Origin of the sequence: Shewanella sp. SR43-4 (assembly GCF_014163845.1) — a bacterium.
GTDB classification, from domain to species: Bacteria; Pseudomonadota; Gammaproteobacteria; order Enterobacterales; family Shewanellaceae; genus Shewanella; species Shewanella vesiculosa.
Genome location: NZ_JACJEB010000001.1, coordinates 1 through 115,343 on the forward strand (window position 1 = coordinate 1; position 115,343 = coordinate 115,343).

101 protein-coding genes and 2 tRNA genes (1 of these 103 running past the window's edge) are annotated in these 115,343 nt (G+C 41.4%); 52 read left to right on the forward strand and 51 right to left on the reverse strand.

The genetic code is table 11. From position 1 onward, the window contains the following. Positions 1 to 433: 433 nt before the first annotated feature. Positions 434 to 1,288: a CDP-diacylglycerol--serine O-phosphatidyltransferase gene (gene pssA, locus H5123_RS00005; RefSeq protein ID WP_259395561.1), complete on the reverse strand. Its 855-nt coding sequence runs from the start codon at positions 1,286 to 1,288 to the stop codon at positions 434 to 436. Between the two features lie 99 nt (positions 1,289 to 1,387). Here pssA and H5123_RS00010 point away from each other — a divergent pair, with 99 nt between their 5' ends. Continuing rightward, on the forward strand, positions 1,388 to 1,831 hold the full coding sequence (locus H5123_RS00010; RefSeq protein WP_182696646.1) for a DUF4124 domain-containing protein: 444 nt from the start codon (positions 1,388 to 1,390) through the stop codon (positions 1,829 to 1,831). Positions 1,832 to 1,893: 62 nt separating this feature from the next. Here H5123_RS00010 and clpB read toward each other — a convergent pair whose 3' ends face one another. From clpB to rluD, 3 genes are all read right to left on the reverse strand, one after another. Beyond that, entirely contained in the window at positions 1,894 to 4,467 is a 2,574-nt protein-coding gene (gene clpB, locus H5123_RS00015; RefSeq protein WP_124018017.1) for an ATP-dependent chaperone ClpB, read from the reverse strand. A 165-nt stretch (positions 4,468 to 4,632) separates the two neighbouring features. Then, positions 4,633 to 5,361, reverse strand: a complete 729-nt coding sequence (pgeF, locus tag H5123_RS00020) for a peptidoglycan editing factor PgeF (protein WP_182696647.1) — start codon at positions 5,359 to 5,361, stop codon at positions 4,633 to 4,635. Next, on the reverse strand, positions 5,361 to 6,335 hold the full coding sequence (rluD, locus tag H5123_RS00025) for a 23S rRNA pseudouridine(1911/1915/1917) synthase RluD (protein WP_124018019.1): 975 nt from the start codon (positions 6,333 to 6,335) through the stop codon (positions 5,361 to 5,363). The genes pgeF and rluD overlap by 1 nt, the downstream gene beginning before the upstream one ends. A gap of 123 nt (positions 6,336 to 6,458) precedes the next feature. Here rluD and H5123_RS00030 point away from each other — a divergent pair, with 123 nt between their 5' ends. The 3 genes from H5123_RS00030 to H5123_RS00040 all read left to right on the forward strand — a co-directional run bounded on the left by H5123_RS00030 (position 6,459) and on the right by H5123_RS00040 (position 7,760). Then, a complete protein-coding gene (locus tag H5123_RS00030; RefSeq protein WP_124018020.1) occupies positions 6,459 to 7,220 on the forward strand; it encodes an outer membrane protein assembly factor BamD in 762 nt (253 codons plus the stop codon). Between the two features lie 317 nt (positions 7,221 to 7,537). Then, a tRNA-Phe gene (locus H5123_RS00035) sits at positions 7,538 to 7,613 on the forward strand. Positions 7,614 to 7,673: 60 nt separating this feature from the next. Beyond that, a tRNA-Leu gene (locus H5123_RS00040) sits at positions 7,674 to 7,760 on the forward strand. A gap of 146 nt (positions 7,761 to 7,906) precedes the next feature. Here H5123_RS00040 and recJ read toward each other — a convergent pair. The 4 genes from recJ to brnQ form a co-directional block, all read right to left on the reverse strand. Then, a complete protein-coding gene (recJ, locus tag H5123_RS00045; protein ID WP_182696648.1) occupies positions 7,907 to 9,631 on the reverse strand; it encodes a single-stranded-DNA-specific exonuclease RecJ in 1,725 nt (574 codons plus the stop codon). A gap of 115 nt (positions 9,632 to 9,746) precedes the next feature. Then, a complete protein-coding gene (dsbC, locus tag H5123_RS00050) occupies positions 9,747 to 10,475 on the reverse strand; it encodes a bifunctional protein-disulfide isomerase/oxidoreductase DsbC (protein ID WP_124018022.1) in 729 nt (242 codons plus the stop codon). 127 nt (positions 10,476 to 10,602) lie between these two features. Then, the gene (xerD, locus tag H5123_RS00055; RefSeq protein ID WP_182696649.1) at positions 10,603 to 11,508 is read right to left on the reverse strand and encodes a site-specific tyrosine recombinase XerD; all 906 of its coding nucleotides are present in this window, start codon (positions 11,506 to 11,508) and stop codon (positions 10,603 to 10,605) included. Positions 11,509 to 11,597: 89 nt separating this feature from the next. Then, the gene (gene brnQ / locus H5123_RS00060) at positions 11,598 to 12,929 is read right to left on the reverse strand and encodes a branched-chain amino acid transport system II carrier protein (protein WP_235781757.1); all 1,332 of its coding nucleotides are present in this window, start codon (positions 12,927 to 12,929) and stop codon (positions 11,598 to 11,600) included. Positions 12,930 to 13,408: 479 nt separating this feature from the next. Here brnQ and H5123_RS00065 point away from each other — a divergent pair, with 479 nt between their 5' ends. The 6 genes from H5123_RS00065 to H5123_RS00090 all read left to right on the forward strand — a co-directional run bounded on the left by H5123_RS00065 (position 13,409) and on the right by H5123_RS00090 (position 23,351). Continuing rightward, a complete protein-coding gene (locus H5123_RS00065) occupies positions 13,409 to 14,164 on the forward strand; it encodes a tRNA1(Val) (adenine(37)-N6)-methyltransferase (protein WP_182696650.1) in 756 nt (251 codons plus the stop codon). Positions 14,165 to 14,217: 53 nt separating this feature from the next. Further along, positions 14,218 to 15,438 carry an ATP-dependent RNA helicase SrmB gene (gene srmB, locus H5123_RS00070; protein WP_124018025.1) on the forward strand — a complete coding sequence of 407 codons (1,221 nt, stop codon included), beginning with the start codon at positions 14,218 to 14,220 and terminating at the stop codon, positions 15,436 to 15,438. 452 nt (positions 15,439 to 15,890) lie between these two features. Then, entirely contained in the window at positions 15,891 to 17,090 is a 1,200-nt protein-coding gene (locus tag H5123_RS00075) for an efflux RND transporter periplasmic adaptor subunit (RefSeq protein WP_182696895.1), read from the forward strand. A gap of 2 nt (positions 17,091 to 17,092) precedes the next feature. Then, positions 17,093 to 20,245 (forward strand): efflux RND transporter permease subunit, encoded by a 3,153-nt coding sequence (locus H5123_RS00080; RefSeq protein WP_182696651.1) that lies wholly within the window; start codon positions 17,093 to 17,095, stop codon positions 20,243 to 20,245. 145 nt (positions 20,246 to 20,390) lie between these two features. Then, on the forward strand, positions 20,391 to 21,005 hold the full coding sequence (locus H5123_RS00085) for a TatD family nuclease-associated radical SAM protein (protein ID WP_182696652.1): 615 nt from the start codon (positions 20,391 to 20,393) through the stop codon (positions 21,003 to 21,005). A gap of 90 nt (positions 21,006 to 21,095) precedes the next feature. Then, positions 21,096 to 23,351: a PAS domain-containing protein gene (locus tag H5123_RS00090; RefSeq protein WP_182696653.1), complete on the forward strand. Its 2,256-nt coding sequence runs from the start codon at positions 21,096 to 21,098 to the stop codon at positions 23,349 to 23,351. Between the two features lie 115 nt (positions 23,352 to 23,466). On the opposite strand, the gene H5123_RS00095 is transcribed toward H5123_RS00090, so the two are convergent. The 9 genes from H5123_RS00095 to tkt all read right to left on the reverse strand — a co-directional run bounded on the left by H5123_RS00095 (position 23,467) and on the right by tkt (position 34,788). Beyond that, positions 23,467 to 24,909 carry a hypothetical protein gene (locus H5123_RS00095; protein WP_182696654.1) on the reverse strand — a complete coding sequence of 481 codons (1,443 nt, stop codon included), beginning with the start codon at positions 24,907 to 24,909 and terminating at the stop codon, positions 23,467 to 23,469. Positions 24,910 to 24,998: 89 nt separating this feature from the next. Then, positions 24,999 to 25,586, reverse strand: a complete 588-nt coding sequence (locus H5123_RS00100; RefSeq protein ID WP_182696655.1) for a hypothetical protein — start codon at positions 25,584 to 25,586, stop codon at positions 24,999 to 25,001. Further along, on the reverse strand, positions 25,579 to 26,325 hold the full coding sequence (locus tag H5123_RS00105; RefSeq protein ID WP_220487505.1) for a hypothetical protein: 747 nt from the start codon (positions 26,323 to 26,325) through the stop codon (positions 25,579 to 25,581). Before H5123_RS00105 ends, H5123_RS00100 begins: the two co-directional genes overlap by 8 nt. 398 nt (positions 26,326 to 26,723) lie before the next feature. Next, the gene (locus H5123_RS00110) at positions 26,724 to 27,464 is read right to left on the reverse strand and encodes a DUF481 domain-containing protein (protein WP_124018033.1); all 741 of its coding nucleotides are present in this window, start codon (positions 27,462 to 27,464) and stop codon (positions 26,724 to 26,726) included. Between the two features lie 116 nt (positions 27,465 to 27,580). Next, a complete protein-coding gene (locus tag H5123_RS00115; protein WP_124018034.1) occupies positions 27,581 to 28,921 on the reverse strand; it encodes an MATE family efflux transporter in 1,341 nt (446 codons plus the stop codon). A 193-nt stretch (positions 28,922 to 29,114) separates the two neighbouring features. After that, positions 29,115 to 30,179 carry a class II fructose-bisphosphate aldolase gene (fba, locus tag H5123_RS00120; protein ID WP_124018035.1) on the reverse strand — a complete coding sequence of 355 codons (1,065 nt, stop codon included), beginning with the start codon at positions 30,177 to 30,179 and terminating at the stop codon, positions 29,115 to 29,117. A gap of 149 nt (positions 30,180 to 30,328) precedes the next feature. Further along, a complete protein-coding gene (locus H5123_RS00125; protein WP_182696656.1) occupies positions 30,329 to 31,504 on the reverse strand; it encodes a phosphoglycerate kinase in 1,176 nt (391 codons plus the stop codon). Positions 31,505 to 31,585: 81 nt separating this feature from the next. After that, complete coding sequence (epd, locus tag H5123_RS00130; RefSeq protein ID WP_182696657.1) at positions 31,586 to 32,605, reverse strand: erythrose-4-phosphate dehydrogenase; 1,020 nt, start codon at positions 32,603 to 32,605, stop codon at positions 31,586 to 31,588. Between the two features lie 188 nt (positions 32,606 to 32,793). Next, positions 32,794 to 34,788, reverse strand: coding sequence for a transketolase (gene tkt, locus H5123_RS00135; protein ID WP_124018038.1), 1,995 nt, complete (start codon positions 34,786 to 34,788; stop codon positions 32,794 to 32,796). Between the two features lie 540 nt (positions 34,789 to 35,328). Between tkt and metK the strand changes: the two genes are divergently transcribed. After that, the gene (gene metK / locus H5123_RS00140) at positions 35,329 to 36,480 is read left to right on the forward strand and encodes a methionine adenosyltransferase (protein ID WP_124018039.1); all 1,152 of its coding nucleotides are present in this window, start codon (positions 35,329 to 35,331) and stop codon (positions 36,478 to 36,480) included. A gap of 156 nt (positions 36,481 to 36,636) precedes the next feature. Beyond that, complete coding sequence (locus H5123_RS00145) at positions 36,637 to 37,302, forward strand: GNAT family N-acetyltransferase (RefSeq protein WP_182696658.1); 666 nt, start codon at positions 36,637 to 36,639, stop codon at positions 37,300 to 37,302. A gap of 69 nt (positions 37,303 to 37,371) precedes the next feature. Here the strand turns inward: H5123_RS00145 and H5123_RS00150 are convergent, their stop codons facing one another. Genes H5123_RS00150 through H5123_RS00160 form a run of 3 tightly spaced genes read right to left on the reverse strand, consistent with a single transcriptional unit; the run spans position 37,372 to position 38,553 of the window. Next, positions 37,372 to 37,728 carry a hypothetical protein gene (locus H5123_RS00150; RefSeq protein ID WP_182696659.1) on the reverse strand — a complete coding sequence of 119 codons (357 nt, stop codon included), beginning with the start codon at positions 37,726 to 37,728 and terminating at the stop codon, positions 37,372 to 37,374. Between the two features lie 45 nt (positions 37,729 to 37,773). After that, positions 37,774 to 38,331, reverse strand: a complete 558-nt coding sequence (locus H5123_RS00155) for a GNAT family N-acetyltransferase (RefSeq protein WP_124018042.1) — start codon at positions 38,329 to 38,331, stop codon at positions 37,774 to 37,776. A 3-nt stretch (positions 38,332 to 38,334) separates the two neighbouring features. Beyond that, entirely contained in the window at positions 38,335 to 38,553 is a 219-nt protein-coding gene (locus H5123_RS00160) for a hypothetical protein (RefSeq protein WP_124018043.1), read from the reverse strand. Between the two features lie 122 nt (positions 38,554 to 38,675). Here H5123_RS00160 and H5123_RS00165 point away from each other — a divergent pair, with 122 nt between their 5' ends. Both H5123_RS00165 and argR read left to right on the forward strand, forming a co-directional pair. Further along, the gene (locus H5123_RS00165) at positions 38,676 to 39,101 is read left to right on the forward strand and encodes an META domain-containing protein (protein ID WP_124018044.1); all 426 of its coding nucleotides are present in this window, start codon (positions 38,676 to 38,678) and stop codon (positions 39,099 to 39,101) included. Between the two features lie 166 nt (positions 39,102 to 39,267). Further along, positions 39,268 to 39,738 carry a transcriptional regulator ArgR gene (gene argR, locus H5123_RS00170; RefSeq protein WP_124018045.1) on the forward strand — a complete coding sequence of 157 codons (471 nt, stop codon included), beginning with the start codon at positions 39,268 to 39,270 and terminating at the stop codon, positions 39,736 to 39,738. A gap of 61 nt (positions 39,739 to 39,799) precedes the next feature. Here argR and H5123_RS00175 read toward each other — a convergent pair whose 3' ends face one another. From H5123_RS00175 to H5123_RS00200, 6 genes are all read right to left on the reverse strand, one after another. Beyond that, positions 39,800 to 40,738, reverse strand: a complete 939-nt coding sequence (locus tag H5123_RS00175; protein WP_124018046.1) for a Dyp-type peroxidase — start codon at positions 40,736 to 40,738, stop codon at positions 39,800 to 39,802. A gap of 481 nt (positions 40,739 to 41,219) precedes the next feature. Then, positions 41,220 to 42,251 (reverse strand): ABC transporter ATP-binding protein, encoded by a 1,032-nt coding sequence (locus H5123_RS00180; protein WP_182696660.1) that lies wholly within the window; start codon positions 42,249 to 42,251, stop codon positions 41,220 to 41,222. 2 nt (positions 42,252 to 42,253) lie between these two features. Continuing rightward, the gene (locus H5123_RS00185) at positions 42,254 to 43,885 is read right to left on the reverse strand and encodes an iron ABC transporter permease (protein ID WP_182696661.1); all 1,632 of its coding nucleotides are present in this window, start codon (positions 43,883 to 43,885) and stop codon (positions 42,254 to 42,256) included. 128 nt (positions 43,886 to 44,013) lie between these two features. Then, complete coding sequence (locus H5123_RS00190; protein WP_182696662.1) at positions 44,014 to 45,021, reverse strand: Fe(3+) ABC transporter substrate-binding protein; 1,008 nt, start codon at positions 45,019 to 45,021, stop codon at positions 44,014 to 44,016. A gap of 215 nt (positions 45,022 to 45,236) precedes the next feature. After that, a complete protein-coding gene (locus H5123_RS00195; protein ID WP_124018050.1) occupies positions 45,237 to 45,986 on the reverse strand; it encodes a ferredoxin--NADP reductase in 750 nt (249 codons plus the stop codon). Positions 45,987 to 46,029: 43 nt separating this feature from the next. Next, entirely contained in the window at positions 46,030 to 46,659 is a 630-nt protein-coding gene (locus H5123_RS00200; protein ID WP_182696663.1) for a DUF5610 domain-containing protein, read from the reverse strand. A gap of 289 nt (positions 46,660 to 46,948) precedes the next feature. Here H5123_RS00200 and H5123_RS00205 point away from each other — a divergent pair, with 289 nt between their 5' ends. Both H5123_RS00205 and H5123_RS00210 read left to right on the forward strand, forming a co-directional pair. Further along, positions 46,949 to 48,436, forward strand: a complete 1,488-nt coding sequence (locus H5123_RS00205) for an FMN-binding glutamate synthase family protein (RefSeq protein ID WP_124018052.1) — start codon at positions 46,949 to 46,951, stop codon at positions 48,434 to 48,436. 148 nt (positions 48,437 to 48,584) lie between these two features. Next, positions 48,585 to 48,791 (forward strand): hypothetical protein, encoded by a 207-nt coding sequence (locus H5123_RS00210; protein ID WP_235781755.1) that lies wholly within the window; start codon positions 48,585 to 48,587, stop codon positions 48,789 to 48,791. A 223-nt stretch (positions 48,792 to 49,014) separates the two neighbouring features. Here the strand turns inward: H5123_RS00210 and H5123_RS00215 are convergent, their stop codons facing one another. After that, on the reverse strand, positions 49,015 to 49,236 hold the full coding sequence (locus H5123_RS00215) for a hypothetical protein (protein WP_124018053.1): 222 nt from the start codon (positions 49,234 to 49,236) through the stop codon (positions 49,015 to 49,017). 336 nt (positions 49,237 to 49,572) lie between these two features. Next, positions 49,573 to 51,366 carry an ABC transporter ATP-binding protein/permease gene (locus tag H5123_RS00220; RefSeq protein ID WP_124018054.1) on the reverse strand — a complete coding sequence of 598 codons (1,794 nt, stop codon included), beginning with the start codon at positions 51,364 to 51,366 and terminating at the stop codon, positions 49,573 to 49,575. A gap of 360 nt (positions 51,367 to 51,726) precedes the next feature. On the opposite strand from H5123_RS00220, the gene H5123_RS00225 reads away from it, so the two are divergent. Then, entirely contained in the window at positions 51,727 to 51,903 is a 177-nt protein-coding gene (locus H5123_RS00225) for a hypothetical protein (protein ID WP_124018055.1), read from the forward strand. A 42-nt stretch (positions 51,904 to 51,945) separates the two neighbouring features. On the opposite strand, the gene aroG is transcribed toward H5123_RS00225, so the two are convergent. Then, the gene (gene aroG / locus H5123_RS00230; protein ID WP_124018056.1) at positions 51,946 to 53,001 is read right to left on the reverse strand and encodes a 3-deoxy-7-phosphoheptulonate synthase AroG; all 1,056 of its coding nucleotides are present in this window, start codon (positions 52,999 to 53,001) and stop codon (positions 51,946 to 51,948) included. Between the two features lie 428 nt (positions 53,002 to 53,429). Here aroG and H5123_RS00235 point away from each other — a divergent pair, with 428 nt between their 5' ends. Then, positions 53,430 to 54,287 (forward strand): ABC transporter substrate-binding protein, encoded by an 858-nt coding sequence (locus H5123_RS00235; protein WP_220487506.1) that lies wholly within the window; start codon positions 53,430 to 53,432, stop codon positions 54,285 to 54,287. On the opposite strand, the gene H5123_RS00240 is transcribed toward H5123_RS00235, so the two are convergent. From H5123_RS00240 to nrfA, 5 genes are all read right to left on the reverse strand, one after another. After that, entirely contained in the window at positions 54,288 to 55,508 is a 1,221-nt protein-coding gene (locus H5123_RS00240) for a tetratricopeptide repeat protein (RefSeq protein WP_259395562.1), read from the reverse strand. It lies immediately after the preceding gene. A gap of 99 nt (positions 55,509 to 55,607) precedes the next feature. After that, positions 55,608 to 56,051, reverse strand: coding sequence for a hypothetical protein (locus H5123_RS20755; RefSeq protein WP_310736125.1), 444 nt, complete (start codon positions 56,049 to 56,051; stop codon positions 55,608 to 55,610). 55 nt (positions 56,052 to 56,106) lie between these two features. Beyond that, positions 56,107 to 57,357, reverse strand: a complete 1,251-nt coding sequence (locus H5123_RS00250) for an ammonium transporter (protein ID WP_124018058.1) — start codon at positions 57,355 to 57,357, stop codon at positions 56,107 to 56,109. 9 nt (positions 57,358 to 57,366) lie between these two features. Next, a complete protein-coding gene (gene glnK / locus H5123_RS00255) occupies positions 57,367 to 57,705 on the reverse strand; it encodes a P-II family nitrogen regulator (protein ID WP_011636110.1) in 339 nt (112 codons plus the stop codon). A 329-nt stretch (positions 57,706 to 58,034) separates the two neighbouring features. Continuing rightward, the gene (gene nrfA / locus H5123_RS00260; protein WP_182696664.1) at positions 58,035 to 59,426 is read right to left on the reverse strand and encodes an ammonia-forming nitrite reductase cytochrome c552 subunit; all 1,392 of its coding nucleotides are present in this window, start codon (positions 59,424 to 59,426) and stop codon (positions 58,035 to 58,037) included. Positions 59,427 to 59,708: 282 nt separating this feature from the next. Here nrfA and narQ point away from each other — a divergent pair, with 282 nt between their 5' ends. Together narQ and H5123_RS00270 are read left to right on the forward strand one after the other, a co-directional pair. Further along, complete coding sequence (narQ, locus tag H5123_RS00265) at positions 59,709 to 61,424, forward strand: nitrate/nitrite two-component system sensor histidine kinase NarQ (RefSeq protein WP_182696665.1); 1,716 nt, start codon at positions 59,709 to 59,711, stop codon at positions 61,422 to 61,424. Then, positions 61,417 to 62,046, forward strand: coding sequence for a response regulator (locus H5123_RS00270; RefSeq protein WP_182696666.1), 630 nt, complete (start codon positions 61,417 to 61,419; stop codon positions 62,044 to 62,046). Before narQ ends, H5123_RS00270 begins: the two co-directional genes overlap by 8 nt. A gap of 97 nt (positions 62,047 to 62,143) precedes the next feature. Here H5123_RS00270 and H5123_RS00275 read toward each other — a convergent pair whose 3' ends face one another. Next, positions 62,144 to 62,515 (reverse strand): YacL family protein, encoded by a 372-nt coding sequence (locus H5123_RS00275; RefSeq protein WP_182696667.1) that lies wholly within the window; start codon positions 62,513 to 62,515, stop codon positions 62,144 to 62,146. Between the two features lie 202 nt (positions 62,516 to 62,717). On the opposite strand from H5123_RS00275, the gene H5123_RS00280 reads away from it, so the two are divergent. Beyond that, positions 62,718 to 63,683: a zinc transporter ZntB gene (locus tag H5123_RS00280; RefSeq protein WP_124018096.1), complete on the forward strand. Its 966-nt coding sequence runs from the start codon at positions 62,718 to 62,720 to the stop codon at positions 63,681 to 63,683. Between the two features lie 286 nt (positions 63,684 to 63,969). Here the strand turns inward: H5123_RS00280 and fkpA are convergent, their stop codons facing one another. After that, on the reverse strand, positions 63,970 to 64,725 hold the full coding sequence (gene fkpA, locus H5123_RS00285) for an FKBP-type peptidyl-prolyl cis-trans isomerase (protein ID WP_124018063.1): 756 nt from the start codon (positions 64,723 to 64,725) through the stop codon (positions 63,970 to 63,972). A gap of 168 nt (positions 64,726 to 64,893) precedes the next feature. On the opposite strand from fkpA, the gene H5123_RS00290 reads away from it, so the two are divergent. The 6 genes from H5123_RS00290 to pepN all read left to right on the forward strand — a co-directional run bounded on the left by H5123_RS00290 (position 64,894) and on the right by pepN (position 71,583). Then, the gene (locus H5123_RS00290) at positions 64,894 to 65,865 is read left to right on the forward strand and encodes a WD40 repeat domain-containing protein (protein WP_182696668.1); all 972 of its coding nucleotides are present in this window, start codon (positions 64,894 to 64,896) and stop codon (positions 65,863 to 65,865) included. Between the two features lie 20 nt (positions 65,866 to 65,885). Continuing rightward, entirely contained in the window at positions 65,886 to 66,098 is a 213-nt protein-coding gene (locus tag H5123_RS00295) for a SlyX family protein (protein WP_124018065.1), read from the forward strand. A gap of 228 nt (positions 66,099 to 66,326) precedes the next feature. Continuing rightward, positions 66,327 to 66,839 (forward strand): peptide deformylase, encoded by a 513-nt coding sequence (gene def / locus H5123_RS00300; RefSeq protein WP_182696669.1) that lies wholly within the window; start codon positions 66,327 to 66,329, stop codon positions 66,837 to 66,839. Further along, entirely contained in the window at positions 66,833 to 68,203 is a 1,371-nt protein-coding gene (locus H5123_RS00305) for a COG3014 family protein (RefSeq protein WP_182696670.1), read from the forward strand. Before def ends, H5123_RS00305 begins: the two co-directional genes overlap by 7 nt. 49 nt (positions 68,204 to 68,252) lie before the next feature. Continuing rightward, positions 68,253 to 68,846 (forward strand): penicillin-binding protein activator LpoB, encoded by a 594-nt coding sequence (gene lpoB, locus H5123_RS00310; RefSeq protein ID WP_182696671.1) that lies wholly within the window; start codon positions 68,253 to 68,255, stop codon positions 68,844 to 68,846. A 76-nt stretch (positions 68,847 to 68,922) separates the two neighbouring features. After that, a complete protein-coding gene (gene pepN / locus H5123_RS00315) occupies positions 68,923 to 71,583 on the forward strand; it encodes an aminopeptidase N (protein WP_182696672.1) in 2,661 nt (886 codons plus the stop codon). Between the two features lie 173 nt (positions 71,584 to 71,756). On the opposite strand, the gene H5123_RS00320 is transcribed toward pepN, so the two are convergent. Further along, positions 71,757 to 72,890, reverse strand: a complete 1,134-nt coding sequence (locus H5123_RS00320) for an endonuclease/exonuclease/phosphatase family protein (protein ID WP_182696673.1) — start codon at positions 72,888 to 72,890, stop codon at positions 71,757 to 71,759. A 388-nt stretch (positions 72,891 to 73,278) separates the two neighbouring features. Here H5123_RS00320 and H5123_RS00325 point away from each other — a divergent pair, with 388 nt between their 5' ends. The 3 genes from H5123_RS00325 (at position 73,279) to H5123_RS00335 (ending at position 74,815) form a co-directional block, all read left to right on the forward strand. Continuing rightward, on the forward strand, positions 73,279 to 73,887 hold the full coding sequence (locus H5123_RS00325; RefSeq protein WP_182696674.1) for a CIA30 family protein: 609 nt from the start codon (positions 73,279 to 73,281) through the stop codon (positions 73,885 to 73,887). Between the two features lie 24 nt (positions 73,888 to 73,911). Continuing rightward, entirely contained in the window at positions 73,912 to 74,517 is a 606-nt protein-coding gene (locus H5123_RS00330; RefSeq protein ID WP_182696675.1) for an HAD family hydrolase, read from the forward strand. An 82-nt stretch (positions 74,518 to 74,599) separates the two neighbouring features. Then, positions 74,600 to 74,815 carry a TIGR02450 family Trp-rich protein gene (locus tag H5123_RS00335; RefSeq protein WP_124018073.1) on the forward strand — a complete coding sequence of 72 codons (216 nt, stop codon included), beginning with the start codon at positions 74,600 to 74,602 and terminating at the stop codon, positions 74,813 to 74,815. Between the two features lie 226 nt (positions 74,816 to 75,041). Here H5123_RS00335 and H5123_RS00340 read toward each other — a convergent pair whose 3' ends face one another. From H5123_RS00340 to slyA, 4 genes are all read right to left on the reverse strand, one after another. After that, complete coding sequence (locus H5123_RS00340) at positions 75,042 to 75,926, reverse strand: tetratricopeptide repeat protein (RefSeq protein ID WP_220487507.1); 885 nt, start codon at positions 75,924 to 75,926, stop codon at positions 75,042 to 75,044. 179 nt (positions 75,927 to 76,105) lie between these two features. Then, entirely contained in the window at positions 76,106 to 77,131 is a 1,026-nt protein-coding gene (locus tag H5123_RS00345; protein ID WP_182696676.1) for a DUF2955 domain-containing protein, read from the reverse strand. Positions 77,132 to 77,270: 139 nt separating this feature from the next. Beyond that, a complete protein-coding gene (locus H5123_RS00350; RefSeq protein WP_124018076.1) occupies positions 77,271 to 78,329 on the reverse strand; it encodes an HlyD family secretion protein in 1,059 nt (352 codons plus the stop codon). 1 nt (position 78,330) lies between these two features. Then, positions 78,331 to 78,810 carry a transcriptional regulator SlyA gene (gene slyA, locus H5123_RS00355; protein ID WP_182696899.1) on the reverse strand — a complete coding sequence of 160 codons (480 nt, stop codon included), beginning with the start codon at positions 78,808 to 78,810 and terminating at the stop codon, positions 78,331 to 78,333. Between the two features lie 685 nt (positions 78,811 to 79,495). Here slyA and H5123_RS00360 point away from each other — a divergent pair. Continuing rightward, on the forward strand, positions 79,496 to 80,410 hold the full coding sequence (locus H5123_RS00360; protein WP_124018098.1) for a L,D-transpeptidase family protein: 915 nt from the start codon (positions 79,496 to 79,498) through the stop codon (positions 80,408 to 80,410). 108 nt (positions 80,411 to 80,518) lie between these two features. Here H5123_RS00360 and H5123_RS00365 read toward each other — a convergent pair whose 3' ends face one another. Continuing rightward, entirely contained in the window at positions 80,519 to 81,301 is a 783-nt protein-coding gene (locus H5123_RS00365) for a polymer-forming cytoskeletal protein (RefSeq protein ID WP_182696677.1), read from the reverse strand. Positions 81,302 to 81,413: 112 nt separating this feature from the next. Here H5123_RS00365 and zapE point away from each other — a divergent pair, with 112 nt between their 5' ends. Then, entirely contained in the window at positions 81,414 to 82,607 is a 1,194-nt protein-coding gene (zapE, locus tag H5123_RS00370) for a cell division protein ZapE (protein WP_182696678.1), read from the forward strand. 47 nt (positions 82,608 to 82,654) lie between these two features. Here the strand turns inward: zapE and H5123_RS00375 are convergent, their stop codons facing one another. Then, positions 82,655 to 82,939: a DUF3081 domain-containing protein gene (locus H5123_RS00375; protein ID WP_165870174.1), complete on the reverse strand. Its 285-nt coding sequence runs from the start codon at positions 82,937 to 82,939 to the stop codon at positions 82,655 to 82,657. A gap of 259 nt (positions 82,940 to 83,198) precedes the next feature. Here H5123_RS00375 and H5123_RS00380 point away from each other — a divergent pair, with 259 nt between their 5' ends. Beyond that, on the forward strand, positions 83,199 to 83,492 hold the full coding sequence (locus H5123_RS00380) for a sodium-dependent bicarbonate transport family permease (protein WP_182696679.1): 294 nt from the start codon (positions 83,199 to 83,201) through the stop codon (positions 83,490 to 83,492). Between the two features lie 206 nt (positions 83,493 to 83,698). Here the strand turns inward: H5123_RS00380 and H5123_RS00385 are convergent, their stop codons facing one another. Further along, on the reverse strand, positions 83,699 to 84,682 hold the full coding sequence (locus H5123_RS00385; RefSeq protein ID WP_182696680.1) for a sensor domain-containing diguanylate cyclase: 984 nt from the start codon (positions 84,680 to 84,682) through the stop codon (positions 83,699 to 83,701). 83 nt (positions 84,683 to 84,765) lie between these two features. Next, the gene (gene glnE, locus H5123_RS00390) at positions 84,766 to 87,615 is read right to left on the reverse strand and encodes a bifunctional [glutamate--ammonia ligase]-adenylyl-L-tyrosine phosphorylase/[glutamate--ammonia-ligase] adenylyltransferase (protein WP_182696681.1); all 2,850 of its coding nucleotides are present in this window, start codon (positions 87,613 to 87,615) and stop codon (positions 84,766 to 84,768) included. A gap of 163 nt (positions 87,616 to 87,778) precedes the next feature. Between glnE and H5123_RS00395 the strand changes: the two genes are divergently transcribed. From H5123_RS00395 to H5123_RS00430, 8 genes are all read left to right on the forward strand, one after another. Next, the gene (locus H5123_RS00395) at positions 87,779 to 88,741 is read left to right on the forward strand and encodes a hypothetical protein (RefSeq protein WP_182696682.1); all 963 of its coding nucleotides are present in this window, start codon (positions 87,779 to 87,781) and stop codon (positions 88,739 to 88,741) included. Between the two features lie 13 nt (positions 88,742 to 88,754). Continuing rightward, the gene (locus H5123_RS00400; RefSeq protein WP_124018082.1) at positions 88,755 to 89,654 is read left to right on the forward strand and encodes a DUF350 domain-containing protein; all 900 of its coding nucleotides are present in this window, start codon (positions 88,755 to 88,757) and stop codon (positions 89,652 to 89,654) included. Positions 89,655 to 89,657: 3 nt separating this feature from the next. Beyond that, positions 89,658 to 91,418, forward strand: coding sequence for a polyamine aminopropyltransferase (locus H5123_RS00405; protein ID WP_259395232.1), 1,761 nt, complete (start codon positions 89,658 to 89,660; stop codon positions 91,416 to 91,418). A 79-nt stretch (positions 91,419 to 91,497) separates the two neighbouring features. Further along, positions 91,498 to 91,911, forward strand: a complete 414-nt coding sequence (locus H5123_RS00410) for a YjfI family protein (protein WP_124018084.1) — start codon at positions 91,498 to 91,500, stop codon at positions 91,909 to 91,911. Positions 91,912 to 91,921: 10 nt separating this feature from the next. Next, entirely contained in the window at positions 91,922 to 92,611 is a 690-nt protein-coding gene (locus H5123_RS00415; RefSeq protein WP_124018085.1) for a PspA/IM30 family protein, read from the forward strand. 6 nt (positions 92,612 to 92,617) lie between these two features. Beyond that, complete coding sequence (locus H5123_RS00420) at positions 92,618 to 93,271, forward strand: hypothetical protein (RefSeq protein ID WP_182696683.1); 654 nt, start codon at positions 92,618 to 92,620, stop codon at positions 93,269 to 93,271. Between the two features lie 23 nt (positions 93,272 to 93,294). Then, a complete protein-coding gene (locus H5123_RS00425; RefSeq protein WP_124018087.1) occupies positions 93,295 to 93,630 on the forward strand; it encodes a hypothetical protein in 336 nt (111 codons plus the stop codon). A 129-nt stretch (positions 93,631 to 93,759) separates the two neighbouring features. After that, positions 93,760 to 94,587 (forward strand): ion transporter, encoded by an 828-nt coding sequence (locus tag H5123_RS00430; RefSeq protein WP_182696684.1) that lies wholly within the window; start codon positions 93,760 to 93,762, stop codon positions 94,585 to 94,587. Positions 94,588 to 94,707: 120 nt separating this feature from the next. On the opposite strand, the gene mrcB is transcribed toward H5123_RS00430, so the two are convergent. The 3 genes from mrcB to H5123_RS00445 form a co-directional block, all read right to left on the reverse strand. After that, positions 94,708 to 97,008 (reverse strand): penicillin-binding protein 1B, encoded by a 2,301-nt coding sequence (mrcB, locus tag H5123_RS00435; RefSeq protein WP_182696685.1) that lies wholly within the window; start codon positions 97,006 to 97,008, stop codon positions 94,708 to 94,710. A 67-nt stretch (positions 97,009 to 97,075) separates the two neighbouring features. Further along, entirely contained in the window at positions 97,076 to 99,619 is a 2,544-nt protein-coding gene (gene hrpB, locus H5123_RS00440) for an ATP-dependent helicase HrpB (protein ID WP_182696901.1), read from the reverse strand. Positions 99,620 to 99,748: 129 nt separating this feature from the next. After that, positions 99,749 to 102,049, reverse strand: a complete 2,301-nt coding sequence (locus H5123_RS00445; protein WP_182696686.1) for a bifunctional diguanylate cyclase/phosphodiesterase — start codon at positions 102,047 to 102,049, stop codon at positions 99,749 to 99,751. 186 nt (positions 102,050 to 102,235) lie between these two features. Between H5123_RS00445 and thpR the strand changes: the two genes are divergently transcribed. Further along, positions 102,236 to 102,802 (forward strand): RNA 2',3'-cyclic phosphodiesterase, encoded by a 567-nt coding sequence (gene thpR / locus H5123_RS00450; RefSeq protein WP_182696687.1) that lies wholly within the window; start codon positions 102,236 to 102,238, stop codon positions 102,800 to 102,802. A 74-nt stretch (positions 102,803 to 102,876) separates the two neighbouring features. On the opposite strand, the gene pepB is transcribed toward thpR, so the two are convergent. Beyond that, positions 102,877 to 104,151, reverse strand: a complete 1,275-nt coding sequence (gene pepB, locus H5123_RS00455; RefSeq protein ID WP_182696902.1) for an aminopeptidase PepB — start codon at positions 104,149 to 104,151, stop codon at positions 102,877 to 102,879. 144 nt (positions 104,152 to 104,295) lie between these two features. Between pepB and sfsA the strand changes: the two genes are divergently transcribed. The 8 genes from sfsA to H5123_RS00495 all read left to right on the forward strand — a co-directional run bounded on the left by sfsA (position 104,296) and on the right by H5123_RS00495 (position 111,467). Continuing rightward, the gene (gene sfsA, locus H5123_RS00460) at positions 104,296 to 105,000 is read left to right on the forward strand and encodes a DNA/RNA nuclease SfsA (RefSeq protein ID WP_182696688.1); all 705 of its coding nucleotides are present in this window, start codon (positions 104,296 to 104,298) and stop codon (positions 104,998 to 105,000) included. 118 nt (positions 105,001 to 105,118) lie between these two features. Beyond that, positions 105,119 to 105,562: an RNA polymerase-binding protein DksA gene (gene dksA, locus H5123_RS00465; RefSeq protein WP_011638715.1), complete on the forward strand. Its 444-nt coding sequence runs from the start codon at positions 105,119 to 105,121 to the stop codon at positions 105,560 to 105,562. Positions 105,563 to 105,693: 131 nt separating this feature from the next. Further along, positions 105,694 to 106,605 (forward strand): tRNA glutamyl-Q(34) synthetase GluQRS, encoded by a 912-nt coding sequence (gene gluQRS / locus H5123_RS00470; protein ID WP_404948295.1) that lies wholly within the window; start codon positions 105,694 to 105,696, stop codon positions 106,603 to 106,605. Between the two features lie 240 nt (positions 106,606 to 106,845). Continuing rightward, entirely contained in the window at positions 106,846 to 108,147 is a 1,302-nt protein-coding gene (gene pcnB / locus H5123_RS00475) for a polynucleotide adenylyltransferase PcnB (protein ID WP_165870193.1), read from the forward strand. A 5-nt stretch (positions 108,148 to 108,152) separates the two neighbouring features. Then, a complete protein-coding gene (gene folK, locus H5123_RS00480; RefSeq protein ID WP_182696689.1) occupies positions 108,153 to 108,638 on the forward strand; it encodes a 2-amino-4-hydroxy-6-hydroxymethyldihydropteridine diphosphokinase in 486 nt (161 codons plus the stop codon). 68 nt (positions 108,639 to 108,706) lie between these two features. Beyond that, positions 108,707 to 109,501 carry a 3-methyl-2-oxobutanoate hydroxymethyltransferase gene (gene panB, locus H5123_RS00485; protein ID WP_182696690.1) on the forward strand — a complete coding sequence of 265 codons (795 nt, stop codon included), beginning with the start codon at positions 108,707 to 108,709 and terminating at the stop codon, positions 109,499 to 109,501. Between the two features lie 78 nt (positions 109,502 to 109,579). Beyond that, on the forward strand, positions 109,580 to 110,434 hold the full coding sequence (gene panC / locus H5123_RS00490; RefSeq protein ID WP_124018342.1) for a pantoate--beta-alanine ligase: 855 nt from the start codon (positions 109,580 to 109,582) through the stop codon (positions 110,432 to 110,434). A gap of 514 nt (positions 110,435 to 110,948) precedes the next feature. After that, positions 110,949 to 111,467, forward strand: a complete 519-nt coding sequence (locus H5123_RS00495) for a DUF4124 domain-containing protein (protein WP_182696691.1) — start codon at positions 110,949 to 110,951, stop codon at positions 111,465 to 111,467. A 55-nt stretch (positions 111,468 to 111,522) separates the two neighbouring features. Here the strand turns inward: H5123_RS00495 and H5123_RS00500 are convergent, their stop codons facing one another. After that, a complete protein-coding gene (locus tag H5123_RS00500; protein ID WP_165870192.1) occupies positions 111,523 to 111,720 on the reverse strand; it encodes a YheV family putative zinc ribbon protein in 198 nt (65 codons plus the stop codon). A 175-nt stretch (positions 111,721 to 111,895) separates the two neighbouring features. Here H5123_RS00500 and H5123_RS00505 point away from each other — a divergent pair, with 175 nt between their 5' ends. Together H5123_RS00505 and H5123_RS00510 are read left to right on the forward strand one after the other, a co-directional pair. Continuing rightward, positions 111,896 to 113,806, forward strand: coding sequence for an ABC transporter ATP-binding protein (locus H5123_RS00505; RefSeq protein WP_182696692.1), 1,911 nt, complete (start codon positions 111,896 to 111,898; stop codon positions 113,804 to 113,806). Between the two features lie 72 nt (positions 113,807 to 113,878). Next, on the forward strand, positions 113,879 to 114,355 hold the full coding sequence (locus H5123_RS00510) for a TIGR02444 family protein (protein WP_182696693.1): 477 nt from the start codon (positions 113,879 to 113,881) through the stop codon (positions 114,353 to 114,355). Positions 114,356 to 114,657: 302 nt separating this feature from the next. On the opposite strand, the gene H5123_RS00515 is transcribed toward H5123_RS00510, so the two are convergent. Continuing rightward, positions 114,658 to 115,343, reverse strand: the 3' portion of a protein-coding gene (locus H5123_RS00515) for a sulfite exporter TauE/SafE family protein (protein ID WP_182696694.1). Its footprint extends 100 nt past the window's final position; 686 of the gene's 786 nt are visible here — the last part of the coding sequence; the start codon falls outside the window, past its right edge; it ends in the stop codon at positions 114,658 to 114,660.

The window sequence follows — 115,343 nt, forward strand, 5'->3', positions numbered from 1 at the left end:
CAAACTTTCTTTTCGCCTTGAATCCAGTGATATGAACCACTTAACTCAACCCAACTCGGTAACCGCTTTCGCTGTCTGCCGTGTCAGTGGATGCGCATTATAGGCACCACAAGATTTTGTGCAAGGCCTTTTTAAACGTTTTTAGCAAAACCGCATTCAACCGAACACTATTCAAACAACGCAGTACTAAAATCATTCAATGAGGTTTATTTTTATGCAAAATAGCTATTAGTAACTGGAACCTTGCAATCACCCAGATCCGCTTTTAATACTAATAGGGATAAAAACTATAGTACAAACTTTAAGGATTGGACGAAAAAGACATCATTTTATTCAGTTTTGCGAGAAAATGTTAGCTGGCTTTACTCTTTATACCTATTAGCAATAACGGTGAACCCTGTTGATAAGCACTATGCTAATAATTGAGTGTATTCTAAGTTTCACTTTTCTTATTTGCATTATGACTATTACCACCTGCGTGAGTGATGTCATTAGACGAATCTGGAATTGGGGTTTGTTGTAGGTCTGGTGCGATCGGCTCATCACCAACCATGTGCGCTACTTTTAACTTCTTTATGGTGTTAATAGTAATCACAGGACCAGATAGTGCATATATATAGAAACCAAGGCAAAGGATAATAGCAGGTTCAACAGAGATAATGACAAATACCCCCACCAGCAATAACATCACGACAAAATTCACTTTTCCTCGCCAATCAACTTCCTTAAACGAGTGATAGCGAAAATTACTGACCATGAGCAGTCCAGTCATTGTCGTTATTAATGCCGCGAGATAATTTATGTCTGTAGGATCGAGCTTATATTCGGATCCACTCCAAATACTGCCAGCAATTAATGCCGCAGCAGCTGGACTGGCAAGGCCTTGAAAAAATCGTTTGTCAGCAACACCAACCTGAGTATTAAATCGAGCTAATCTTAATGCTGCGCATGCACAATAGATAAATGCCGCTAACCAACCTATTTTACCTAAATCCTGTAAAGCCCAGTTGTAGACAAGAATAGCTGGAGCCATACCAAATGAGACCATATCGGCCAAGCTATCATATTCAGCACCAAAATCACTTTGAGTATTTGTTAGCCTAGCAACCCTGCCATCAAGTCCGTCACAAATCATGGCAATAAAGATAGCAATAGCAGCAGACTCGAAGTGACCATTCATAGATGAAATGACAGCATAGAAACCGGAAAACAATCCAGCTGTGGTAAATAAGTTAGGTAATAAGTAAATACCTTTATTTTTTACTGGGTGATTGGGTGAATTTTGCATACACTTTATACACTATCGTTGCAGATGTTGGATTTATACTCAAAGATAGCATATTTTGAAACGTTCAAGCATAACGTCAATTAGCTCTAGGATACTCAAATGGGAATTATGCGTTTAGTTATCAGTTTAGCCGCTTTAGCATTTAGCACATCCTTATTAGCAGGGACTATTTACACTTGGGTAGATGATGCTGGAGTTGTACATTACAGTCAGCAACAACCCTCAAATGTAGATGCTCGCAAAATTTATACTGAAGATATGGAACCCGCAAAAATTGGCACTTATGTGCCCCAAAAAAAATCTTCTACTAAGGTTGAGACTGAACTAGAGAAATCGGCAAAAATTATCAACGAAAAAGATAAGCAACAAGCCAAAGATATCTGTGAAAATGCTAAACATAGCCTCAGTGTGTTACAGACTCACAGCAAGTTAAATCAACAAAATAAAGACACTGGTGAGACTGTTGCGATGACGGAAGAGCAAAGACAAGCTGCAATAGCCGAAAATACCGAGCGAGTCAGCTTATTTTGTCAGAGTCAATAATCGAAAAAGGGAGCAAATGCTCCCTTTGTTATAACCACTTTAGATGTCCAGGTTAGCGAGTCTTATTGAATGAAGGCTAGCTTGCCATCTTCCACAACGACTTTAATCATTTTACCTGGCAGTAATTGGCCGCGAAGTAGTTTTTGCGCTAAAGGATTTTCTACTTCTTGTTGCAATGCTCGTTTTAATGGCCTTGCACCATATACAGGATCAAATCCAGCTTCAGCAATTAAAGATAATGCGTCATCAGATAACTCTATATCGAACTCTTTTTCAATCAAACGCTTGCGCAGTAACTCGAATTGAATACTGGCAATGTGTTTAATGTTTTCTGCATCTAAGGGATGGAATACCACAGACTCATCGATGCGATTTAAAAACTCAGGACGAAAACTCTGCATCACCACATTCATGACTCCCGCTTTCATATCCTCATAACTTGTATGACCAAAGCCCTCTTGGATAATATCTGAACCGAGATTTGAGGTCATGATGATAACAGTGTTTTTAAAGTCAACCGTTCTGCCTTGGCCGTCGGTTAACCGACCATCATCTAAGACTTGCAGTAATACATTAAATACGTCTGGATGTGCTTTCTCAACTTCATCTAACAAAATGACTGAGTAAGGTTTACGTCGAACGGTTTCGGTTAAATATCCACCTTCTTCATAGCCAACATAACCTGGAGGTGCACCAACTAGACGAGAGACTGTGTGCTTTTCCATAAACTCAGACATATCAATACGCACCAAGGCTGACTCAGTATCAAACAAAAACTTGGCTAATGCTTTGCACAACTCAGTTTTACCAACACCGGTTGGACCAAGAAATAAAAACGAGCCGATTGGACGTTGAGGATCAGCAAGTCCTGCACGACTTCGACGAATGGCATTAGCGACTGCATCAACAGCTTCATTTTGACCAATAACACGATGATGAAGCGCATCTTCCATGTGCAATAGCTTTTCTCGTTCACCTTCAAGCATTTTTGATACCGGTATACCGGTAGCTTTTGATAACACTTCGGCAATTTCAACATCGGTCACTTTATTGCGCAGCAATGTCATGTCTTGCATTTCAGCCTGTGAGGCTAAATCTAACTGTTTTTCAAGTTCAGGGATCCGTCCATACTGCAATTCTGACATCCGCGTTAAATCACCCGCACGCCTAGCCACCTCTAGGTCCATTCTTGCCTGTTCTAAATCGGCTTTAATGTGTTGGGTGCCCGCTAATGCAGCTTTTTCGGTGTGCCAAATTTCATTCATCTCAGCCGCTTTACTTGCAACGTCTCTTAACTCAAGTTGCAAAAACTCGAGACGTTTACGGCTGGCCTCATCAGACTCTTTACTTAACGCCTGCTCTTCTAATTTAAGCTGAATAGCACGACGCTCTAATCGATCGAGAGCTTCAGGTTTAGAGTCAATTTGCATTCTAATACTCGACGCAGCTTCATCAATTAAGTCGATGGCTTTATCGGGTAGTTTTCGATCAGAAATATAACGATGTGACATAGTTGCCGCGGCTACAATGGCAGGATCGGTAATTTCCACATGGTGATGTAATTCGTAGCGCTCTTTTAAACCACGTAAAATAGCAATAGTGTCTTCAACACTGGGCTCATCAACAATCACTTTTTGAAAGCGACGTTCTAGTGCTGCATCTTTTTCAATATATTGACGATATTCATCCAGAGTTGTTGCACCGACACAATGTAAATCACCGCGTGCTAATGCAGGTTTGAGCATATTACCCGCATCCATTGCCCCCTCACCTTTACCTGCGCCGACCATGGTATGCAGCTCATCAATAAAGAGAATGACTTGGCCTTCTTCTTGAGAGAGTTCATTTAATACCGCTTTTAAGCGTTCTTCAAATTCGCCGCGATATTTGGCGCCCGCTATTAACGAGCCCATGTCTAATGATAATACCCGTTTATTTTTAATCCCTTCAGGGACTTCACCATTAACAATGCGTTGTGCTAAGCCTTCGACAATAGCCGTTTTACCTACACCGGGCTCACCAATAAGTACTGGGTTATTTTTAGAACGGCGTTGTAAAACTTGGATCGTGCGGCGGATTTCTTCGTCACGGCCAATAACAGGGTCTAATTTACCTTGTTCTGCGCGTTCGGTTAAATCAACGGTAAACTTTTTCAGTGCTTGACGTTGATCTTCTGCATTAGGATCATCGACTTTCTGTCCACCGCGCATATCTTCAATGGTTTTTTCCATTAATTCTTTAGTCGCACCAGAATCTTTTAAGGCTTTGGCAAGCGGATCGTTATTTTCCAATGCAGCCAAAACAAAGAGTTCTGATGAAATATATTTATCTTTACGTTTTTGGGCCAGTTTGTCGCACAGGTTAAGTAATCGAATTAATCCTTGCGCCAACTGGACATCCCCACCCGTGCCTTCAACTTGCGGTAAACGCTCTAAGTCTTGGCTAATTGCAGAGCGAAGCGCGCTTACGCGAATGCCCGCTTGAGTGAGTAGAGAATGAATAGAGCCAGAATCTTGATTTAATAGTGCCATCATTAAATGAATAGGTTCAATAAATTGATGGTCGCGCCCCAATGCTAATGATTGGGCATCAGAAATGGCAATTTGAAACTTATTAGTCATACGATCGAGTCTCATACAACCTCCTAGGAATCTGATACTGATAAAATGGGAAATTAATTCAGAAACGAATAATTTGTTAACTTAAAGATGGGGCCATTTAATGTAAATTCAAGGTTAAAACTTAATCTAGATCAACAAATCGATTATTTTTTAGACTTGGATACTGTCAATAATAGCAGGCTAAGATTTAAGCCAAATTAATGATGCCATTCGACCTGTTTGCTGATCGCGGCGATAGGAAAAAAAATGTGGATCTGCAAAGGTACAAACATTGGCATTATAGGTTTGATGTACACCAGCTGCAGATAAGCGCAACTTAGCTAATCCGACTAAATCTCCGAAATATTTGGTGTTATGAGGAATAAAGCACTTTGAAGCCTGTGGATCTTTACTCATAAAAGCATCGCGCACTTCACTACCCACTTCAAATGCACTAGGGCCAATTGCTGGTCCAAAGTAAGCGATTAATGTTGCCGCTGGAGACTGAAACATCGCTAATGCTTGCTCGATTACTCCCTCACATAAGCCACGCCAACCAGCATGAACAGCAGCAACTTCAGTGCCCTGTTGATTACATAATAATATCGGTAAACAATCCGCCGTCATTACCGCACACACATGACCAAACTGATTACTGTAACTGCCATCGGCAAAGGTTAAAGCACTATCAGCCGTCAATGTTTGAAGTTCGACAATGTTAGTACCATGAACTTGCTCGAGCCAAGTAGGCTCTGCCGGTAATGCAAATTGCTGACTTAATATCGCACGATTAGTCAATACATCTTGAGGCTTGTCGCCTACATGTAAGCCTAAATTTAAACTATCAAAAGGACTAACACTAACACCACCAAAGCGATTTGTTATCGCAATGGCAACATTTTCAGGTATTGGCCAATCGTGCTTAAGCATTATAAATAAACTATCGGGTTCAGCTCAGTGTCAACTCGTAGTGCTTTTGTCAGCTCAACCATGTCATCAGGAATAGGCGCATGCCAAGTCATGATTTCACAGGTAAACGGATGAGCAAGTTCTAAACGCACCGCGTGTAAAGCTTGACGCTTAAAACCTTTGAGTAATTCAAAAAACTCAGGGCTAGCTGACTTAGGTGGGCGAGGACGGCCACCATAAACAGGATCGCCAACTAACTCATGACCAATATGCGCCATATGAACACGAATTTGATGTGTACGACCAGATTCCAAACGTAAACGTAAACGAGTATGAGCACGGAATTTTTCAGCCACACGGTAATGAGTCACCGATGGGCGACCACCATGGATCACTGCCATTTGAGTACGTCGAGTAGCATGACGCTCGATAGGTTCATCAACCGTGCCACCAGCAGTCATAGTGCCCAATACAATCGCTTCGTATTCACGAACAATATCGCGAGCTTGTAATGCGGCAACTAAATGTGTTTGCGCTTCAACAGTTTTGGCTACAACCATTAACCCAGTGGTGTCTTTATCTAAACGGTGCACGATACCAGCGCGTGGAACGAGCTCGATACTAGGACAATGATGCAACAGTGCATTCATCAATGTGCCGTCGGCATTGCCCGCACCAGGATGCACAACTAAACCTGCTTGCTTATTAACCACGATAATATGATCATCTTCATAAATAATATCGAGATCGATTTTTTGCGCTTGTGCACGCACTTCTTCTTCAAGAGTGGCGGTCACTTCAATCAGTTGAGTTTCGAAAACCTTTTCCCGTGGCTTGTCGACTGTGATACCGTCAACAGTAATTGCACCAGATAGGATCCATTCCTTGATGCGTGTGCGCGAGTAGTCAGGGAACAAACCAGCTAATGCTTGGTCTAATCTCAGACCAGTTTGTGTTGCTGTTATCTCGCTTTTTAGATTAATCTCTTGTGTCATAGGAACCGTACCCCAGTTTAGGGGTCCAAAGTGAATGTGCTATCTGTTACAATCGGATGTTTTCTATTTTACCGTGAAATGGAAAAATTCTTAACAACAACTTAAAAAGAATTAAATTCAAGTATGAATAAAATTGCCAAAGGTGCCGCCCTAGTATTACTTTCACTGGCTATAACAGCCTGTAGTAGCAGTCCTGAAGACGATGATGTTGCCAGTAAAGCATCACCTGAGGTCCTGTATTCTCAAGCAAGAACGTCAATGGAATTAGGTAATTACTCTAAAGCCGTCCGTTCACTTGAAGCATTGGACTCTCGTTTTCCATTTGGTCCGCACAAAACTCAAGTTCAATTAGACTTGATTTATGCGTATTACAAAATGGATGATGCTGCATCAGGACTTGCCAATATTGATCGCTTTTTACGCCTCAATCCAACGCATCCTAATATAGATTACGTCTATTATATGCGTGGTTTAACGAATATGCAGGCAGATAATTACTTATTTCACGATTTAATGAATATTGATCGTACCGATCGTGATCCTAAATATGCCCAAGATGCATTTAAAGATTTCGATAGATTGATTAAATCGTATCCAGACAGTAAGTATTCTGCTGATGCACAACAACGTATGCAGTTCTTAAAGAACCGTTTAGCTAAGTATTCTATCCAAGTTGCTGAATATTATATCAAAATGAATGCATGGAGTGCTGCTGCTGTTCGTGCTCAATCAGTGATGGAGAAGTTTCCAGGAACGCCTTCAACCGAACGAGCATTAGAAATTATGGCTCAAGCGTATGAGGAGCTAGGTCAGGAAAAGCTTCAACAAAACGTCAAAACAGTAATGAAAGCTAATTTTCCAAATAATGAGCTTGTATCTAACTAGTCAAATGACAGCAACTGGTATTTAGTATTAAACGCTCCTAGGAGCGTTTTTTTATACCTAACTCAACAATATCAGCAGATCTCATCGCTACATAGTTAACGGTATTTTTACTTTGCGTGCTGATGCCACGGGTAAAAAAGGCACCTTAACATCATTTAATCCACTAACCATCATGAAATGCAATATTGATTACAATACGATGCTTTGGCCGAATAATATTCGATACGACCAAAATACGTTCAAATGAAACAAATTTTGATAAAAACATTAAAAACAAGTTGACTCAACAGGTCAAAATCCTTTAAATTGCGTCCGTCGCCCGAATAGCTCAGTCGGTAGAGCAGAGGATTGAAAATCCTCGTGTCCCTGGTTCGATTCCGGGTTCGGGCACCATATTGATATTGGTGGCTACTGCGACTAATAAAAATAAAGTTATTTCGCGATACATGTTTTGCACGTGTGGTGGAATTGGTAGACACGTCAGCTTCAGGTGCTGATGCTCGCAAGGGCGTGGAGGTTCAAGTCCTCTCACCTGTACCAAATAACTTTATAAGATTTAACAAAAAGGCCTCGCATTGCGAGGCCTTTTTGTTTTAGTTGTATCGACAAGTTAACGCTACAGTGCTGTTGGTCTTAGAACACAGAACAAACCTAAAGCTCTAAGCTAAATAACAGTTAAATTGCGATCACAAGGGTTCAATGTAATCCACCATTAACTGCACGGTTTGGTTACCTCTAAACTCATTCACATCAAGCTTATAAACCACGCGAGCATGTTTAATCGTTGCATCTGGCCATATGGCTAAGTCCACATTAAAGGCAATTGCATCTAACATAGTGCTGCCACACTGCGTCTCTAATAATAGCTTTAAATGTTTCTCGCCGACGATACGCTGCTGGACAACATTAAACATGCCATCAAATAGCGGCTCTTCAAATGACTGCCCCCAAGGCCCAGCATTACGTAATAAAAAGGCCATATCGAGCGTCATTAAATCACTCGGTAACTCACCATCAGACAGAAGCTCTCCTGTGAGTTGCTCATAATCTAATACCTCCCTCACGGCATCATCAAAGGCTTGGGTAAAGAGTTCAAACACATCAGCTTTTAACGAGAGTCCTGCCGCCATCGCATGGCCGCCAAATTTAGTTATCATCCCTGGATAGAGGCTATTGATACGCTCGAGCACATCGCGCATGTGCAAGCCTTTAATTGAACGAGCCGAGCCTTTAATCGTCCCATCACCGGCATCAGCAAAAGCAATAACCGGCCGATGATAGCGATCCTTAATCCGTGAGGCCAAAATACCAATCACCCCTTGATGCCAATCATCCTGAAAGATAGCAATCCCCCAAGGTAAATGATCCTCATTTAGTGATACTTTCGATAGACTCTTTAATGCCTCTTGCTGCATACCCGTTTCAAGTTCACGGCGCTCTTGGTTCAAGCCATCTAATTCGGCAGCCATTCTTCTTGCAAGCATGATGTCTTCACACAGTAAGATCTCAACCCCTAAAGCCATTTCATCCAAACGACCAGCAGCATTTAATCTGGGGCCCACCGCGAATCCAAAATCGGCGGCAACCATCTTTTCAGGGCTACGTTTTGCCACTTCAAGTAAAGTAGTAATACCGACACGACAACGACCACTTCTAACACGCTGTAAACCTGCATTAACTAAAATACGATTATTAGTGTCTAGCGACACCACATCAGCAACCGTCCCTAGAGCGACAATATCCAATAATGAGCCGAGATTAGGCTCTACAATGTGTTGTAGTTGATACCAATTACGTTGCCTTAATTCGGCGCGCAGTGCTGACATAAGATAAAATGCCACCCCAACACCAGCAATAGACTTACTGGCAAACTGACACCCTGGCTGGTTTGGATTTACAATAACATCAGCGTTAGGCAAGGTATTACCGGGCAAGTGATGATCTGTCACGACAACGGTCATCCCCAATAACTTGGCTGCAGCCACGCCTTCAATCGAAGAGATACCATTATCAACAGTAATTAATACATCAGCATTTTTAGAGTATGCCACGGCAACAATTTCAGGACTTAAACCATAGCCATAATCAAAACGGTTTGGAATGAGATAATCAATATGCTGAGCCCCCATCATTTTCAGTGCCAACATACATACACTGGTTGAGGTAGCACCATCAGCGTCAAAATCCCCAACTATGAGTATCGACCGCTGAGCAGCAATGGCATCGGCAATGACAATGGCAGCTTCCGCTAGCCCTTTCATCGTCTCGGGGCGTAATAACTTACTGAGTAATAAATCACAGTTGTCTTCAGTCACGCCACGGCGAGCATAAAGTTGTTTCAATAATGGTGATAATGAGGCGGGTAAATGGCTATCATCAACCTGAGGACGTCGGACTATTCTATGAGACAAAAGGCAACCTTAACCGGGTAATATGAGAAATAAGCATAACAAAAAGGTGAGCCTAAGCTCACCTTAATTTTACGTTTTTAGCACACGTTTTACGACATTGATTTATCAATATGCTTTATAAGTTTGCTTCTATCGTACGTAATAAGTCAGCTGGCGCTTGATAACCCGGCACCATAACACCATTTTCTAAAATCAACGCAGGAGTACCGTTAATACCAAAAGATGTGCCTAACTTATACTGGGCAGCGATATCGATATCACAACTCGCGGCAGTGACCTTACCACCTGACTTTGCTTCTGACATCGCTTTGAGAGGATCTTTAGCACACCATACCGCTTGCATCTCATCAGCATTAGCAGAAGGAATACCCGCACGAGGATATGCTAAATAGCGAATGGTAATACCTAAATCATTATAGCCTTGCATCTGACTGTGTAGCTTACGGCAATAACCACAATCGACATCAGTAAACACAGTGACAACGTGTTTCTCATTTTTAGCTTTATAAACCAACATCTCATCTTCAAATGGTTTCAACAATTCGATACGAGGACCGGCCAATGCAGCCTCGGTTAAATTTTTCATCCCTTTGTCGATATCATACAGATTGCCATGAAACAGCTTAGCGCCATCTTTGGTTACGTATAACACTCCACGATCGGTTAGTACTTGATATAAACCATCAATTGGAGATTGTTGAATTAACGACACGTTGACACCCAAGGTATCTGTAAGCTTTTGCTTTAATGCAGATTCATTTGAGACATCAGTCGCAGGTGCAGCTGACACAATAGGAGCAATAACAAGGCTGGCAACAAGGGCTAATGTTTTGGTTAACTTCATGATAATTCCTAAATGGCACGGGTTCAGTTCAATAGACCCGACTTAGTGAATAAAACTTACAGACTTAGTTTCGTTAACGCAACTAGACTGACATGCTTAAAATGTAACGATTTGATCATTATCGCACTCAACCGCGCGGATGATGCTGGCTATGCAACTGCTGTAAACGCACTTTCGCTACATGAGTATATATTTGCGTGGTGGATAAATCACTATGTCCCAATAAAAGTTGGACAACCCGAAGATCTGCCCCGTGATTCAATAAATGAGTAGCAAAAGCATGGCGTAACGTATGCGGTGATATATGACAGCTAATCCCCGCCCTTGCAGCATACAACTTAACCCGATGCCAAAAGGTTTGCCGTGTCATCATTTGCCCTCGTCGTGATGGAAATAATACATCAGACTGCTTCATACTTAATAACTCAGCACGAGCAAACTTGATGTACTGCTCAACGGCTGAAATAGCCAACTCACCTAAAGGAACTAAGCGCTCTTTGCCGCCTTTACCCATCACCCTGACCAAGCCTTGGCGCAAACTAATTTGCTCCATGGTTAAACTGACCAACTCGGTTACACGCAAGCCGGTGGCATATAAGAGTTCCAACATGGCTTTATCACGATGCTCAATAGGCTCATCGGTATTCGGCTCAGATAATAAGCTGTCAATTTGTGCCTCCGACAAGGTATCAGGTAGTTGACGCGCGAGTTTTGGCGACTTAATTAATGCGGTCGGATCTTGGCTAATTTTTTGCTTCACTAATAAGTAAGCATAAAAACGCCGTAAACTGCTAAGCAATCTAGCGGTACTGCTTTTGGCAAATTGTTTATCAAAGCGCATAGCTAGATAGTCGCGTAATTGGGCTTGGTCAACATCGAGTAAATGGATCCCTTTAGCCGATACATAACGATCCAAATGTTGTAAATCAGTACGATAGGACACCAAAGTATTGTCACTTAACCCCTTGGTTGACCAGAGATCATCAAGAAACTGGTTAATTAATGGATCCGGTTGATAAGCAGGTTTGGCCAAAGCATTATCCAATAAATAATAAAAAACAACGTTAGATAATTTATCATAACGTCGTTATATTGATGGGTATATTATGACTTATTTAAAGTTTAAATATCGGCTTTTTGAGGCATATTTTTAGGTAAAAACAAACACACTATCGCCGTTAACGCCGTGGGTAGCAACCAAGCCATTCCCTCGGCATGCAATGGCATAAAATCAAGGAAACTCATGTCCATACCAGCGGTTTGTAACCCGTCAAAAATACCAAAAAATAGTGCAACACTTAACACAATACGATGCGAAAACTCAGGTCTAGCAAAACGCTCTGTTAAAAACGTTACTAATACCAAGGCTATGGCGACTGGGTAAATGGTCATTAGCACTGGAATACTAATGCTAATTAACTGAGTTAACCCAACGTTAGCAACGGTAGCACAAATCACACTGAGCAAAACGACCAACAATTTATAAGACAAGCTTGGCATTAACTCGTTAAAAAATTCAGAACAAGCTGTGACTAAACCAACCGCAGTCGTTAAGCATGCTAGCGTTACTACCGTTGACAACATTAATGTGCCAATTGAGCCAAAATGATAAGTGACATAATTAGTTAAAATTTGACCACCATTGTCTGCGCCAATAGCAAAATCGCCAGCAGATGCACCAAGATAAAATAGCGACACATACACAAACGCGAGACCACCAGCAGCAATAAAGGCTGCACGGACTAAATACTTAGTTTGATCGGCAGCGTCGTTAACACCTTTTTTGCGTAACAAATCAATAATCAACATACCAAACATCAATGATGCCAGGGTATCCATGGTGTTATAGCCTTCAATTATCCCTTTTGTTAATGGATTATTAATATACTCACCAACGGGTAAATTTACCGCTGCACCGGGGAGAATAATCACTGAACTGGCTAAACCTACTAATAATATAATTAATACTGGAGTAAGTATTTTACCTACGCTATCGAGTAATTTGCCTGGAAATAAAGATAAAAACATCACAACAGAGAAAAACACTAACGTATAAATCAATTGCGCAATATTAAACTCTTGCCCACCGAGCAGCATCAATGCATCAGGGTGACTAATAAACGGTCTTGCACCAATTTCAAACGCCACCAAAGCGGTACGCGGGGCGGCAAATGCAGGGCCAATAATAATATAAATCGCCACTGCTAATGCGGTGGCAGCAAAGGCTGGTAATAACGCCATCACTTTACCGTTGGCTTTCGCCACGGCGATTAAGCCTATCAAAGGCATTCCTACTGCAGTTATTAAGAATCCAAACATTGCAAAAGACATATTCTCGCCAGCAAGCATGCCAGCAAAAGGTGGGAAAATTAAGTTACCCGCACCTAAAAAGAACGCAAAGGTCATAAAGCCTAACCCTAGCGTATCAGTTACACTCATTTTAGTTGTTTGCACTACTAGCCTCGTTTTATTGTTATGTTTTTTAACAAACCTAATTGATTACGCTTTAATTAGCTACTGATGAGCTGAACGAACAATAAATTGTAAAGTTAAAAATACACTTAAAAATAGTAAAACTTTTTTTGAAAGTAACGAAATAAATCGCTAGCTCAGTACTCAGCATCACATCCCTGTCAAAACAGTCTTAATTAGACCTTTTACTCAGCTTTAAGCCTAAAAAAGTGCGCAAACTAATAGCAAACATCGCTTAAATACTCAAGCTTCAGCACCTCATAAAAGCAAAATAAACGATTTAGTTACTATTTATGGCAAGACTTGCGCACATATTCACCACACCTATGAATGTTAAGTTAATTAACATAACAAAAAATCAACCACGATAGAGGTCGGTAATTAAAACGCGACAGTAAAAACTAAAGCAGTTATGATCTCGCCCGAGTCATTCAAACAGCCGAAAGAGTAATCAATTATCTATGTCTTTTACGTTTAAACAATTTCATATTGATGATAAAGAATGTGGTATGGCTGTTAGTACAGATGCGGTTTTACTCGGAGCTTGGGCTGAATTAACACAGTCGAACCATATTCTTGATATTGGTGCAGGAAGTGGCTTACTCAGCCTAATGGCGGCCCAGCGCAGTCCTGAACACCGCCGTATTATTGCTGTAGAAATAGACGCTGCAGCAGCTAATGCTTGCCAACATAATATTAGACAAAGCCCTTGGCCTGAAACGGTACAACTCTTCCATGGTGCAATTCAAGATTTTCAACTACAGCACCTCAACGATTCGGCGCCATTATTTGATCATATTATTTGTAACCCGCCCTACTTTGAGCAAGGTACCCAGGCTAAAAATAGCGCTCGAGCAGACGCAAGACACACGAACACCTTGTCTTTCGGTGAGTTACAAAGCGTGATCAGCAAATTACTTGCTCCCCAGGGCACTGCAAGTGTTATTTTACCGCAACAAAGTTTAGCGAGCTTTACACAACAACTTAATGCTTATGGTCTATTCGTTGCCAAGCAACTTGATATCATTAGCATTGAGGGAAAGCTCGCTAACCGATCAATATTGGCCATTCAGCATCACCTAGCGGTAACTGAACAACCAATATTGACTGTTCTACCGGTTGAAACTCAGTATCAGCAGATGACGATCCGCGATAAACAAGGGCGATACAGCGAAACGATGATAGATTTATGCCGCCCATTCTACTTAAAGCTTTAGCCTACTCATTAGGTCAGCTATAATACTCAACTATTTTTCAGCGAGACCAGCGCATGCAATTTGAAGATTTCCAGCTCGACCCTAGCTTATTAGAGTCACTCAAGGCCATGGGACACAACACCCCTACCACTATTCAGCAGCAAACCATTCCATTGGCCATGGATCAGCGGGATATTTTAGCGCGTGCGCCAACAGGCACCGGTAAAACGGCCAGTTTTTTACTGCCAGCTTTACAGCATCTTATCGATTTCCCACGCCGTTTTGAGGGTCAAGCACGTATTTTAGTGCTGACACCAACTCGCGAATTAGCCAGTCAAATTCATCGTTATGCGAGTCACTTAGCAACAGGGCTTGATCTCAACATCGTTATTATTACCGGTGGTGTGCCATATGGCCCACAAGAAGAAGCTCTTGCAGACAATGTTGATTTATTAATCGCTACCCCAGGTCGATTAATGGAATATTTAGATAAAGATAAATTTGACGCGACTGAAGTTGAAATTTTAATTATTGATGAAGCTGACCGCATGCTCGATATGGGGTTCTCATCAGTCGTGCAATCAATTGCCATCGAAGCTCAGGGTCGAAAACAGAATATGTTGTTCTCTGCCACGCTTGAAGGTAATGGGGTCAATCGTTTTGCACGTGAATTGTTAAACGATCCCGTAATGGTCGATGTTGAAGCACCGCGCAGTGAAAAAGCCAAAGTACATCAGTGGGTACACTTGGCCGATGATCAAGCTCATAAATTTGCCTTGTTGTGTCATATTCTTCAACAAGAAAATGTTAAACGCACCATAGTGTTTGTTAAAACGCGCGAAATGGTTGCCAGCCTTGAAGGCCTATTACTCAAAGCGAATATCCCTTGTGCATTTATGCGCGGCGATATGGAACAGAAAAAGCGCTTCCAAGCACTTGGACGTTTCTCTAAAGGCGAGGTCAATGTGCTATTGGCCACTGATGTTGCAGCTCGCGGTATTGATGTTGATGACATTACTCATGTGATTAACTTTGACATGCCTCGCTCTGCTGATGCATATGTTCATCGCATTGGGCGAACTGCACGTGCTGGTGCAAAGGGCACTGCAATTTCCTTAGTTGAAGCACATGACATGCGCATAGTGTCTAAAATTGAACGCTACATTGAGCTCCCGCTAAAACGCCGTGTTATTGAAGAGCTTCGCCCTAAGCACAAAGAAGCCAAGGTGCCAGGAAAGAAAAAAGCCAACGCAAAAGATGCTCGAGTGAAATCAAAAAAATACAAGAAAAAGTAGTATTTAGGTTTATCTAGGCTTCCTTAGACAGCCTTAACTAGACAGCATTAAAGCGAATTACTCTGTAATTCGCTTTTTTTATATCTAAACCGTTATATATCATTATTAACTAGAGGCAATAGAGCAAGAAAGTGTCAACAAATGTTAATTTCAGCTCAAAAAACACCCAGGCAAATATTTCAACCTAAGCAACTAATTAATAACAATTTAAAATTTAATGGTATGGTATACCCCGATACGAACACCGTAAAAAAATCAATTTACTGATATTTCGGGACCAAATGATAAAAAACATGAAACCCTGAAACATTTTATTTACATTAAGCTATTCAGATACGCTTCATACTCTGTTAATTTAGAGATAATGAGTAAAAATATTAATCAGTAAAACTTGTTAGCCAACGTAGTTAACAATCTTTCAGCATTATTTCAGCATGGATACGCAAAAAGAAATGATAAAAACCATACTTAGAAGATTATCACCGCTATTGATCATCGCCGTGTTTGCCGCCGCAGCGATATTATTAGTCAGCACCAAAGAAGCCCCTGAACAAAAAGATGAAGTGATCAGTGTGCCGATTATTAATGTGCAAACCGTCACCCCGCAAACCTTGTCGCTGAACTTACCATCATACGGCGTAGTGAATCCTAAGTATAAAACCCAGTTAGTCACAGAAGTTCAAGGACGCTTACTCAGTATTTCAGCTAACTTTGTTGCTGGTGGTGTGGCTAAAAAAGGTGAGCAACTTGCCATTATAGAGCCGTCAGATTATGAAGCCGACCTCATGCAGGCTGAAGCAACGCTTGCTCAAGCGACGGCGGCATTGAATGAAGAAAAAGCCCGCGGCGAAGTCGCTAAAATTGAATTTAAAGATTTTGGTAACGGCTTACCACCAGAGCTGGGATTACGTATCCCACAACTCAAAAAAGAACAAGCTAACGTTAAATATGCCGAAGCAGCACTAGCCCGTGCACAACGAAACTTAGCCCGCACCGTTATCCGAGCACCATTTGACGGTATCATTAAGGCGCGTAATGTTGACTTAGGTCAGTACGTTACACTAGGAACTAATTTAGGCGAGCTATACGACACCAGTATTGCTGAAATTAGATTGCCTTTAGCAAATGAAGATCTCGCGTATTTAGAGTCTGTTGATAATCCTGAAACTGCAGTCACATTGACTGCATTGTTAGCCGGCAAGCAAGTCACTTGGCAAGGCGAAATTGTTCGCAGCGAAAACGTTATCGACGAACAAACTCGCATGGTATATCTGGTCGCAGAAATACATGACCCGTATTTACGTAACCATAAAACCGAAGGCCAATTACCGTTAAAATACGGCAGCTTTGTTAACGCAGTGATTACTGGGCGAACGGTGAATGATGTGGTAAAGCTGCCGCGTCACGTAGTGCGCAATGGTCAAGTAGCAGTGGTTAGCGCAGACAATATTATCGAAATACGCCCTGTGAATATTATTCGTTCAGACGTTGACAATATTTATATTCAAGGCAGTTTCAAAGCAAATGAGCGCGTATCAACCACGAGTATTAACAGCTTGAATGCCGGTCAGAAAATAAAAGTACTCGGCGAAGAAAGCAAGATCACTCCAGTCGATACTGACATCCAAGTCGCGCCGACGGCAGGTGAATAAGCATGGAAACGAATAAAGGAATTATCGCCTGGTTTGCTCGCAACAGTGTCGCGGCCAACTTACTCATGGCAGCATTGCTTATTGGCGGTTTGTTTAGTGCCGTTCTTATTAATAAAGAAATATTTCCAACCTTCGAATTAAACCTCATCAATATTAATGTGGCCTATCCAGGTGCTGCGCCACAAGAAATTGAAGAAGGGATTAATATTAAAATCGAAGAAGCAATTCAAGATATTAGCGGCATCAAAAAAGTCACGTCAGTTGCCAGCGACAGTGTGGGCTCGGTGACCATTGAAGTTGAAGACGGTTACGATGTTCAGCAAGTCCTAGATGAAGCTAAGTTGCGTATTGATGCTATTGCCACCTTCCCAGATAACATCGAAAAACCTAATATTTACCAAATAAAGCCAGAAAACAATGTTATTTGGGTATCTGTCTATGGCGACATGAGCCTACATGACATGAAGGAAATGGCTAAAGCAATCAGAGACGACATCACCGACTTACCTGCAGTTACTCGCGCAAAAGTCACTGGTGTTCGCGACTACGAAATTGGTATTGAGCTGTCTGAAGACAAACTGCGCGAATATGGCATTACTTTCACCCAAGTGGCATTAGCGGTTCAAAACTCATCCATTGATTTGCCCGGTGGATCAATTCGTGCCCAAGACGGTGACATTCTTCTGCGGACTAAAGGCCAAGCTTATACTGCCGATGATTTTGCCCAAATAGTGGTAGAAACCCGTGCCGATGGCAGCCGAATTATGCTACCGCAAGTGGCCACCATTAATGATGATTTTGAAGAGCGTTTAGAATACACCCGCTTTAACGGCAAGCCCGCTGCAGTCATTGAAATCACCAGTATTGACGATCAAAACGCGTTAGATATTTCGTCGCAAGTTAAAGCTTATGTCGCTGAACGAAAAAAAACCTTACCGAACAATATTCAACTGGATACCTGGGGTGATTTAACCCACTACTTGCAAGGCCGTTTGAACATGATGCTGTCGAACATGTTTTACGGTGCTCTATTAGTGTTTATTATTTTAGCCTTATTCTTAGATCTTAAACTGGCCTTTTGGGTGATGATGGGCCTGCCTGTGTGTTTTTTAGGCACCATGTTATTAATGCCGCTTGAACCATTTAATATGTCGATCAACATGTTGACACTGTTTGCATTTATTCTCGTGCTAGGGATCGTGGTCGATGACGCCATTGTCATCGGAGAAAGCGCCTATACCGAGCTAGAAGAAAACGGCCACTCTTTAGATAATGTGGTAAAAGGAGTGCAAAAAGTAGCAATGCCTGCCACATTTGGGGTACTTACTACCATTGCCGCCTTTGTACCTATGATCATGGTCTCCGGCCCCATGGGTATCATTTGGAAATCCATCGGCATGGTGGTGATTTTATGTTTAGCATTTTCGTTGATTGAATCAAAATTGATTTTACCGGCGCATTTGGCTCACATGAAAATCAAAAAACGCACCACACCAACTAATCCTTTCTCGCGGCTTAAATTTGCCATCAATGAATGGTTACAGCACTTTATCCACCACACTTATCGTCACTTTTTAGAGCGTTGCATTTCGCGTCGTTACAGCGTAGTGGCGGTATTTGTTGGGGTACTGATTTTGTCACTTGCATTAGTACAAAGCGGCAAAGTGCGCTGGGTTTTCTTTCCTGATATTCCGTCGGACTTTATTCAAGTTCAGCTTGAAATGGAAGAAGGCAGCTCTGAGCAAAATACCTTAAAAGTACTGCAACAAGTCGAAGATGCGTTATATAAAATGAACACTAAGCTTGAAGAACAGTACGGTTACCCTATGGTAAAGCATAGCTATATCGAATTGAAATCACGCAGCAGTGCCTTTGTATTTACCGAACTGACTAAAGGCGAAGACCGTGAAATCGACGGTGTCGCAATTGCTGAAGAATGGCGTAAACAGTTACCGGAATTATTATCGGTTAAAAAACTTAATATCAATGCTAGCACCAACGATGCCGGTGGTGACTTATCATTCCGCTTAACGGCAACGGACTTAGACCAGTTATCTGAAGCCGCTAAAGTGCTTAAAGCAAAACTGGCTACCTATGAAGGCGTGTATGATATTACCGATAACTTCTCATCGGGTTCACACGAAATCCGCTTAAACATTCGTCCAGAAGCTGAAGCACAAGGATTAACACTGTCAGATTTAGCACGCCAAGTTCGTTATGGCTTTTATGGTTATGAAGCCCAACGAATTTTACGTAATAAAGAAGAAGTCAAAGTCATGGTGCGTTACCCACTAGAACAACGTCGTACTATGGGTGATCTTGAAAACATGCTGATCCGCACTCCATCTGGCGCCTCGGTGCCATTTTCAACCGTAGCCGATATCGAACTGGGTGAGTCGTACGCATCGATCACTCGGGTTGATGGTCGCCGAGCGATCACCATTAGCGCCAATGTGAATAAAAACAATGTTGAACCATCAAAAGTGGTCGCCGAAATTCAGCAAGACTTCTTGCCAGAATTAACCGCGCGTTTCCCCAAAGTGGCTTCGGCTTTGGATGGCGGCAGCTTGGATGAGCAAAATGCCATGCTCGGTTTAGCCCAAGGCTTCTTCTTTGCCATGTTCACTATTTATGCCTTAATGGCCATCCCATTAAAGTCGTACACACAACCGTTAATCATTATGTCGGTTATTCCGTTTGGTATGATTGGCGCCTTGTTTGGCCATTATATTCTCGGGCTTTCAATGAGTGTGCTGAGCTTATGTGGCATTGTGGCACTCGCTGGAGTGGTGGTAAACGACTCGCTTATTTTAGTCGACTTTGTTAACCGAGCGCGTGAAGAAGGCAAGTCGCTACTGCAATCGGCTATCGATTCTGGTTGTTACCGTTTTAGAGCGATTATCTTAACCTCACTCACCACTTTTGTTGGCTTAGTGCCCATCATTATGGAAAAAAGCTTACAGGCTAAAATTGTTATTCCAATGGCGACATCACTAGCATTCGGTATTTTATTCTCTACCGTAGTGACGCTAATTCTAGTGCCGATTTTATACATTATTCTTGATGATATAAAACGCCTATGGCGTCGATTTTTCTCTTGGTGGTGGCAACCTAAAACCCTTGCTGACCCCTTAGGTTCTGACAAGCACCATTAAGCCAATGAAACTCGATTATTAACCTAAAAAAACAGAGCTGACATGGCTCTGTTTTTTTTGCTTTAAAAACTGCGAGCTAAGCAACATAGTCACGCTGAATATTTAGCTAGAATACTCGCTATAATCTTGATGATAAAAAGCCATTATGAACACCTCCTCAGCCATACCAACCTTAGTTTACGATATAGGTCATCACCGTTATCTGAACATTACCGCAAGATGTACCCTAAGATGCCAGTTCTGTCCTAAGCATAATGGCTCTAAGCAAATACATGAATATGACTTATCCTTGTCTCAACGTATTACAGCTGACGATATATTCCCACTATTGGGTAATGTGCAGGAAGTAGCAGAATATGTTTTTTGCGGTTTTGGTGAACCCACCTTAAACCTTGAGTGTTTGCTGCAGGTTGCACACGTGATAAAAGCCCAAGGTGGACGTGTAAGGCTAAATAGCGATGGCTTGGGTAACCATTTTCATCGCCGTAATATTTTACCCGAGCTAAGCCAATGTGTAGACAGTCTATCAATTTCACTTAATGCCGATACCCCTGAAGCATACCAGCAACATTGCCGGCCTAAACTAGCAGGGTCCTATGAAGCGTTACTTGAATTTATTCATCTTGCGCCGAAATTCATACCTGAAGTACATGTCAGTGCTATCAACGGGCTGGCTAATGTAAACATTGAACATTGCCGCAATATCGCTGAAAAAAACGGCGCAATATTTAAACAACGCGAGTTAGATATAATCGGTTAAACAAATCTATTCGATTAGTGCACAGACATTTTCGCCAACGCCGGCTTCATGCTAGTATTGCCAGCATGAGAATGCTAAAAAAGTGGCACCATGTCTAAACACACAGCAGTGAGTTCTTCAAACTCGTTATTAATTTCTTCACAAGCGACCCATTGGTCGCAACAGCATATTCTTTCGCTGCTAAGCCAATTGATTATTTTATTAATTGCGGTGTTTATCGTTACGAGTATGGTGGTTAATTTAGGCGAGCGTCGCCTGCAAGAAGATTGGGCCGATCAACGTTACAGTGAATTACAGACTGTTGCGTCGTTAGCCTCCGACAAAGTGTCATTTTTGCAGTTTAGAACCCAGACATTTGCCAAAGGTGAATTACTGCGACAATACCTGCAAAAACCCTCTGCACAACTGCAATCAAGAACGATCGAAAGCTGGGACTCATTAACGAAAAATATTCCAGAACTGCTTGGACTTGCATTATTTAATCCCCAAGGACAACTGCAATTTTCGACCACAGGGAGTTTCAATAATATGCAACTTCCCGCAGCATTATTGGGCTCGGGGAGGAATATGGGCGGTAATGATATTTACACCTCACCCATGGCATTTACACCTGTTGATGGCATATTAGAGCCGTATTTCTATCAATTATCATGGATAGAAAATCCTGATCAGAGTATTAAAGGTTATTTGGTCACTTATAATTCTATTGTTAAATTACTTGAAACAATAAAACCTGCTTTTTTTAATCAGAATTCCCCCTTACTTTTACTTGATACCCAAGGCTTTCTGTATGCAGGTGCCAATCAACCTGAGCCATTAGACAGCATGCCTGACACTCTAGGGTCCAGTTTAAAACAAACTTATCCAGAATTATGGCGTGTAATGGCAATGAATAATTTTGGCCAGTTTCATAGTGAAGATGCCACATTTGTATACCTGAAGGTTGAGTTAACCAGCCAATATGAAACCAAGAGAGAATACTTTTTATTGTCGTACATTCGTCATGATGATATTTCTGCTCGGTATGAGCAATGGCGCATAGTACTCATTATCGCTGGATGCTTAGTCGCACTATTAGCCAGTTTACTAGTGATATTAAGACATAGATTTGTGCTTGAGCGTCGCTCAAACCAAAATAGCCTTCAATTGAGTAACGGTTTGTTTAACAGTGAATTAAGTTGTTTAATTGTTAATGATAGCGGCCGGATCCAGAGCGCTAATGCCAAAGCGGCTTCGGCGCTATCGCTGTCAATTGATGCTCTAAAAGATCGCAGTTTACAACGGGTACTGCATCTGGATGATGATCGTTTAAATCAGATTAAAGAGGCGTTAATCCAAGATAAACAATGGCATGGTGAGATCAGCTTGGAAACGCAGAATAGTAGTATGTTACAAACTCATATTCGCAGTGAAAAGTGCCCCAATAGTAATGAACATTATTGGCTGATCACTTTTGAAGATATTAGTGCCTTATTTGATAGTCAGCGCCAAGCCTATCTGTATCAACTAATGAGTAATAGCGCCGTTGCTACCGCGCTAACCGATGCCAACGGAGTGCTCATAAAATGTAATGACCAATTTGATCAACTGATGTCTTTACACGGAGACACTGATATTTCACTGACGACATTACTCGGCGACGAAGTCAGTAATCAATGGCAAAATATTACCGCGCAAATCAGTTTACAGGGAGAATGGACTGCACAGATAATGCCGTTTAACCACAGTCGATATGATCATTGTTTAAAAACAACATTAGTCGGCCAATTAACATTTGACGGTGACATTGAATATCTTATTTGTACGTTTGAGCAAACAACCCCCACGGTATTAGCTAAAAACAGCAGTAATGTTATTGGCCATCGTAGTGCGATAGTGCTGCGTTTAAATGAACTTGAAAATTATTTTATCAACCTAGGTGACTCAATTAAAAAATACTCTAGCCTACTGGTGATGGACATTAATCCTGAAGGTATTTTTAGCAACATGGGTAATGTGAGTCAGCTTGAGAAACGCCAAAAAGACATTGAGCTACAATTACTGATTGAGTTACCGCTTCATTATCAAATAGCGCAATGGCAGCTCGGAAAGCTGGTTATCTTACTCACAGATACCAATGCCAATTCAGCGCATCAATACGCAATTAACATGATGAAAACCTTGGAAGAGAAAAATTTAGCAGAAGGTATTAATATCGGTATTGCCAGCTACCAACCAGCACAAAATTTAGACCAATATCTTACCAATGCTGAAATAGCCTTAAAACGCGCGAAACAGTCTGTAGATCAAAATATTTGCCAAGCTTTTACTCGACCAAGTAATAATGAAACGAATAACATTGGCTAAAATTGACGGCTTACATCACCTAACAAAGCATGGCTTAACGTCAGGTGATGTGTTTGTTGACAACCTTGATAACGTACCAGGAAATGGGACATCAATGGCCTTATTCCTGAGTAACTTAACTGTGCGACTGCGCAGGGCTAACGACTTCAGGAAGGACTTCGTCAGACTCTAATCTGAAAGGTTGAACATTATCAGGCAGTTTACTTTCATTAATTTCCACAATACTTGAACGGTTCATGGTCACTTTAAAACGAGCATATTCAGGTTGTTCCTTGCCATCACGGAGCACAGCAACCAGGTTAACTTGATAACGACGTTCAACAGACTCATTACTAATATTACCTTCACTTTCTGAGTATATTTTGGCTTTGCCTCGCTCTAGATGACGGGCAAAAGGAACTAAGCTGAAGTTCACTTGTTCTTGTATTTGCGAATAATCGGCCTCAAAAGGCTTATTTGTCACCTTAGTCGCAATGCGATAATGCAGCACTTCTGAGTCGACTTTATTCTGACTGTGACGTTGCCTCATGATATCCGAAACCGCTTTGGGAATATCTTGACTACGCATAAATTCGAGCCAAACTAACTGCTTAGCAACTACAGTTTGAGTAGTGGTATCACGTAAAATACGGCTCCATCTTGGACGGCCACGTTGGATGTAACGCCACATCGCATTACGAAAATCCTCTTTAAATATTTCCCTGAAACCATAAATTACCGCTAATGTTAACAATAGGGTCATGGTTAATTCATTAAAAAAACCTTGGGCTTTAATAATCAATGCCGACACCACCAACATCACCATCCCAGTAGCGACTCCAGTAACAAATTTTTTGAGACCGACACCTAAGGGTTTTAACTCTTCTTTTAACACCACACCTTGTTGGATTAAGCGTCTTAACAAGAGCATTTTATTGGAAATTCGATTAGCATCTAGCTGAGTTTGCACAGAATTGTATTTGCACTCTTGCTCTCTATAGTGATTCTCACCTCGACATGCATTTAATACCTTGTCTTTAACATCACTAAAATCAGCACTTCTGGGGCTTCGCGCCAGTGTCTTTAATAACTGCTGCTCACAAAACCAAGATAAATAATTATCGGCATGCTCAAAATACGATTTCCACTTAGGATCACTCGGAGCATTGCGACGAAACTTTTTCAGTAATTGAGTCACAACATCGCAAAGCTCATCCAAGGCTGGATAAAACTCATTAGGATCGACTTTTTGTTGTAATTCTTTGACATCCGTTTCAATAGCAACGGCAAATTGGTAAGCAAATAAATTAAGATACAAGCGAAACTCTTCTAAGGTACGCTTGTTTAAACTAACAAAACGAGACTGGACTAAGGGTAGATGTAGCCCTTTAGAATAATAAGAGCGACGTCCAAGGATACTACTATGATAATAGTCCTCTTCATCTAAGGTATGCGAACCAATACCCATTTCTGTAGGCAAATAAAAATACAGGTCAAATACCCGCTGATCACCGGGGCCCATTTGATGACTGAACTTAATTGATAACGCTTCTTCTTGTTTTACTTTAACTTTTGCCACTATATATTTCACACACCTTTTTTCATTAACGCTTAGCTACTATACCGCAAAGGCAATATTAAGCTAAAAGTTAATTTATTCAATGAAAATCAGTGAGCGGTATCGGGCGATCTTAACTGGCAAGACCAAACGTTATTGCTGGGAAGAAATTTAAGTGTTGCACTGGTTAATGAATTATCTAAGTCAATCACCTGTACTTGCTGAGCAATGCTAACCCCCTCTATTTTTTGAGAGGCCATAATGCCAAATTCATTGTGTAAATAGGGCTTTAATCGACTGCTAGTTTGCCAAAGTGTGGGCTGAAGAGTTAATCTTAAATGATATGTGAATGAGCCCATATCCACATGGTCAACCTTACCGACTAGCTGGGCTATTTCAGTACCATGGACCGATGACTCAATCTTGTAAATCAGTTTAGCTTGATGGTGATCAATGTCTAAGCTCAACCATAAATTACTTTTATCAACCTTTAATGACGATTCTCCTTGATGACTGAAATAACTGTCGGCATAGCAATCAAAATGCCAAACCGTATGAGTATTGGCAATACGATTAACCACACTGGTGATAAGAAAAATCATTAATACAATACTTAGTACAAAAACAAGTTTACCGCGTTTTGACTGCAGCAACCTGCGCATCTTAATGCGTGCCAATCGATTCGATGATCTAGCCACAAATGGCCACCTTTAATAGCCATTCTTGAGTGATAAATGGCACACTCATATTATCAACATTCACTTTAATGCTATTCACTAATGGTATTTCTGCTGTGGAGTCACCCAAGGTAAAACTAACGTAATGCTGATTAGATGATAATGTCATATTGATGGAGTCCCAGCGGATATGATGACATAAGCGTAATTGCGAAGATAAACAATCCGCATGTAATTGCGCATCTTGCGGATTATTATTACCAAATACAAACAGCTGAACAATACGACCATCTGAGGCCAATATTTGCTGTACTACATCAGCTTGAGTAAGCTCTGGAGGGTTAAGTTTAGAGTAAACAAATAACAATACACTTAATAGAATGACAATAATAAACAGATACTGGCCTACAGATAATAGCTTATTAGGTTGCTCAAATATCTTGGTGTGTTTGGCGCTTGCAAAAGCATATAAAATAACGCCTTGATCAGGTACATACTCAATAAGATTGCTATGGTTGTTACACAAATAATCAGTGATTTTATCGATAATTTCTAGCAGCTCAACTTGAGATAGTGGCTGAGGGCTGTCAGCTGAAATCGCCACAGCTTCAAGTATAGATAGCGGCACGACTTGACCACGATGCTGGACTAATTGACTCACGACCCAATACTCGCGATCATTTAAGTGCCACTGCACAGCGGAGGTCTGATTTATCAATAATCGTTGCGTACTGTCGAACCAACAACATCCTATTTGCATCGCACTGTTCCAGTGTATCGACCGATACAAAAAGTATACTCTCAAACTGAGAACCTAATGGCTGCTAAGTCGACTATCCTGCGGATAATATAACTAATTCGTGAACCAGTCCGCGAATATAGCGTTTTTTTTGCGCGAGGTTTAATTGCACGATAATGAATGTAGAAAGGACTAAATTACCGCATTGGAGCTATGGCAAAATCCAGATTGAGAGATGGGATCAAGAAGTCGAACCAATAATAGGTAGCCTATAGAATAGTACTAACATATTGAGACATGCAAGGTCGCATTAAGTATCAAGACTGATGATATGACACCATTTCAAACGAGCATAAAAAAAGCTGGCAAAGCCAGCTTTTTCTAAACGTTACCCGTATTAATGTCGCTTGAACATTAACTTAGAATGCATAAAGTAATGTCATGTTTGTTTCAGTATCGGTGCTTTCTTTATCATCAAGCGGTTCACTGTTATAACGAACAATAACGGCAAACTTCATCGCTAATGCGCCAATAATATTGGCAGTCAGTGATGTTTCAGAACGAGCATCTAATTTAGACCCCCAATCGGCAATAAATTTCTGCTGGAACTTAGATGAGTCGCTGATCTTAGTTTGGAAATCGATAACTGCGTGAGCAATAATACTGTCTTGGCTATCGTAACCTTCAGCAAGTGATGATTCTTCATCAAGTTGTTGGTAAATATAACCAGGACCAGCCTCTGCTTTTAAAGACATTCTGTCAGTATCGATAAAGCGATGACCATAACCGGCAGACGTGGTAGACGTTAAATCGTAACCCGTAAATGGATCCACTTCATAGTTTGTGTTAGCAAACATATAGCTCACATCATTAATCTGGTAGTTACCTTGCACCCCAAGAAAATAACGCTTTGCAGTCACTTCTTTAGTGTCTTCTTTGTACAGTCCTTCTAACACATACTGATTTTCCCAGTTACCCAATTCTTGCTTTAACGCTAAGCGCGCTTTAAACGAAGAAGTATCAGTGTTACCTGTCGTTAATGTGGCACCTACTTCAGCCTCACCAGCCAAAGTCGCATCGCCTTCAACAAACTCACTTCCAGCATGTGCTGCAAATGGCATGGTTAGTGTAATAGCTGCAGCAATTAGCAGTTTTTTCATGTCATTTCGTCCTATATTTACAATTTACAAAAATCTAATGGAGGGTGTATGTCTAAAATTTCCACGCATATTACCACTTTGATCACAAAATTGAAAAAATAGTCTTGTCTCAAGCATTAGGCCACTAGGCTCTTATTGTGCCAACGACCACTTCGCCAGCGCCATAGCATGGCTAATCCCCTAACCCATTCATCCAACGCTAAAGCAGCCCAAATGCCCAGCAAGCCAAACTCAAGGTGAATACCAAGATAATAAGCACCAGGCACAGCAATACACCACATGGAAAACACTCCCATGAAAAAAGGAAATTTGGCGTCACCACTGGCCCTTAAGGCATTAATCACCACTAAGTTAAAGGTTCTACCCGGTTCCATGATGAGTGTGATCACAAATAACTGCCCCACCAGCACAATAATATCTTGCTCATCCGTAAATAAAGCAACAAGAGTGGGTCCCCATATTGCGGCGAATAAAGCCACAATACTGGTCACAATCAGGCCTAACTTTAATGCTCGATACATTTGCTGCTCTGCGGCTTTTAATTGCTTAGCCCCTACCATATGGCCAATAATAATTTCATTACCGATACCGATAGATAAGCCGAACAATAAAATAAACATACAGATTTGAAAATACAACGATTGCGCAGCTAAGGCTTTATCGCCCATTAAGCCAACAAATGAGGTGACGACCATAAATTGCAACATCCACGAGACGTTTTCGCCCGCGGCAGGTAAACCAATGTGAAACACCTTTTTCAGCATGGCTTTATTGGGGCGCAAAATACTCGGCAAGTGCAATGGGATTTTTGTGTAACGCACAAACAATAGCATCATAATGCTCACACCTACGAGTCGTCCAGCCACGGTACTAATAGCCACACCAGCGACACCCATTTGTGGCAAACCAAACCAACCATAAAGTAATAGTAAGTTACCAATAAAAGTGATGATGTTCATCGATAACGTCACCCACATGGCTTGCTGAGTAAAACCATGTGCCCGCATTCCCGCCGCTAAGCACATGGCCATCGCCTCAGGAATTAAACATAAACCAACAATCTGGAGATACAACTTACCATCGGCCATAAGCTCTGCTGGTAAATTCATTAAATTCAACATCATGGTTGAACCGGATAAAATACCTATCGCAGCGACCAAGCCAACTAAAAAATTAAAGCCAATGGATGAATACACTACGGCACTTGCAGCAGCTTTATTTTGCGAACCTAAATACTGGGTAATGACCACACTGGCACCGATACTGACGAAACTAAATAACGTAATTGCCAGTTCAAATACCATGTTACCAACGGACAACGCCGCCACACCTTGATAAGACACATGGCTTATCATAAAGGTGTTAATTGCGGCAGTTAAAAAGTGTAAAGCAAAATCAACAAATAATGGCCAAGTCAATGAAAATAGCGATAACGGGGCATTAGGCTTAACAAGCATAGAATTAATTCAACTATAAAGTGGGCTAATAGATTTGGACTGTATGGGTAAATGATGACGTTTTAGCGTCAATTTTTAAGGCGAGGATAATGCTGGATAACGTTTAAAAAAACAACACTTTTCGTTATTTAGTTACAAAAAAAATCAGCCCATTCAAAAAATGAGCTGATTTATTATGCTAGCGTTAATAGGTTTACATGATTTTAGGATCAAGTTCGCCAGATTGATAAGCTTTATACATTGCTTGCAGTGACTTAGGCTTAATTTTAGAGCCCATACCTGCACAACCAAATGCTTCATAACGAGTAGTACAAATGTCAGCCATCGCTTCCATTGATGCTTTCAAGAATTTACGTGGATCAAATTCTGCTGGATGTTCAGCCAAGAATTTACGCACAGCACCCGTTGATGCTAAACGTAAATCGGTATCAATGTTCACTTTACGCACACCGTGCTTAATACCTTCAACGATTTCTTCCAGCGGTACGCCGTACGTTTCTGGAATTTCACCACCGTATTGGTTAATGATTTTCAGCCATTCTTGCGGAACTGAAGATGAACCGTGCATGACTAAATGCGTGTTAGGGATACGCGCATGAATTTCTTTAATACGGTCGATACGTAACACATCGCCAGTAGGTTTACGGCTAAACTTGTACGCACCATGGCTAGTACCAATGGCAATGGCTAATGCATCAACATGAGTATCGGCAACAAAACGCGCAGCTTCTTCTGGCGTTGTTAACATTTGGTCCATGCTAAGAATGCCCGAAGCCCCGACACCGTCTTCTTCGCCAGCTTGGCCAGTTTCTAAACTGCCTAAACAGCCAATTTCACCTTCAACAGACACACCACAAGCATGGGCAAATGCCACAGTACGGCGAGTGACATCAACGTTGTAATCGTATGACGCAGGTGTTTTACCATCAGCCATTAGCGAGCCATCCATCATAACTGATGACATGCCTAACTGAATTGAACGCTGACAAATGTCAGGATCAGTACCGTGATCTTGATGAATACACACCGGGATATCAGGATACTGCTCAAGTGCCGCTGCCATTAAATATTTTAAAAATTGTGGGCGAGCATATTTACGTGCACCAGCAGAAGCCTGAACAATCACAGGGCTGTCGGTCGCTTCAGCCGCTTGCATAATTGCACGCATTTGCTCAAGGTTATTCACGTTAAAAGCAGGGACGCCATAACCATGCTCTGCAGCGTGGTCGAGCAGTTGTCGTAGAGAGATAAGAGCCATTTTTTGTTCTCCAATAATAGGGTGATTACTCACCTAGGTCACTATCGTTTGGACGGATTTTTTACTCTACCACAGCTAAACAACCACTGTGGTAGAGCAGTTTTTTTATAGTTATTATTTGGTTTTACGGCATCAATACTTGGTGTGGACTAAGCGCCACGCTTTTCAAGCATTGCTACTGCGGGAAGTTCTTTGCCTTCTAAAAACTCAAGGAAAGCACCACCGCCGGTTGAAATATAAGATACTTTGTCGGCAATATTGTATTTATCCACTGCCGCTAGAGTGTCACCACCGCCGGCAATAGAAAATGCTTTTGAATTAGCAATGGCCTCAGCAATACGCTTAGTACCTTCACCAAATTGATCGAATTCAAACACGCCCACAGGACCATTCCAGACTATGGTACCAGCTTGCTCAATTATCTTAGCCAGGGCTTCAGCACTGTCTGGACCAATATCGAAAATCATATCGCTGTCAGTAACATCACTGACAGATTTCAGTGTCGCGGCCGCTGTCGGGCTAAATTCACTGGCAACAACCACATCGGTTGGTACAGGAATATCACCACCACGGCTTCGAGCGTTAGCCACAAGACGTTTAGCCTCTTCAACTAAATCAGCCTCATACAGTGACTTACCCACTTTATAACCTGCTGCAGCAATAAAAGTATTGGCGATACCGCCGCCGACGACTAACTGGTCAACTTTGGTCGATAAGCTTTCAAGGACAGTTAATTTGGTCGATACTTTAGAGCCACCCACTATCGCCACCATTGGACGGGCAGGATTATCCAGTGCTTTGCCTAATGCATCTAATTCTTGGGCCAATAACGGACCGGCACAAGCAACAGGAGCATACACACCAACACCATGAGTAGAAGCCTGGGCACGGTGAGCGGTACCGAAAGCATCCATGACATACACGTCGCATAATGCCGCCATTTTCTTCGCTAATGTGTCATCGTTTTTGCCTTCGCCCACATTGAAGCGAACGTTTTCAAATACCACAACTTCACCAACATTAACGTCAACGCCATCAAGGTAGTCACTGACCAGACGCACTGAGCAATCAAGTGCTTTAACTAGATAGTCCACTACCGGTTGCATTGAATACTCAGAATTAAACTCGCCTTCTGTTGGGCGACCTAAATGCGACATTACCATTACGGCAGCGCCTTTCTTTAATGCGAGTTGAATTGTTGGTAATGACGCACGTAAACGCGCATCACTGGTCACCACACCGTCACTGACAGGCACGTTTAAATCTTCGCGAATAAGCACGCGCTTATTTTGTAGATCTAAATCTGTCATGTTTATAATTGCCATAATTAGCCTTTCCTTTTTAAGTTAAAACAAAATTTTTACTGTGTAATCGGTTAATACCCATTACTCAAAATGTGATTAAGGTTATTGGTCCAGTTTTGCTTGGATCATCGCTAAACTGGTATCTAACATGCGGTTAGCAAAACCCCATTCGTTGTCGCACCATAATAATAATTTGACCAAGTGGCCTGCGCTGACACGAGTTTGAGTACCATCAACAATACTTGAACGGGGATCATGGTTAAAGTCGCACGATACCAACGGCTCGTCAGTATAGCCTAAAATACCATTAAAACTGCCGTTTGAGGCACGTTGTAACACACTGTTAATCTGTTCAATATTAACTTTTTTCTCAAGCGTGACAGATAAGTCGATCGCGGTCACATTTATGGTTGGTACTCGCACAGAAATGGCTTCAAACTTATCTTTCATGTGCGGCAGAATACGTTCAATACCGCGAGCTAATTTAGTGTCAACCGGAATAATAGACTGACCTGCGGCGCGTGTTCTGCGCAGATCATCATGGTAAGCATCAATAACCTGCTGATCATTCATCGCCGAGTGAATTGTAGTAATAGCACCACTTTTGACTTCAAAATGCTTATCGAGAACATCGATGACTGGAACAATACAATTAGTGGTGCAAGAAGCGTTAGAAATAACACTATGCTCTGGGCGTAACAAATCATGATTAACGCCATACACAATAGTGGCATCAACATCTGCAGAAGAAGGATGGCTAATAAGTACTTGTTTAGCGCCAGCGTGAATGTGTGCCTCGCAAGCTTGACGGTCGATTAAACTGCCTGTGGCCTCATAGACGATATCAATATCAAGTTCAGCCCAAGGTAGTAACTTAGCATCTGCTTGATTGAGCAACAAAATACTGTCGTCACCAATCAGTAACTGATCATCCTTTAGCTTAACGGTATGCTTAAAACGACCATGAGTAGTGTCATACTGGGTTAAATGACAAATGGCTTCTGGCTTTGCCAACTCATTGATTGCCACAATTTGGATCTGTTGACGTTTTCCTGACTCATACAAGGCACGAAGTATTGAGCGGCCAATCCGGCCATAACCATTAATTGCAACTCGAATCATTTAGGGTCCAGAGTAATTAACCTAGGCACTTATTATTTAATCAACCATGATAAAATACTGAAATATAAGTGATTTAGCATATATTATTTTACGTGAATAAAAGACATAAAAAAACGGCCTGCAATCATATTGCAAGCCGTTATTATACAGATTAAACACTTAATAGATAAGTGTTTAATCTCAGATGATTATCCTAAAGATTGGACAGTTTTTACTACATTATCAACAGTGAAGCCGAAATGCTTAAGTAAATCACCACCAGGAGCTGACTCACCGAAGGTCGTCATGCCAACAACACCGCCCTCAAAACCAATGTATTTGTACCAGAAATCAGTATGCGCAGCTTCAATAGCAACACGCTTAGTGACACCTTTTGGTAACACAGATTCTTTGTAAGCAGCATCTTGCTTATCAAACTCTGTCGTAGAAGGCATAGAAACCACGCGCACTTTCTGGCCGAGTTTGCTTAACTCAGCGGCTGAATCCATGGCTAATTGCACTTCGCTACCGGTTGCAATTAAGATCACATCAGCAGTGCCTTGACAATCAGACAGTACATAACCGCCTTTAGCAACGTTAGCTAATTGCTCCGCAGTACGCGCTTGAGCCTTAAGACCCTGACGACTGAAAACTAATGATGTTGGTGCATCACGGCGCTCAATTGCCGCCTTCCATGAAACAGCCGTTTCTGCTGCATCACATGGACGCCATACTGCCATATTTGGCGTTAAACGTAGGTTAGCTAATTGCTCAATCGGCTGATGCGTTGGACCATCTTCGCCTTGACCGATAGAGTCATGGGTATAAACGAAAATGTTTTGAATACCCATTAATGCTGACATACGTACTGCGTTACGCGCGTATTCCATAAACATCATGAAGGTAGCGCCGTAGTTAATAAAACCACCATGCAACGACGCACCGTTCATAATGCCGCTCATACCGAATTCACGTACACCGTAATAGATGTAGTTACCAGCAGGATCGTCTTGAATACCTTTTGAGCCAGACCAAAGCGTTAAGTTAGAACCGGCTAAGTCTGCGCTACCGCCAAGTAATTCTGGCAACATAGCACCAAAGAAACCAATCGCATTTTGAGACGCTTTACGGCTCGCAATACCTTCGGCTTTATCTTGGCTTTCTTGGATAAAGGCTTGTGCTTTTGCTTCAAAATCAGCAGGTAAATCACCCTTTAAAACACGGCGATCATATTCTGCAGCAAGTTCTGGGAACGCAGCTTGATATGCAGCAAACTTGTCATTCCATAATGACTCATTCGCCTCACCTTTGTGTTTGGCATCCCAACCAGCATAAACATCAGATGGGATTTCAAAAGGAGCGTGTGGCCAGTTTAAGAACTCACGAGCGGCTGCAATTTCAGCATCACCTAATGGTGCACCATGACAATCATGGCTGCCCGATTTGTTCGGAGAACCAAAACCAATAATGGTTTTACAGCAAATCATCGATGGCTTATCGGTGACAGATTTAGCTTGTTCAATTGCTGCACGGATGGCATCAGGATTATGACCATCAACATCAGCAATAACATGCCAGCCATAAGCTTCAAAGCGCTTAGGCGTATCATCAGTGAACCAACCTTCAACATGACCATCGATAGAAATACCGTTGTCATCCCAAAATGCCACTAACTTACCTAGGCCTAATGTGCCGGCTAATGAACTGGCTTCGTGAGAAATACCTTCCATTAAACAGCCATCACCTAAGAAACAGTAGGTAAAATGATCAACAATATCGTGACCTGGACGGTTAAACTGAGCCGCTAAGGTTTTTTCGGCAATCGCCATACCAACAGCATTGCTCAAACCTGCGCCTAAAGGACCGGTGGTGGTTTCAACACCTGGAGTATAACCATACTCAGGATGACCAGGTGTTTTTGAATGTAATTGACGGAATTGCTTTAACTCTTCAATCGGCAACTCATAGCCTGATAAATGCAATAAAGAGTAGATAAGCATAGAGCCATGACCGTTTGACAGAACAAAACGATCGCGATCGACCCAGTTAGGATTAGTTGGATTGTGCTTTAGAAAATCATTCCATAGCACTTCGGCGATATCAGCCATACCCATTGGGGCACCTGGATGACCAGAATTGGCTTTTTGAACCGCATCCATACTTAAGGCGCGAATAGCGTTAGCGAGTACTTTACGAGATGACATGCTCTCTCCTGCTTGTTTGTAAGGTCTAGCGGGCAATTGTGAAGCCATATTTTCCCCTACAAGGCGATGTGACGCAAATTAAAATTTCTCTCATTACATTTTTAGTCAGTAATAAGCTCACTTTTACCTATTAAGGTCGTCTTGCCGCTGATGTTTATTGGGTAGATAACATGCAAAAAGCCCCGTAATGAACATCTACATACTGAGTAATTATTTATTGACAGTCAGCTTAGAAAACAGTGCTGTGTAAGTAAAACGTCAACTTGTCTCAACACTTAATACCTCATAATCATCCTTAATATTGTTCAATTAATGGCACCAAAGTGTTTAAAGCAGACCAAAAAAAATGATTAAAACTTAATTTAATCAGAAGTTTAATTAACCCATTAGCTAAACACACTCATAGAGAGTAAAAAATATTCATGCACTACTGCACAATTATCTGCTTAAATTCGTATTAAGGGGTGTTATCAAATTAGATTTCGACTAAAATAGACGTCTAGACGTATATTCAAATGCAACCAACGAGATTTTCCTATTATGGCAAAGCACTTGTTTACCTCTGAGTCGGTCTCAGAAGGTCATCCAGATAAAATCGCCGATCAGATTTCTGATGCGGTATTAGACGCAATACTTGAGCAAGATCCAAAGGCTCGTGTTGCGTGCGAAACGTATGTTAAAACCGGAATGGTATTAGTGGGCGGTGAAGTCACCACTTCTGCTTGGGTAGACATTGAAGAAATTACCCGTAAAACCGTCCGCGAAATCGGTTACACCAATTCAGATATGGGTTTTGATGCTGATTCATGTGCGGTACTTAATGCCATAGGCAAACAGTCACCAGACATCAATCAAGGCGTTGACCGCTCAGATCCTGCTGAACAAGGCGCTGGCGATCAGGGCTTAATGTTTGGCTATGCCAGCAATGAAACCGACGTATTAATGCCTGCACCTATCACTTACGCTCATAAGCTAGTTAAGCGTCAGTCAGAAGTGCGTAAAGACGGCACTTTACCTTGGTTGCGTCCAGATGCAAAAAGCCAAGTAACCTTTGCATATGACGATGGCAAAATCATCGGTATCGATGCGATTGTATTGTCAACTCAACATCGTGAAGACGTAACACAAGCAGATTTGATTGAAGCCGTAATGGAAACCATCATTAAGCCTGTATTACCTGCACAATGGTTAAACAAAGACACTAAATACTTTATCAACCCTACTGGTCGCTTTGTTATTGGTGGACCTGTTGGTGATTGTGGTTTAACAGGACGTAAGATTATCGTTGATACTTACGGCGGAATGGCGCGCCATGGTGGCGGTGCATTCTCTGGTAAAGACCCATCGAAAGTAGACCGTAGCGCAGCTTATGCTGCACGTTATGTGGCTAAGAATATTGTTGCTGCAGGTCTTGCTGATCGCTGTGAGCTACAAGTGTCTTATGCTATTGGTGTTGCAGAGCCAACATCTATCAGTATCGAAACATTCGGTACTGGTAAAGTGTCTGAAGAAGTGTTGATCAAATTGATCCGTCAACACTTTGAGCTACGTCCTTATGGTTTAACCGCAATGCTAGATTTGGCGCGTCCTATCTATCAACAAACTGCAGCTTATGGCCATTTTGGTCGCGATATATTCCCTTGGGAAGCGACAGATAAAGCTGAGATTCTCCGTGCTGATGCCGGACTATAATAAGCTAGGTATCGATATAGCTTAACGCTTGTTGGCTAAGCTAAAACGATATCAAACATAAAACCGCCATTTGGCGGTTTTATGTTATTGGCGCTATCCAATTTGCACTAGCAGATGTAATAAGGTAATGATTTAATCTCGACACTGGGTCTCATTATGTATCAAGCCACTTGGCTAGAAAAAAATATAATAGCAAAGCAAGCTGTTGCACCGCCATCCTTAGGGGCGGAACCCATTGAAGCTGATTCGATTGCGAATAAGTCGATTGCGAGTCATCCTACTGCTGTAGAAGGCAACGCGATTGAACTTGCTGAAAGCAAACTCTCAGCGATAAAGCTCTGTGCAATAAAAGAATGGTCAGCCATTAAATTATTCTATCGTCAGCATATGCCTTATGCGCGATTAGCTCAAAAAGAAGCCATAGCAGTTATTAATCACCTAAACTCAAACGCTACTGATAATCAAGACAGAAGTGATGACGTTAATAGGGCGACATTCAGACCGCGAAATATTATTGCCGCTATAAGAGTCAAACCGATAGGCCACTATCAACTGGTAAATGGATTGTTAGTTCACCCCGACTATCGTGGCCAACACTATGCAAGCCACTTATTACAGTTTATTGCACCTAGATTAAAGACTAAACATTGCTTCTTATTTGCTCACCCATGGTTAATAGGCTTATATCAACAGCAGCACTTTGTGGCGATAGAACCGCTGCAAATATCGCAGTTACCAGCAGAAATCACCCAATTATACTATCGTTACCACTCTGAAGAACGACCACTGGTACTGATGCAGCTAAATAACCCTGAGCAATAATGCATATCAATGATTTAGCTAAATCATCCTAATGCGTAAACATAAATGAAGATAGTACAATAAAATAGGTTAACAATGATCGAAATGCGCACTTTCAATGCACATAAATGACACTTGCTGCATACTCATTATTGGCACATCTTTGACACTAATTGATGCCATATTGATCTGCTCAATTTGAGTAAATAAGGCTATCGCAGCATGATAGTCATTGGTTACCCCACAAAATACCCATCTATCATGCCAGCGCACAAAATATCCTGATTGCTGCACTTGTAGATTATCCTTACAGTGCACACTTGCTTCAATACAATCATATGATTCATTTGCCTCAGCCAATACCGCGGCAATCAGCTTCATGTTGTCAAATGCTGATAATCTTAAACCAAGGTAAGGTGAAAAAAGGGTTTCAAAGTCAGTACTCATTACATTCCTAATTAATAACCACTTTATTCACGCACCAAGACATAGTTAGCTGATGACATCGGCTGTAGAGGTGGCCAATAAACAATAATCACGTTGTTCAAAACGAAATTGATCAATCTGTGTCATCGCAGCTTTTTGTTGATGTGCCGCTAAAGAGCGAGCATTGTCTGCAGCAACATAGGTCACCATAAATGGAAAGCTAGTGTTTACTTGTTTTTTTAACTCACTCACTAACGCCGCAAACACGCCTTGGCCACGTTTTGACTCTTGAATCCAAACCGGCCCATATTGACACGAATTGGTCGTCGATAAAGCTTGCCCAGCCAACTCAGCGAACTTAATCTTTTGAATAATATGGCGATACAATGGTTGCGCGGAAAAAAATGACCATCTTGCCGCCATCACATAACCAATAATTTGCCCTTGCTCTTCTGCCACCATAAACCAATGTTGATTAATTAGCTGACCCACCTCACTTTTGGTGAATGAATGAGCATGTAATTGGTTATCTGAACCAGACAACTCATCATCTACATGAGCACGCTCTAACTGCACAATGGCAGTAACATCGGTGAATAACGCCTTACGGATAATAAATGACAATGATTATTCCTTTGGATCTGAATGGGGAGGTTGCTTCTTAGCCCATTCTATCACTAGCGCAACAGGCAGCGGAGACATAATTAATGTTCCTACGCCAATGAGCAATGCAATCACCAACATACCACTGACTTGCTGACCTATATCGCTTTGCCAATATAAGCCTACGCCCACCAGCAACATAATTAAGCCGATGATATGCAACACTTTGACTAATTTAATCATTTGACTCTCTTTAGTTCGTTAAATAATGTTCATTAATCCAAAAACTGACAATTATTTACTCTTTTATTAATGCTCAAGTAGTAGAATAGCGCCAATTTTTTCGTATTTGGAACCCTCTCAGCATGATAAAGCATATTCTCGGCGCCGCAGTTATAGTTATAGGCCTTAGTGCTTGCCAAAGTCCATCGGCCACTGTCTCAAATGAACAATTAATTGGTACTTGGCATGTCGACACCGTCCTCGACACTCCAACCATTAATAATAGTCCTGCAACGTTAGTTTTTGCCGCAGATGGCGAGTTAACAGGTAACAACAGTTGTAATCAGTTTTTTGGCAGTTATGCCCAGCAAGGTAACTTTTTACAGCTGGCACCAGCAGGCACTACCATGAAAGCCTGCGTTGACAGCTTTATGAGCCAAGAAGCCGAGTTGATGCAAGCTATTTCATTAGTACAACAAGTTGATTTCTCAAAAGGAAAACTTAATCTATTGTCAGAAAAGGGTGATACTCTATTGGTACTGACAAGACAATCATCGCCATTATCTTAATCATTTATTGCTTAAATGAGTCACAGAACTAACACAAGTGTCAGCTTAAAGTTCCACGACAAAATGAATTTTTATTCAATAAATTTGATTTTTTCTTGACTTAATAAGTCAATCTATTCAAAATGTGCTAGATTTTTGAATAACAAATATAAGATGAAATATCATTATGCCAGCGACAAGAAATCAGGATGAGCTCGTACGAACTTTTAAATCGATTCTCAAAGAAGAACGTTTTGGAAGCCAGAGCGAGATTGTTAATGCGCTTCAAACCGAAGGATTCGGTAATATTAATCAATCTAAAGTATCGCGTATGCTCAGCAAATTTGGTGCTGTTCGTACTCGTAACGCCAAGCAAGAGATGGTCTATTGCCTGCCTGCAGAGCTAGGCGTTCCAACTGCGGGTAGCCCAGTTAAGAATTTAGTGCTAGATGTTGATCATAACCAAGCCATGATAGTGGTAAGAACCAGTCCAGGTGCAGCACAATTAATTGCTCGTTTGCTGGATTCAATAGGTAAACCTGAAGGGATATTAGGTACCATTGCTGGCGATGATACGATTTTCATTTGCCCTGCAAGTATAAAAACTATTGATGATACCTTAGAGACCGTTAGATCTTTATTCAATTATAGTGAATAAAATATCACTATAAAAAAAGCAATGCCATGGCATTGCTTTTTTTTTTGCTTAACGCGGGTGGTTACGCATCATCGAATTGGGTTAAAAAATCTAATGATGGCACAAAGAATGATGATCCGGTCAACGCTTTGGTAAACAACATTAAATGATCATGATTTCCATGGCCATCACCGTGCACCATACTGCGAAGCATTTGTTCAAAATGTTCTGGAGTGCGGCACACAGAAATAAAAATCAGCCCTTGCTCTCGAATCGAACCATAAGGCATGCTTTGACGCAGGATTTCTAATGAATTACCTTGCGCATCTTTTAAATTAACTCGCTTGGTATGACTGGTTAATGGCTTATCTTCCGACTCATATTCAATATCATCAACTTTAGTTCGACCAAAAATATCTTCTTGTTTTTTCAGTGGTAAACGATGCCATTTACTTAAGTTATGCATGTATTTTTGTACATGAACATAACTACCAGAGGCAAACGCTTTATCTTCATTACCAACCAATGCAACCTCTTGACGATGGCGCCCCTTAGGGTTTTCGGTACCATCAACAAAACCGGTTAAATCACGGCTGTCCATAAAACGGAAACCACGCTCTTCATCAACGAGCTCAACCAAATCTTCAAACATTTGATTAATCTCATTTGCGACAAGATGTAAAATATCGTAACGGTCACAACGAATATGAATAAACAGATCATATTCCATTGCAGGTGCATCACGAATACCTTCATTCATAGCAGGAAAAGGTTTTAATAATGCTGGGCGCGCATCAGGATAAAAGGTATCCCAAAAATTAGCACCAATACCGACAAAGCCATTAAAAGCACTGTCTGCATATTGATCTGTGAGCTCATAGATGTATTGCGCCACATTAGCAATAGATGGACGTAACTGATCTTCAACACCATCATTGGCATTAAACATCAGGTACACACTGTGTAAATTACCTTCTGCGCAAATCCCTAACTGTTCACGAGGCATAGCTTGGTTATCCATATTAACTTGATCCACCTTAATACTAAATGTCGGCCTAAATGGTGATAATTTAACGCATTGAACTCATTAGAGAGCGATTCACATATCGTCTTAGTTTAGCTAATGATTAACTAACAATGAGCTTATCTTAATCAAATATAAATTACTTGAAGTGTACTCACATTTAGCTGATTTGTATCACCTATTGCACTCATATTCTCTCAAGTAAAAGATTGAACAGCTGTTTTAATAGATGGCTCACTCAACTCAAGTTATAGGATATTCTTCGTTAGCCGAAATCATAATATTGAGCTTATTGACTCTCAAACTTGTCATTTATTTGATTAACAGACCCACACTTTTATGACTGCATGCTGCAAGTAATGGTGTATTTTAAATTAAAGCAGCACAGTGGGCTAGACAGTAAACGGTTTTATAACAGGTTATGATTCAAGTCTGATGTTAACAATTATGCTCCACATTAAGATGACCATAGCAATCGTTAATTAAAAATGACTAGCGGATGTGGCGCAATGTGAATATCAACTCGTTGGCCAGGTATTAGTGTCGTTGATTGACTACTTACATCCAAGATATCAGCGCCAACTTTCACTTGATAATGGCATACAGTACCCAAAAAATGCCTTTCAACAATACAGCCACGACCATTGGTATTAGGATGAACTTCAATTTGCTGCGGTCGTAATAATACTTGCCCTTGGCTTCCAATCGGCCAAGGTAATTTTTCAGTACTATTAAGATTTCCAAGAGCATAATCAACTTGATAACTCGTGGTTACAGTAACAGGTAAATAATTACCCGCGCCGAGGAAATCAGCCACGTAGCGCTCTTTTGGCGAACGGTACAAGGTTTCCGCTTTACCATGTTGAATAATGGCGCCATCTTTAAATAATGCCAGCTTATCTGCAAAGACAAATGCCTCATCTTTACTGTGTGTCACAAACACCGCACTCACATTTCGCTTTTTTAATATGGCACGAATTTCCAGCATCATCTCGTTACGTACTTGCGCATCAATATTGGAAAAAGGTTCATCAAGTAATAATAATTCAGGTTGATATGCTAAGGCTCGCGCAATTGAAACTCGCTGCTGCTGTCCGCCAGATAATTCATGAGGATAACGAGATGACAAGCCAGTTAATTTAACCAGATCAAGCATCTCATCCAACCGAGTAAGGCGCTCCTTTGCATTAAGATTTTTAACGCCAAATAAAATATTATCCGCCACGGTTAAATGTGGAAATAAAGCATAGTCCTGAAAAATCATCCCGACACCACGTTGCTCACTGGCAACAAACACGTCATCACTGCTCATCACCTGGCCACTAATACTGATACTGCCTTGGCTAATGGTTTGCAAACCTGCAATCACGCGCAGCAGTGTGGTTTTTCCGCAACCACTGGGGCCTAATAATGCGACAATTTCGCCTTGCTGCAAGGTAAGATCTAAATGACGCAAAATCACTTGACCTTGATAATCACTACAGATATTTTCAATGGTTAAGGTTGACATAATTAGCCTTGTTGCTCCAAGGAGCGATTAAGATAAATCAATGGAACAAGCCCGACTAACACAATAACAATCGCGGCTAATGCACCATGTTCAAGCTTTTCATCTGAGACAAACTGAAACACATAAGTGGCTAAGTTTTCAAATCCAATGGGGCGTAATAATAATGCTGCGGGCAACTCTTTCATACTTTCAATAAACACCAACAATGCCCCGGCAAAAATCCCTTTACGCAATAACGGTAAATGAACCCGCCAAAGCAGTTGCAATGGGGTTTGACCCAAGGTAATACATGCCATGTCCAAAGAAGGCGAAATGCGCTTATAACTGTTCTCTAAACTACCGATAGATATGGCAATAAAACGTACACAAAAAGCAAAAATCAGAGCGAACACGCTGCCGGTCAATAACAATCCCGGTCCACGTTCACCCAGCCAATCGTAAACATCGTTAATCGCAAAATCAATAAATGTCAGTGGAACCAAAACACCAATTGCTAGGACTGTGCCCGGCAATGCATAACCAGTAGAACTGAGTCTAGAAGGAAGATAATCACTTTTACGCGGACTGACTCGACGGACAAACATCAATATCAGTGATAACAGCATACACACGGCACTCACGATAGCGGCAATGTATAAGCTGTTAAGGCTATATTGCCAAAAACGTGTATCCCAACTCTCGTTAAAATAATCAATGGCATAAACACATAACACGGTAAAAGGCAGCAAGAAGGCAAGAAATAACAATAAAGTGCAGTAGCCTAGCGCAATCCAGGCCTTAGTTGATGACAACACATATCGATCGGCTTCATTGAAGGATGATTGTTTTTGAAATAATTGTTGTTTGCGACGGGCAAACCGTTCAACACCTATCATAGAGAACACCACCAGCAACATAATTGCCGATAATTTAGCGGCAGCCGTTAAACTGCCATAGCCAAGCCATGTGTCGTAAACGGCTGTGGTTAGAGTAGGAACGGCAAAATAGCTTACAGTGGCAAAGTCTGCTGCGGTTTCCATAGCCACTAGGGCAACGCCAACAGCTAAAGCAGGCCTTGCCATGGGTAATGCCAGTCGCCAAAAACTGCGCCACGGACTGCACCCCATTACCCGAGATGCATACAATAAACTTGATGATTGCTCCATAAAAGCGGTGCGGGCTAATAAGTAAATATAAGGGAATAGTACTAACGACAGTATTATTGCCGCTCCGCCGAGGCTGCGTATCGCGGGGAAATAATAATCATGGGGTGATTGCCATTCAAACCAATCCCTTAGTGTACGTTGCACTGGGCCGGCATAATCGAGCATATCAGTATAAACATAAGCAACAATATAAGCTGGCATGGCTAATGGAAGCAGTAATAGCCACTGAAAGTATCGTCGAAAAGGAAAGTCACAGCGGGCAATTACCCACGCAGCAGGAATAGCTAATAGCAGCGAGCCGAGTCCAACCAACAACATCAGTAATAAGCTATTGGCTATGTATGTCGGCAACACTGTATTAAATAAATGGCTAAATACAGCTTCGTCAGGAAGAGTGGATTGCACTATTAAGGCAATCAGCGGCAATATTAATATTACCGCGATAAAATAACCAGTAAGCGACCAGCCTCTGGTTAGGCCTAAAATCATAAATAATACCGAGTTAACTCAGCGCACCCAACTCATTTTATCAATACTATTAATCGTAGCAATAGTGCGCTAAAAATGGTTACGTGCGCTTGGCTTGGAGGTTGATCGTCTATTGAGGATCGCCATAATTACAGGTCAAATTTCACTTCGTCGAGTAATTTAACTGCCGCTTGGTGGTATTCTGCCAACTTATAAATCGGTAAGCTGTCGGCCTTAAAATCACCCCATGAGGCCACTAATTCAGACGGAGCCACATCAGCCTTTACCGGATATTCCATATTCACTTCAGCATACATTTTTTGCGCGACATCTGAGGTAAGGAATTCCATTAATTTAATGGCATTGTCTTTATGAGGAGCATGTTTGGCTAATGCCATTCCTGATACGTTGACATGAGCACCACGGTTCTTTTGATTAGGGAAATTAATATCGACAGCTTGTGCCCAGCTTTTCTGGTTTTTATCCATTAACATATTGCCGTAGTAATAGCTGTTACCGATAGCGATATCACACAAGCCTTCTTTAACGGCTAGTACTTGATCACGATCATTACCCTGAGGCTTACGGGCTAAATTAGCTTTGACCCCTTGTAGCCAGGTTTTCGTTTTCGCTTCACCATCATGAGCGATCATTGAGGCTACTAATGCGATGTTATAAGGGTGTTTACCACTGCGAGTACAAATTTTACCTTTGTATTCAGCTAAGGCTAAGTCCTCGTAATCAATATCAATTTTACCAGTACGATCTTTAGAAGAATATAAATTACGCACCCGCATAGTGAGTGCAAACCAATTATGTTGTTGTGAGCGATATTGAGACGGAATATTATGGTCGATAATGTTGCTTTGGACCGGTGAAACAAGATCTTTATCCACCAACTCCATCAAGCGAGAAAAGTCTGATGTCAGCACTACGTCAGCAGGGGATAAACGACCTTCACGCGCTATCCGTTCAGCAATGCCATCTTTAGCAAATACGACATTAACGTCGATACCACTTTGTTGGGTAAATTTTTCAACAATGGGCTCAATCAGGAAAGCTTGGCGATAAGAATAAACCGTTAATGCCTCTGCGGCACTGACCGAAGAAGCCACACAAGCCAAACCTAATAATGCGACACTTTTTAGCAATTTCATTAATCAACGCTCCCTAATTGAAACAATATTGCGCCATCGCCGACGCGATTGATAATGGTTATCAATTGCGATAGGGTAAGTGATCATCTTCAAAGGAGCAAGTGCTGTTTCACTCGGGGCAGTGAATTTTCAAGCGGGGGAAGCAATGACCACAAAAATCAGTGAGCACTGTTGAGGCTCTGCCATCACGGCATTAATGGTTATGATTGATGCTATTACCAATATTTTTCGACTGTTATTTGTCCAGGAGCGCGTCGAAGATTTTTTGCTAATCCTTTTTCCACTAAAGCGATTTGAGCATCCGTTATCATGCCAGGGTTACCGCAGATCATCACTTGAGAATGCTCAGCATTTATCCCTAACCCCGCTTTCTGTTCAATTAATCCGCTGCTAATACCATCGGGAATACGACATGATAAAGCATTAGGATAATCTTCACGGGTCACAATAGGAATAAATACAAACTGCTGTGGATGCAGTTCAATAAACTGCTGGATGGTCTCTAAATAAGCAAGATCTTCACCAAGGCGAACACCATAAACGAGCACGACCTTTTCAAAACGTTGCCAAGGCCCATCAGTTGCCAGCATTGAGATAAAAGGTCCGACTGCGGTGCCTGTGGCAAAAAACCACAAATGTTTACCTTGCAAAGCACCATTTGGCACCTCGTCTAGAGTCATAAACCCTGTTGCTTTAGACGTCACTTCAATAGAGTCTCCTGGGGTTAATGCTTGTAGATCTGGAGACAGCAGCCCGTCCTCTACCGCAACAGCAAGCACTTCGACATAGTCCTTACCTGGGGGATTCACCAATGAATATGCACGAGCAACACGCTTTTCATCTCGTATTTGGCTGAGCTTTATAAATTGACCAGCGATAAAAGGTTCGACATCAGCTTTGATCCGCAGTGAAAATAATTTGTCATTCCAATCAATGCGTTCAATTACTTTACCCGTAGTCCACATAGTCACGATCCTTTCACTGAGAGCCAATCTTAATCATAAGAGACTACGTCGCTTGAGTCACGCTTTGTGATTCATCTTTAGCAAGCTTATCTTGCTTAAACTGCGCTAACCCTTGCTGTATCAGTTCATATGTTTTATCCACACCAGCGGCTATATCACCTTCTAACACCTTTAAACCAGACAATATATCGCTAGCCTCTTTAAAGCCTTGATCTATGGCATCACCAATTTTGAGCATAAAACTATCAACTTGCTCATCGAGTCCCATAGATTTATTTTGTTGTTGGTGAATAGAGAAAAAATTTGTGGCAAAGCTCACAATGCGATCAGCTGTTGCCTCTGGTGAGTAATCCACTCCGCTATCGACGCCCTTCTGAATTGCGTTGTCTCCAAGCGTGGGGGCAAGTTCTTGGTTAATGGCTTCAATTGCGGCGCGATAAAGCAACGCCATAGACTTGTCACCCGCAGAAATACTCACTTCTTCCTGTGCGGCAAGAATACTGTTGTTCATCATTTGACGACTCAGTTGACTCACTGATACTTTAGCTGATGAATTTACCGCTGAACTCGTATTATTAGCTTTATTTTGAGTTGAAGTATTCGCTTCACTGGTTGGAGTATTGTTGTTTTCTCGTCCCTTCACATTTGAGGGCGCTGCGCTTTTAATGTCCATAATAGTGTCTTATTTAAAGTAACGGATAGCTTAATTATCGACCAAAAAATGCATACCTGAAGTCATAATGAAATAAATATACGATTTAATTCACTGCAATAATGACCATAAATGCCTCTTCGCTTTAAAACAAAGCAGTTAGATAGCAAGCAGAAAAAATAAACGATATAGTGAGATTATATTTGGCATTGCTAATATGGTTAATTAACCAGACTCAATTACTATCATTACTGCGACTAAATTACCGCGAATAAACACACAGTACTAGATTCAATTTAAGGACAATAATATGCCGCAACAACATTGGTTTATGTGGGGAATGGATATCTTCTCTGGTCTTTTCTTAGTGTTATTTTGGCTATTACTGATTGCGGTCATTTACATGTTTATTGCTGATAAATGGCAAACAAAACAAGCCATACGCCATAATTATCCTGTTATCGGTCGCTTTCGATATATATTTGAAAAACAGGGTGAGTTTTTTAGACAATACTTTTTTTCTCAAGATCGTGAAGAACTGCCATTTAACCGTGCCGAGCGCAATTGGGTATATCGCGCAGCAAAAAATGTTGACCGTACAATTGCATTTGGATCAACACAAGTTCTAGATAAACCCGGTTCAGTGATGTTCATGAACTCAGCCTTTCCAGTCAGCGATCATGACTCTCACAAGACAATAGACGTAACCATTGGTCCAGATTGCACCCATCCTTACACAACCAGTAAAATTTGCCATATTTCAGCAATGAGCTTTGGTGCATTATCTCGACCAGCGATTACTGCGCTATCTCATGGTGCAGCGAAAGCAGGTTGCTGGCTCAATACTGGTGAGGGAGGATTAAGCCCGTATCATCTTAAAGGTCATTGTGACTTAGTGTTTCAAATCGGGACTGCCAAATATGGTGTCCGAGACGAACAAGGCCATTTAGATCCTCAAAAACTCAGCGATATAGCAGCCCACCCTGAAGTTAAAATGTTTGAAATTAAGTTGAGCCAGGGCGCTAAGCCAGGGAAAGGAGGGATTTTACCTGCAGTAAAAGTGACCGAAGAAATCGCAGCCATTCGCGGTATTCCAGCAGGACACGACTCAATTAGCCCTAATGGCCATATTGAATTACACAATGTTGCTGACATTGTCGATATGATAAATCAAGTAAGAGACATTACCGGTAAACCAACTGGCATTAAGGCTGTATTAGGCGATATGTCTTGGGTAACAGAGTTTTTGGATGAAATTGAGCAACGTGGGATAGAATATGCCCCAGATTTTTTTACGTTGGACAGCTCAGATGGCGGCACTGGTGCAGCGCCACAGGCATTAATGGACAACGTTGGGTTACCACTAAGGCAAAGCTTGCCGTCTCTGGTTGATTTATTGAATCAACGCGGCTTTAAGCAACGCATTAAAGTCATCGCAACGGGTAAAATGATTATGCCATCTTATGTAGCTTGGGCATTGGCCACTGGCGCAGACTTTATTGCTTCAGCTCGCGGCAATATGTTTGCCTTGGGTTGCATTCAGTCACTACAGTGTAACAGAGACACCTGCCCAACGGGTATCACAACCCATAATATCCGTCTGCAAAAAGGCTTAGATCCTAAAGATAAATCTGTGCGAGTGGCAAACTACAATCATTTCTTACATTATGATTTAACTATGATTGCCCACTCTTGTGGCGTAACGGACCCAAGGTATTTAACCCGTCATCACGCTCGAATAGTGCAATCGTCTGGAGTTGCAGTCACCCTTGATAATCATTACCGTCATATGCAGTAGAGAAGCGCATCAATCCCAGTAAACGACTGGGGTTGATGCGCGCGATTACTTTGCCGAATATCATTAAAGGGTGTATAATAAAATTTGATGTTTGTCACAGTAAGCGGTCTTAGTGTGATTTTAAAGCGAAATCAAACAGAAGGATTTCATGTTGAATATCAAAAAGAATGCAGTAGATCTTAATGTTGATCTAAATGTCAAAAGCTTAAGTTTAAGCTGTAAAAACTGTAATCGAATGACAGAAATCGAAGGCGAGCTAGTGTGTTTTGAGCAAGGAAAAATTAAATGCTTAACTCTCGATCCGTCTCCAGCAGCATTGATAAAAATGGTGTGTATTAATTGGCAAAAAAAATAAGCCAGTCGTCGTTATACTCTCTACTAAACCATTGTTTCAGCCAATCCTCTTGTACTTACATTATCCAGAAAATCTCATTTAGCGATTAATCCTCTTTGAGCATTAAATGAAATCCACTTAAGCCAAAGCCAATACTTCAGCTTGTGATAACAGCCGCTACTAGAATATGATTTTATTACACTCGATTAATTCCAAAGTACATGGGAATTGTATTGTGGGATGGCTAGATTGATATATTACTCTTATCCAAGTCGCTGTCCATTGCCTTCGCGAGAGTCACTCCACGAGTCGTCACTCTTAAACCGGCACACAAATCGTTGTAGACTATTTTAATCGCATCATCAGACATGTTACGCCCTTTTAGCATTGCCATAATAGCAAACCAATCAGTTGTCACTTGATGTCGGGTGCCTTCTAGCGCCGCAATTAACGCAATATTATGCACAAGTCACCTCCATACACGAATTCGCACCTTTAATAAAATCCAATTGATTGAAAAGTATAGCTATCTGGGGATAATACACCATAAGTCGGACTATAGATTAACTGCGTTGATCACTGCCGTCAAAAATTTCAGTCACGATAGATCTAACAAGTCAGTTTACGCGCTATTCTTTGCTGCTTAAGTATTCAATTATAGCGTTTAGCGTTATAAATAGCGGCCATTTATGTAAAACTTAAATGCTGTATAAGCCTTACTCATAGTCAATAAAGCATAAATGAAAAACAGCAACTTCGGTATTTTATTCTTTTATATCACCTCGCAACATAGCAACGTCCACTAGGCATGTGGCAGATTTTTTTGTTCATGTTGAATATGCCAAAGTCGTGCATAAAGACCTTGTTTAGCTAACAAACTGACATGAGTACCATGCTCAACAATCTTACCTTTACTCAATACTACTATTTGGTCGGCATCAATAATGGTCGATAAACGATGGGCCACCACTAAACTTGTGTGTCCTTTAGCAGCATCTCTGAGGGCGCTGAGAATCGCTTGCTCAGATCGTGAGTCGAGAGACGATGTTGCTTCATCAAACACTAGGATGGGCGAGCCCTTCAACACCGCTCGAGCAATAGCAACTCGTTGTTTTTCTCCACCTGAGAGCTTTAAACCTCTCTCCCCCACTTTGGTATTGCCTTTATCTGGTAATGATTCAATAAAGTCACTCAAATGCGCTAGCTTAACTGCAGCGACAATCTCATCATGAGTCGCATCGGCACGACCATAGCGAATATTTTCGTAAATAGAATCATTGAACAACACAGTATCTTGCGGGACAACAGCAATAGCTCTTCGCAAAGCTTGCTGGCTAAAGTGACGCACATCAATGCCATCAATAGTGATTGCACCACTAGCAACATCATAAAAGCGGAATAGCAATTTAATAATAGTTGATTTACCCGCGCCACTGTCACCGACTACAGCAATTTTTTTCCCTGCTGGCACCTCGAAGCTAACACTGTTCAAAATAGGGCGTTGGTCGTATTGAAAACTCACATCGGTAAACTTTATCGTCCCAATCGTTGGGCTAATCTCAATAGCATCATCCGAATCTAATACTTGTGGTTGTTTGTCTAAAATATCAAACATACGCTCAATATTGGCTAATGCACCGCGGATCTCACGATAAACAAACCCTAAGAAATTTAACGGAATAAACAACTGCATCATAAATGCATTAATTAACACAAAGTCACCAATAGTCATTGAGCCCTGGCTTACTTCATAAGCCGCTAATGCCATCATAGCTGTCATAGCCACAGCGATAATTAACGCTTGACCACCGTTTAGGGCAAACAATGATAAACGATTTTTTCGTTTTGCCACTTCCCATTGCTCAAGTGCAGAGTCATATCGTTGTGACTCAAATTCTTCGTTATTAAAATATTTTACGGTTTCATAATTTAACAAGCTATCCACTGAACGAGTATTGGCCAGCGAGTCAGCTCGGGCAGCATCACGCACATAACCGGTGCGCCACTCAGTCGCTACGATAGAATAACCAATATAAGCTACAACAGAAACTAAGGTTATCAGCGCAAAACTGATGCCATAATTATAAAAGAAGACCCCAATAACAAGCATAATCTCAAGCAGGGTTGGTACGATATTAAATACCATAAAACGCATTAAAAAATTGACACCACTGGTGCCACGTTCAATGTCGCGGGATAAGCCACCAGTGCGACGATCTAAGTGAAAATCAAGATCAAGTCGATGCAAATGTTCAAATACCGCCCGCCCAAGACGACGGATAGCACGTTCGGTGACTCGGCCAAATAAGGTGTCACGAACCTCACCAATAATGACATTGAGTAAACGAACCGCACCATAAGCTAATACCAAGCCAACCGGGACTGCAATAAGCTGGGCCGGAGATTGTTTATCTAAGGTATCGACTAATTCTTTCAAAAGAAATGGCAATGCAACACTGGCGAGCTTAGCAACCACTAAACAAATCATAGCCAAAATCACGCGCGCTTTAAATTCTAGTAAATATGGCCATAACAGGCGTAAAACATGCCAATTTAACTTCCCTACCGGGCCTTCAAAATACGCAGAAGGTCTCATTTATGCTCCAGTTATTTACCGCTGCTAGGCAGTTTACGACGATCTAATATTGATTGTCTTATTATATGCCATTTTCTTATCAGACATTGCTCACATTACGATGTAATAACGGCAAACTCACCAGGATCATAAAAGGGGGGGATTAATCGCATGTAAGTAGTACACAAGTAGCACTTTAGTAGTATATTTATAGAATTCGCATTAGTCATAAATACTATATTTCAAACTTTTTTAGCCCTTTTAAGCTTTTTTAATCTAAATTGAGTTATTTCTGTAAGCAGAATTTGTTATTCTTTGGTTACATAAAAATGCTTGTTTGATAGTAAACAAACAACGATTTACGAGTTTAAAGGATACTTTATGTTGGAGAATTCAAAAATTCAGTACCCACCATTACAACTAATACAAACATGGGTATGGATGATGATTGAATCAGGTAACCCTGAGTTGCAAGAAAAAGGCCGTGATAATCTAATATCGGCTTTTGGCAGTTTAGCTAAGGCCAATGAATACTTAGTACAAGGTATAAAAAAATAAGGCGCATTTAGCGCCTTATTTTTACGTCAGTTTACACTCACTTTATGCTTGGCGACGGTTCAGGACACTTTGATTTAATGTCGCTAGCAGCGTCTCGGTATCATCCCATCCTATACAAGCGTCAGTAATGCTTTGCCCATAACACAGAGCACTGCCTTCAATTAAATCTTGACGCCCTTCAACTAAATGGCTTTCGACCATTACACCAAAAATAGCATAATTTCCTTGAGATATTTGCCCTGCCACATCTTCAGCAACCATCATCTGCTTTTTATAATCTTTACTGCTATTGGCGTGGCTAAAATCGATCATAATGTTATCAAGCAATTCTGATTTAGTCAGCTGCTGAGCAATATCAACTACATGTTCAGCGCTATAATTGGGAGTGCGTCCACCGCGTAAAATAATATGGCAATCAGGATTACCTTTAGTGGAGACAATAGCCGAATGACCAAACTTAGTCACCGATAAGAAATGATGTGGAGCATTAGCAGCCCCAATCGCATCAATGGCCACCTTAATGGTACCGTCGGTACCATTTTTAAACCCGACTGGGCAAGAAAGACCTGATGATAGCTCTCTGTGAACTTGCGACTCAGTCGTGCGTGCCCCAATAGCGCCCCAACACATCATATCGGCAACATATTGAGGTGTTATCATATCTAAAAACTCACCCGCGGTTGGGATTCCAGCATCGTTCAAATCAACTAATAGTTTACGAGCAGTGCGTAAGCCATCATTTAATTGAAAACTGTTATCCATATAAGGATCATTGATTAACCCCTTCCAACCAACCGTTGTTCTCGGCTTTTCAAAGTACACTCGCATAACAATTTCAAGCTGATCTTTATACTGCTGACGTAACTTAACCAAACGTTGACCATATTCTAACGCGGCAACAGGATCATGGATTGAACAAGGGCCAATCACCACCAAGATGCGATCATCTTTACGCGCTAAAATATTATGAATACTGTTACGTGCATTGAAAACGGTTGTTGATGCATGTTCGGTTGCCGGAAATCGCTCTAGAATCGCAATTGGAGGTAGCAATTCTTTTATTTCATCGATACGAATATCGTCATTTTGATAATGCATAGTGGTTACAACTCCGGCAAAACATATAATTTATCTGATTTAATATAAGGCTAAATCAGCTGATACAATCCATTAAGAAATGATAAAAAACCATCGAGAAAATGAATAAGAATCTTCAATTTAACCAGTATTTATCGACAAATCAATCAAGTATTACTCATCTGGGCCGATAAAAGAGACAATAAAAATTGATTCGTTAGCAATACGCTAAAACAATGACTGATGATCCGACAGGACCTTGGTATAAACGGAGTATTAAGTAAGGCTATTTGATGATTTTTTTATATTCAATGACGCTAAAGATAACTTGTCTTATAATCAAAGTGTACTCATGCTGTTAATGTGCTTTACTTTGGTTATTACCATGAATCAACACAAGGATGATGATCTATTTAACACTAAGCAGTATCTCCTGAGGAGACTAACCATTGAAAAGCAATATCGTTTTTTCTATCTGTTTATTTAACTTATTATTAGGCTTTTGTAGACCCTTATCTGCCACTTTATTATCCCCAATAGAAAATGTCCCCCTATCAGATAAATTGAACGCGCTGAGCAAGAATGAACAATCGCCGCTAATGATCGACAGCATTAGTTTTTCAACCAGTGATAGTATTGCTCCGTATTTCTTCGCTGATGAAGAGATTGGTGTGCAATATGATCTATTAAAAGCCGCCCTCGACAGTAAAAACATTGCTATTAAAGAAATTGTTCATGCACCAAATTTACGTGCGCAACGCTTAGTTAGAACCCATAAAATCGACTGCATGATTAATACGCCAGACAATGTTGCAGGTTTATTTTATACCCAAAGCTTGATTGAATATAAAAATAGCGCATTCTACTTATCAAAAAACAATCTTAATATAGAAAAAATAAGTGATCTCAATACCTTGTCCGTTTTAGGCTTTCAAAATTCAAAACAATATTTAGGTAATAAATTTAAAGATATTGCCAACGGCAATCCTCATTTCAGTGAGATTACCAATCAAAAAAGCCAAGTTGTGATGCTGTTTAATGGTTATGTACAAGTCATCGTTCTAGAAAGGCGGATATTTGAATATTATCGCTATTTACTCGCATCAAAACTCGATACGAGTGTTGAAGTAACAGAAGTCTCACTGTTTGAACCTGCCCAACGAAAAATTGCCTGTCATGATAAAATAACGGCTGAGGAAATTGATAGCGCAATTACTTCACTCAAACAATCAAATCGTTATCAAGACATACTCGAGCTTGCAGAAAAGAACTATTATCAACCACAGACTAAAACACCTTCGCAATAATTAGTGTTGCATCATTGCTTGCAACTTCATTTGGTAGCCTTGTTTATGAAGGGTATCGCTCAAGGCCATTGCACGCTTAAGGTTTTTCTCAGCAAGCCCTGCCTCACCTGTTGCCCAATACGCTCGAGATAAGCCAAAATAAAATTCATGCCGATAATCCGCTTTTTCAACAGCTCGTTTATACCACACCAGTGCATCTTGATATTGCTTATCAAAATACGCTTGTTGAGCCATATCATAGTAATAAAATGGATTATTTATTCTCGCTAACTCGAGGACCTTATGTATCTCGGCCCACTCTTGTAGACGTCCTTGCTCCCCTAAAATTAAGGCTAAATTATACAATGTCGTTAGATCTTGAGAGTCAACTTGTAGCGCTAACCGATATGCATATTCAGCCTCAACTTCATAACCTTTATGACGATAAATAACCGCTATCGTATTGATTGCAGCTACATACTGCGGGTCTAACAAAATACTTTTTTTAACCAGTGAATAAGCGGTATCATAATCAGCATCAACCAATGCCTCCGCGGCTATATTGTTATAAAACATCGCGGTTAATTGACGCTTATTGACTGTTTTTTTATGGTAAGCACGAACTGAACGTTCAGGTAAGAAATCCACCAAAATATCAGTCCCCCTAAATAACACAGTATGAGAATCCTTCGCTGGTAACAGGCTCAAATTGACGTGACCGTTGACTAAATAAAAACCGCCACGCCTATCCCAAACGGGTTCAATATCAATATCATAAAACTCAACAGGCACATTTAACACATCAGCTAAAGCTGCCGATAACACCACCAGAGACATACAATTACCTTGGCGATTAAGCGCTGTTTCACTTGCGGTATGAGTAACATTATCGCGGTATTCAAAACCACCATCTTGAGCACCAATATACTGAGCTAACCATTCATTGGCGATAATACTCTGGCTACGAAGCATATTATCCGCTTGAAACTGTCGCCTAAATTGAGCCACAAATGGTTCAGGTAAACGATAAATATCATCAACCTCAACTGTGTCTATTGGCGTAAATAGCTCATCATGAAATAGGTTCGCAATCTTGAATGCTTGATTTGGAGATGGCGTTGACTGACAAGCACTCATACCGAAAAGTAAGGTAACGAGTAGAAGTTTAATCCATTTGAATGATAAATAGTCATGATAGTAACAGGCATCAACCGCTGTCTTTTTTGAGTGACGAGTGAACATAATTCAGCCCTCAGATAGAAATTCGCTATCTAAAAGCATAGTCAATAGTTGCCTATTCAGCCAAAGCTACTGAGATAAGGTTTGATACCAAGGCATTCGCTATTGAGCAGGGATCTCACTCAAAGGAGGATCAATTTGGATAAACACTTGTGTGTCTTGATAGTCATAGGGACGATAAAATTGTTGGCCACAGCTAAAATAATTAAACGGTGACGCTATCGCCAAGCATCCAATCGGTAACGATTGTAGGATAGTAATCTGCTGTTGCTGCCGTAACAGCTCTTGCCATTGGTGCTGTTGTAACAATTGGTCGCGAACAGCAAAAGCATCAAAAGGCGTAGATGATTGACGCACCACAACAGTGCCAGCATGGCTCATGACACCAAACAACAAGCTAAAAAGTATCGCTGCGATCAATAAGTTTACCCCTGCTCGCATCATAGTTACCTCATCACTGTTTTTATCATCCAAATACCGATATATCACGCTAGCACATTGACTCGTTTTCCCCAACAGCGGCGTTAAGAATTTTATTGGATGCATAAAAAACAGAACCTAAAGGTTCTGTTTTTTATTTTACTTAGATTAAAGAATTAACTTAACCAGCGCTTTTGACACTCACAAACTCAGGATAAGCATCAACACCACAGTCAGAAGCATCCATACCGTTGTACTCTTCTTCTTCTGTTACTCGAATACCCATGGTCATTTTTAATATAAACCATACAAGTAACGATGCGCTAAAGACCCAAATAAAGATAACGGCGGCACCATATAACTGGCTACCAAAACTAGCATCAGCATTTGATAATGGAACTAACATCACCCCAAGGAAACCAGCAACACCGTGAACCGAAATCGCGCCAACTGGGTCATCAATTTTAATTCGATCAAATGCGATAACCGAGAAGATAACAACAGCGCCCGCCACTAAGCCAATCACACCAGCCATTAACAGTGAAGGTGATAGCGGGTCAGCAGTAATCGCCACTAATCCTGCTAACGCACCATTTAATATCATGGTTAAGTCAGCTTTGCCCCAGACAACTTTACACACAATCAATGCTGAGATAGCACCAAAAGCAGCGGCAGAGTTAGTATTTACGAATATTTTAGCGACTGCACTGGCATTTTCAGCATCTGAAACTAACAGTTGTGAACCACCGTTAAAGCCAAACCAACCCATCCATAAAATGAACATACCTAAGGTTGCCATTGGTAAGTTAGATCCTGGAATTGGATGAACTTGACCATTTTCACCGTATTTACCTTTACGAGCACCAAGAAGCAGTACACCAGATATCGCTGCTGCCGCACCAGCCATGTGAACAATACCACTACCAGCAAAGTCGACAAAACCCGCTTCAGAGAGGAATCCACCGCCCCACGTCCAGTAGCCTTCGACAGGATAAATTACAGCTGTCATTACGATAGAGAAGACTAAGAAAGACCACAATTTCATCCGTTCAGCAACGGCACCAGACACAATCGACATTGCAGTAGCAACAAACACCACTTGGAAGAAAAAGTCTGACTCTAATGCATGATCTGCACCTTCAGCTTGCGAACCAATTAATGTGCCAAAAGAAGGAATAAAGCCACCTTCGACATTGTCTACATACATAATGTTATAGCCAACCAATAAAAACATGACACAGGCGATTGCATATAAACATACGTTTTTAGTTAAAATTTCAGTGGTGTTTTTTGAACGGACTAGGCCAGCTTCTAACATGGCAAAACCCGCGGCCATCCACATCACAAATGCGCCAGAGATAAGGAAATAAAATGTATCTAGTGCGAAACGTAATTCAGTAACCGTTAGGCCTAATTGAGTTAACTCTTCCATAACAGTCTCCTATAATGCTTCGTTATCAAGTTCACCCGTACGGATACGGATCGCTTGTTCTAAATCAGTAACAAATATTTTACCATCACCAATTTTGCCGGTATGGGCAGCACTGGTAATCGCTTCAATAAGCATGTCCAAGTTTTCATCTTTGGTCGCAATTTCTAATTTTACTTTAGGTAAAAAATCCACTTGATACTCTGCCCCACGATAAAGCTCAGTGTGGCCTTTTTGACGTCCGAAGCCTTTTACCTCAGTAACAGTCATACCTTCAATGCCCATGCCTGCAATGGCTTCACGGACATCATCCAACTTAAATGGCTTGATGATAGCGCTGACGAGTTTCATCTCGACCTCCAAAAGTGTGAAAAAATGTAATTGTTATTTATTTGTTGAATAGTTAATTCAATCATTAGGCCACATTTTCAAACCACTGTTATGTATAAGTTTTATTTTATTTTTCATTTTATTTGTTAACATAAAAGCACCATTCAAGTGCATCTCAAACATCAACGCATCATTTTAGTGCAATTATTGAGCTGGCTTTTATCACGTCGAGTAACAACGGCTTAAGCCAGAGGTTTTTAGAGCGAATATAAAAAAATAGCCCTCAAATGAGGGCTATTTTTATGATTTAAGGATTAATAACACCATAAAGCGTTAAGGTTCAACACCAGTTATTTATAAGTCGCCTCACGCTTTTTAGCTTCTTCTTTCCACTTAGGAACAAGTGTTTTCTTGAATTCAGCTTTTTCAGCATTCATGGTTTTCATGTCCATGCCTAATGCTGCTTGCGCTTTAGCTTTAGTTGACGTATCAGGATATGCAATTGGTTGTTTAACTCCTTTAGCACCTAATAACTGAGCCAATTTAACTCGAGCATCAGCAGCTTTATCCAATGAAGTACCTAAAATACGTAATACTTCAGCAGGAGCATGAGACGATGCACCATGAGATGCAGTGGCATAATCCCAACGCCACTGTGAATGACGAATATCCATTAGGATTGGCTTCATTTCAACTTCAGTTGCGCCAGCATCCCACGCCGCTTTAGCTTCAAAGTGAGCTTTAACTAATTGAGTTTCAACACGTGCCTTTAAGTCTTGTGCTTTCTGTTTGCTTTCATTCACTAAATTGACCATAAACTCTTTGCTTTGACTGTGACAAGTGGCACATGTTTCTTCAAAGCGATCAAATGGGTTACCCACTTTATGATCTGTAAATTTGCGGCCTTTGTCATTAGTCACTTTAGGCATATGACAATCAACACAACTCACGTTATTTTGACCGTGAACGCCCATTTTCCAAGTTTCATAACCAGGATGTTGCGCTTTTAACATTGGTGTTTTTGACACGGCATGAGTCCAATCAGAGAACTCCATGTTGTCATAATACACTTCCATTTGCTCAACTGTGGTACCCATATCCCAAGGGAATTTAACAAAACCAGGACGTTCTGCTGTTTTCTCGAAATAGTACTCAACGTGACATTGAGCACACACCATTGATTGCTTGTCTTTACGAGAAGCTTTATCAAATGGCGTATTTAATGTTGCCATAGCGCGCTCAGCAAACGGACGAGACATGCGTAACTTTGAAGATCCTTTTTCATGACAGTCAGCACAACCGAGCACATTGACAATTTCTGGGCCACCTTTAGCCCATTTACCACTGAAATAGCCATCTTCACCTTGTTCTTCAATCACCCGAGGTACGTCAGGGCTTTTACAGCTCCAACAGGCCATTGGCATTGGACCGTCTTGTGCATTTTTTGGTGCACCGGTTCGTAATGTATTAGTAACGTCAGTCACCGCATACATATGACCACGAGGTGCATTGTAATCTTTAGCAAAACCGTAACCTGCCCATAAAACAACTAGGCTAGGTACTTTTTCTAACATATCGACAACTTCTTTGCTTTCATCAGTAGCATGCCAGCTGTCGTACTGTTTTGAGAATTTATCCTTATAAACTTCATTACGAGGTTCGGTTTTCTCACTCGCCATTGCGCCAGCGGCTAAAAAACTGGCTGCAATCACTGCACTCAGTGCAATTGATTTTGCGTTCATCTTCATCACCCTTCATCTCCGTGTTACATTATATTTAATTTAATAATCACGACATCTCTAGAGACAAAGTTAGCTATTTAAAACGGCTTTAAATATACCTCTTATGGGGTATAGAGACTAAAGTTTGCGCCAGATCAATATGTAGACAGGATGTGTTTCACACTTTTGCAAACTTGTTAATGTTTTCAAGCGACACCTAATGTAGAACACACTATTGAACCTGGTATAAAACTGGGCTTTTGCTTATTTTTAATCCCTTACCGTTATCGACAGCAGGACTTTATGTTTACTCGTGGCAGCCTTACCTCCACCATTTTAAGTTTAATGCTCGTGGTGATTTTATTGTCATCAAGCTTAGCGGTGTTTTCCATCGTCAGTTTAACTTTTAGCTTGGGAGACGCCAGAGGAATAAACGCCTCAGGCTCGCTACGAATGCAAAGCTACCGACTATTGCTTGACGCCAATATTGGCAGCCATAATATCGATGAAAAAATTGCTGATTTCGAAACAACACTCAATTCTGAAGCGCTTAAACGCTCGCTTGAATGGTATAGCCCAAAAGAAATGCGTGACCAATACGTATTGGTTATTCATAAGTGGCAAGTAATGAAAGTCTATATTGAGGAAGGAAACATCCGCCTATACTCCGCTTCGTTAACCGACTTTGTTAACACCATTGATACTTTAGTGCTGAACATGGAACAGTTCGCCGCCTTTAAATTAAAGTTACTGGTTATTGGGCAAATTATTGGTTTATCTATTTTACTGATTATTGCTTTTTTTGCGGTGGCATTTACCCGTAAGCGCGTCGTTAAGCCATTGCAATTATTGATAGAAAGTTCCACAACAATCTCTAAAGGAAACTTCAAAGTTAAAATGCCTAAAACGGACTATATTGAACTCACCGCCTTAGGTAATGCATTGCAAAAAACTGCCGCTGAATTAGCCAGCTTATATGAAGATTTAGAAAACCAAGTCAACGAAAAAACCTTGGCATTGACCCGCACAAATAACGAGTTAAAGTTTCTATACGACAACCTTGTCATGTTACATGCCAATAAACTCGACTATAAAGCCTTACAATCAGCAATCAATCAATTGAAATATTATGAAAATTTATCCTATTTACGCTTAGTTATTGAACATGATGACGGCTCTAAAGACATCATTAAGGCTGAAGGGGGCTGGCCAGATGAATTACCGATTGAATCGTTACACTTTCCATTATTAATAGAAAAGACTCAATTGGGCTATTTGGATGTGATATCTCATCGACCAGTTAACCGATTACTGTTTGAAAACTTCGCCATGATGTTAACGCGCTCTATTACCATCCATAATGCAAGTGAACAACGCCAACAATTAGCGCTACTCGAAGAGCGTGCTGTGATTGCCCGAGAACTACACGATTCAATTGGGCAATTATTATCTTTTTTAAAAATCCAAGTCAGTTTGTTACGCAAAAGCCTCAATGACTCATGTAGAAGCCCAGAAGTAGAAGCCCAATTGATGGAGATAAACGAAGGTGTCAGTACGGCTTATGTTCAATTACGTGAACTGTTATCGACCTTTAGGTTAACCATTAAAGAACCTAATTTACCGCAAGCTATCGACGTAATGTTGGATCAGTTACGCCATCAAAGCCAAATTGATATCCAATTGAATTACAAACTATCAGCGCACTTACTTGAAGCAAAACAGCACATTCATATTTTGCAATTAATTCGTGAAGCGACATTAAATGCAATAAAACACGCTACCCCTGAGCATATAGTGATAGATTGTCAGTTAACCGACAAGGGCATAATTACTATCTCAATTTGTGATGATGGCATCGGTGTGACACATTTAGTAGAACGAGATCAACACTTTGGTATTGGTATCATGCATGAACGCGCCAACAAACTGAATGGGATAGTATCGTTCAATAGTAACCAGCTTGGTGGCACTACTGTTACGCTGAGCTTTCCACCTCAACAGGAGCCTTTAAATGGGTAAGCCGTATTCTGTACTTGTTGTCGACGACCATCCGTTATTACGTCGTGGTATTTGCCAATTAATCACCTCAGACAGTGACTTCAGCCTTTTTGGTGAAACCGGCACGGGACTAGAAGCACTGACCGCTGTGGCCGAAAATGAACCCGATATTATTTTGCTCGATTTGAACATGAAAGGCATGTCTGGCCTTGATACCCTTAATGCGATGCGTCAAGAGGGAGTGACCGCAAGAATTGTTATTTTAACGGTTTCTGATGCTAAACAAGATGTCACTCGACTGCTACGCGCTGGTGCCGATGGTTATTTACTCAAAGACACTGAGCCTGATTTATTGTTAGAGCAACTCAAAAACGCCATGCTAGGCCATCGGGTAATCAGTAATGAAGTAGAAGCTTATCTTTATGAATTAGAGAGCGCTATTGACGACAACAGCTGGGTAGAAACCTTGACCCCTCGCGAATTACAAATATTGCAACAACTGGCAGAAGGTAAAAGTAACCGAATGATCGCTGAGGATTTACACATCAGCGAGGGCACGGTCAAAGTACACGTTAAAAATTTACTGCGTAAAGCCAATGCAAAATCACGGACAGAAATGGCCGTTCGCTACCTTAATAATTAGCCCATTATCAAAGTTTAAATCACCATTAACAATTAACAACAAAGCCATTTAAACCTGGTTTTGTTGTTAGTTAACATCAACGAGACTTAAGATATGGTCATTTATCGTTAATAAATGCTAACCAACTCTCCAGTACTGACTCAAAGTCTTCAAGACCACAATAAGATTCAGATTCGGCATTGTACAGGCTCATAGAGTCTTCTAATAAGTGCTCCTCCTCAAAATCAATCACACTGGCAAACACTCTCACTTGCTCAGAGTCAATATCGATGGTTAATTCTCCACCGACATCTCGCATATGGTTTAGGGTCCCAGATTTGATTAATGCTATCTGCGTTAGAATATGAATCGCTTTGCTTTTGTCGTCACCAAGCTCTTCTGCAAACCATCTGCCTAACACTTCATGATCCATACTAAATTCAGCAAATACCGTGCCTTCTAGGCGGTTACGACGAAATTGATATTCCATACTAGAACTCTTTTTTGTTAGTATTTTTTCTATTTTAACCGATGATCGGCGACTCCGCTGCTAGTTAGCAGACCGAATAATGTGTTTGATGGTTAAATATACGATAACTAAAGGATTTCATTTTATAAGATTGCTTTAAACTTGGGCAAGATTAAAAAGTAGCGTAAATTATGACAATAGTGATCACATGGACTCTCTTATAATGAATAATGGTTTTATATACAGTTTGTTGCTAACGGGGCCCAATGCAGGCCAGTCATTGACTGAGGAACAAATAGCACAATGGCAACCTGCTGATGGTCTGTTATGGCTACATCTGCGTTACCGCGAACCTAAAGCGCGTAAATGGATCCTCAACTCTGGCTTAGATAGAGTTGAGAGGGATACCCTCTTGGCTACTGATACTCGCCCGCGAGTATTAAGCTCAGACAAAGGTATCTTACTGGCGCTGCGTGGGGTTAATTTAAATCCTAACTCAGATCCTGAAGACATGGTTGCTGTGCGGATATACGCTGAAGAATCCAAAATCATTTCAACTTGCGAGCGCCAGCTACAATCTGTAATTGATGTTGCCGATGCAATCGTTCAAGGTAAGGGTCCAATTGATAGCGCGGCGTTTATCATGGCCATTTGCGAACGTCTAACGCAACGCAAAGTAGAGTTTATTGGCAAGCTTGAAGAACAGCTCGATGAACTAGAAGAACGTGTTGTGACTCAAGTGAACAAGAGCTTGCGCACCGACATTGCAGAATTGCGCAGACAGACCGTAGTGTTGCGTCGCTACCTTGCGCCACAACGAGAAGCATTTTCTCGAATGCTGCAAGAAACCAGCGAATTATTTGACCACAATGACAAAGTCCGTCTTCGTGAAATACATGAAACGCTGATTCGAGTGATTGAGGATCTGGATGCTATACGCGACCGCGCCAGCGTCACCCAAGAAGAACTACAATCGCAACAATCCGAGCAAGTGAATCAAAGACTGTATTTTTTATCTTTAATTTCGGCCGTATTTCTGCCATTAGGATTTTTAACCGGTTTATTAGGCGTCAATATTGGTGGCATTCCTGGTGCGGAATCAAACTGGGCTTTTGCAGCATTCTGTGGCGGATTATTTGCACTCATTGCCTTACAAATGTACCTATTTTACCGCTTAAAATGGCTATAACCTGACGATAATTTAATGGTAATCTGGCATTTGCATTTATTCGTGAGCTTAGGCAATCATTAAATTAAGCGTCTCTGTTATATCAGCGCAATTATTGGCGTCGTTGCATCAGTATTACGACATTTGATACGCCTAACATAGCGCAACATTGGCAGACTGAATGACGCAATTATTTAGATCTAAGATTAACACCTTCAAGCCAACTTCAATGTAAACAAAAAGGACGCCGAAGCGTCCTTTTTACTATCAAAATGTCAATCACTGAGCGACTGAACTATAGATGATATTACTTAGCATCTGCAGCAGGTGCCGGTGCTTTTTCTACTGAAACCAATTCAACTTCAAAAACAAGTGTTGAATTAGCAGGAATAGTACCCGTGTCGCGTTCACCGTAAGCAAGTTCTGATGGGATAACAAACTTGTACTTAGCGCCTACAGGCATTAACTGCACGCCTTCAGTCCAACCAGGAATAACGCGGTTTAATGGGAACTTAGCCGTTTCACCACGAGCATAAGAGCTATCAAACTCAGTACCGTCAATTAACGTGCCACGATAATGTACTTCTACAGTATCTTCAGCTGCTGGTTTCTCACCGGTACCTGGCTCTAATACTTCATACTGTAAACCAGACTCAGTAGTCGTTACGCCTTCTTTAGCTTTGTTTTCTTCTAAGAATTTTTTGCCTTCAGCAATCGATTTAGCCGCTAAAGCTTCAGCTTGCTCTAAACGTTTGTCATTTAACTTTTTATCTAGATTTTGCAATACAGTCTGCATTTCTTCTTCTGTTAACAGCATTTCTTCGCCTAAGCCATCGCTAAAGCCTTTAATCACCATATTACGGTCAACAGTAAAACCTAATTCTTCTTGTTCTTTAATGTGGCCAGACATGTACTTACCAATTGAACCACCAACACTATATGCTTCTTTTTGAACGTCAGTTGTTAATTCAACTTTCTTTTGAGCAACGTCTTGTGCTTCATTACACGCAGTAAGGCCAACAACGGCTAATGCAACTAACGATAATTTGTAAATAGATTTCATTAAAGCTTCCTCAGCATCCTTTAGTGGTTACAATAACCTTAATACATTCAATCAATGAGATGTTTAAGTGGTCATGTTCGTTTGCCACTTTATACTAGTTAAAACGGTTATACCATTGGGTAAACCTTATATGACAAGGTTTAGGACAATAATTCAAGGAGCAAGTTCATGACACGCGTTTCAATGCTGCTTTTTTGTTCAACACTCGTCCTAACAGGTCTGCTATCTGCATGCCAACCTAGCCCAACTCAAGTACACGTTATCACGACCGATGCCAGTTACAGTGCAAGCTTGTCAAACGATGCCACCATCGCCTTAGTAAGTACAGCCCATAACGGAGTACAAGTATGGGACCTCAGCCATTCAAGCCTGTCTTATCAGTGGTACCAAGGGCAGCAACAAAATACCAGTAATGTTATTGACACTGCAATATCTGCTAATAACCTTTATGCCGCAACAATTAGTAGCCATTCTTTAGCCATATGGCGCTTAACCGATGGGTCTTCAGTGGGATGGTGGTCGTTACCCTCTTATGCCCAAAGTGTCGCCATCGCCAATACAGGGCAAACACTCGTTGGTTTAGTCGATGGATCAGTAATGTCATTGTCGCCAGAAAAATCGCGACTCATCCAGTTTTTAGCCCACAAAGAAAAGGTTAATAGTGTTTCAATTAGTGCCGATGGTAACAGCGCATTAAGTGGCGATAATGATGGCAAGGTGATTCTTTGGCAAACTCAAACTGGCCAGCCACAGCAACAATGGCAGTTGAGCTCCCGCGTGACGAAAGTGCTAATTAATGACTCAGCTTCACTCAGTTTTGCCAGTGATATCACAGGTAACGCCACCCTGTGGCAATCTGATACAGGCACTCTCATTAGTCATCTGGATATTAATCGACGCCAAATGAACTTTTCAACGGCTCGTTTTGTCAATAATGATCAGCAATTACTCACAGGAACGCCATCAAGAGAAATCTTTTTATGGCAAATTAACTCGGGTAAACAAGTTTCGCATTGGCAAGTTCAATTGAGTAAAAACACCCAAAACAGAGGGGCTGTAGTATACTCTGCCACTATGCCAGCACCTGGCTCAATCGTCAGTATTAGCAGCCAAGGTTTAGTTGAATATTGGCAGCAGTAATTAATTAATAAGAGGTCTACATGGACAGCATTTTGCAAAAAATTGATGATCTTGAAATGAAACTATCATTTCAAGATATCTCTATTGAAGAGTTAAACCAAGAAGTGATAAAACTCAATGCATTAGTTGCCAGACAACAACAGCAAATGCTATTAATGGTAAATAAACTGCATTCTATTGAGCCAAGTAACATGGCGTCTCCAGCTGAAGAGACACCTCCGCCGCATTACTAACTCTTTACAGTAAAGAACATCTCTCGAAAAATAATAAGTCGCACTATAGATTCGACGCCCAGCTATGGGGCTAGACTCTCATCGAGAATCAGTTAATTATGGGTGAGATTGAAGATATTATGAGTAAGTTGTAACATTTTTAAGTCGCTATATGTTAAGCAATCACGATTTGAAAAATAGATTAATGCCGATCGTCATTAACACAAACAACAAGGACAGCCGTCACTTATGCAGCTAAAGCCATTACTCAGCATTGCCACGACAGGCGAAGAGATACTGACTCAAAAAGCTGAACCCGTGACGGTGTTTGACCAAGCATTACGCACTTTAGCCGATAATATGCTCAGCACTATGCTAAACGCAAACGGTGTTGGTATTGCGGCAACGCAAGTGTTTAGTAAAGCGGCTATGTTTATTATGGCGTCAAATCCCAACGAACGTTATCCCGATGCCCCATTAATGGCTCCAACTGTGGTCATAAACCCACAGATATTAACCGCATCGGCTGCGACTGAAGTTGGGGTTGAAGGCTGTTTATCGATCCCAGGGCAGCGGCTATCGATTTCACGACATTGCGAAATTAAAGTGCAATTCCAGTCACTAGATGGCCAGTTACATCAACAAACATTAACGGGTTTTGTTGCCCGTATTTTTCAACATGAATATGACCATTTACAAGGCATAACCTTACTTGAACGGGTCAATCTGATGGCAACCAAGATCCAGGTGACACAATGTTAAGAACATTCTGTATTGGGTTAATTCTCAGCCTTAGCCTATCAGGTTGCGCTTTTAACAGTGTATTTGTTAATTACCCGTCGCAAATTGCTCCATTTAAACAACAGCTCAACAGCGAGACTCCAGCAGCAAACATCACCGATTTAGCCAATAATATCAGCGGTAATGATGGCTTACTTTATGCCCAAGAATCGGGACGTATTATGCAAGTTGCGGGCGATTTTACTCGCAGTAAAACCTACTACCAACAAGCCATTGATGCTTATCAAAGATTTGATGACAAAGCCATCGTTAGCGCCAGCAAGTTAGGCGCAGGTGCAAGCAGCCTGTTACTAAACGATAATGCGATTCCATATCGAGGTCCAGGTTATGAGCGCATCATGCTACATCAATATCAGGCGCTTAATTATTTATTCAGCGGCGATATTCAAGGGGCATTAGTAGAAGTCCGCCGCAGCAATGAGCTGCAAAGCCTTGAGCAAGCACGCTATCAACAATCACAAAAGTCAGTGCAAGATATGGCTAATGGCGTCATTGACGATCAAGTTGAGCGGTTAGGTAAAGAAGCTGGAAATGTGACGAGTTCGTTTCTCAATGCTTACAGTTATTACACCACGGGGTTATTGCACGAACTGGCTAACGAACCTAACGATGCCTTTATTGATTACCGAAAAGCGGCGCAAATTAGCCCAGATAATGTTTTTCTGCAACAAGACTTGGTCCGTCTAGCCAAACAATTAAGCATGCCTCAATATGATGAGTTTAAACGGCGCTGGGGAGAGGCGACATTACCCACTGCGGGTCAGGGGCAAGTAATCTTTATTATTGAAAAAGGCTTTGTACCTGAAAAACAAAGTATTACGGTTCCTTTCCCCATCAACGGTAATATACAATCGGCCTCATTAGCCACTTACTTGCCGCAACATCCATTAGCAAATAATAACCAAATTCAAGGGCTTGATGCGCCACTGACCGCGCAAGCCATTGCCAATATTGATGCGTTAGCCATTAATGCATTAAAAGAAGATTTACCCGCAGCCTTGTTTCGTCAAACGGCAAGAGTTTATGCTAAGTACCAAATGAACCGTAGCGTACAAAACAGTGACCAACGCGCCAATAATCAAGTTGATGCTGCTGCGATGGTGATGCAAATATTTAATGTTATCACTGAGCAAGCTGATCGCAGAAGCTGGCTCACGCTACCACGACAAGCTCAAATTGCCCGACAATTTATCGACGCTGGCAGCTATAATATTCACCTAAATAACAGTAAAAATGTAAAAATTGACGTAACAGCAAACCGTACAACATTAATTTGGGCAATAGAGACTGGAAATCGTACCCGTTTTTATTCGATAATAATCTGATAAACGATAATTACATATCAACTGTCACTCATCACTAATGGAATTTACTATGAAAAATTTGAAACTGATATTGATACTCGCAGCAGTGATGGGGCTGAGCGCCTGTCAATCTAAAGTAGAGTATGGCGACGCTACTGAAGTTGAAACCGTTAACGAGAACTTCGGCTCCACCGATCTTCAAGCTATTGCAGCTAAAATGGTCGACAGCATGATGGCATTCCCACCAGTGGTGGTAATGACGCAGAGCAACCGTCCGATTGTATTTGTGGATAAAATTAAAAATAAAACTTCTGAGCATATTGATACTGAATCGGTAACCGATAGCATTAGCAACAAGCTATTACGCTCTGGTAAGTTCCGTTTTATTGATATGACTAAGGTTGATACTGTTCGCAAACAACTCGATTATCAAAACAATGCGGGCATGGTCGATCCATCTACTGCGATTAAATTTGGTCGCCAAATTGGCGCGCAATATATGCTTTATGGCAACTTGTCGAGCATTGTTAAACAAGATGGCAGCACCAAAGACGTTTATTACAAGATGACCATGCGTTTAATGGATCTTGAAACAGGTTTAATTGAATGGTCTGATGAAAAAGAAATCCGTAAAATGAAATCAAAGTCATTTTTAGGTTTATAAGTCACAACCTATAGCATTAAAGCCGACATTGTTGTCGGCTTTTTCATTAATCTAATAATAAGTTAGGAACACTAACGTGAAATTGTTATCCACTGAATTGTTTAGTCCTCGGGTTATTAAAACCAGTCTCATCGCATTATGTTGTGCTAGCGTTATTAGCTGCAGTAGCTCAATATCCACCACCGCCTTTCAACGGGATGGCTCTGCCTACATTAGCCAAGAACAAGCGCAAGCTAGATCCAGTGTGATATCAAATGCGCAATATGAGCTCACTTTCTTTCTGAGTGAACATAGTCAATTCAGTGCAAAATCAGTTGTTAACTTTGACTTAAGCAGCGTGCCAAAAGCGCTTACGCTCGACCTTAATAAAGCCAATATCAAACAATTTATCATTAACGGTACTAAGGTATATCCTAATTACAATGGTGCTTATATTGTACTAAATCAAAGCCTACTAGTAGATGGCCACAATACCGTAGAAGTCGAGTTTACTCGCGAGCACAGCACCAATGGTGAAGGCTTACATCGTTTTGTCGATCCCGTAGACGGTAAAGTTTACTTGTACTCGCATTTTGAACCTGCGGCTGCTCAACAAATGTTTGCCGTATTTGATCAACCCGACCTTAAAGCCAGCTATCAAATCAATGTTCATGCCCCCAAAGACTGGCAAGTGATCAGTGCTATGCGTGAAACCAATATCGTCGACCAAGGTGAAACCAACTTATGGACCTTCCCTGCCACGCCTAAGTTGAGCCCCTATAACTTTTCTATGCACGCTGGTCCATACCATGTTTGGGAAGACAACTCAGGCCGTTATCCAATGCGCTTGTTTTCGCGTCAATCAGTAGCGGATCAAGTTTCACCACAAGATTGGTTTACTTACACCAAACAAGGGTTAGACTTTTTTGATCGCTACTTTGGTATTGCATACCCGTTTAAAAAATACGACCAAGTATTGGTGCCTGACTTCCTTTACGGTGCAATGGAAAATGCTGGGGCAATTACGTTTTCAGAAGACCGTTTCTTATTTAATGCCGCAATGACAGCTGAACAAAAAGAACGGTTAGCCGGCGTTATCATGCACGAAATGGCGCACCAATGGTTTGGCGACTTAGTGACAATGAAGTGGTGGAATGGCTTATGGTTAAATGAAAGCTTTGCCTCGTTTATGGGCACACTTGCTACCAGCGAAGCAACCGAGTTTAGCAATGCATGGCGCAGCTTTTATGCTAAAGGTAAGCAAGCAGCTTACCATCAAGACAGCTTAGTCACGACCCATCCTATTGAAGTACCTGTGGCCACCAGCAAAAATGCCTTTGATAACATCGATGCCATTACTTATCAAAAAGGCGCATCAACCATTAAGCAATTACGTCACTTGCTCGGTGAAGACATTTTTCGCCGTGGTGTAAGCCAATATCTTACACAATATAGCTATCAAAATGCTGAGCTCAATGACTTTATCAATAGTCTAGCTACTGCCAGTGGTCGAGATTTATCCCAATGGACCAAAGAATGGTTGTATGCCGCAGGGGTCAATACCATCAAAGCCCAGTACACTTGCAAAGGTGGACAAATTAACTCATTCGCTTTAGTACAAACAGCAGATAGCCAATTTCCTACGCTACGCGAGCAACGTGTTCAAATTGGGCTATTTAACAAAAACAGGTACGAACTTGAAAAACAACAAGTCATCGCGGTTACCTATAAAGGCGCTTACACCAAAGTTGATCAGTTAATCGGTGAGGTTTGCCCAGATTTAGTCTATCCAAACTATGACGACTGGGGATTTGTAAAAGTTGAGTTAGACACGAGTTCATTTAATACCGCTAAGCAGTCTCTAGGCCAAGTGAGCGATCCGTTATTACGCTCAATGTTGTGGCAAAGTATGTGGGACAGCGTCATTGATGGTAATACATCAATGGAACAGTTCTTAAATATCGCGTTAATTAATGCACCACTGGAAAAAGATTACACCATATTAGGTCAAGTGCTTGGTAATCTTCAGCAAGCCAAAAACTATCTTGATCTTATGGCGCCCATGCATGCAAGTTACAACAGCAAAATATCAAAGGCATTAAGCCAAATGAGCTTGCGTATGAGCATGGAAAGCTACCGTAACCGAGACTTCCAACGCCGTTGGTTCGATGCCTATATTAGCCTGTCTAGTCACGGTGAGGCGTTAAAACATATTCAATCTTTACTGCAAAGTAAAAGCCATATTAAAGGGCTAAGCATAGATCAAGACTTGCGCTGGGCCATGATCCGCCAGTTAAACCGCTATGATTATGGTGACGCTCAAGCGTTACTTGCTCAAGAAAAACATCTTGATCAATCTGACTCGGGCGAAAAAGCAGCCATTGCAGCTGAAGCCATCCGTCCGCAGTCAGCGCTTAAACGCCAATGGTTAAATACCATTGAGAATAATGACACTATGCCTTTCTCTAAGATCCGTATTGCGATGTTTAACCTCTATCCTGCGGAGCAAAAGCTATTAAGTGCGGCGACCGCAGAACAACGCTTTGCTAACCTACCGTTAATGGACGATAAAGGACCAGTATTTATGCGTAGTTTTGCCGCGGCACTGATCCCGACGCAGTGCAGTGCAGGCAACATTAATGCAATTAGTGATGTCCTAGATACGCAAACAGGTTTATCACAACTCGCGCGCCGCGCCCTACTTGAAACCCGTCAAGAAGAGCAGCGCTGCGTAAAAATAAAACTGCTATTGCAGTAACCGCTACTCTAGTCGTAATAACAATCAATGGATTAGTCATTTAATGATGAAGCCATGGGGTGAATACAAAAAAGCGCTGATAAATATCAGCGCTTTTTTATTAGCTCAATAAAACAACTCTATACTGAGCCTGTGGATTTTATAACATTTGATACATTACATAATAAATATCATTAACTGCGTACGCTAAAACTCATCATCACAGGTGCATGGTCTGTACTGTCACTATCGCGTTCATACTCAGGTCGAACGAGATGGCGATCAAACGTTTTATAATCAATTATATGAGCAAGATTTTGTTGCTGAGTTGGATTAAACTCACTCGATACTAATATGTAATCAAGCACAGAACCACTGTTGCCATAGTAATGTGTCGGCTGTCTGACCGGATGGGGTTGCTCATCAACTAATGCGCTTGATTCAAACTCATCTTGGGCCAAGGTCGCATTACACTTGGTGGCGGCAATAAACAACTCATAGCTGTCAAACAAACTGCTTTGGTGTAATTCAGCCATCAATGACGTTTCGCCTAACTTAGCCAGCCCAGGGTCTTCAATATCACTACGAAACACTCGTAATTGATTATTAAACGCGGCTAAGAGTTCACTACCCATAGTGTCATTAAAGTCACCCATTAACATGAAAGGTTGTTGACTCTGTTGTCGTCTCATTAACATTTGATGGCACAACAATGCCGATTCACTGCCTCGCTGTAAACTCGATGCCCAGCGCCCAAGCACTTGCCTTGCAACAAAATCTGCACCACCATGTAAACCACTTTCACTGATATCGTCGCGACTGACACCGCTACGCTTAGACTTAAGATGAATCACATAACAATCACATGGCCCAAAAATAGGTAACTGTATGGTTGCTCGAAGTGGTTTACGGCTAAAACTAAATGACTCAGCTAAACCTAATTGATTGACCCATTGCGGATCTGGCACGACATTAACCGAATCGATAATAGGATACTTAGATGCAATCGCCACGACTGGACTTCGATACACATAGTCACTCACCACTTCAGGTAAATCTAGTGCCACAAAATATTCATACCCCAGAGACTTAGTCAGCACAGCTAAGGCATCGGGACTAAACACTTCTTGAAAAGCAATAATGTCAGCTTGAGATTGGTTAATAAAATCACTTAACCAGGCACACTTTTTTTGCCACTGTTTATCACTATAGATATTTTCAAAATCATAAAAAGCATAAGGCGGTTCAATAAAATTAAATAAATTAATGCTTACCACACTAAAGGTAAGCGCGGCTGACTGAGTCGATAACCCACCGTTTACGTCCAAAATATCTTGTCCCTCAGGTCTATCATCTGTTGATATGATTGCTCATCATCGAAGATAAATAGCCACTTAATAAAACCTATACCAAGGGTACTGACAAGATCCCAACTTGTCGAATATAACTCTCCCCCAGATGGGAAGGATCTGGCATTGAAAAAGAACGGCAAAATAAGTGAACCTAAATTGAATAGCACGCGTAATAAATAATAGTTATACCGTTAGATGACACCTGATAGACCAAAGCCCGATACGTTAGACCCCATGTAGCAAGACCCGATGCAGTAAGTAACATTATCCTCCGTAAGACCCTTTATGGCTTATCCCTCACCCTGATAAGCCATTTTTTTATGGCCTTTGGAGCGATATATCGAACGATGATGAATAGGAGTATATGATGGTATTACTCAATACACAGGACGGGCATAATAGCCGAAAAGTACCAATAGGTATTCGAACTGTCGCAGGAATTTTACTAATCTTTGGCCAACCCGCATGGAGTGCCAGTGAGGATAATATGTTATTTCATTTTACTGATCCGAGTCACTTTACAAAATGGTTAATCAATAATGACACTGTAATGGGCGGTATTTCACAAAGCAAAGTTGAAATTAACCAGCAAGTGTTGTTATTTACAGGGTCTGTGTCATTGGAAAACAATGGCGGGTTCGCATCGATAGAGTCGAATTATAAGCATCCAATTATCGATCAATCAGAGCTTAGTCTCACAGTTAAAGGCGATGGTAAAACCTATCAAATACGCCTAAAATCGCCCAACTTATCGTATGGTGAAGCGTATGTAGCGAATTTTACCACTCGCCCAAATACGCTAACGCAACATACTTTTATCCCTGCTGATTTTACCGTTAACTTCAGGGGACGTAAGGTTGCAAATGCACCTGCATTAGATTTTAATGACATTGATCGGGTTGGCTTTTTAGTGGCACAAAAACAACAAGGTCCGTTTTTAATTGAGTTACACTCAATGCAATTTAACCGATAAATATAAATTAGATAAGGGTATTAATTGAATTTACCAATGCAAATTAAAGGTATTATTTTTGACTTAGACGGTACCTTAGTTGAATCCAATTTAGACTTTAACTTAATTCGTCAGCAAATTGGTTGTCCTGATAGTATCGATCTCCTTAAATATGTCGACGAGTTAAGCTGCAAAGACACTCAAGCCAGCGCCAATCAGATTATCCTTGATCATGAATACCAAGATGCAATCAATGCCAAACCGATTAAAGGCATGGCAGAGCTGATTAATGCTATTGAAGCGGCAAAACTCCCCACTGCTATAGTGACTCGTAATAGCCTTGCCGCCAGTGCAATGAAAGTAAAACAGAATAATATCGCCATCAATCACGTATTGACCAGAGAAGATTATCCAGCAAAACCGGCCCCGGATGCACTGCTAGCGATAGCAACTCAATGGCAAATTTCGCCGCAACATATTATCTATGTCGGCGATTATTTATATGATATTCAGGCAGCTAACAATGCCGGCATGATAGCTTGTTTTATTAATCATGGGGTTGATAGCGAATATCAACATCTCGCCGATATTATTATCAATGATCTAAGCCAATTGCAGCAGTTATTAGTTAGTCACTCTCACAATGATTAACACCAGTACTGATTAGGTACGTCATGAGTCATAACATGAATATTAATATGGGCATCGAAAGACTGAGAATAGGAGAACGAATATGAACCCAATTCATCCTAAGAAATTACTCAATAGCAAATGGACCAAGGTGAACGTGGTTCAGAAACTGAAGCATTTTAGCATCAGTAAAGTGGAATATGACGAGCAGCAAAACGTCATTGAATGCATCATAAGGGCAGAAATGAATGCACAAGAGTTTGCTATTGACTGGCGCAATCTTAAAGATCCGCAACAGTGGAAAATTGGCTGGCAATAATCTGTTGCAAAACATATTCATTATGACGTTTGTAAAAGAAAAAAGTGACTCTTGCTTATGCAAAACGAGTCACTTTTTTATATCAGCGTTAAATAAACGCTGATCAAACTGCTTGTTAATGTGTTAATTATGACATTAATGACAACCTGCAATTGCTCTGTCATTAGTCATACTTGCAACATAACGCGTTTGTCATTGAAACTAATTATTCTATTTAGCTCAGCTATTATTTTATGATAAATATTGAACCTTCAAGTCTGAATTGAAGTGTTTCTAAGCCCCAATCAGATAACATGACATCCTGGATTCGTTGACCGTCACCTTCACTACTACATCCCCACATTTTTGCACATGTTTGTCCGGCTATATTAGATCCAGTGCCTTTTGATGTGTCAGGGATCATGTGGTTCAACTGTGTGATATGCGAGCCAAACATGTCTTCAAATGTATCCATTTGTACGTCAATGGTTTCCATTTCACCTTGAGGAAAAATGATCGCTGCAGTTTGCTCATTTGAACCCGTTTTCTCAGGGGTTAACGTGACAACATCTTTTGAAATTAAAGCATAAAGATTGCTCAGAGGTAAATCTTTAGTAGATTCATGCAGATAAAGTACTTGCCCATAATTTCTGGCGGCAAGATTCTTTTCTTCATAAGCTCTAGCAAGGTATTGATCTGCAAGTGCCAAATCTTGTTCTACCATGCCACCACCTAAATACATTTTACCCAATAAATACGATGATTGAGAGTGGCCCATCTTTGATGCGTACTTTAAAAACTCAACACCTTCATCGACATCTTTCAAAGGAGTATCTTGTAAATACAAAACGCCCGCTTTATATTTTGCATCCAGTACGCCATATTTACCTGCACGTCGGTACCATTTTAACGCCATGTCTAAATCTTTATCGGTACCATAACCGGTATAATAGAATTCAGCTAACATGGCCATCGCTGAGGAATGGCCTCGTTTAGTTAAAATTCGATAGGCTTTAAAGTATTCAATACATTCAGAAGTATTACACTCAGGCAATTGATTTGCTTGGCTTTTAAATGGGGCGAAAGCGAGAAAGCTCAATATCAAGCTAAAAATAATAGTATTTTGTTTCATTATGTTAAGTCCTTTTTATATACCATCCATTACTATTAGCATTTATATAACAAATGTCTATAGTAAATATGTCTATAAAACTAACCGCACGCTGCAGCTAAAATCATCAATTAACTACTGAATAATATCGATAAACGAATATACTCAAATTAGATCGATTTACCGCACACATCTATCGTTCAACCAAATCGAGTCGCTGTAAATTGATTCAATAAGCGATGCACTAAATAACACAATAATAAAGTTGCCACTATTGCCACTAGAATACTACTGACTCGATACAAAGCACTAAATACTAGATCGTTATTGGGGGTTAAATATTGGCCAAATAGTATGCCTAATGTGGTCATGGCGCCAAACCCCACTCCTGAGCCACTCGCCTCTCTCACATGCACTTGGCTAAATAACATTAAGCCTATCCACAATAGCGGTATGACAAAAATCAGTTGCCCAGACCAATCATAAAGTAACCCTTGTCCTAGTAAACCAAAGGTCACTCCAAGCAGGGTACCGATAGCACGCTTGCGGGCATAGCCGAGTGCACCATTCCAATGCATGGGGAATAACAATAATAAGGTGGTGGCTTGAGCTGACATAGAGTCTCGCAAGTTAAATACCTGAAAAACCACAAATGATGCTGTCGCAATTGATGCACCGAGTAATGCTTCATGACGCATACGATTAGACGCTTTAGCAACCGATGCCATTGGCGGACGTGGTTCGACATCTGGCCAAAGAGCGGTCATAGCGTAAGCAATAATGACAGATGCTGCCGTCGCCCAAAAATTATTAAAAATAAGATTATTAATATCGACACTCGGATAACTGGCAAAGTGCAGCATAATGCTTAAGCTGATCACCCCGTTAGCGCCGAACAAAAACAAACTGCCTCGTGACATTGCCGCAAATCGATACAGAAAAAGTATAAACACAATTGGCAAGATCATCCCTGGATGAGTACCAAATAAACCACCTAGAATACCTACCTCAATTCCAGCCATCACCGATGATGCTAATAGTTGCCGCATTGCATGGGCATTCATCACTGGTACTAAACCCAACAGTAACATTGGGGTTACAGTAAAAAATACTCCATAACTTAGGTCGAAAAATTTACAAATAGCAAACCCAAGTGTTGCGCCTGTTGCAATACGAAGGCATTGACGTAAATCGTTTGTAGTCAAAGGACTGTGGCGTAGCAACATGTAAAATACCTTCGCATTGGAGAGAATACGGCACCCTAAATCACCCACCCTAATAAATGGTTTGTTCAGTCAACACTAAAAAGTGGTAACCAGCTATAAGTATGGATTAGGGAAATGATGATTGAAGTTAATGCTTCATTTAATAAATATAGTGCAGCACACTAATGACTTTAATTTGTACCTTAGCCAAAAAACCGAGAAAACTGCTATTGGGCACCAATTGCACCGTGGCGCGAGCCCCTGCAGGCAATAGGCTAACGGCTTGTTGATCGAGCTCTAAATGTAAACGTAAGCGCTGGGCATCACGTACCCATCGCACCGACTCTTGGGGATCTGCCAAGCGGCCATTGGCATCAAATTGTCCGGCACTCACACCTGCATCAACGGAACTCACTTTGGCCGAGTATAAATGTCCAGGTTGGCCATCAAATGAAACCAGCGCAATTGATTGTGGCTCAATACCTTGTAAACTTTTCTCTCTGAAATCAGCAATAATATCAACGTTTTCTGATACGAGTGCTAATAAAGGCTGACCGACTGTAGCAAAGCTACCGACTTCTAACTGTAAGTTAGTGACAACCCCATTTTGATCTGCGCGAATTTGAGTATATGACAAGTCTAACTCGGCTTGAGCTAAATGATTTTGAGCTTGGCGAACTTTTAAATTATCCGCGCCGTTAAACCCACGACTAACGATTAACTTAGTTAAGCGAGCTTTAGCGGCAAGTAAGTTAGCTTCGGCGGTTGCGGCATCATTTTGAGCTTGATCGGCTAACTGCTGCGATACACCGCGTGTGGAATAAAGAGCATCAATACGCTTTGCCTCGCTGCTTTTTTGCTGTGCATTACTTTGATTTGCCTGCACGTCGGCTTTGGCGGCTAATATCGATGCATCGAGTTCTGCATTATCTTGTTTTGCTTGCTCTAAGGCTAATGTTGCTCGCTCAACCGCTAACTCATAAGAGGCTGAATCGATACTAAACAACACATCACCTTCGGCCACAAATTGGTTATTTGCGACCTTAATAGAGGCTATTTTTCCACTGACTTGTGGTGTTACCTTGGTGACCATCCGTGTTGCCATAGCTTGTGGCGTCATTGGCATGACAGCATCGGCAAACATAAAGTAACCGAATACGAATACAAACATCGCAATCGATATTTTAACGAGACGGGCAAATTGTTGATCTGGAGTCATGTTACTTCTCACTAAAAGGGTCATCAGACTGATTAAGCTTAGCCATAGCATTAGCACTAATCAGACTGATCACACGTTCAAATTCATTTAATTCTTGATGACTAATGCCATTGAGTAATTCAGCACGGATTTGCATAATCCGTGCTTCTATTTGCTTCAGAATGTCGGTTCCTTGAGGGGTCAAACTGACAATTCGTGCTCGCTTATCAGTATCGCAACAACGCCTTTTAACATATCCATGTTCTTCTAATTGTCCCAAAGTGCGCATTAATGATGGCAATTCTATTTCTAACGCGTCGGCGAGTACTTTTTGACTGACGTTATCGCCTAAGCGTAATAGCTTCCACAGCGCGGTCCAGCGAGGATGAGTTAAGCCTAAAGGAATTAATTCAACATCTGCGACAGTGCGCCATAATCGATGTAACCGGCCGAGTTGCTCAGCAAGATGTAGCTCTTTTAATCGCTCTAATTCTGTAGAAATCATATTAAGTCACCACTTAGTTAGCATGCTAAGCATTATAACTGGTTAGCATGCTAACTAAAAGTGCGACAATTTATTTTGATGAGGAATAAGCAGAGTAAAAAAATAACCAATTGATATATAAATTAAAAATAAACATTAATTTAAATAAATGTTTACTAGTATCTGGTTTTACTGTCGTCTTGTACGTACTTTGGGGATTCATCGAGGACATCTTTTACTGCAATTTTCCTCGGTAAATACTGAGATAGCTATATAGGCAAAAATCCAAATACATATTTTTAGATTCGATAGGAGCGTAACCCAGCATCGTTAATTAAAGAGGCTGAAAGTGTGCATCATCGCTTACGGTGTTAAGGCCGATTGCATAAAATACCCATAAGCTTAAGTCTTATAAAAAATCCATTTAAGAGTCATTCTTCCACAAAATAGACACTCAAATAGGTTATAAGTTAGCGCTAAAAGAACATCAGTTGCCAACCGCTCCAGACAACTTACATCAGCTTACTAAACGTTTAAGATTTAAATAACGAAACAGGAAAAAATCAGTTGAAATATTAAGCGTAATAAGTGAGGATGCGCGCTAATAATATGTACTAATGACCAGTACAAAATAGTCAAACTTGGTAAGATATTGTAGTCTGACTGGTATAACGTCTGTTTTTGGAATGATATAACGCTTATGATGAATTCGTTACGCACTACTTTAATTGCAGCAACGGCTATGGTACTCAGTTTTTCGAGTGCTGCTGTTGAATATCGTCTACCTGCTAAAGGCAGCAATTTAGTCGGTGAAAATCAATACTATGTTGTTCCTGAGGGCAAGTTAACCCTAGAACAAATCGCCTCAAAATTTCAGCTCGGATTAACTAACTTATTAGAAGCAAACCCTGGCGTGGATCCTTTTTTACCCAAAGCCGGTAGCACTTTATTAATCCCACATCAGCTAATTTTGCCGAACACTAAACGTGAAGGCGTAGTGATAAACAGCGCTGAAATGCGTTTATATTATTTCCCAAAAGGAAAAGATATTGTTGAAGTATTGCCGATTGGTATTGGCCAAATAGGTAAAGACACTCCAGAAAAGTGGGTAACAACCATTCAACGTAAACGCGCAAACCCAACGTGGACACCAACTGCTAACATTCGTAAATCTTACGAAGCAAAAGGAGTGACATTACCAGCGGTATGGCCTGCAGGCGCTGATAATCCAATGGGTTTGTTCGCACTGTATGTGGGTAACTTATATGCAATCCATGGCACTAACGCCACCTTTGGTATTGGTTTACGCGTCAGTTCTGGTTGTGTTCGTTTACGCGATGAAGATATTGAACATTTATTTAATACCGTGCCAGTAGGTACTCGTGTTGAATTTATTAACCAACCCATTAAAGCGACTGAAGAACCTGATGGTAATCGTTATTTAGAAGTTCATCAGCCGCTATCACGCACTCAAGCTGAGTTTGATTCGACTGAGCCGGTAGCATTATCATTTGATAAAGAAACCACTCGCTTTGTTGCTCACCCACAAACTGACTCATTTATATTAAAGCGATTGCTAGAGCAACGTACAGGTATGCCAACTCGCATTAATCCATAAGTAATATAAAAATATTTGGCTGTATCAAAACAGCATAAAATGGTTTTATTACTCCACTAAACACTGTGGTTAATAAAACCATTTTTTATGGGTTTAATAAAAAGATGCTTACTTATCTGGCGTGCCAAACGCTGGCTCGATTTGTTCGACATCGTCACTCGCTGTTTGGCTATCCCCCATAGCCTCACTGGTTTTAGCGAGTTCATGTAAATCTTCCATCGCCACATTAATATCACTTTGACCAGCCCCCATCAATGCTTCAGCTTGATCGACAAATGAAGTCTGTTGATCTATATCTTGAAATAAGACCTCAGCATCTTCTGTTGTCGCAGTTGATTGTGAGTATTGTTCTACGCTGGCTTGATTGTTGTCAGATGACAATATTTGACCACGATTCAATGCCGAGCTAATGGTTGGTTGTAATATTGTGCCGGCAATAATCAAAATAGTCGCAACTGCGGCATAAGTGAATTTACGCCCAGAAAAAACCGAATGAGTAACACTAGCCTGCTGCGCCTGTTGATGTGATGATTGCTCTGCTTCAGCTTGTGGTAACTGCGATGCATCAGGACCTTTAGTGCGCATACCGATGAATTGACCGCCATCATAAATTTCCATCTGATGACTCGACACTTCACCTTCTACAATACCCGAGCTGACAATAATTAACTTATTGCAATGTAACTTGCCTTTAAATAATCCTGACACGCGCATCTCTTGGCAAAAAACGTCCCCCTCAATCACGCCTCCCAGCTCAATTTTGATTTGATCAGTAGAGTTGATAGTACCTTTGGTGTGACCAGCAACCATTGCAGGACCTTGAATACGTACATTACCTTCTAATGTCATATCCGCACCAATGTAGGTCATCCCCTTATTTTTATGATTCATGTCTGGGTCCTTGTTAGGATTAATACTCAGGGTTCACGCTCAGAGTTAATAGATTGTTATTTTTGTCACAAGAGCTTAAAGGAAATACGCACCATAATAAAGGCAACAGTTAATGGTATACTACTCAGCTCAACAATTTAGCTTAAGTGTTATGTCGCCATTACAAGCCTATCAGCAGCGCATTAAACAAAACATGCTTGATGATCCTGCGCAACAGCAAGCAGTACTCGCCTTAGATTCGCTCTATCAGCAATGTCTATCGATTAACAAAAAAAACCGCGGTTTATATTTGTGGGGAGATGTTGGTCGTGGGAAAACCTTTCTGATGGATCTGTTTTATCAAAGTTTGTCTGAGCAGTACCTATATAACCCGCAGTCTGAAGTAAATAAAACCGTATTACGTCTTCATTTTCATCGTTTTATGGCTATGCTCCATCAGCAATTAAATCAAACATCGGGGATCCGCGATCCATTAGCTCATATTGCTAAGCAAATTGCAGCCAAATATTCTGTCATTTGCTTCGATGAATTTTTTGTATCTGATATCGGTGATGCCATTTTACTTGGGCGATTATTTGAGACATTATTTCAGTCAGAAGTGACCTTAGTTGCAACGTCAAATGTGCCGATTGTTGACTTGTATAAAAACGGATTACAGCGCGATCGTTTTTTACCCACTATTGATCTACTTCTACAATATACCGAATCAATCCATTTAAATGGTCAAATTGATCATCGTTTACACGCTAACGCCAACATATTAACGACTACACCACCTTGGCTAAAACAGCCATCATCAATGGCGCCCGACGTTGTTTTTCAACAATTATGTCAACAATACCCACAACCTCATGCGAGTCTCAAAAACCTGCCACATTCAATTGAGGTATGCCATAGAGACATTGCCGTTATGGCTATACACGGCCAGCTTGCTTGGTTTACCTTTTCAGCCTTGTGCCAAGGCCCACGATCAGCATTAGATTATATTGAACTCGCGGGACAATTTAGCCATATCTTACTCAGCGATGTACCGATATTAGGCGGAGAACTACGAAGCTGGATTAGAGCACGTGGCACCGAAGATGGTTCACTAGCAACCATCACAGGCGAGCGACAACTGTCCTATGCCAGTGAGGATGATCCAACCAGACGCTTTATTAGTTTAGTTGATGAACTATACGATCAAAAAGTGATGTTAATCCTCAATAGCAGGTTTAGCTTGGAAGATTTATACATTGATGGGGCATTACAATTTGAATTTAGACGCACTTACAGTCGCCTAATCGAAATGCAACAATGGGCGTAAAGTATGTGATGCAAGGTTATGAGTGCTTAATAACCCTAATGCTTTACTCAAGATGCTTGGAAATTTTCAACGTCATTAAATCGACGTAAAAAATTATCGAGCGCATCATTGGTAGGATATTCGAACTGATACTTATTGTGAAAAAACACCGTTAAACTAACTTGAGCATCAGACAAGGTAATGGTGTAGCCATCGTGATCCGTTTGGGCACTGATACCACACAACCAATAATCATGGCCACTAAGACCATCTTCAAGCGCACGTTTTTCGCCATATTGAGTGACTTTGTTAAACACTTTTAACGCACGATGAATATCAATTTCATTTTTCATTACAGGCTCTACCATTAATATTGCTATGTTCTTATTCAACGATACTATACGCTAGCAATACTTAATAGATCAGTACTTCACAGATCTGCTATTAATAACTATAACAGCCTAGATTTATTCAATATTACTGCGCCATTTTGATTTAAAATATTTCACTTTGTTATGACTACAAGGCAGCATCACCATAGTTTATAACAGATAGAAGCGATAACATGCTTAGTACTATGATGGCTTTTTTGTCCTCAGTTTAAATGCAGGATTGATCAAGTCAGATTTAAAAGTCCCTAAGGCGACCTGCGAAACCTTATCCACTTTGTTAATGCTCATACTAGGAATAACAGAGGGCATGACAAGGCAAAAAAGTCATTTAGCGATCACTAAATGCCGTCTGTTATTGCGCTTGGATTTATTATTCTTCTGCGTGTGTATTCAATGCTACGCCAACTTATCAAATTGCCGCAAAAAGAAGCCATTAAGGCGGCAATACCCTATGCCAATATTGGCTTGGCTATGCTGGTATCGCCTGAGACAGCACTCGAAATTAAAACTTTGATTTTAAATGAAATTTGTTCGTTATCGTTCACTAGATATTAGGCTAAGCCATCAATAGAGGTAATCTGCTGAGTGTAGATAAATTAATAATTGAGTAAGTTGAAATGAAAAATAATAGTAGTGACAGGACATCAGCTTTTACTAAGATTAAGCACAAGGATATATCCATTATCGGCGAGTAATTCAGCATCATTCATGAGTAACAGGCTATTTAATTACCGTTTCGTTTTTCTGGTGATGTTTTGCTTTGTCAACAAACATGGCTTTATCGACAGTCACCAAATATTCATACAAGGATAATGCCTGATTTGCTTGTCGATGCACCACACCTTTGCTGTAAGTTAATTGGTAAGGTTTAGCATTGTGCTGGTTATGCTGCTCAACAGACTGCTGGAACCTGTGTAATACATCGTTGACAATAGTTTCATCAGTTTGACTCAGCAATACCACAAATTCATCACCAGCAAATCGCGCAATAATATCTGAACCACGAAAACTGCTGACTAATAAACGGGCAAAGATTTTTAATGCGTTATCTCCTTCTTCATGACCAAATGCGTCATTAATTGATTTAAAATCATTTAAATCTAAGAAAATCAGACAGGTGTTAAAGCCGAGCTTATCACTGCGGGCCATTGTTCTATGAGAAAGTAACTCAAAGCCGCGACGATTAAAAATACCCGTTAACGCATCCAAAGTATTTTGCTTAATCGATAACAGCTCATCTATAACAATATTGCCAAGATCTTCTAAAGTTGCTTCATCATCTTTAGAAAAGGACCTCGGCTTGTCATCAATAATACACAAGGTTCCGACTATCACGCCATTAGGCATAGTTAATGGATAACCGGCATAAAATCGAACATTAGGTGGCCCGAGTACCAGTGGGTTGTCGGCAAAACGCTGATCTTTTAGCGCATCAGGTACAATGAAAATGCCATGCTGATTAATGGCGTGACCACAAAAAGAAATATCACGTTGGGTTTCGCATACATCTAATCCTTGTGAGGATTTAAACCATTGACGATCGGCATCAATTAAACTTATCACGCTAATCGAGACTGAAAATAAGCGTTTTGCTAGCCGAGTGACACGATCAAAGCGATCTTCAGCTGCGGTATCGAGCATGTTTAATCCTCGAAGCGTTTCGAGTCGAGTATGCTCATTTTCAGGTATCGGAGCCAGAAGCATTAAAAGTCCAACTTAATCAAATAACACCAGTTCAATAAGACAGTTATAGAACTAAATATCGATCTTAACCACTTCATTTAGTATCAAATGTGTAAAATATTATTATAAATTTCAATGACGCTATCAGTTTTGGGTTGCACGCTTTGCTGCGGTAATTTACCAGGCAATTGCTGTAAGGTCAGTTCATGATTCTCATCACGCAGCCAACAGTAAGTTTGAGTTAAATGCTGAGCTTGCATTACCGGCAATAATTCCAACTCTGCTAACACTTCAAAAATGCGCACATTATCAGACCAAATAGTTAACTCGTGATATTGATGCGCATAGGCTAAGACTAAATACTGGGCTATAAATTCAATGTCCGCAATACCACCTGCGCTCTGTTTTAAATCAAATATTGTTGCTTCTGCTTGAAGTAAATGCTCGCGCATTTTTGTGCGCATATCCCTAACAGCTTTAGCCAACTCCACTTTATCGCGCTCAATTTGCAACACTTGCGCACGTAGTTCACTAAAACGACCCGCAAGTGAATAATCACCGAACACAAAACGAGCGCGCACTAAAGCTTGATGCTCCCAGGTCCAAGCCTCTTGCTGCAAATAAGCACCAAAATGCTCAATTTCACTAACTAATAAGCCTGATGCACCCGATGGGCGTAAACGCATATCAACTTCATATAATTCTCCAGATGTGGTGCGGGTAGCAAATAAATGCACCACACGCTGAGCAAGCTTTAGGTAAAAATGGCCATTATCAATAGATCGTTCGCCATCTGTACTGCCAGAACCGCTGTGACCGTGTAAGAAAACCAAATCTAAATCAGAACCATAACCCAGTTCAATACCACCAAGCTTACCGTACCCAATCACTGCAAACCCCATATTACTTGGGCTTGTTCCCTTAGGCGTGCCATGGCGAGACGCTACTTGATGCCAAGCTTGCAGCACGACTTGCTCAATAATTGCTTCGGCTAAAAAGGTTAAATGATCGCTGACCTGCATGACAGGTAAAACACCTGTGACATCGGCCGCAGCAATCTTGAGTTGTTGAGACAATTTAAACTGGCGCAGCGCTTCCATTTGCTGCTCCATGTCATCTTCTGGTACTCGTAATAAATATTGGCGTAATTCGCTCGGATAATCATCAATCGAAGTGATGTCATACAGTTGCGACGGGTCAATAAGCTCATCGAGCAACATAGGAAAATTAGCTAGCTCACGCGCAATCCAGGGGCTTGCACAACATAAACTGACTAATTGTTGTCTAGCACCCGGGTTTTCACATAAAAGCTCAAGGTAAGTAGTTCGAGTTAATATTTTATCTAGCACGTTGGCAACGGGCTTAAAAGCTTGACTCGGTTTCGCCTGATTAACCAATTCCTCGAGTAATTTAGGCATTAATTTGTCTAAGGTTTCACGCCCTCGAGGTCCGATAGAACGTTTTGACACCATTTGATGCCATTCACTTAATAACGGCCATAATTCGCTATCATCGATTTGTTGTTCTTGCAGCAAGGCATTAGCGTCTTCATCTTGCTGCACATTCCAAAATAATGATGTCCAATGATCATTCTGTTCGTGACTGTCAGTGCCGCCGACCGTGGCATTAAAATGGCCGTGAATGGTAGCCATCGCAGTATTAATCTTTTGACGAAGTTCTGTTTCGTTTTCAATATCTAATGGATAACAGAGCCGCTGCCAATCAAGCTCATTGTTGGGCAGAGTTTGTGTTTGTTTATCATCTATAGCTTGTAATAAATTCTCCACCCGACGCAAAAGAATATAGCTATGTTTAAGCTCATCAACCGCTAAATATTCCAACTGCCCAAGGCTGTACAAGGTATCAATGGCACCAAATAAACTTTGTTGCCGCAATGCGGGTTCGCGGCCGCCACGGATCAACTGAAAACTTTGCACTACGAATTCGACCTCGCGGATCCCTCCCGCGCCCAACTTAATGTTATCGGTTAACTGGCGACGCCTGACTTCTTGAGCAATAAGTTGCTTCATTTTACGTAGTGATTCAATCGCAGAAAAATCAATATAACGGCGATATACAAATGGGCGTAATAAATCATGTAGCTCGTCACAATAGCCAGACCAAGGGCCCAATACACGAGCTTTAACCATGGCGTAGCGTTCCCAATCGCGACCTTGTTCTTGGTAATAATCTTCTAGACCACTGAAACTGACGACTAACGGACCACTTTCTCCGTAAGGCCGTAAACGCATATCAACACGAAATACAAATCCATCAACCGTCACTTGGTCGAGTAAATTTACCAAGCGTTGGCCCATGCGAATAAAGAATTGTTGATTGGCCTGAGTACGTCTTCCACCTACCGTGTCACCATGCTCTGGAAAGGTAAAAATTAAATCAATGTCAGATGAAAAATTAAGTTCACGGCCACCCAGTTTACCCATACCTAAAATTAATAAAGGTTGCGGCTTACCTTCGGCACTCATGGGGGTACCATATTGCTGACACATTTCTTGATATAACCAATCTCGTCCAGCAATAACCAATGCTTCGGCCAGTGCTGATAAATCGAGTAGAGATTCTTCTACTGGGGTGTAATTTAAAAAATCACGCCATGCTAAACGCACCATTTGTAGATTACGATAACAACGTAAGGCTGACTTAACCTGCTCTTCTTGAGTTAACTCAACTAACAGCGAATGTAACTGAGCATCAAAATCACTGCGCACCACATCATCTAATAGGCCATCAAATAACTGCACAATCCATTCTGGATGACGACAAAGTTGCTCAGCAATATAATCACTCAAGCCAAATACGACTTTTAGCTCTTGCTGCTGCGAGGGGGGCAGTGCGGTTTTAGCCTCAGGCCAACTGTCGCAGAGTCTTAACCAGTAACGATCTGCGCTGTCTAACATAGCGGCAGATAATACCTTGTTACCTTGGTTTTGCATGGCAATAATGATCCCTAAAGAAAATGAACGTTGGACATATTATGTCGTAAATGGTATATCTATTGGTCAGTAAAATGATCAGATTAATATCATTGATACCCAGATTACTATAACCTGTGTCATATTGAATTAGCACATGAAAAATCTACATTTTGGAGAAAACATGGTAGGTCACCTCCCCCGTGTACTCATATTGATAACGGTATTGTTTGCCACGTTAGCCCTTAGCGGTTGCGGTGACGACCGACCGGAACAAATTGCTAAGTACCAGCAACTGACCCAACAACGTCTTGATCTGTTGGCCAGTTCACTCGACAACAATCAGCTGCGTAATGCGACGTTACTTAAACAATACACCAGTATTCTCGCTCAGCGCCAATCAGACTTAACACCTTTACTCGAAGAGTTGGCAAAAGATGCCGGCACTGAAGGTCCAATGTTTCAGTCATTAACGCGTCGTTATAAAGACTTAAACGATAGCGCTAACTTTATTGATTTAGACCAGCAACTGGCTGAAGCCCAAAATGTTTATCAAGCTGCAGACAGCAGTTTGTATAATGATATGCTGTCTGATCCGGTCAATGTTGTCGCTGATATGTCTAATGGCCAACTGGCCAGAGTCAATGCAATCAGCCGTGAAGCCGAAGCGCTCGCGAATGGAACCGACGTTGGTGGTGCAGGCAGCCAGCTTGTGGGTAATCCTGCTTATGGTAGCTGGCAAAATAATTCAAGTGGCACATCGATTTGGGCTTGGTATGGCATGTATGCGATGTTTTCTAACTTCACTCGTCCAACAAGTTACGACCGTTGGTCGGGTAACCGTGGTTACAGTTATTATAATGATGTAGGACGTTACCGTTATACCTCACCAAAACAAGCCACTTCGCAAGCAAAAACCTTTGAACAAACCAAGAAACGTTTTGACAGCCAGGGGAAGCGATTTGACAGCCCTTATGCAAAAACTCGAACAGGTTCTACAAGCTTGTCGCGTCAAAGTGCTAGCGCACCTAAAGCCAGTAGTACCACTCAGAGCGCGAGTAGTAAATTTCGTTCGAGCTATTCAAAAGACAGCAGTTTCCGTAACTCAAGCAGCCGCACTAGTCGCGGTGTTAGCCGTGGAAAATAGGTAAGGACTCACCATGACATTTTTTCAAGAATATGGCTTAACTCAACATTTGGCGATTATCTTAGCCATTGATTTAACCATCGCTATCGTTTTACTGACGCTAATGCGTTACTTGCAAGGCTGGAGTGTTAAAGTTAACAGCAGTGCCGAGCTAGCAGAACGTGACAATTTCGCCTTTGGTATTAGTACAGCAGGTGCAATCGCAGCATTAGGCATTGTGCTTACCGGCGCCATAACCGGCGAGGCAGCACCGTCTTATTTAACCGAAGCGATTGGCATGTCGGCTTACGGCTTATTTGGTTTAGTACTGATTAAATTGGGCCGTTTTTTACACGACAAAATCGCCTTAAATGAATTTGCGAAAAACGCTGAAATTCTCAAAGGTAATGTCTCTGTGGCTGTGGTTGATGCTGCGGCGGCTATTGCCACTGCCATTATTATCCGCGCAGTATTAATGTGGGCAGAAGATATTACCATCGATACCTTCATCGCTATTTTCAGCGCCTTCTTAATCTCCCAATTAATGTTAGTTATTCTCACCAGACTGCGCGAAAAACGTTACGCTCAACGTAATCAAGGTGCGTCAATGCAACAAGCCTTAACCCAAGGCCAAACGGCATTAGCATTGCGTCATAGTGGCTACATGATTGCCATGGCGTTAAGCTTTAACGCCGCAAGCCATTTCATTGCATACAATCCAACGGCTCACGTCAGCAACATTATTGGTTGGTGCGTATTTTCACTGATTATGTTGGTGGTATTATCGCTATTGATAACCGTGGTAAAAAAACTGGTATTGGCCGGTATTAATCTTGCCGAGGAAGTCGAAAAACAACAAAACATCGGTATAGCAGCCGTTGAAATGGCGATTAGTATTGCTGTGGCTCTTATTCTTACGGCGTTAATGGCTTAATTTATGACAACACCTTTGCTCGATGAACTTCCCGCTAACACTACACCAGGGGGCTCACAGCAAAGTTCCCCTCCATCCCGTCAAGTATCGTGGTTTGATGATGCCTTATTACTCGGCATCATGGCCTCGTTGGCGGGATGTGGTCTCATTTATGAATATCTATTATCTCACTATGCGGGCCGAATTCTTGGTGCACTAGAAGCAGCTATTTACACCATGATAGGCTTGATGATTGTGTCTATGGGTGTGGGAGCCTTTGCTGCACGGAAAATTAAATGCGCTTTCACTGGCTTTGCTATGCTCGAATTAACTGTAGCACTGTGTGGCTCATTTGCGATTATCGTTACCGCGGCCGTAATTGGCTTTGGTCAACAACTGCCATTAACCATCGCCAATACTTTAGGGCTGCCGCCAGATCACCTACCTAATGGTGGCTTTATTGCAAGTTTGCAAACCCTTAGCGCATACCTACCCTATGTTTGGGGCGTACTGCTGGGATTAATGATTGGCATGGAAATACCGCTGATTGCCCGCGTTCGGCAATCTTTGTCTGAAGCACACTTACTGCATAATGCCGGCACCATATATGGTGCCGATTACATTGGTGCAGGCATAGGTGCCGCTATTTGGGTCGGCTTTATGTTGGCCATCGATATTCAACTGGCTGCAGCACTCACCGCCAGTGTTAACCTCATCGCAGGGCTAATCTTTATTTGGCGTTTCTGGTCAAAAATCAATCATGTTAAATTGCTGCTCATAGGCCATATTATTGCCAGTGTGGTGATTGGCTTATTGGCCGTTAAAGGCCCTAGCTGGGAACAGCATTTTAATAACCTGTTATATAAAGATCATGTGGTGTATGCCAAAGCAACGCGCTTCCAGCAACTCAATTTTACTGAGCGTCTGCGCGGAGGTGGTTTACCGCCAGTTTATAATTTATACATCAATGGCCGTTTGCAATTTTCGAGCAGCGACGAACACATCTATCACAGCTTTTTAGTTCACCCAACATTAGCAGCCAGCGCACGGCACGATAATGTGTTAATTATTGGCGGTGGTGATGGCCTAGGGTTAAAACAAGTGCTCAAATGGCAACCTAAAGCCGTTACTTTAATGGATTTGGATAAAGACCTATTAGCCTTATTTAAATCGCCACCAGCAGATATGCCCAAACGCTTAAGCGATGCATTATTAGCATTAAATGGCGATGCATTAAACGATCCTCGCTTAACCTTAATGGTCGATGATGCGTTTAACGGGGTTGATAAGCTGATCCAAAAAGGTCAAATATTTGATGCCATCATTGTCGATTTGCCTGACCCAAGCCACCCAGACTTAAATAAATTGTATTCAGATTTATTTTATCGCAAGCTCAATGAATTACTCAGTGCAGATGGCGTGATCACTGTGCAGTCAACGTCACCTTACCATGCGCCAAAAGCGTTTATATCGGTGGGAAAAACCCTTACAGCAGCAGGATTTAATGTAAAACAGTATCATCATAATGTGCCGAGCTTTGGGGAATGGGGTTGGAGTATCGGCAGTAAGATGGGCAAAAATCCACAGCAGCGATTAGCCGCCATCGATAATATTCCGGTGCCAGAAGAATGGCTTACTCCTGGGCTTATCCATGGTTCATTTGAATTCCCTAAGCATTTTTATGCCGATATAGACAAGATCAAAGTGAACGAAATTGGTTCACTGCAGCTGTATTACTACCATTTAGCAGCTTGGTCAGAAAATGAAGTAATTAATCTTTTTTAATTGGACCAGATAGCGCTTGACATATTATGTCTAGATGCTATCTTTACTCACAGACATAATATGTCAATTAAGGACGAATATGAACATCCATACTATTGCAAGTCACCTAAACGGACTGTGCGATCACAGCAAAACCGGTTTTCAATTTGATTGTTATCCGATTGACGGTGATGTTGAAGTGTTACAAGTCAATATTGTCGGCCGCGAAGAAATTCCGGTGTTTGTATCAGTAACTGATAACCAAATATTGTGCATCAGTTACTTGTGGGGCGAAAACGAAGTAAATCAAGCTCGTCGGTCTGAAATGTTTGAGACCATGTTAGAACTGAACATTCCAATGCCATTATCATCGTTTGCTAAAATTGATGATAAATATGTGGTTTACGGAGCTTTATCTGTGCTTTCAAGCATGGAAGAGATTGAACAAGAATTAGCAGTACTGTCAGACAACTGTCTGGAAGTCATCGACGAACTCGTCGAATTTTTAAACTAAGGAGCCAATTATGGGCATTCTAAACAAGATTCTTACAGCGTTTCGTGGTGGTGCAACAGAAGTTGGCCAAAATATCGTTGACGCAAACTCAACTCGTATTTTTGAACAAGAAATTCGAGATGCAGAAAAACATTTAACTCGCGCTAAACGTGAATTAACCGACGTGATGGCCAAAGAAATGCAAGCTAGCCGCGAAATTGATCGCTTAAAGCGCAGCGTTGCTGAGCACGAAGGTTATGTCACCCAAGCGCTAGAAAAAGGCAATGAAGCATTAGCGATTGAAATTGCAGAAAAGATTGCTCAATTAGACGAAGAGTTAGCCGAGCAACAAACTGCCAATGACAGCTTTAGTTCGCATGCAGTGCGTTTAAAAGACTTAGTTAAAAAGACCGAGCGTCAGTTAAATGATTATCAACGTCAATTAACCATGGTCAAAACAACTGAAAGTGTACAAAAAGCGACTGCGACTATCACTGACTCATTTGCTTCAAGCAACTCAAAACTGCTTAATGCTAAAGATTCACTTGAGCGCATCAAAGCACGTCAGCAGCAGTTTGATGATCGCTTAAAAGCGTCTGAAACCTTAGCTGAAGAAAATAGCGATAAGTCATTACACGCAAAACTAGCAGAAGCGGGTATTGGTGAGCAAAAGTCGAATGCTAATGCAGTGTTAGATCGCATCAAAGCACGTAAAGGCTAAGCGATTATGGGATTTCTTAGCGGCCTATTCGGCAAAAAAGAAGCCCCGAAGCGTCAGCTTGACCACCCTAATAAACTGCTCAAGGGTGATATGATCACCTTTGATGACAGTTTTGCTTTGCCCACGCAATTGCGTGGGCAACAGCTTAAGGTTGAGGCTATTCATACTTATGAATACCAGCGCTCGCAGCTTTGTGAATTCTTATTGCGTGGCCATAGCGGCACGGCAATTTACCTATCCTATATTCAAGAAGACGAATCTTACTTAAGTATTTCAATCAAAATAAATCGTGATCTGGTTGAACAATTGTTTGACCTTGATGCATTTGCAGAAATATTTGAAGAACCAGGTAAAGCAACACTCACTCTGCAAACTCTGAATGACGAATTAGCGACCGAGCTAGATAAATGGCTCAGTGATGAATATCATCAAGCCGAATTTGCTAGTTTTGGCTACTTCCATCGTCAAGATTATCGAGATTTAAAGCCGCCTCAAAATGACGATGATGCCCGCGGTGAAGGTTTTGAAGGCTACAGCTTAGTCAACTCTGCTGACTCTCATGCGGTAGATATTGAAGTTTACGAAAGTGGCGACACTGAAGTGATGTTGACATTATATCGACCACTGACAGATATTAGAGAATACTGGCCAGCAAGCTGATACAGGTAGGAGACGATTTTCTAATGAGTTCAGGCAAACCGTTACCAGAGAAATGGCTTAAAAACCAACAAGCGGCGAAAGCGACTCAAGTGGCTTTTGATCTGGATGAGAAGTTTCAATACTCGATCCGCAAAGCGGCCTTAGACAAAGGCGTGAGTCCATCAGACCAAATTAGGACGATACTAGGATTATCGGTATCTAAACGACCTAAACGTCCGCGTTTAACCGTGTCATTAGATGCTGCTGACTATGTTATTTTAGCGCAGAAATACGGTTTAGACAGTGAGTCACAACTGGAAATTAAAAAGCGTGTGTTAGATGACTTAGTCCACTTCGTTGATAATAAATCAGCAAAATAAACACGGTTTTATGCTAATTATGCCAACTAAAAAAACGCACTAGGCCCCTGCCTTGTGCGTTTTTTGTTATGATAAAGCTAATCAATTCACTAGGCCTAACGGCTAACGAATGTAAACGGATTTAACGACATGCTCGAATCTAAAAGTTGGTCAATTAAAAACGTCGATGGTCCGAGTCCATTCGAACTCGCGATGATGGTGTTATCATTAATTTCAGTGGTTATTGTATTGACCATGACTTTCGGCAAGTTAGGCGCTGAAACGAACAAAGTCTTACTCTATATCGACACGACCATATGTGTCATTTTCATGACCAAATTTTTCTATGGTTTAGTCAAAGCACGCAACAAAGCCTTTTACATCCGCCATCATTGGATTGACTTTATTGCCAGTATTCCGGCTATTGAAGCACTGCGTTTTGCACGTATATTCCAAATATTAAGAGTCATTCGGTTAATCCGCATGAGTCGCTCATTACTCATCCCATTATTGCGTCAACGTAAACAAACGACTCTGGCCAGCTTATTGGTCGCTATGGTGTTAATTTTAGCGGCTGCATCAGTACTTATTTTATTAGTGGAAAGCGCTGAACCTAACGCCAACATCCAAACTGCAGAACAAGCCATTTGGTGGGCTTTAGTGACCATATCAACAGTCGGTTATGGGGATTTTTACCCTGTCACTACAATTGGTCATGTTATTGGTGGGCTAGTGATTATCAGCGGGGTTAGCTTTTTTGGGGTGATATCGGGTTACATGGCTTCTGTTTTCGTCGCTCCTGATGAGCAAGAACGTACCGAGGCACAAGAAGCCCAAACGGCACATAAAGAACACATTAACAATCAGCTAAATCTGGCGCTGGAGCAAATGCAGCTAAACCAGCAGAAAATGGAACAAAACCAACAACACATGCTCGATGAAATCAAAAAGTTAAGGCAACAGCTAGATAAACATTAGCCATTATTAAACCAACGTTGAATCCAATAAAAAGCCCAAGGTTATTTAACCTTGGGCTTTTTATATTCAGATGTCTTGCCCTGAAATAGGCTTATACTTTAAGACGAGTTAGCAGATCAATTATTGCCCCACCAGCTTCTGCCACCACGAGAGTGACTCGCCACAATTAGCCACTGGGTGAAAGCTTGATTCTAAAGCCGGTAAGCCAACAATATTGTCACAATTACCTTGTTTAGCCGCGCCAGTTGTTCGATCAAAATAACCGTTTATTACGCCATTAACAGGCATCATACGCAAACTAAGCGGCGGACGTTCATTTAGAAAAGCTTGATACACAGCCATTGCACCACTACTGCCGTATAAACCAGTTTTACTGTTATCGTCTTGACCAACCCAAATAGCTGCCACATTACGTTCATCAAAACCGGCAAACCATGAGTCGCGACTGTCGTTACTGGTCCCCGTTTTACCCGCTAGACGTACGCCAGGGAATGCAGCACCTAAGCGCTTAGCGGTTCCAGAACGCACCACTTGATTCATTGCATATTGGACTAAATAATCGGTAGCAGGATCAATCGCCATCGACGATGGCACACGGCTAACATCTAATGCTTGGTTTTGACTGTCGAGCACAGCAGTAATCGATGATAACTTACGATAACGTCCTTCATCTGCAAGGGTTTGATAAACTTGAGCCACCATTAATGGTGAACCATTTACAGCACCAAGTAACATGGATGGATAAGGAGAAATATCATCATCCCAACCTGAACTTTTTAACGTAGCAGCAACCTTGTCTACTCCAACAGCCAAACCAACATTTACCGTTGGAACGTTCATTGAATCTTTAAATGCACTTAATAAAGGCACTTGACCGCTGAACTTTTTATCGACATTTTTAGGCGACCAAGTTTTACCTTGCTCATTTTGAAGCGTAATAGGTTTATCTTCAATTGGGGTCGCTAAGGTAAACTTATCCGCTTGGCGCAATGCGCTAGCATACACGAATGGCTTAATTAACGATCCGATTGGACGTCTAATTTCTACCGCACGATTGAAGCCTTCATAACTGGGTTGCTTATCGCCCACCATGGCAGCAATACCACCGGTGTATTTATCGGTAACCACCATACCGACTTGAATATTTTTAGCCCGTTTATCCAGTGATGCCATGGTAGATAACACGGCTTTTTCAGCTGCTTCTTGGGCCATAGGATCAAGCGTGGTATAGACTTTAACACCCGATTGCTTGAGTAATGAGTCGCCATAACGGTCGCGCAACTCTTGTTTTACCACGGCAAAAAATGCCGGTAATTTTTGATGTACCGATTTTGTCGCACTGCGAAGACCAATAGGCGACTCTACAGCTGCTTTATATTGAGCAACGGTTAATTTATCGTTTTCCATCAATAAACGTAATACTAGATCACGTCGCTCTTGGGCTCGCTCAGCATAACGCCAAGGATTGTAATAAGAAGGACCCTTAATAACCGCAACTAAAAAGGCTTGTTGCGACACGGTCAGCTCAGCAATGGGGCGACCAAAGTAAAACTGTGATGCTAGCCCCATACCATGCACACCACGGGCTTTATCTTGGCCCATGTACACTTCATTGAGATAAGCCTCTAAAATTTCATCTTTGCTATATCGAAAATCAATGATCAGCGCCATAAGGGCTTCACGTACTTTACGCACAATTGAACGTTCACTGCTTAAAAAGAAATTTTTGGCTAACTGTTGAGTTAAGGTTGAACCACCTTGAACGGTACGACCCGCGGTGATATTGACAACTGCAGCTCTTGCAATGGCCAATGGGTTTACCCCGAAGTGATCATAAAAGCTGCGGTCTTCAACCAAAATAAGCGCATCGATGATCATCGAAGGCATTTCAGGCGCGCGCACAAATAAGCGATCTTCGCCATCGCCGGCAATAATACGGTCAAGTAAGACTGGTTCTAAATGAAATACGGCTAATTCACGTTTATCAGACATGCGCTTAACCGAGCTCACGCCCTGAGAGTCAAAGCTAATCATCACTTTTTGTGCGACTTGATTACCTTCTGGGTGCAAAAACGGCCGACGCCACAATTCAATGCGGGTGCTGGATGCTGAAAACTCGCCAACTTGACGTGGGTTAGCCACTTTACGATAACCCAATAGTTTTAATTCAGCCATTAGCTGAGGATGGCTTATCGCAGCTCCCGGATATAGTGCCATTGAACGGCTAAAAACTTGCGCAGGTAAATGCCACTTTTGGCCTTCAAATTTTTGCGCAATAATTTGGTCTAAATAAATAGCATAAAAGCTTACAACGGCAATACCAACTATGGATAATTTCCATGTGAGTGACCACAGCTTTCGCCACCAAGAGGGTCCTGTCTTTTTTGTGGTTACCGAAGACTTTTTGGTTTTTTTAGTCATAAATAATGATTTCATTTTCCATATAACGCTGAATAATTACATGTTATTAATAAGCTAGATAACTTATTTACACGCCAGGAGTTTTCTTTTTAGTAAATTTTGTAGCCACAGTATTCACTGGGTCATCAGGCCATAAATGCCTAGGATAACGGCCACGCATTTCTTTTTTCACATCAATATAAGGGCCTTGCCAAAAACTGGCTAAATCAGCCGTTGCGGCTAATGGTCTTTGTGCTGGCGATAATAACTCCATAGTCACGGTCATTTTACCGTGCAATATTGTCGGGCTTTGCGCCATCCCTAATGCTTCTTGTAATCGTACACTGAGCAACGCACGCCCTTGTTGATCATGGTTATGATAAAAATGTCCATCGGCGTCAAGGGGCATCTGGTAACGAATTGGCGCACGAGTACCTGTTGCCATCGGCCAATGTGTAGGCACCAACTGCTCTAACCTTTGCTGCTGCTGCCAATTGAGTAAGTTTTTCACCAATCCATAAGCGTCAACTTTAGCTAATGCGGCCAATGAACGAATATTGTCTAAATGTGGCCCAAGCCAATCTTCTAATGAAGCCAGCAAGAACTCATCACTTAAGCAAGGCCAATCATGCTCTGGATCAAAGTGTCGTGCTAATTCAACCCGATATTGTAACTGGATTAATAGCTCGTCACGATTAAGGATTGTTAACCCTTTAATGCGGATTTGTGCTAACAACGCGGCGGTAATGTGTGCTCGTTCAGGTGTAATACCGGTGTCGACTTTAATAATAATCTCACCGATTTTAGTGTGCTTCTCTGCAAAGAAACGCCCTTTTGCTTCATCCCAACCAGCGTGTACATGAGTGGTTACTAACGAGGTAAGCTCAGCCGTAAATAAACGCTCATCCAACCTTGCAGCAAGGTAAACCTGACCAGCATTACGACCTTGAGTCTCTTGAAAGTCAGCAACCACTAACCAAGGTTCATGTGCCAAACTATCATCGGCACTGATCACTACGCCAGTACCATTACTTAATAAAAAGCCTTCATGACCACGGGCTTTGGCAATACGATCAGGGTAAGCAAGTGCTAACAAATAACTAATATCGCGAGTGGAAGCATTTCGTATGGCTTCATTGACCTGACCCGATATCGCCAAGGATTGCTGCCATTGCCTTACTTGCTGCTTAATCTGTACCTGCAAAGCCTCAGTCAAATAATGATGAATATCGGCGCCTTTTTTGGGTAAGCCGCGAGCTTCAATAATGCCCGCTAACACACATGCCAATAAACACAGTTGCGGCTGATTGTCATCCTGAGCAAGTTGCTTAGCTTTAAGCAGCATATGCGCTAAACGCGGATGGCAACCTAATACATAAGCATCTCGACCTAATGGCGTTAATTTACGTTGTGAGTCAATCAATTCAAGTTGCTGAAGTAATCCCCAAGCAACCTGTTCATGAATGGCCGGCGGCGGCGTAAGCAATGACAATTCGGCAAATGATTTAGCCCCCCAATTGGCACAATCAAGAGCCATCGAAGTCAGTTCAGCTTGCGTAATTTCAGGTTCGTCGACCTTGCGCATACGTCCTTGTTCTTCTTGGCTCCATAAACGCACGCAATAACCCGCAGCTAAACGCCCTGCACGACCACTTCGCTGAATGGCAGAAGCTTGGCTAATGCGCTTAAGCCCTAAGCGTGTCACGCCGGTTTTAGGGTTAAAACTCGCTTCACGTCGATAACCACTGTCTATCACTAGCGTAATGCCTTCGATAGTTAAACTCGATTCCGCCACATTGGTCGCAAGGACTATCTTACGTTTACCAAGCTCTGCTGCTCGAATAGCTTGATCTTGTTCTGCAGACGATAAATCGCCATACATAGGACAAATTAGCCATGATGCATCCAAACGCTCACGTAACAATCCAGCGAGCTTACGAATTTCACCTTTGCCGGGTAAAAATGCTAGCACACTGCCTTGTTGATAAGCGGCTAATTCAATCGACGTGATGGTGTCGAGAATGACCCGAGACATGTGCGTAAGCCACATTTGCTGACTTGGACAAGGTTGATAAGCAATCTCAACCGCAAAACTGCGGCCATCACTGTGGATCTGAGCTGCATCGGGCATTAAGGTGTCGAGCGGTAAACCAGACAGGGTTGCAGACATGGCAATAATGCGTAAATCGTCACGCAATGATTGCTGCACTTCTAATGCTAAAGCTAAGCCTAAATCGGTAGTGAGGTGACGTTCATGTATTTCATCGAAAATAATCACATCAATACCACTCAGTTCAGGGTCTTGTTGGATCATGCGGGTCAAAATACCTTCAGTCACAATTTCGAGTCGAGTATCAGCACTGACTTCTGATTCGCCGCGTACACGATAACCCACTTGTTGACCAACCGCCTGGCCCAATTGTTTAGCGATAAATTGTGCTACATTGCGGGCGGCAACTCGGCGTGGCTCTAACATGAGAATTTTGCCACTAATTTCAGGCCAGGCTAGCATGGCTAATGGCAAGGCTGTTGATTTACCCGCACCGGTAGGTGCTTCAAGAATAATCTGCGAATGATCGGCAAACTGCACCCGCAACGAGTTAAGTACCGCCTGTATGGGTAATGAAGTGATAATCGATGATTCTGGGCGCGGTAATGCTTGTTTTGAGGTCAACGCTATTAACTTTTACGGCAATTTTATGGGGCTCATTTTACCCACAATCATATCAAGGTGTCATTAATTGCAGATGGCATACATCAATTAATCATTTAAGGCCGTAAGATTATCTCCTAACGTAGCGGATGTTAACCAAGGTGTTCGCAAACCGTGTGGTAACTCGGCCAAGCGCGTCGGTTTATTAATGGCATAACCTTGAGCATAATCAACGCCGATATTTTTAAGATATAAGCCAATCTCAATATTCTCAACGAACTCGGCGATAACCTCAAACCCCATGTCTCTACCAAGTTGACAAATTGCTGTCACAATCGCTTTATCGCTGCGGTTTTCACATAAATTGACCACAAATTGGCCATCAATTTTAACGTAGTCCACATCGAGGCATTTTAAATAAGCAAAACTTGAAAAACCAGAACCAAAATCATCTAAAGCAATTTTACAGCCAAACGGACGTAACAAATCAATTAACCCTGTGGCTTGGTCTAACTGGCTTACGGCTGCGGTTTCGGTGATCTCAAAACATAACTTACTCACCAACTCTGGTTCAACCATTAAGCGCATTTCAAGCCAATTCATGAACTTTTGATCGGCCAGTGACATTGCCGACAAATTAACCGAAACCATAGACAATTGACGCCATATGGTTAAATTATTGCCACCCCATTTCAATAAGTTATCGATAACCCATCTATCAACACGAGGCGCTAAGTTATAACGCTCAGCAGCAGGTAAAAACACGCCAGGTGATACATATCGGCCATCGCTTTGTACCATGCGCAATAATATTTCGATGTGTATCCCAGTTTCGGGCTTATTTAGCGGCTCAATAAGTTGATAAAATAACTCAAACTGATTTAACGCAAGTGCTCCAGTAATATCTACAGATGCAAGCATTTGGTTATACATGAGGTTCATTTGTGGGTCATCTGGATTGTAAAAATGCCAGCGGTTACGGCCTTCCTCTTTGGCTAATCGACAAGCAGCATCCGCTTTACTCATGACACCATAGATATCTGGAGCAACATAATCAACTTTGGCAATGCCAAGACTGGCACTAATATTATGCTTAACCCCCTTCCAAATAAATTCATGCTCAAATAATTGCTGACAAATTCGTTGCGCCACTTGTTGTGCTGATGACACATCGGAATTGTTCATCAATAAGCCAAATTCATCGCCCCCTAACCGCGCAACAACATCGCCTTTGCGTAATAATTGTTTTAACCTTGTGGCCACTTGCTGCAGTAACAAATCACCCGCTTGATGACCACTTAGATCATTAACTACCTGAAATTGATCGAGATCGAGAAAGGCAATACAAGCAGGTGTATGATCTTCATCGTCTAATAACTCTTCGAGCATATTTTCAAACTGCAGCCGATTCGGTAAGCCGGTTAATACGTCATGATTGGAGTGAAATGATAATTCATCAGCAAGTCGATAACGCTCGGTGACATCTTCAATCATTAACAATAACTGCTGCTGCTTATTAAGAGCATGGCAAAAGCTAAACTTGTACCAATGAATTTGCCCACCATTTCGCAGCGGTACTTCACACCAGGCTTGACGTAAAATACCTTCGCGGACAATGTGCAAAGTATCGAGTAGCAGTGGGTGATCTTCTTCACGCAATAAGTTAAATAAACTTTGGCCTTCACTAATAAGCAGACTGTCTTTACTCGCATCATTTTGCAATACAATATTATTCTGTAAATCAATGAGCGCACAGGCTATCGGCAACAACTGAAACAGCTCTTGATATTGTTTATCTTTACTATCGAGCAAAACGGCTAAACGACGTAACTCAAGTGACGATGCCAATCGATAAGCGGTATCTTCGAGTAGCTTGTGTATAAACGAAATGGGATCTTTATGCTGATTCACAACAGGATTAGCATCTGAAGCACACAGAGTGCCTAACACAACTCTGACATTGCCTACCTGTAAAACGGGGCTGAGTGCAATATGCTGGCAATTAATATTGAGACCGTTAAAAAGGCTAATGAGTGGAGTTAATATTGGATCTTGTTGGTCGGTTAACCCTTGCGTAGCATTATGAGCATAAGTGATAAGCTGATGATTAGATAATAAGGATTCGCAAAGCGACAGATGATCTTTAAACTGTTGATTGAACAGTGCTTCAGAAGCGGGGGAAGTACCAAAATAACTAGCACATTGCTGCTCTGACGTGTCGATAATTTCAACATCGACCGAAAATACTTTATCGTACTGATTTGTCAGTACAAATGCCGCGCTGCATTCTAGTCTTTTACAGACTAGCTCTAGTGCTTGATTAAGCAGCGATAACACCGAAGTATTACTACTCTCAATAGGTCCATTTGTAAAAACACTTTTCAATAGTTGCTGGGTGCTATCTGCCATTCATCAACTCAGTCAAGGTTAGCAATTCAATTTGCTTAGGAATAAAAAAACATGCGCTATATTATCGTTAACATTCACCTAAGTGTAGTTTAGTCACTCACAAATAACGATATTTGTTTACATCATTCAATATTAATAATCTATTCGGCTTAGGGTTTCAACTCATTACTCATTAAGGATAAGCGTATGCAAGCCACATCTTCGCGAAGATTGTTTGTCGGCTTTGGCTTAAAAAAGTCAGAAATAGAAAAAACATCTCTAATAAAACAGCGTCTTAGCCCATTTTTTAATGATACAGCAAAGGTAGTGGATAATAGCAATTTACACATGACACTCGGTTTTTTAGGCCAGATAGATCAGACCAGTTATGCCAGTGTTGTCGATGCGATCGAGTTGATGCCAAAACCGACTTTTATGCAAGTGTTAGATACACTATCGTTATGGCAATCAGCACGATTAATTTGCCTAAAAGGACACGCTAGCGAACCGCTATTGCTTATGGCTCAATCGCTACTCTTGATTGCGAAAAATCACAACGTATTGATTAGCGAACACCAATACGTCCCTCACATTAGTTTATTTCGCCAAGTTAACATCACTACTTTACCTACGTTGAGATGCACCACTAGGTTATCGTTGATGCCAACTGAGTTACATCTGTATCAATCTATCAAGAATAAACGCCAAACTGACTATTCTGTTCTTAAAAGTTGGCCGCTAACTGAAGACAACAAAAAAGCCGCTATTATCTAATGCCCAGCTCTTAAACTGAGTTAACATTAAATAACAACGGCTTCAAATCTGCCTTATATTCGCACTTTTATCGGCTAGTCTTTCAATAATTCAGCAATGGTCAATACACCATGAGTTGTCGCACCTGCTGCCCATAGCGCCGACGCTGATGATTCAAACGCTGCAGCTAAATCGACATGCAACCAATTGGCTTGTGGTGATACAAAACGCCATAGAAAACCTGCGGCGTTAGAGGCGCCACCTGCGCCGCCACCTTTTACTGGACGACTGTTAGCGGTATCGGCATACGCTGATGGGCACATGTCTTTATGCCATGGCTCTAACGGTAATGGCCATACGTTTTCAGACACAGCGGCAGCACTTTTTTGTGCTAATTGTAATGTCGCGGTTTGTGGTGAGAAAATCGCATTATAATTTGAACCAACCGCCATCACTGCTGCGCCGGTTAATGTTGCGGCATCGATAATCAAGCCTGCGCCAGTTTCTGATGCGGCTTGTAGACCATCAGCCAATACTAAGCGTCCTTCAGCGTCGGTATTGACGACTTCAACCGTAGTACCATTTTTATAGGTTAAAATATCACCTAGTTTAAAAGCACGTCCGCTGACGAGGTTTTCTGCGCAACATAAGAATAACTTAACGCGTTTATTCAAACCGGAGTTAATCGCTAATCCCAAAGCGGCAGTGACAGTCGCAGCGCCACCCATATCACATTTCATTGTCAACATACCTTCGGTCGACTTTAGGCTGTAACCGCCTGAGTCAAACGTAATGCCTTTACCGACTAAGGCAACAGATACAGGAGCATCAGCGCCTAATGGATTAAAATCAAGCTCTAATAGCGCAGGAGGACGCTCGCTGCCACGACCAACAGCATGAATACCAACCCACTTTTTCTCTAATAATTCTTGGCCTTCAATAATGTTGAAACTAACATGGTCGCCACCAATATTTTTTAACCAAGATGCCGCCTGGTTAGCTAACGCTAATGGCGATAAATCTTCAGGAGTGTCATTAATTAATTTACGGGCAAACTGAGTCGCGACAGCGCGTTGATTCAAGGTCTCTTTATCGGCATCACTGCCACACCAGTCAACTTGGTAACCAGCTTTCGCTGTCGCAAAACCTTGCGCAAATGCCCACTGAGAATGCAGGTTCCATAAGCCGCCATCTAATTGCACATAATTAATCCCTTGGGTGCGGATTTTGCGTGCCGCCATTTGCACTTGGCGAAGTTCATCGCTACCTGATAAATGAATTGTCGCCAAAGAGCCTTGATAGGTCACATCAGCTTTACCCCAATGAGCGGCTGGGGCTTCTGTGGTCAGAGTAACGGTCATAATATTCATAATAATCCCTTGTTGTAAGCCTAAGAACACCAATACTCGCACGTAATCACGAGCTAATGGCAGTAGTGTAGACAAAACATAATCGATAAACCAAGCTAAAGTTTGTTAGCATTGTTGTAAATCAACTCAACACTTGGGTCATGGATGAAATTTATCCCCGAATTAGAATCTGGCATATTAATTAAACGTTATAAGCGTTTTCTTGCCGACATCATGCTTGCCAATGGCGAACAGATCACCATTCATTGTCCTAATACTGGTTCAATGAAAAATTGCTTATTTCCTGGTGAGACGGTGTGGTTTTCTACCTCAGACAATCCAAAACGTAAATACGCCCACACCTGGGAGTTGATGCAAACCGATCAGCAGCACCTTATCGGGATTAACACAGGACGTGCCAATGCTCTTGCCGAAGATGCCATAAAGAGGCAAGTGATTTCGGAACTGTTAGGTTATGAGCATCTAAAACGTGAAGTGAAGTACGGCAGTGAAAATAGCCGGATCGATATATTGCTCACCAGCCCTAATCGAGCAGATTGCTATATCGAAGTGAAGAGTTGCACCCTTTTAGAACAACACATAGGTTATTTTCCTGATGCCGTTACTACTCGGGGGCAAAAGCATCTTAGAGAATTGATGCATATGGTCACTCTAGGTCATCGAGCGGTATTATTATTTGTGGTACAACACAGTGGCATAACCACTGTTCAACCCGCGCGCCATATTGATCCGCAATACGCAGACTTACTTCAACAAGCCATGGAACATGGCGTTGAAGTGCTAGCCTATAAAACAACACTTTCACCGCAAGCAAGTTCCATCACCGATTCTTGTAAAGTGGTCGTATAGATAAAAATATAAAGCTCAAATACATGTAAAAAATTTGCCACGCTATAGAGTTTCTGGTATAGATAGCGGCCATAAATTTAAGACGTCCTTAAACGCAAATGATTACAGGAGATGCGTTATGCCTCAAGGCACGAAAAAACTTGGCGTACTCGCTATCGCTGGAGTAGATCCTTACCAGGAATCGGCTGGTGAAGAGTATATGAATACCAAGCAACGTGGTCACTTTACATTGATCCTCGAAGCATGGCGTAACCAATTGCGTGAAGAAGTCGACCGTACGTTAACTCACATGCAAGATGAAGCTGCAAACTTTCCTGATCCTGTCGACCGTGCAGCACAAGAAGAAGAATTCAGCTTAGAATTACGCGCTCGTGACAGAGAACGTAAATTGATCAAAAAGATTGAAAAGACCTTACAGCTGATCAAAGAAGATGATTTTGGTTTCTGCTTCTCATGTGGTGTAGAAATTGGTATCCGTCGACTTGAAGCCCGTCCAACAGCCGATCAGTGTATCGACTGTAAAACGCTAGCTGAAATAAAAGAAAAACAAATGGCGGGTTAATCCGCTATCGAAGAAGGGCGAGATTATCTCGCCCTTTTGTTTTATTTTATTCATCAATAAAACACGCCACTCATTTAATTGGTTACCCGCGCTAGAGTGTTGTCACTTTGACAGAAGATAATGGCACAGCGATGTTAATTAAGACTACGCTACAAAATAACATGATCACCCCATCGTATATTGGCCGTTTTGCGCCATCCCCGTCAGGCTCACTGCATTTTGGTTCACTCATTGCGGCATTAGGCAGTTATCTGCGTGCGCATAGCCTTAAAGGCCAATGGCTGGTCCGCATAGAAGATATCGATCCTCCTAGAGAAGTACCCGGTGCCAGCGACAATATCCTCCGCACACTTGATGCCTATGGCTTACATTGGCATGGTAGCGTGCTATATCAACATCAACGACATCAAGTATATCAAGATCAGATTGATGCGTTTATCGAAAGTGATGCGGGTTATTATTGCCAGTGCACACGTAAAATTATTCAAACCAGTGGCGGAGTGTACGATGGCCGATGCGGACGATTGACACCACGGCTGACCCAGGGTGCAATTCGGATTCGTAACCAAGTTAAAATGGACCACTTTGTTGATCAACTGCAAGGTCATGTGATGGTTGATAAAGCCTTCGCTGATGAAGACTTTATCATTAAACGTAGCGATGGTTTGTTCGCATACCAGCTCGCCGTAGTGCTTGATGATGCTTATCAAGGTATTACTGAAGTGGTTAGGGGCTGTGATTTACTTGAAGCAAGTTGCCGCCAAATAAGCTTGTTTACTCAATTGAATTTTCCGTCACCTGATTGGTTACATTTACCTTTAGTCTGCACACAAAAAGGCTTTAAATTATCAAAGCAGAATCATGCCTCTGCCATCGATATCGTCCACCCTCAAGCCAGTATCAACGCCGCGCTGACATTTTTAGGTCAACAAACAGTGGATATTGATGCAGTTGATGTGATGCTTAAGCAGGCAGTAGCACAATTTGATCTCAGTGCGATTCCTGCACAAAAAGAAATTATCATATCGACTAGAAACGACTAGGTATCATCATTACCATGACGAGTTATTGCATTAAGCCCTTTTTAGCGCCACTGTACGTATACTCATTCAGTCACATTTAATGTATTATACCCGCCAGATTTTTAATCAAATTATTCTAGCATCCCGAGGTGTATTATTTTTCGCCGTATTAGCCAATTCTGTAAACAGCTATTTGAAAACAACAAAGTAGCTCCAGTCCTTGAAGAGCCAATTCAAGAAGATGGCTTACGTCTGGATATTATCTCCAGAGATGGTCACTCAATTTCACGTCGCCAAATTAGTGAAAATGCACTTAAAGTACTTTATCGTCTGAATAAATCGGGCTACAAAGCCTATTTAGTCGGCGGTGGTGTTCGCGATATTCTGCTTGGCATAGAACCAAAAGACTTTGATGTAGCGACGAATGCTACCCCAGATGATATTAAAAAGTTATTTCGCAACTGTCGTTTAGTTGGCCGTCGCTTTAGACTGGCACATATCGTTTTTGGTCGTGATGTTATTGAGGTTGCCACGTTCCGCGGTCACCACAGTGAAAGCAATGACAAAGTATCGAAATCAAACGCTGAAGGTCGTTTATTACGTGATAACGTTTATGGTGAGATAGATGAAGATGCTGAACGTCGTGACTTCACTATCAATGCACTCTACTACGACATTAGCGACTACTCTATTCGCAGTTATGGCGGTGGAATAAACGATCTTAATGCACGCAAGATAAAACTTATCGGCGATCCAGATACCCGTTATCGTGAAGATCCGGTGCGCATGCTTCGAGCCGTTCGTTTTGCGACTAAACTTGATATGCAAATCGACGCCGTTACCGCCGATCCTATCAAAGCACTCGCACCACTATTAGGTGATATTCCCGCGGCGCGCATGTATGAAGAAGTATTGAAATTATTCTTTGCCGGTAAAGCCGAAGCGAATTACCACATGATGCAAGATTTTGGTTTATTTGCTCCGCTGTTCCCACAAGTGAGTGCCCTAATTGAAGAGTCGCCTAAAGGTCATACAGCTAAAATGCTGCAAACCGTTATGCGTAATACTGACCTGCGAGTCAGTGAAGATAAAACCGTTACGCCAGCATTTTTCTTTGCCGCAATATTATGGTACCCAGTTAAACAACGCGCAGATGATATCGCGATTGAAAGTGGCCTAACGCATTACGATGCCTATGTTGCAGCTATGGGTGATGTGCTTGAGAAACAGTGTTTAACCATTAGCTTACCACGTCGTTTTAGTACTCCAGCACGTGACATTTGGCAATTACAACTGCGCTTAGAACGTGGTCAAGGCACCCGCGCCTTTAAACTGCTAGAGCACCCGAAATTTAGAGCAGCTTATGATTTGCTGCTACTGCGCGGTGAAGTTGAAGCGGGTAATACCGCCAAGATAGCGGATTGGTGGCAAGCGTTTGTTGAAGCCGATGAAACTGACCGCAGTGATATCGCCAAAAGCATCAAAGGCAGTAATACTCGCAATCGAAATGCACCACAGCGCAAGCGTCGTCGAAAACCCGCTGCCAAGCCTACAGAAGAGTAACCACCATGGCGGTGCAAGTGTATGTCGCCTTGGGCGCAAATTTAGCAGAGCCGGTACAACAACTCGATGTTGCTGTAACGGCGCTCAACACATTAGCACTTAATAACACCTTGAGGGTGTCAGCTTATTACCGCTCTAAACCTATGGGCGATGTGATACAACCCGATTATGTCAATGCTGTAGCAGGGTTTCAAACCGAGCTATTGCCGATTGAATTGCTCGATGCTTTACAAGATATCGAGCAACAACAAGGACGTTTGCGTCTCGAACGCTGGGGACCTCGTACCTTAGATTTAGATTTGTTATTGTATGGTACACAATACATAAACCAACCTCGTCTTTGCGTGCCTCACTATGGCATGAAACAACGTAGTTTTGTGTTAGTACCATTAGCAGACATTGCACCCACTTTGACACTGCCTTGTAACACAAGCCTTGAAAGTCTTATTAATGTGACAATGCGTGATGAATTGCAAAAGCTTATCGATTAAAGTTGATATTAATGCACAGCACATTAAGCTCAGCTTTTAGTATTTCAATATTGTTTTAAGAGTCTACTATGTCAAAAGTCACCAGCTCTACCCTGATCAAGTTCAAACAAGAAGGTAAAAAGTTCACCGCATTAACAGCTTATGACGCTAGTTTTGCCAGCGCATTTGACAGCGAAGGTGTGGATGTACTTTTAGTGGGCGACTCACTCGGTATGGTACTTCAAGGCCATGACGACACCTTGCCCGTTACGACTGCCGATATTGCTTATCATACAGCTTGTGTTAAACGGGGGATTTCGCGCGCATTACTGATCGCAGATATGCCATTTATGAGTTACGCCACCCCAGAACAAACCATGACTAACGCGGCAATTCTTATGCAAGCTGGTGCCAGCATGGTTAAATTAGAAGGCGGTCATTGGTTACTTGAAAGCGTAAAAATGTTAACAGAGCGTGGTATTCCAGTCTGTGCCCACTTAGGATTAACCCCACAATCGGTCAACGTATTTGGCGGCTTTAAAGTGCAAGGTCGTGATGCTGATAATGCCCAGCGTATTTTAGATGAAGCCAAAGCAATACAAGCAGCTGGTGCACAATTATTAGTGGTTGAATGTATTCCGGCATCGCTTGCTAAAGCCATTACTGAAGCACTGACCATTCCGGTTATTGGGATTGGTGCTGGAGCAGACACTGACGGCCAAATCTTGGTAATGCATGATGTATTAGGCATTTCCAGTGGTTATATCCCACGTTTTTCTAAAAACTACCTCAAACAGACTGGCGAGATCCGCTCAGCAATCAAAGCTTATATTGATGAAGTCGCTAACGGTAGCTTCCCTGCCGAAGAGCATACATTTAACTAATGATTTAGTTGCTCCTTTAACGAGCCATTGAATGTACATCAATTAACGACATTGTTTTTATTAAGGTTTCCACAGAAAATGATTACCACTGCTGCTATTTCAACTATTCGCGAACATGTAAATGCTTGGCGTCGTAAAGGCGAAACCGTTGCCTTCGTGCCAACAATGGGTAACTTACACCAAGGCCACATCACCTTAGTGAACGAAGCTAAAAAGCGTGCAGATCATGTTGTGGTATCTATTTTTGTTAATCCAATGCAGTTTAGCGCTAACGAAGACTTGGACGGGTACCCACGTACATTAGAACAAGACAGCGATAAGCTGATGGCTGCCGGAACAGAAATATTATTTACCCCAACGCCTGAGATAATCTATCCCAACGGTTTAGCACAACAAACATTTGTTGAAGTACCAGACATTGGCGATCAACTGTGTGGCGCAAGCCGTCCTGGACATTTTCGTGGCGTGGCAACCATAGTGACCAAATTGTTTAATATTGTCCAACCAGATATCGCCTTATTCGGTCGTAAAGATTTTCAACAATTAATGATTATTAAAACCATGGTGAGTGACTTATCCATGCCGATTGAAGTGATTGGTGTTGACACTATTCGTGAAGCATCAGGACTGGCAATGAGTTCTCGAAACGGCTATTTAACCGCAGAAGAAAAACACTCAGCTGCAGCGTTAAAACAAGCATTAGATACTATTGTTGAAGCCATTAAACACGGAGAATCGACAGAAGTAGCGATTGTAACAGCCAAAAAGCAGCTAACTAATGCCGGCTTTACCCCAGATTACCTCGAAGTGAGAAATGCCAAGACGTTACGTCAAGCAACAGCAACAGACACTGACTTAGTGGTTATTGCAGCCGCTTATTTAGGTAAAGCTCGCTTAATTGATAACGTGTCATTCTCACGTAACTTAAGCTAACTAAACAGCTAATCATCACCAAAGAAAACATTCCGTTTTCGGTTTAAGTACATCAAATAACAGTAAAGATGGTTTTTTATTCAAATTTCGATTGTCAAAAAACTGGTTTTATCGATAAACTTGGGCCATATTTAACCGATAACATGATGTTATCGGTATGAATGTGGCTATATTATCAGCCAGCATAACAACTATGTATGAAATTTCTGCTGCTTATTGTGGTTTATTTGTTACTAATTTTGCGTGTAGCTTAATCTAAAAACATGCTAATATTCTTAACGTTATAGACAAATAACACAAATAAAACCAACACGAGGGTAACAAAAGCAAGTGGCTTGGTAAGAGGCAAAAATACAATGACACTGGTAGTACATTTACAATAAATGCCACTACCATTGGCAGCTAGACAAGGTAGTCGGTTGTTAAATTGAATTAATGTCGAAAACTCTCGCATAGAAAACGTAACCAACTGATATCAAATCATAATTGTGATGACAAAAGGATGTGTGGCCGCATGGCAAAAAGACTACTATTTATCATACTCGCCATGAGCGCATTTACCGCTCAATCCAATACTATTTACAAATGTATGATGGATGACAAAGTCGTTTTCAGCCAAACCGTCTGCCCACAAGAGTATCGTCAGCACAAAATTGAATACCAATTAGGTATTACCACCGAAGTCGACTCCGACAAGCACGAACTTAAAGAAGACCCATTAAAAGCCCTGCTGAATAAACAAACTATTTCTAAAGAGAAGTTACTGCAACTCCTTGATGGTGAAATGTATCGTCTAAAGCAAGAAAACAGCTACTTTGAAATATTACGTGCTAGCGAAATACAAAAACTTGATCGCAAACGCTTTTGGCAAACTAAGCCTAAAGACGATCCAAGTTATGGCTTAGAATTACAAGAGATTAACGATCGCTTTGATGATCTTACTCAGAATAACGTCGATGTGATTAAGGTACTAAATCAGCATAAAATGAAGATAACAGCTGAAACACAACCAGATGAATACATGAGTAATTAACCTCAACGGCTGAAAAAGTATTGAGGTTTGTTGTGAGTAAAATGTTTAGTCAGGCTTAATCTGGTTTAAATACCCCTATCATGCTGCCATTCGTTTTTTGCGGCACTTTAATGTCCGTTTGCTGCTCACGATAATCACATTCAGTACATTCAACCGTTTCAATCCCATTTTCTTTAAACAATAAAATACTGTCTTTGGCACTGCATTTAGGACATTTAGCGCCTGCAACAAAACGTTTCTTAATTTTGGTCATGATTTACTCGACTTAGTGTTTATACAATGAGCTGTTGACTCAATACGGCATTTATCAATTTATACGCCTATTTTGCCATGATTAGCCCACATGAGTCCCGTGATTGTGGGAAATAAATCGGATATGCGATATTATCTGCACCATTATTCTATTCTTAAGTATCAAGTTGTAATTAATGATCAACATAAGCCAAGCTCAGTTAATTCGCGGCAGTAAAACCTTACTCGATGAAACCTCACTGACAATTTATCCCGGACACAAGGTAGGCCTTGTCGGCGCCAATGGTACAGGTAAATCATCATTGCTTGCCTTAATTCTGGGTCATTTACATCTTGATAAAGGTGAATTTAGTTTCCCATCAGGTTGGCAAGTCGCCTCTGTTGCACAGGAAACACCAGCATTAGATGTGTCGGCATTAGAATACGTGCTTGATGGCGACACTGAATACCGTGATTTAGAGGCCCAACTAGAGAAAGCTCAAGCAGACAATAACGGTAACGCCATTGCGCTTATCCATGGCAAAATTGATGCTATTGGCGGCTATGCCATTAAAGCTCGAGCAGGGTCGTTATTAGCCGGCCTAGGCTTCAAAGATGCAGACCAAAGTAATCCGGTTAAAAGCTTCTCTGGTGGTTGGCGTATGCGTCTTAACCTAGCCCAAGCACTACTATGCCGCTCAGATTTATTGTTACTCGATGAGCCAACCAACCACTTAGACTTAGATACCATGTATTGGTTAGAAGGTTGGATTAAATCCTATCAGGGAACACTGATTTTGATCAGTCACGATCGAGACTTTATCGATGGGATTGTCGGTGAAATTGTTCATGTCGAGAATCACAAATTAAATTACTACAAGGGTAACTACTCTTCTTTTGAGCGCGTACGCGCCGAACGTATGGCCCAGCAGCAAGTTGCCTTTGAACGTCAACAAAAAGAACGCTCGCATATGCAGTCGTTTGTTGACCGTTTCCGCTATAAAGCCAGTAAAGCTAAACAAGCACAAAGCCGCTTAAAGGCGCTAGAACGGATGGCGGAGTTATTACCATCGCAAGTAGATAATCCATTTCAAATGGCCTTTAGAGAGCCCGAAGCGCTGCCTAACCCATTAGTAGTGATGGAAAATGTCTCTATTGGTTATGAAGATAATACGATTCTTAAACAGGTTGAGTTAAACCTTGTTCCTGGCGCGCGTATTGGTTTATTGGGTAGAAATGGTGCTGGTAAATCGACACTGATCAAACTGTTGTCTGGGCAGTTACAAGCTAAAACGGGCAAGTATCAACCTAACCCAGGATTGAATATTGGTTATTTTGCTCAGCATCAAGTTGAGTTTTTAACCCTTGATGATTCGCCAATGCAACACTTGATCAGACTGGCGCCAGCAGGCGCGCGCGAACAAGAATTACGTAACTTCTTAGGTGGATTTGGCTTTAATGGTGATATGGCCTTATCGCCAGTGCGACCATTTTCGGGCGGCGAAAAAGCGCGTCTGGTTTTAGCATTAGTTGTTTGGCAACGTCCAAACCTATTATTACTCGATGAGCCCACCAACCATTTAGATTTAGAGATGCGCCACGCGCTCACCATGGCATTGCAATCATTTGAAGGCGCCATGGTAATTGTGTCACATGACCGTCACCTATTACGATTGAGTTGTAGTGACTATTATCTAGTTGATCAAGGTGTAGTAACACCTTTTGATGGCGACTTAGATGATTATCATCAATGGTTACTTGATGCCGCTAAATTAGCCCAAGCCAACAACAAATCAGAAACGCCCACCAGCGGTGATGCAGTTGATAAAAAGCAGCAAAAGAGAATGGAAGCTGAGCTGCGCCAAAAAGTATCACCACTGAAAAAACAACAAGTAAAGTTAGAAACCCAGCAACAGAAAATGAGTACCAGATTAGCTGAATTAGAAATTGAATTAGCCGATGGCAGCTTATACGAAGCCGAGAACAAAGCTAAAATGACTAACGTTCTCAACGAGCGAACCACACTGACTCAAGCCATGGATGAAAGTGAAATGCATTGGTTAGATATTCAAGAACAAATTGAGCTTATCGAGCAAGACTTCCAATAAGCGGTTAGTCTTGATTATTTTATTGGCATTTGTGCTGTTAATCCACACCACAAATGCCACAAGGAATACAGTATGTCGCAGCCTTTAAATCGCCAAAATTTTAGTCACACTATTTGGCATAATTGCGAGCAAAGTTATTCTATTAACCCTATATTTTACATAAATCTACAAGACAGTTATCACGTCAATATTAACATTTTATTATTGGCGCAATACCTCGATGAACAGTGTTATATGTTAACGCAGCAACATTGGGAAACATTGACTAAAGTCATAGAGCAATGGGAAGCAAGTGTACTTCAGCCTTACCGAGGTTTACGCCGGATCGCCAAAGCCCATTTAAACAGCGACGAATATCAGAAAATGCTCGAAGTAGAGTTAATTATGGAACGTAAATCTCAGTACATGTTATTGCATAAATTGAATTTACTGGATGGCAAAATCATCGATGCTGATGATGATTGTGATAACCCTGAACCGACAAACACACAACACTATCTTAGTTTATTTGGCTTAGATAAAAGCGTTATGGCTGAGTTAACCTCGTAGGTTCTTATTCACTGGTAATAGATGTAACTTAATTCCTTCTCCAGACTCCCAAGCTATACTATTAAGCGTCAAATAGATCATAGCGCATATTTGGGCCTAAAAATAACCGCCTCCAATGGCTTCAACGCTTGCACGCTTGTAAGCCAACGTCTTACTTTATATTGGCTTGATTTTGCTCTTTCACTCGCGAACTTGTTGGCATCAATTGGATGATCAGCTCTTTGCCAACTCAGAAAGGTTCCTCTATTTATTCAACCAGGCCACGCAGCAGCCGTTTAGCAAAATAGTTATGTTCTGGATACTTAAACACTGTCTAAACCGGCATAAATATCAAAAAAGAAATAGGCTGTAGTGGCAATACTCGCCACAATAACAAACTGTCTGACATGCTTTTGCGGGAGTTTGCGTGACACATTTGCCGCAACATAGCCACCGACGATAGTGCCACATAACACAATAGAGCCTTCATACCAGGCTATTACATCATTAAAAATGAACAGTACGATAGCGATGAGTGAGATTGTCGATGAGATTAATAGCTTTAACCCATTCATAGCATTGATGTTAGTGTGACCAGCTAATGCTAAGTAGCTCAGTGAAATGATGCCTAGCCCAGCGTTGAAGAAACCGCCATAGATCGATACTCCTAAGAGTATTATGGCTAATAAAACTCCGCCTATGGATGATGCATGCCGGTGATGGGATACCATTTTTTTTAACCAAAAATTAATTGCCCCACCAAAAATAAACAGTACGGTAGCAAATAGAAGTAACCAGGGAATGGCCTCTCGAAACACTGCTTCAGGTATTTTTAGTAATAACCATGCACCAGTAATCCCGCCCATTAAGCTGATTGTTACGATTAGGAGCAGTTCATCTTTATGAGCAGAAATCTCCTTTCGAAAGGCATAAGTACCACTCATATAACCAGCACATGATGCAAAAGTATTTGTTGCATTGGCTATAATGGGAGGTATACCAACAAACA

Excerpts from the sequence above, each read along its gene's own strand:
- pssA (WP_259395561.1), bottom strand. The coding sequence starts at position 1,288 with ATGCAAAATTCACCCAATCACCCAGTAAAAAATAAAGGTATTTACTTA.
- H5123_RS00010 (WP_182696646.1), top strand. The coding sequence starts at position 1,388 with ATGGGAATTATGCGTTTAGTTATCAGTTTAGCCGCTTTAGCATTTAGC.
- clpB (WP_124018017.1), bottom strand. The coding sequence starts at position 4,467 with ATGAGACTCGATCGTATGACTAATAAGTTTCAAATTGCCATTTCTGAT.
- pgeF (WP_182696647.1), bottom strand. The coding sequence starts at position 5,361 with ATGCTTAAGCACGATTGGCCAATACCTGAAAATGTTGCCATTGCGATA.
- rluD (WP_124018019.1), bottom strand. The coding sequence starts at position 6,335 with ATGACACAAGAGATTAATCTAAAAAGCGAGATAACAGCAACACAAACT.
- H5123_RS00030 (WP_124018020.1), top strand. The coding sequence starts at position 6,459 with ATGAATAAAATTGCCAAAGGTGCCGCCCTAGTATTACTTTCACTGGCT.
- dsbC (WP_124018022.1), bottom strand. The coding sequence starts at position 10,475 with ATGAAGTTAACCAAAACATTAGCCCTTGTTGCCAGCCTTGTTATTGCT.
- H5123_RS00065 (WP_182696650.1), top strand. The coding sequence starts at position 13,409 with ATGTCTTTTACGTTTAAACAATTTCATATTGATGATAAAGAATGTGGT.
- srmB (WP_124018025.1), top strand. The coding sequence starts at position 14,218 with ATGCAATTTGAAGATTTCCAGCTCGACCCTAGCTTATTAGAGTCACTC.
- H5123_RS00075 (WP_182696895.1), top strand. The coding sequence starts at position 15,891 with ATGATAAAAACCATACTTAGAAGATTATCACCGCTATTGATCATCGCC.
- H5123_RS00080 (WP_182696651.1), top strand. The coding sequence starts at position 17,093 with ATGGAAACGAATAAAGGAATTATCGCCTGGTTTGCTCGCAACAGTGTC.
- H5123_RS00085 (WP_182696652.1), top strand. The coding sequence starts at position 20,391 with ATGAACACCTCCTCAGCCATACCAACCTTAGTTTACGATATAGGTCAT.
- H5123_RS00090 (WP_182696653.1), top strand. The coding sequence starts at position 21,096 with ATGTCTAAACACACAGCAGTGAGTTCTTCAAACTCGTTATTAATTTCT.
- H5123_RS00105 (WP_220487505.1), bottom strand. The coding sequence starts at position 26,325 with ATGCAAATAGGATGTTGTTGGTTCGACAGTACGCAACGATTATTGATA.
- H5123_RS00110 (WP_124018033.1), bottom strand. The coding sequence starts at position 27,464 with ATGAAAAAACTGCTAATTGCTGCAGCTATTACACTAACCATGCCATTT.
- H5123_RS00115 (WP_124018034.1), bottom strand. The coding sequence starts at position 28,921 with ATGCTTGTTAAGCCTAATGCCCCGTTATCGCTATTTTCATTGACTTGG.
- fba (WP_124018035.1), bottom strand. The coding sequence starts at position 30,179 with ATGGCTCTTATCTCTCTACGACAACTGCTCGACCACGCTGCAGAGCAT.
- H5123_RS00125 (WP_182696656.1), bottom strand. The coding sequence starts at position 31,504 with ATGGCAATTATAAACATGACAGATTTAGATCTACAAAATAAGCGCGTG.
- epd (WP_182696657.1), bottom strand. The coding sequence starts at position 32,605 with ATGATTCGAGTTGCAATTAATGGTTATGGCCGGATTGGCCGCTCAATA.
- tkt (WP_124018038.1), bottom strand. The coding sequence starts at position 34,788 with ATGTCATCTCGTAAAGTACTCGCTAACGCTATTCGCGCCTTAAGTATG.
- metK (WP_124018039.1), top strand. The coding sequence starts at position 35,329 with ATGGCAAAGCACTTGTTTACCTCTGAGTCGGTCTCAGAAGGTCATCCA.
- H5123_RS00145 (WP_182696658.1), top strand. The coding sequence starts at position 36,637 with ATGTATCAAGCCACTTGGCTAGAAAAAAATATAATAGCAAAGCAAGCT.
- H5123_RS00150 (WP_182696659.1), bottom strand. The coding sequence starts at position 37,728 with ATGAGTACTGACTTTGAAACCCTTTTTTCACCTTACCTTGGTTTAAGA.
- H5123_RS00160 (WP_124018043.1), bottom strand. The coding sequence starts at position 38,553 with ATGATTAAATTAGTCAAAGTGTTGCATATCATCGGCTTAATTATGTTG.
- H5123_RS00165 (WP_124018044.1), top strand. The coding sequence starts at position 38,676 with ATGATAAAGCATATTCTCGGCGCCGCAGTTATAGTTATAGGCCTTAGT.
- argR (WP_124018045.1), top strand. The coding sequence starts at position 39,268 with ATGCCAGCGACAAGAAATCAGGATGAGCTCGTACGAACTTTTAAATCG.
- H5123_RS00175 (WP_124018046.1), bottom strand. The coding sequence starts at position 40,738 with ATGGATAACCAAGCTATGCCTCGTGAACAGTTAGGGATTTGCGCAGAA.
- H5123_RS00180 (WP_182696660.1), bottom strand. The coding sequence starts at position 42,251 with ATGTCAACCTTAACCATTGAAAATATCTGTAGTGATTATCAAGGTCAA.
- H5123_RS00185 (WP_182696661.1), bottom strand. The coding sequence starts at position 43,885 with ATGATTTTAGGCCTAACCAGAGGCTGGTCGCTTACTGGTTATTTTATC.
- H5123_RS00190 (WP_182696662.1), bottom strand. The coding sequence starts at position 45,021 with ATGAAATTGCTAAAAAGTGTCGCATTATTAGGTTTGGCTTGTGTGGCT.
- H5123_RS00195 (WP_124018050.1), bottom strand. The coding sequence starts at position 45,986 with ATGTGGACTACGGGTAAAGTAATTGAACGCATTGATTGGAATGACAAA.
- H5123_RS00200 (WP_182696663.1), bottom strand. The coding sequence starts at position 46,659 with ATGGACATTAAAAGCGCAGCGCCCTCAAATGTGAAGGGACGAGAAAAC.
- H5123_RS00205 (WP_124018052.1), top strand. The coding sequence starts at position 46,949 with ATGCCGCAACAACATTGGTTTATGTGGGGAATGGATATCTTCTCTGGT.
- H5123_RS00210 (WP_235781755.1), top strand. The coding sequence starts at position 48,585 with ATGTTGAATATCAAAAAGAATGCAGTAGATCTTAATGTTGATCTAAAT.
- H5123_RS00220 (WP_124018054.1), bottom strand. The coding sequence starts at position 51,366 with ATGAGACCTTCTGCGTATTTTGAAGGCCCGGTAGGGAAGTTAAATTGG.
- H5123_RS00225 (WP_124018055.1), top strand. The coding sequence starts at position 51,727 with ATGTTGGAGAATTCAAAAATTCAGTACCCACCATTACAACTAATACAA.
- aroG (WP_124018056.1), bottom strand. The coding sequence starts at position 53,001 with ATGCATTATCAAAATGACGATATTCGTATCGATGAAATAAAAGAATTG.
- H5123_RS00240 (WP_259395562.1), bottom strand. The coding sequence starts at position 55,508 with ATGTTCACTCGTCACTCAAAAAAGACAGCGGTTGATGCCTGTTACTAT.
- H5123_RS20755 (WP_310736125.1), bottom strand. The coding sequence starts at position 56,051 with ATGCATCCAATAAAATTCTTAACGCCGCTGTTGGGGAAAACGAGTCAA.
- H5123_RS00250 (WP_124018058.1), bottom strand. The coding sequence starts at position 57,357 with ATGGAAGAGTTAACTCAATTAGGCCTAACGGTTACTGAATTACGTTTC.
- glnK (WP_011636110.1), bottom strand. The coding sequence starts at position 57,705 with ATGAAACTCGTCAGCGCTATCATCAAGCCATTTAAGTTGGATGATGTC.
- nrfA (WP_182696664.1), bottom strand. The coding sequence starts at position 59,426 with ATGAACGCAAAATCAATTGCACTGAGTGCAGTGATTGCAGCCAGTTTT.
- narQ (WP_182696665.1), top strand. The coding sequence starts at position 59,709 with ATGTTTACTCGTGGCAGCCTTACCTCCACCATTTTAAGTTTAATGCTC.
- H5123_RS00270 (WP_182696666.1), top strand. The coding sequence starts at position 61,417 with ATGGGTAAGCCGTATTCTGTACTTGTTGTCGACGACCATCCGTTATTA.
- H5123_RS00275 (WP_182696667.1), bottom strand. The coding sequence starts at position 62,515 with ATGGAATATCAATTTCGTCGTAACCGCCTAGAAGGCACGGTATTTGCT.
- H5123_RS00280 (WP_124018096.1), top strand. The coding sequence starts at position 62,718 with ATGAATAATGGTTTTATATACAGTTTGTTGCTAACGGGGCCCAATGCA.
- fkpA (WP_124018063.1), bottom strand. The coding sequence starts at position 64,725 with ATGAAATCTATTTACAAATTATCGTTAGTTGCATTAGCCGTTGTTGGC.
- H5123_RS00290 (WP_182696668.1), top strand. The coding sequence starts at position 64,894 with ATGACACGCGTTTCAATGCTGCTTTTTTGTTCAACACTCGTCCTAACA.
- H5123_RS00295 (WP_124018065.1), top strand. The coding sequence starts at position 65,886 with ATGGACAGCATTTTGCAAAAAATTGATGATCTTGAAATGAAACTATCA.
- def (WP_182696669.1), top strand. The coding sequence starts at position 66,327 with ATGCAGCTAAAGCCATTACTCAGCATTGCCACGACAGGCGAAGAGATA.
- H5123_RS00305 (WP_182696670.1), top strand. The coding sequence starts at position 66,833 with ATGTTAAGAACATTCTGTATTGGGTTAATTCTCAGCCTTAGCCTATCA.
- lpoB (WP_182696671.1), top strand. The coding sequence starts at position 68,253 with ATGAAAAATTTGAAACTGATATTGATACTCGCAGCAGTGATGGGGCTG.
- H5123_RS00325 (WP_182696674.1), top strand. The coding sequence starts at position 73,279 with ATGATGGTATTACTCAATACACAGGACGGGCATAATAGCCGAAAAGTA.
- H5123_RS00335 (WP_124018073.1), top strand. The coding sequence starts at position 74,600 with ATGAACCCAATTCATCCTAAGAAATTACTCAATAGCAAATGGACCAAG.
- H5123_RS00340 (WP_220487507.1), bottom strand. The coding sequence starts at position 75,926 with ATGAAACAAAATACTATTATTTTTAGCTTGATATTGAGCTTTCTCGCT.
- H5123_RS00345 (WP_182696676.1), bottom strand. The coding sequence starts at position 77,131 with ATGTTGCTACGCCACAGTCCTTTGACTACAAACGATTTACGTCAATGC.
- H5123_RS00350 (WP_124018076.1), bottom strand. The coding sequence starts at position 78,329 with ATGACTCCAGATCAACAATTTGCCCGTCTCGTTAAAATATCGATTGCG.
- H5123_RS00360 (WP_124018098.1), top strand. The coding sequence starts at position 79,496 with ATGAATTCGTTACGCACTACTTTAATTGCAGCAACGGCTATGGTACTC.
- H5123_RS00365 (WP_182696677.1), bottom strand. The coding sequence starts at position 81,301 with ATGAATCATAAAAATAAGGGGATGACCTACATTGGTGCGGATATGACA.
- zapE (WP_182696678.1), top strand. The coding sequence starts at position 81,414 with ATGGTATACTACTCAGCTCAACAATTTAGCTTAAGTGTTATGTCGCCA.
- H5123_RS00375 (WP_165870174.1), bottom strand. The coding sequence starts at position 82,939 with ATGAAAAATGAAATTGATATTCATCGTGCGTTAAAAGTGTTTAACAAA.
- H5123_RS00385 (WP_182696680.1), bottom strand. The coding sequence starts at position 84,682 with ATGCTTCTGGCTCCGATACCTGAAAATGAGCATACTCGACTCGAAACG.
- glnE (WP_182696681.1), bottom strand. The coding sequence starts at position 87,615 with ATGCAAAACCAAGGTAACAAGGTATTATCTGCCGCTATGTTAGACAGC.
- H5123_RS00395 (WP_182696682.1), top strand. The coding sequence starts at position 87,779 with ATGGTAGGTCACCTCCCCCGTGTACTCATATTGATAACGGTATTGTTT.
- H5123_RS00400 (WP_124018082.1), top strand. The coding sequence starts at position 88,755 with ATGACATTTTTTCAAGAATATGGCTTAACTCAACATTTGGCGATTATC.
- H5123_RS00405 (WP_259395232.1), top strand. The coding sequence starts at position 89,658 with ATGACAACACCTTTGCTCGATGAACTTCCCGCTAACACTACACCAGGG.
- H5123_RS00410 (WP_124018084.1), top strand. The coding sequence starts at position 91,498 with ATGAACATCCATACTATTGCAAGTCACCTAAACGGACTGTGCGATCAC.
- H5123_RS00415 (WP_124018085.1), top strand. The coding sequence starts at position 91,922 with ATGGGCATTCTAAACAAGATTCTTACAGCGTTTCGTGGTGGTGCAACA.
- H5123_RS00420 (WP_182696683.1), top strand. The coding sequence starts at position 92,618 with ATGGGATTTCTTAGCGGCCTATTCGGCAAAAAAGAAGCCCCGAAGCGT.
- H5123_RS00425 (WP_124018087.1), top strand. The coding sequence starts at position 93,295 with ATGAGTTCAGGCAAACCGTTACCAGAGAAATGGCTTAAAAACCAACAA.
- H5123_RS00430 (WP_182696684.1), top strand. The coding sequence starts at position 93,760 with ATGCTCGAATCTAAAAGTTGGTCAATTAAAAACGTCGATGGTCCGAGT.
- mrcB (WP_182696685.1), bottom strand. The coding sequence starts at position 97,008 with ATGACTAAAAAAACCAAAAAGTCTTCGGTAACCACAAAAAAGACAGGA.
- H5123_RS00445 (WP_182696686.1), bottom strand. The coding sequence starts at position 102,049 with ATGGCAGATAGCACCCAGCAACTATTGAAAAGTGTTTTTACAAATGGA.
- thpR (WP_182696687.1), top strand. The coding sequence starts at position 102,236 with ATGCAAGCCACATCTTCGCGAAGATTGTTTGTCGGCTTTGGCTTAAAA.
- pepB (WP_182696902.1), bottom strand. The coding sequence starts at position 104,151 with ATGAATATTATGACCGTTACTCTGACCACAGAAGCCCCAGCCGCTCAT.
- sfsA (WP_182696688.1), top strand. The coding sequence starts at position 104,296 with ATGAAATTTATCCCCGAATTAGAATCTGGCATATTAATTAAACGTTAT.
- dksA (WP_011638715.1), top strand. The coding sequence starts at position 105,119 with ATGCCTCAAGGCACGAAAAAACTTGGCGTACTCGCTATCGCTGGAGTA.
- gluQRS (WP_404948295.1), top strand. The coding sequence starts at position 105,694 with ATGTTAATTAAGACTACGCTACAAAATAACATGATCACCCCATCGTAT.
- folK (WP_182696689.1), top strand. The coding sequence starts at position 108,153 with ATGGCGGTGCAAGTGTATGTCGCCTTGGGCGCAAATTTAGCAGAGCCG.
- panB (WP_182696690.1), top strand. The coding sequence starts at position 108,707 with ATGTCAAAAGTCACCAGCTCTACCCTGATCAAGTTCAAACAAGAAGGT.
- panC (WP_124018342.1), top strand. The coding sequence starts at position 109,580 with ATGATTACCACTGCTGCTATTTCAACTATTCGCGAACATGTAAATGCT.
- H5123_RS00495 (WP_182696691.1), top strand. The coding sequence starts at position 110,949 with ATGGCAAAAAGACTACTATTTATCATACTCGCCATGAGCGCATTTACC.
- H5123_RS00500 (WP_165870192.1), bottom strand. The coding sequence starts at position 111,720 with ATGACCAAAATTAAGAAACGTTTTGTTGCAGGCGCTAAATGTCCTAAA.
- H5123_RS00505 (WP_182696692.1), top strand. The coding sequence starts at position 111,896 with ATGATCAACATAAGCCAAGCTCAGTTAATTCGCGGCAGTAAAACCTTA.
- H5123_RS00510 (WP_182696693.1), top strand. The coding sequence starts at position 113,879 with ATGTCGCAGCCTTTAAATCGCCAAAATTTTAGTCACACTATTTGGCAT.